Below are 89,914 nucleotides of genomic sequence, written 5' to 3'. Positions count from 1 at the left end.
GGTGGGGTGGGGTTCCCCACTCTCGCCACCACCCGCCCCCCCCCCCCCCCGAGTGGTCACCCCATCCCCACAACCGTCCCCCAGTAAGAAACCGACGGCCTACAACGGACGCACCCCCACAGGCAACTGCTGAGTAGCAACATGCTCAAGCAACGTCCCCCGAAGAGCCTCAGCCGCATGCGGCAGGACCGACCTCTTCCGATGGGCAAGCGCGATGGTCCGCCGCATCCCGGGAGGCGCCAGCGGTGTAGCGCGAAGCAGCGGCCGATTGGCCAGCACCATGCTCGGCACCAGCGCCACTCCCAGCCCCGCCTCCACGAAGGCCAGCACAGCGTCCATCTCACCCCCTTCGACGGCGAACTTCGGCGTGAACCCCGCTTTGCGGCAAGCGTCCAACGTCACCCCGCGAATGTCGTACCCGGCCCGGAACATCACCAGCGGCGTGTGTTCGAGCTCGGACAACCCGATCTGCGCGTGGACGGTCGGCGCCGGCCCGTCCGCCACCGACGCCACCACCAGGCTTTCCCTCAGCACCGGGGTCGCCGTCAGCGCCTCGTCCACTCCCTCTTCGGGTTGCACGATGAGGGCCAGGTCGAGCGTGTGCGCGTGCAGGTTTTCGATCAGGTCCTGGGAGCCGCCCTCGTTGACGTACAGCTGGATGTCGGGGTGGGCCGTTCGGAAGGTGCGCAGCACCTCCGGGACCAGGGACGAGCAGAGGCTGGGGGTCGCGCCGAGCCGGACTTCGCCGCGGCGGAGGCCGACGATGTCGGCGACCGCTTCCTGGGCGGCGTCGGCGTCCGCCACCATCCTCTGGGCCATCGGCAGAAGCGTGTGCCCGGCCGCGGTCAGGGTCACCGCTCCGCGGATGCGTTCGAAGAGGGGCGCTCCGAGGGTCTGTTCGAGCGTGTGAATTTGCTTACTGAGAGTCGGCTGGGAGACGCCCAGATTGTCCGCCGCTTGGGTGAAATGCCGGGTTTGTTCGACTGCGAGAAAGTAGCGAAGCTGCTGCAGCTGCACCTCGATAGCTTATCTCTATGATGACTGCGTGGATCATGCATTAGACGAATCGCGCCGAGGTTCCTACCTTCTGAGAGTGTGGCGGTAGATACGACGACGACCCGGAAGGCGGCGGCCGCGAAGGCCCCGGCTCCGGCTGACAAGGCGCGGCGACGCTCCTCGGTCGCCCTCAAATTCATCATGGCGGGCACCGGCATCCTGTTGGTGCTGTTCCTGTTCGTGCACATGATCGGCAACCTGAAGATCTTCTTCGGTGCGGAGACCTTCGACCACTACGCGCACTGGCTGCGGACCATCGGCACGCCGCTGCTGCCGGAGGCGTGGTACCTCTACATCCAGCGGGGTGTGCTCACCCTCGCGGTCGTCGGGCACATCGTGGCGGCCACCATCCTGGCCAAGCGGGCCCGGCAGGCCCGCCCGGTCAAGTACGCGCACCGGCCGAAGGTGCAGGGCAGTTACGCGGCCCGCACGATGCGCTGGGGTGGTGTGATCATCCTGCTCTTCGTGATCTACCACATCCTGGACCTGACCACGCTGAACCTGAACCCGCACGGCGTGCACGGTGAGGTCTACCGCAACGTCGCCGAGGACTTCGCGCCGTCGCGCTGGTACGTGACCTTGTTCTACACGCTGTCCATCGTGGCCGTCGGCTTCCACCTGCGGCACGGGCTGTGGAGCGCCGTACGGACGCTGGGCCAGCAGACCGCCAAGGGTGAGCGGATCGCCCGGGCGACCGCCCTGGTCATCTCCGTGGTGCTGGTCGTCGGCTACCTGTCGGTGCCGTTCGCCGTGTTGGTCGGATTGGTGGATTGATCATGAGTGACTTCTGGAACGACGGCGACCCGATCGCCGACACCGCCGCGCCGGACGGGCCGATCGAGACCCGCTGGGAGCGCCGGCAGTTCTCCGCCAAGCTGGTCAACCCGGCCAACCGCCGCAAGCTGACCGTCATCGTGGTCGGCACCGGCCTGGCCGGCGGCTCGGCGGCGGCGACCCTGGCCGAGGCCGGTTACCACGTCAAGTCGTACTGCTACCAGGACAGCCCGCGCCGGGCGCACTCGATCGCCGCGCAGGGTGGCATCAACGCCGCCAAGAACTACCGCAACGACGGCGACTCGATCTACCGGCTGTTCTACGACACGGTCAAGGGCGGCGACTTCCGCGCCCGCGAGTCGAACGTGTACCGCCTGGCCACGGTGTCGGTGAACATCATCGACCAGTGTGTGGCCCAGGGCGTCCCGTTCGCCCGCGAGTACGGCGGCCTGCTCGACAACCGCTCGTTCGGCGGCACCCAGGTGTCCCGCACGTTCTACGCCCGGGGCCAAACCGGTCAGCAGCTGCTGCTCGGCGCCTACCAGGCGATGGAGCGGCAGATCGGCCTGGGCAACATCGAGATGAACGCCCGGCACGAGATGCTCGAGCTGATCATCGTCGAGGGCAAGGCGCGGGGCATCGTGGTCCGCGACATGGTCACCGGCGAGATCACCACCGAGATGGCGGACGCCGTCGTGCTCGCCTCGGGCGGTTACGGCAACGTCTTCTTCCTCTCGACCAACGCCAAGGGCTGCAACGTCACGGCGTCGTGGCGGGCGCACCGTAAGGGCGCGCTGTTCGCGAACCCCTGCTACACGCAGATCCACCCGACCTGCATCCCCGAGTCCGGCACGCACCAGAGCAAGCTCACGCTGATGAGCGAGTCGCTGCGCAACGACGGCCGGGTGTGGGTGCCCAAGCGGGCCGAGGACTGCCAGAAGCCGGCCGGCCAGATCGCCGAGGAGGACCGCGACTACTACCTGGAGCGGATCTACCCCTCGTTCGGCAACCTGGTCCCGCGTGACATCGCGTCCCGCGCGGCCAAGAACGTGTGCGACGAGGGCCGCGGCGTCGGCCCCGGCGGGCTCGGTGTCTACCTGGACTTCGCCGACGCGATCAAGCGGCTCGGCAAGAAGGCCGTCGAGGCCAAGTACGGCAACCTCTTCGAGATGTACGCCCGGATCACCGGCGAGGACCCGTACGAGACCCCGATGCGCATCTACCCCGCCGTGCACTACACGATGGGCGGTCTGTGGGTCGACTACGACCTGCAGTCGACGATCCCCGGTCTGTTCGTGGTCGGCGAGGCCAACTTCTCCGACCACGGCGCCAACCGTCTCGGCGCGTCCGCGCTGATGCAGGGCCTGGGTGACGGCTACTTCGTGCTGCCGACGACCCTGGGCAACTACCTGGCGGCCGGCCCGTTCGAGAAGGTCTCCCAGGATCACGAAGAAGTTAAAAAAGCCCGGAAGGCCGTCGAGGACCGGATCGCCAAGTTCCTGTCGATCAACGGCGACCGCACCGTGGACTCGTTCCACCGCGAGCTCGGCCACATCATGTGGGAGTACTGCGGCATGGAGCGCACGGAGGAGGGCCTGACCAAGGCCATCGGCCTCATCCGCAGCCTGCGCGAGGAGTTCTGGACCCGGGTGAAGGTGCCCGGCACCGGCGAGCAGCTCAACCAGAACCTGGAGAAGGCCGGCCGGGTGGCCGACTTCTTCGAGCTGGCCGAGCTGATGTGCATCGACGCACTGCACCGCCGCGAGTCCTGCGGCGGCCACTTCCGGGCCGAGAGCCAGACCCCGGACGGCGAGGCGTTGCGCCACGACGACCAGTTCAGCTACGTCGCGGCCTGGGAGTACGCCGCCGGTGACGCCGGCAAGCCGACCCTGCACAAGGAACAGCTCGAATTCGAGTACGTCCACCCGAGCACGCGGAGCTACAAGTAATGGACATCAAGGTAAGGGTCTGGCGTCAGCCCGACGCCGGCGCCGACGGCCGGATGGTCACGTACGACGTGAAGGGCATCTCGGCCGACGCCAGCTTCCTGGAGATGCTGGACGTCCTCAACGAGACGCTGATCCTTGAAGGCGACGACCCGATCGCGTTCGACCACGACTGCCGCGAGGGCATCTGCGGCATGTGCAGCATGGTGATCGACGGCGTGGCCCACGGCCCCGAGAAGGCGACGACCACCTGCCAGCTGCACATGCGGCACTTCAAGGACGGCGACGTGATCGACGTGGAGCCGTGGCGGGCCGCCGCGTTCCCGGTGATCAAGGACCTGGTCGTCGACCGCAGCGCCTTCGACAAGATCATCCAGGCCGGCGGCTACATCACGGCGCCGACCGGCACGGCCCCCGACGCGCACGCCACGCCGGTGCCCAAGAAGGACGCCGACCTGGCGTTCGAGGCGGCCACCTGCATCGCCTGCGGCGCCTGCGTCGCGGCCTGCCCGAACGGCTCGTCGATGCTGTTCACCGCGGCCAAGGTCGCCCACCTGGGTCTGCTGCCGCAGGGCCAGCCCGAGCGTGACACCCGCGTCGTCGACATGCTGCAGGCGCAGGACGACGCCGGTTTCGGCGGCTGCACCAACATGGGCGAGTGCGCCGAGGTCTGCCCCAAGGGCATCCCGCTGCACCTGATCGGCCGCCTGAACAGCGACTACCGCAAGGCCCTGCGCAACAGCAACTAACGGGCTGATCGCGAAGGCCGGGCACAACGACGTGCCCGGCCTTCGGCATTTTCTCAGCCTGGGCCCGATCGGCGACCGGCGAGCGAGGTTGCTAGGCCCCGCCTACTCCGCGATGAACGAACGTGGTCAGCGTGTCGATGGCGTCCTCGTCCGGAATCTTGCCGAACCAGGCGGCGGCGAAGCCCTGGAGCAGCGGTGCGAGCATCGAGGCGACCACCAGCGGGGGGCCCGGCAGGTCGAGGCCGGACAGGTGTTCGGCCAGGTGGTGCTGGTCGGGCTCCATCATCTCGTCGACGATGCGGGCGAACGACGCGTCGACGATGGCCGCCTGCTGAAGCGCGTTCAGGACCGTTCGGTGCCGCCGGTAGAACTCCCAGTAGGCCACGACGTGGTAGCGGACCGCTTCCCGGTCGGCGAAGTCGCTCTTGTGCTCGGGCATCGAGGCGCTGACGTCGCTCTCGGCCAGCAGGTCGGTCAGCAGCGCCTGGAGCAGCTGCTCCTTGCTCGCGAAGTGCTTGTAGAACGACCCGGTGGCCCGCCCGGCCTCGGCCGTGATGTCAGTGATCTTGGCGTTCAGGTAGCCCACGCGCTCGAAGACGCGGACGGCCGCCGCCTTGAGCTCGGCCTCGGTCTGCGCCGCCATCTGCTGTCGAACACCTGTCACTTGACGGAGGCTATCAGCGGCCCTACGGTGAATTCATGTTCACTGAATCTAAATTCACTGTAATCGTCGGCGCCGGGCCGACCGGCCTCACCCTCGCCCGCGTCCTGCAGCGCCACGGCGTCCCGTTCCGCATCCTCGACAAGTCGCCCAAGCTCTTCGACGGCTCACGGGGCAAGGGCCTGCAGCCGCGCACGCTCGAGGTCCTCGACGACCTCGGGCTCGCCGACCGCTTCCTGGCCACCGGCGGCGCGTACCCGCCGCTGCTGATCCATCTGCCCGGCGGCGACACGATGACCCGCCACATGGACGAGCCGCGCGACCCGACCCCGGCCGTCCCGTGGCCGAACGGGCTCATGCAGCCGCAATGGCGTACCTCCGAATTGCTGGCCGAGGGCGTCCCGGTCGAGCTGGGCGCCGGCGTCACCGCCCTCACGCAGGACGAGGACGGCGTACGCGTCACCCTGGACACCGGCGAGACGATCGCCGCCCGCTACGTCGTGGGAGCGGACGGCGGCCGCAGCACCGTCCGCAAGGCCCTGGGTGTGCCTTTCGAGGGTGACACGTTCGAGACCGAGCAACTTGTCGTGGCCGACGTGCGCGTCCGCGGCCTCGACCGCGACAACTGGCACATCTGGCCCGGCGAGGGCCGGACGGTTCGGCTCGGCCTGTGCCCGCTGCCCGGCACCGACGACTACCAGCTGACCACCTCGATGGTCGGCGAATCGCTCGAGGATCTGGTCGCCTCGGCCGGCCTCGAGCTCGTCCACGTGGGCTGGCGGTCGCTCTACCGGCCCAACATCCGCATGGTCTCCCGCTACCGCGCCGGCGACGTCTTCCTGGCCGGCGACGCCGCGCACGTGCACCCGCCGACCGGTGGCCAGGGCCTCAACACCGGCATTCAGGACGCGTACAACCTGGGCTGGAAGATCGCCGTGGGCTCGGACAAGCTTCTCGACACGTACGAGGAGGAGCGCCTCCCGGTCGCGGCCGGCGTGCTGGGCATCTCCACGCGCCTGCACCGCACCGCCTCGATGCGCCGCGACGACCCGGAGCTGCGCCAGCTCTCGCTCAACTACCGCGACAGCTCCCTGTCGCAGGACCACCGGGCCACCCCGGGCCTGGTCCAGGCCGGCGACCGCGCCCCCGGCCCGATCTTCGACCTGCTGCGCGGCCCGCGGTTCACCCTGCTGGCCTTCGCCTGGACCGGTGACCTGCCGGCCGGCGCCCACCGCATCGACGACCCCGCGATCCTGGACATCTACGACGTCCACGAGCCCACCCTGTTCCTGGTTCGGCCCGACAACTACATCGGCTGCGTCTCTTCCTCGCCGGACGACATCGAGCGCTATCGGTCGCTGCTCGGCGTCTGACCAGCGTCGCCCGCGGCCGGTCTAGCGACGATCCCCGGTCGCCGGGCCGATCTCGTCGGCCACCATCTGGGCCGAGAGGGTGACCATCGGCAGGCCGCCGCCCGGGTGGACGGAGCCGCCGACCAGGTAGAGGCCGTCGACCGGGCCGTGGTTGACCGGGCGCATCAGGCTGCCCGCGGTGCCGTAGATGGCGCCGCCGGGGGCGGCGGTCGCGGTGGCCAGGTCGGCCGGGGTGCGGGTCTCGGTGAACAACAGCCGGTCGCGCACGTCCAGGCCGCGGCGGGCCAGCAGGTCGAGGACGTGCGTGCCGTACGCCTCGGCGAGCCCCGGCTGTCGCCAGTCGACCGCCGCCCATCCGGTGCCGTGCGCGGGCGCGTTGATCAGCACGAACCAGGCTTCGGCGCCGTCCGGGTGCACCGAGGGGTCGGCGGCCCGGGTCACGAAGATCGTGGGGTCGGAGGCGGGCCGGGCCCGGCGGGAGGCCGAGCCGAAGATGGCGTCGAACTCGGCGTCGTAGTGGCTCGGGAAGAACACGTTGTGATGAGCCAGCGACGGCGTCTCACCCCGCACCCCGAGCAGCATCACGAAGCCGGCCAGGCTCCGGTCGGTGAGCCCGGCCAGCCGCCCCGGCGTGGGCAGCAGGTCCCGGTAGACGGTGAGCGCGTCCACGTTGGACACGACGACGTCGGCCGGCAGACGGTCGTCGCTCAGGCGGACGCCGCTGACCCGTCCGTCCGTGGTCTCGATGCTCGTGACCGGGGCGTTGCGGACGATCCGTACGCCCAGGGCGGCGCAGCGGCCGGCCAGGGCGGTGGCGATCGTGCCGAGGCCGCCCGGGAGATACCAGCCGCCGAAGGCCAGCTCCGCGTAGGGGACCGCGGCGTGGGCGGCCGGGGCCCGGCGCGGGTCGGCGCCGGTGTAGGTCGCGTAGCGGTCGAGCATCATGCGCAGCCGCGGGTCGCGCAGGTAGCGGTGGCCCAGGCCGCGCAGGGTGACCCCCGGCGCGATGGCCGCCAGGTCGCGGACCCGCCACGTCAGGCCCAGCAGCGACGCCGGGGTGACCGGCCGGCGCAGCACCGAGCGCCAGGACGCGTTCCAGATCCGGGCCGCGCGCTGCCAGAAGCGGTCCCAGTCGGCGGCCGCCCCGGGGCCGAGCGTCTCCGCGATGCGCGACAGGAAGACCTCGTGGTCGGACGACGAGTCGAGCACCGTGCCGTCGGCGAACACGTGGCGGACCACCGGGTCGAGCTTCACCGGCTCGAGCTCCAGCTCGGTGAACACCTGCGGCAGGGTCAGCAGGCTCGGCCCGGTGTCGAAGCGGAAGCCGTCGCGCTCGTACACGCCGAGCTTGCCGCCGAGCGAGCCCGACCGCTCCAGAACGGTGACGTCGTGACCGGCCGAGGCCAGCCGGACGGCCGCGGTCAGGCCGCCGACACCGGCCCCGATGACGACGATGGTGCTCATATCGATCGGCCTCGCCAGGTCAGGACGCCTCGTCGGCGGCGGTGGAACGAGAGGGCGATCAGCCACCCGAAGACGGCGATCGAGGCGGGCTGGGCCAGGGCGTCGGGCCAGCTGCGGCCGCCGGTCGCGGCGGCCGCGACCACTCTTCCGAGCACACCCAGGACGTACGCGGTGAGGGCGACCACCGCGGCGCGCCAGGAGCCGGCCAGCGCCAGGACTGCGGTGGTGAGCGGCGGGGCCGCGTACAGCAAGAGCAGCAGGACCACGACGGCGCCGGCGGCGAAAGGCGAACCGAAGGATCTCCAGAGTGACTTGGCGTAGCCGTCGACGAGCTCACGCCACGTGTCGTACATGCGGCAGGTGGCGTGTTTCGAGCCGTCGGCCAGGGCGATGCGGCCGCCGGCGCGTTTGATCGACCGGGCCAGTTCGATGTCCTCGAGGATCTCGGCGCCGACCGCGGCATGACCGCCGGCCTTCTGGTAAGCCGCGTTGTCGATCACCAGCCACTGGCCGCCGGCCGCGGCGAGCGAGGTCCGGCGGGAGCGTTCCATGGCCCGCAGCGGCAGGAACGTCAGCCACGACCACTGCAGCAGCGGCTGGACCAGCCGCCCGGCCCCGGTGATCTTCGGGTACGGGGAGAGGAGGTCGATGCGGACATTTCGGAGGAGTGACACCGCCCCGGCCACGGCGTCGGGGGCGAGGACGACGTCGGCGTCCACAAACGACAGGACGTCGGCCCCGGCCGCGGCGTCGGCCAGCTGCTGGCAGGCGTGCGGCTTGCCGAGCCGGCCCGGCGGCGGGGGAGCGCCGGTGAGCAGCACGACCTTGTCGCCGGCGATCGAGCGGACGAGCTCGGCCGTGCCATCGGTCGAGCCGTCGTCCAGCACGTAGATCGTCAGGTCGGCCACGCCACGCTGCGCGATCAGCGACTCGAGACAGGCGGTGACCCGGGCCGCCTCGTTGCGCACGGGCAGTAACAGGGCGACCCGCTCGCCGGTGACGGCGTCGCGTGGCAGGCGGCGCAGGAGGGCGGCGTTCACCGCCGTGTGCGCGGTCAGCGCGGCCCAGGGCAGCAGCGCGAGCCAGATCATCATGAGCGGGGCCGCAGCGGCAGCCGATGCGCAGGTCGCAGCAGCCACGCCACCGGCAGGACGGCGGCGCCCATCACCACGCCGCCCCAGACGGCGGAGCCGGGCAGGGCCAGAAAGACCGCGTGGGCGAGCACGGAGGAAGCGTACGTCCAGAACCAGAGAGCCAGGATCGGCGCGTCCTCGCGGCGGGGCTCGACGTCGCCGGCGGTCTTCCACAGCACCGTCATCAGCACGAACGCGAAGCCCAGCCAGCCGAGATAGTTGCTGATCGGGATGCCGGCCAAACCGGGCAGGGCGGGGGTCGGCGACTGCCAGCGCCAATAGCCCTCGGCCACCATCTGCGGGTCGAGGAAGAGATCCCAGGCGGCCAGCCCGACCGCCGCCGCGGCCACCCGGAAACGGGGCAGGCGCTGCGCGGCCAGCCAGGCCGGCCAGGCCATCCAGGTCCAGGCGAGCGGGATGATCAGGGGGACGCCCAGCAGCTTCGGGCCGAGCTGGCCCGAGTAGTCGTACGTCCCGAAGGGGAAGCTGGTGGCCACGCCGAGCGCCTCGACCGCGAAGCCGCCCAGCGTGGCCGTCCCGACCAGGGCGAGCGCGGCCCGCCGGCCGCGGGTGAGGTACGCGTGCGAGACCGACAGCACGTAACCGATGAGCACGGTGGCCACGGTGAACCCGGCCCGCGTGTCGCCGCTGGTGAGCGGGTAGCAGATCTGGACCAGGACGATCGTGCCGAACAGAAGCCAGGAGAGTCGCATTCAGATGCCGACGATGCCCGGTGCTTCCTCGGCCGGGCGCTCGACCAGCGGCAGCCCACGGCCGAGGATCGCGAACTTGCGCTCGTCACCCGGGAACAGGAAGTCGCGCAGCACGTCGGAGAAACCGAACCGGCGGTAGAGCCGCCAGGCCCGCGACTTGAGCTCGTCCGCCTCGGGGGTGGAGAGCAGCACGGTCTCGCCCTCGGCCATCGCGAGCAGCGCGCGCAGCTGCCGGGCGCCGACGCCGTGGCCCTGCGCGACCGGCCGTACGTGCAGCTCGACCACCTCGAAGCAGTCGGCCAGCCAGCGCCGCCGCTCCCCGTCGTCCAGCCCTGAGCGGACCTGATCGTGCCACCACTGGCCGGGGCCCGAGGTGTAGCCGTAGCCGAAGCCGGCCAGCCGGCCGTCGGTGGTCAAGGTGGCCACGGCCCGGAAGCCGGCCCGGCGCACGTGCGCGCCGATGTAACCGCGGCGGGTCTGCAGCAGCTCCTGGCGGTAGCCCATCGCCTCGCCGTAGACGCTGACCACGTCGTCGAGCCGACGCAGCAGGTCGTCCGGCTGCCACGCAACGAGCCTCATCGTCCGGTCCCGTCCTCTGCTCCGACATCCTCCGGCAGCCAGCCCAGCACCGACCGGTCGCCGCTGATCTCCCGCACGGCGAACCGGGCGAACAGCTCCTCGGCGTACCACCGGGCGGCCGGCGTCCGCGCGATCACCGCGCGATGTTCCGGCTGACGGTACGCGAACCGGGCCAGGTCCGCCGCATCGCTCCACACGCTGACGGTGCCCTGCCAGCCGATCGGGGCCTCGCCCATGCCGAAGTAGGCGAGCAGGCCGGGGGCCGCATCGAGCTCCCGGACGACCGGGGGGATCGCCCGCCAGAACGTCAGCGCCCGCGACGGGCGGAGCCGGGCGCGGGTCAGGGCCAGGATCATGCCGCGGGATTCCTCGCGATCGCCGGTCTTAAACGGTTCGAGCCCCGACCAGGTGCCCCGGCTGTGCAACGGATTCAGCTCGACCCGGGCCCGCTCCTCGGCCAGGCGATCCCACTCGCTGAACGTCACCGGTTCGGCGCTCACGGTCACCGCGGCGTATCGGGTCAAATCGGCCTCGGTGGGGCGGAAGCCCCTGGAGGTGCCGAGGAACTTGGCGAAAGTGACACCGGGCGGGACGCGGCGACGGGCCATGTGGAGAAAGGCGGAACCCACCCGCCGGGCCGGGACCCGCCAGACGTGCAGCGTGACCGGCATCAGGCGGCGGTGAGGTTCGGGTGTGCCTGCATCCCACCATTCTCACCACCCGAACCGCTCCCGGTGCAGGCGGGCCGGGGGAACCCCCACGGCGCGGGCCGCCCGGAAGACGGCCTCGGCCCACGGGTCGGGCCCGCAGACATAGACGTCATGGCCCGCGATGTCCGGCGCCAGCGCCCGCAGCGCCTGCGCGTCGTCGTACTCCGCGTAGCCGGCCGGCAGCCAGCTCGTGGCCGAGGCGCGCGGCCCGACGAGCGGCACCAGCCGCACCCCGCGCTCGGCGGCCAGCCACTCCAGCTCCTCCAGGAACGCCACCTCGTGCGGGTGCCGGGTGCGGTAGACGAGCGTGGCCTTGTCCCGTCCGTACGGCAGGTCCCACAGCAGCGCGAGCAGCGGGGTCACCCCGACCCCGCAGGCCAGCATGGTCACCGGCCCGCCCGCGTAGGTGGCCGCGGTCATCCGCCCGAACGGCCCCTCGATCAGGACCCGCGTGCCCGGCCGCAGGGTGGCGACGCGGGCGCTGCCGTCACCGACCGCCTTCACCGTGATCCGCAGGAAGTCACGGCGCGGCGGCCCGGACAGCGAGAACGGGTTGCCGCGCAGCCCGGCCCGGCCGTCGAGGAAACGCCACACGAAGTACTGCCCGGCCCGCGCCGGCAGCCGCTCCAGCCGCCGCCCGCGCAGATGGACCGAGACCAGGCCCGGCGCCTCGGTCTTGATCCCCTCGACGACAAGCCGGTGCCGCAGCGTCCGCCAGATCGGCAGGCCGACGCGGAACACCACCACCGCCGCAGCCGTGATCAGGTAGAGGCTCCAGAAGTAGGCCTTGGCCGCCGGAGTCCGGAAGTCGCTGCCGAGCAGCAGCACATGCGGCAGGGCCAGGGCCACGCCCGCGTAGGCGTACAGGTGCAGCAGATGCCACGACTCGTAGCGCAGCCGGCGCCGCCGGTACCGCGTCGAGGTGATCACCACCAGCGTCAGGGCGGCCAGGGCCGCCACGGCCAGGACCATGCTTTCCAGGGCCAGGGTGGCCAGCAGGCGGCCTCGTTGGGCGTACGCGGTGACGGCGAGAACCACATGCGCGAGGAGCAGGACGAACGAGCCGAAACCGGCCCACCGGTGCCACCGGGAGAGCGCGTCCTGCCCGTACGCCCGCTCGACCCACGGGATGCGCGCCATGAGCAGCACCTGAAGGAGTAACAGGTCGGCCGACCAGAGCGCCGCGAGCCGGCCCGCCGCCGCGATCCCGCCCGGCGCGGTGTCGAGGTTGGACGTCCACAGTGCCGTCACGACGATCAGGCTGAACGCGGCGAGAAGCTTCGGCACCAGCACTTTCTACGGCCCGCGCCGCCCGCGCGGGAGGGGCTCGTGAAGAAGCTATCGGTTTCCTGCTTTTCGGTTATCCGCCCAGGTCGACGGCCTCCGCGCTGGCCTGCCAGAGCTCGCGGGCCCGGACCGGGTCGGCGGCGTGCCGCGACGGCTGCCGGGGCTGGTGACCCACGTAGTAGGCCCCGTTGACGACCGGGTTGTCGGCCAGCCAGACGAGCTGCTCACCGGCCTTCTCCGGGGACACCAGCAACGGCCCGGCGACCCGGTAGAAGAAGCGGGTCGCCCGGCCCGCCCCGAAGTCGCTGCGCACCACGCCCGGATGGAACGAGACGCTGGTGATGCCCGGCCAGCGCCGTGCGGCCTCGGCGGCGAAGAGGATGTTCGCGGCCTTCGCCTTGCTGTAGGCCTGCCAGGAGCTGTTCCTCCCGGTGAGGTCGGCCGGGCCGGGTTTCCCGCGCATGTGGGCCCGCGACGCGGTGACCACCAGTCGCCCGATCCGCTCGTGCAGCAGGCCGGCCAGCAGGAACGGGGCCAGATGGTTGCTCTGCATCGTGGCCTCGTAGCCGTCCCGGGTGAGCCGGTGCTCGGCCACCATGCCACCGGCGTTGCTGGCCAGGACGTCGATCCGGGGGTACGCCTCCGCCAGTTCGGCGGCCAGGTCGCGTACCTGGTCCAGGTCCTCGAAGTCGGCCCGTCGCACGTCCGGCTCCTTGTACGGATCGGGCGCGTAGATCCGGCCCGCGGCGTGCACCCGCTTGCGGGCCGCGGCCAGCTTGCTCTCGGTGCGCCCGACGAGCACGACCTGATCGCCCTGCCGGGCGAACTGCTCGGCCGCGGCCAGCCCGATGCCGGAGCTCGCTCCGGTGATCACGACGATCCGGTCCATGCTCGGATCCTCCCTGGCGAATCTTCGTCCCGCAATCTCTGACCTGAGTCAGAGGTTTTCGGTACGCTCGGCCGGTGGACGAGATCGAGCGCGTGCGCGACTTCAACCGCTACTACACGCGGCGCATCGGCGTCCTCCACCTCGGCGGGGACCGTCCGTTCGGCGAGGCCCGCCTCCTGTTCGAGATCGGCGCCGGGGCCGACCTGCGCGACCTGCGGGCCCGGCTCGGCCTCGACTCGGGCTACCTGAGCCGCCTGCTGCGCTCGCTGAGCACCCAGGGCCTGGTCACCGTCACCCCGCGCCCCGGCGACGCCCGCGTCCGTACCGCCGCCCTGACCGAGGCCGGCCGCACCGCGCTCGCCGACCTGGAGGAACGCTCCCGCGCCAGCGTCGCCGGCCTGCTCGCGCCACTGACACCGCCCGAACGCGACCGCCTCCTGCGCGCCCAGGCCGAGATCCACCGCCTGTTGCGGCTCGCCGCGATCACCCTCACGCCGGTCGCCGACTCCTCGCCGGCGGCGAGAGCCTGCCTGCGGGCGTACGCGTCGGAGCTGGTCACCCGCTTCCCCGAGGGCTACGACGCGGACGGCGCCCTGCTGCCACCCGGAACCCTGCACGACGGCACGTTCCTGCTGGCCACCGAGGAGGAAACCCCCGTCGGCTGCGGCCTGTGGCAGCGGTTTTCAGACGGTGCGGCCGAGATCCGCCACCTGTGGGTGAGCCCCGCCGCCCGCGGTCTGGGCCTGGCTCGCCGCCTGCTGACCGCCCTGGAGACCGACGCGGCCGGCCACGGCGTCACCACGCTGCGGTTGGGCACGCACTCCAGCCTGGTGGAGGCCATCGCGTTGTATCGGAGCGCGGGCTACCAGGAGATCCCGCCGTACGACGACTCCCCGTACAACCAGCTGGCCTTTCAGAAGCTCCTCTGACCCACCTGCCGGGTTCTTCCCGTGTGACGGATGCCGCAACACATGAGTGCTGCCCGCGCTCGGAGTTGCTTTTTTGTCGTACACGAGTGCTAGTCTTTCCCTAGTTAGAACGGATGTTCGAACGGGTATCCGGGCTAACACCGGGAGCAGAGTTTCGCGGCTCGGCCCCCGGTGCGCGGCACCCGCGAAGTGTCGCGCGCGAGGCACCGGGCATTCGCGGGTCCGGCGCCTTCAGACAGGCAGGGCCGTCGTCCGCTTCCCCCGACCCCCGGGCGGCGGGCGACGGACCCGCCGGTTAAGTCCGGCCGGGTGTGGTGTGGGGAAGCTTCACACCCGGCCGGCTATACAGGCTGCTGCGTCTTCCTCCGCAGCGGATCGGTTCGACCAGCACGTCGGATGCGAAGACGCGAGGAGAAACACATGGCGAGCAACACGGTGCCGGCCCTCACCCAGGTGCCCGGTCTGGCGCACGCGCCCACCGCGGCCGCCCGGTCCGAGGCGCCCACGGTTCCGGCGCACATGCTGCCGCAGCGCACCCCTGCCCAACTGGTGACCATCGCCCGGCAGGGCCTCGACGAGGCGGCACGCACCAGCCCCGACGGCCTGCGCTACGCGGCGGCCCACCTGGCCGCCCTGCGCGCCGCGGCCGCGGTCCTCGCCGCCCGGGCCCGGCCGGCCACCTCGACCCGGCGCAGCCGCGTGACGAGCGTGTGGTCCCTGCTGGTCCTGGTCGCCCCCGAGTTCGGCGAGTGGGCCAACTACTTCGCCCTGGGCGCCGGCAAGCGGGCCGCCGCCGAGGCCGGCATCCCCCGCGTGGTCAGCCCCCGCGAGGCCGACGATCTCCTCCGAGCCGCCGAGCAGTTCGTGGCCGTCGTCGAGTCCGCCCTGGGTCTCACCTACCAGCCACCCCTGGCCGCCTGACCTTCAGCCCCACAGTGATCCGAAGAGCCCGGCCTCCGGCCCGGCTCAGATCCGCATGCCCGCCGCCGGCGGGCAAACGGGGCCCACCGGAGTGATCGGGCTGGTTCGGCCGGGACGTGCGCAACAGAGTGAGGCAACACATGGCGGGACGCATGATCAGCGGTGCGGCCGCCCTTGCCGAGCTGGTTCGGGCCGCCGAGGAGATTGATGCGAGCGGCGCCCACCGGATGCTGCCGGTGGTGCCCGAGCTGAGCACCCTGCTGCCGGGGCGCGGGCTACGGCGCGGGAGCACCGTCGCGGTCTCGGTCGGGCCTCCCGGGCGCTCCGGGCTTTACGAGCGTTCCGGGTCTTCCGGGCGCTCCGGGCTTTACGAGCGTTCCGGTTCGTCCGAGCGTTCCGGTTCGTCCGAGCGCTCCGGTTCGTCCGAGCGGGAGGCGACCGCCGGGGGCGGGACGTCGCTGCTGCTGGCGCTGCTGGCCGAGGCCTCGCGGGCCGGGTCGTGGTGTGCGGTGGTCGGCGTGCCCTCGCTGGGCGCGATCGCCGCCGCCGAAAGCGGCGTGGCCCTGGACCGGCTCGCCCTGGTCCCCGACCCCGGCCCGGAGTGGCCCACCGTCGTGGCCGCCCTGATCGACGGCGTCGATGTGGTCGTCACCGCGGTCCCCGGCGGCGTCTCCGGCTCGATCGCCTCCCGGCTGGTCGCCCGGGCCCGGCAGCGGGGCAGCGTCCTCGTCCCGTTCGGCGACTGGTCCGGCGCCGACGTCACCCTGCGCGTCGTCGCCGCCCGCTGGGAGGGCCTGGGCGCCGGCCACGGCCGCCTCCGCCGCCGCGAAGTAACAGTCCTGGCCCGCGGCCGCGGCGCCGCCGCCCGCCCCAAGGAAGCCACCATGTGGATGCCCGGCGTCACCATCCGCCCGATCACCCTGCCCCCGGCCCCCTCCGCCACCGACCCCACCCGCGCCCCCCACCGGCCCGGCGCAGCAGCCCCCTCCGCCCCAGCTCCTTCCCCCGCGCCCCCACCCGCCTCAGCACGCCACCTGTCCAGCGTCGACCCGCCCGCCTCGGCCCCCACGGGGGGAGCTGACGGTGGGCCGGTCCTGACCGCGGAAGCCGCCGTCGCGGTCCCGAAATCCTCGCGCCGAACCGGCCCTTCCTCCCCTTTCGCTGAGGTCGACCCCTGTGTGGCCGTGGCCGAGCGGGGGACCGTCGAACAGCAATCCTTTGGCGGGTCTTCCGCCGGGGGCAGCCCAAAAGGCGAAGTACCGGCCGCGGACGACGTGGACCTAACCGTCGCACAGCTTGAGGGCGCCCGGGAGCGACTTGTTGCGGGCGACGCGGAGTGGCCTGGCGTGGGCGACAGGAAGCGTTCGGTGGGGGACGAGGCCGGGGCGCGAGGGGCGCGGCTTCGGGCGGCGGTGGTCTGACGTGGCGGTGGCGGGAGTTACCGGGGCGGCGGGGGCCCGGACGATGCTGCTCTGGTGTCCGGATTGGGCGGTGGTCGCGGCCGAGATCGTGGAGGGGGTTCCGGCCTCGGAGGCGGTGGTGGTGCTGCGGGGGAACAGGGTGATCGCCTGTTCCGAAGGGGCACGGCGGGAAGGCGTACGGAAAGGTCTGCGCCGGAGGGAGGCGCAGAGCCGATGCCCGCAGCTGGTTGTCGTCGAAGACGATCCTGGGCGGGACGCCCGGGCTTTCGAGCCCGTGGTGGCGGCGGTCGAGGAAGCCGCGGTCGGGGTGGAGGTGATCCGGCCCGGGGCGCTGGCGTTCGCGGCGCGGGGCCCGTCGCGGTACTTCGGCGGGGAGGAGGCGGCGGCCGAGCGGATCGTCGAGCAGGTCGCGCAGCAGTGTGAGGTGGAGAGCCAGATCGGGGTGGCCGAAGGGGTCTTCGCGGCGGGGCTGGCGGCGCGGCGGGGGCTGCTGATCCCGGCCGGGCGGACGGCGGCGTTCCTGGCCGGGGAGCCGGTGGAGGCGCTGGAACGGCCCGAGCTGGTCGACCTGCTGAAGCGGCTCGGGATCAAGACGCTGGGTGACTTCGCCAGGCTGCCGGCTGGGGACGTGCTGAGCCGGTTCGGGTTCGACGGGGCGCTGGCGCACCGGCTGGCCGGCGGGTTCGACCATCGGCCGCTCGCGGTGCGTAAACCGCCGCCGGACCTGGAGGTCGAGGAGACGTACGACGAGCCGCTCGAACGGGTCGACGTGGCGGCCTTCGCGGGGCGGGCGCTGGCCGAGCGGTTGCACGACAACCTCGCCGCGTACGGCCTGGCCTGCACCCGCCTCGGCATCGAGGCGGTCACCGCGAACGGCCAGGAGCTGCACCGCGTCTGGCGGCACGACGGCACCCTGACCGCGGCCGCCATCGCCGAACGGGTCCGCTGGCAGCTCGACGGCTGGCTGACCGGCGCCCGCCGCGGCGCACCGGCCCGCCCCACCGCGGGTCTCGTACGCCTGCGGTTGATCCCCGACGGCGTCCTCGTCCACTTGGGACTGCAGCCCGGCCTGTGGGGCGACGCCGGCGCCGAGCGGGAACGCGCCCACCGCGCCTTCAGCCGGGTCCAGGGCCTGCTGGGCCCGCACGCCGTGGTCACGCCCGTCCTGGGCGGCGGCCGCTCCACCGACGACCAGATCCGCCTGGTCCCGTGGGGCGACGAACGCGACCCGGCCCGCCCTTCCGCGCCGCACAGCGACCCGGTTCCCGGCGTGACCACGGCCCCGCTCCGCCCGCTTTCCGACACCCCGTCCCTGACCCCCGACCTGCCTGATTATCACCCTCCAACCCCGGCGGTACGCCCGGAGCAGCACCCGGACGGCGCGGTGATCCCGATGTCGTCGCGCCGCCCCAAAAACACCGAACCCATCCCGTCGTGGGAGGACCTGCAGGGGATGGGCCAGGCGCTGGCGTCGGTGTCGAGGCTCTCCGACCACCGGCCCACGTCCGGCCGCGAGCCTGCGCTTGGCGGGGAGTCTGCGCTTGGCTGGGGGTCTGCGCTTGGCTGGGAGTCTGCTCTTGGCTGGGGGTCTGCGCTTGGCGGGGAGTCTGCGAGTAACCCGGAGACCGCGAGCGGCCGGGAGGCCGTGCTCGACCGGGAGCCCGCGAGCGGCCCGGAGTCCATGGGCGGCCTGAAGTCCGTGCCCGGTCTGGAGCCTGTGGCTGGCCCGGAGCTTGCACTCGGCCCCAAGTCCGCAGGCGGCTCGGAGCCGTCCGATGAGATCACCGTGCTCGGATTGCGGCCCTGGGCGAAGCGCGTAGGGCGCAAACCTCCCAAACCACCCGCGCTGCCGCCCTGGCCGGGCCGCCTGCCCAAGCCGGCGCCGGCCATGGTGCTGCCGCAGCCGGTGGGGGCCGTGGTGCTCGACGCCGCCGGGACGCCGGTCGGGGTGAGCGCCCGGCTCGAGCTCACCGGGGAGCCGGCCGCCCTCGTGATCGAGCGGGGCCGCCCCGTGGGGATCACCGGATGGGCCGGGCCGTGGCCGATCGACGAACGGTGGTGGGCGGCCGGGGAGGGCCGGCGGCGGGCCCGCTTCCAGGTCGTTCTCGCCGACGAACGGGCGTTCCTGCTGATCCTCGCCACCGGGCACTGGGCCGTGGAGGCGATCTATGACTGAAGCACATTTCGCCGTCCGGCGGAGCTTTTCCACAGGCCGCCCGTTGTCCACAGGCGACCGACGTGATCTTGCGATTCTGCGGCAGACTGGTGCTGGCGGGGGCCCCCTAGGGAGGGCGGGCTCCGCGGGTTGGCGCGCGGCCGCGATCGGCGAAGCGGGGACCCGCGCGACCGCGATCGGCGGGGCGGGACCGCGGGTGGCCGCGATCGGCGGGGCGGGGGCGCGCGAAGCTGGCGCGGGCGGAGGCCCCGATGGGCTTCAATAACCCGCGCATCTCGTGGTCAGAGCTGGAGGGAACGCTCTCCGGCAAGAAAAGCAGCGACCACGTCGTCGACCCGCTCGCTGTGGATGCGGACGGTGGGGATTCGCCGGCTTGGTCGCGCAAGCGGCAGCCGTACGAAGCGCCCGCGTTCATCAAGTCGGAGAGCCGCACCCCGTATGCGGAGCTTCACTGCCACACCAACTTCAGTTTTCTCGACGGGGCCAGCCACCCGGAGGAGCTGGCCGAGGAGGCGGCGCGGCTCGGGTTGCAGGGGCTGGCCGTCACCGACCACGACGGTTTCTACGGTGTGGTCCGCTTCTCGCAGGCCGCGCGGGAGCTGGGCCTGCCCACGATTTTCGGTGCGGAGCTGTCGCTCGATCTGTCGCAGCCGCAGAACGGCGAGCCCGATCCGGAGGGCCGTCACCTGCTGGCGCTCGCGCACGGCCATGAGGGGTACGCCCGGCTGGCCCGGGTGATCTCGCGCGGGCAGCTGGCGGGCGGTGAAAAGGGCAAACCGGCGTACGGGGAGCTCGAGGACGTGGCGGCCGAGCTGCGTGACCACGTACTGGTCCTGACGGGGTGCCGCAAGGGGAGCGTGCCCCTGGCCCTGGCCACCGAGGGGGTGGAGGCCGCCGCGTACGAGCTGGACCGGCTCGTCGCGCTCTTCGGCGCGCCGAATGTCGCGGTGGAGCTGACCGCGCACGGCGACCCCTACGACGACGACCGCAACGACATCCTGTTCGCGCTGGCCGAGAGCCGCCGCCTGGAGGTCGTCGCGACCAACAACGTCCACTACGCGATCCCGGCCCGGCGGCGGCTCGCCACCGCGCTGGCGGCGGTGCGGGCGCGGCGCAGCCTGGACGAGATGGACGGCTGGCTGCCGGCGGCCGGCACCGCGCATCTGCGCAGTGGGGACGAGATGGCGCGGCGGTTCGCGGCCTATCCGGGCGCGGTGGCGAACGCGGCCATGTTCGGTGAGGATCTCGCCTTCGATCTCAACCTGGTCGCGCCGAAGCTGCCCGACTTCCCGATCCCCGAGCCGGGGCACACGGAGATGAGTTGGCTGCGTGAGCTGACCATGCGGGGCGCCCGGGACCGTTACGGGCCGCCGGAGGCCCACCCCCGGGCGTACGAGCAGATCGAGTACGAGCTCCGCATGATCGAGGAGCTCGGCTTCCCCGGGTACTTCCTGGTCGTCTACGACATCGTCGAGTTCTGCCGGAACAATCGCATCTACGCGCAGGGTCGCGGCTCGGCCGCCAACTCCGCCGTCTGTTACGCGCTGCGCATCACCAATGTGGACGCGGTAGCGCACAACCTGCTCTTCGAGCGTTTCCTCGCCCCGGAGCGGGACGGGCCGCCCGACATCGACGTGGACATCGAGTCGGACCGGCGCGAGGAGGTCATTCAGCACGTGTACGCCAAGCACGGCCGTGAGCACACCGCCCAGGTCGCCAACGTCATCTCGTACCGGCCGCGTTCGGCGGTGCGCGACATGGCCAAGGCGTTCGGCTTCTCACCCGGGCAGCAGGACGCGTGGAGCAAGCAGATCGACCGCTGGGGCAGCGTGGCCACGGTCGACGTGGAGGACATTCCCGAGCAGGTGGTCGCGTACGCCAACCAGGTGCAGAACTTCCCCCGGCACCTGGGCATCCACTCGGGCGGCATGGTGATCTGCGACCGGCCGATCATCGAGGTGTGCCCGGTGGAGTGGGGCCGGATGGCGGGCCGCACGGTGCTGCAGTGGGACAAGGACGACTGCGCGGCGATCGAGCTGGTCAAGTTCGACCTGCTCGGCCTGGGCATGCTGTCGGCCCTGCGCTACGCCCACGAGATGATCGAGTCCGAGTTGGACATCGGCTCGATGGGCCTGACCGACCCCGAGGTGTACGAGATGTTGTGCCGGGCCGATTCGGTCGGTGTCTTCCAGGTGGAGAGCCGGGCCCAGATGGCGACGCTGCCCCGGCTCAAGCCGCGCGAGTTCTACGACCTGGTGGTGGAGGTCGCGCTGATCCGGCCGGGCCCCATCCAGGGTGGCTCCGTGCATCCGTACATCCGCCGGAAGAACGGCCTGGAGGAGATCACCTACCCGCACCCGCTGATGCGCAACGCGCTGGAGAAAACGCTGGGCGTGCCGCTCTTCCAGGAGCAGCTCATGCAGCTGGCGATCGACGTGGCCGGCTTCGACCCGGCCGAGGCCGATCAGTTGCGCCGGGCGATGGGCTCGAAGCGCTCGGTGGAGAAGATGGAGCGGATCAAGGATCGCCTCTATCAGGGCATGGCCGAGCGGGGCATCACCGGTGAGCTCGCCGACGACCTGTTCGTGAAGCTGTCCGCGTTCGCCAGCTACGGCTTCCCGGAGAGCCACGCGATGAGCTTCGCCTATCTCGTGTACGCGAGCGCCTGGCTCAAGCGCTACCACCCGGCGGCCTTCTGCGCGGCGCTGCTCAACGCGCAGCCGATGGGCTTCTACTCGCCGCAGTCGCTGGTCGACGACGCCCGCCGGCACGGGGTCGAGGTCCGCCGCCCCGACATCAACCTCAGCGACGCCGCCGCCACGCTCGAGTCGACCTCGCAGACCCGGTGGGGGTCGCTGCCCGGCGAGCCGCCGCACGCTTGGGGGCTGGGTGGTCCGGCTGTGCGTCAGGGTCTTTCCTCCGTCCGTACGCTCGGCGAGGAGCTGGCCGAACGTATCGAGGCGGAGCGCCGTGAACACGGTCCTTTCGCGAGCATGACGGATCTGTCCCGCCGGACCGGCTGCACCACCGCCCACCTGGAGGCCCTGGCCACGGCGGACGCGTTCGCCGGTTTCGGCCTGACCCGCCGCGAGGCCCTGTGGGCGGCCGGCGCCGCCGCCCAGGACCGCCCCGACCGCCTGCCCGGCACGGTGACCGGCACCGACGCCCCGATGCTGCCCGGCATGAGCGAGGTCGACCAGCTGGTCGCGGACGTCTGGGCCACCGGCCTGTCCCCCGACTCGCACCCGGCCCAGTTCATCCGCGCCGACCTGGACCGGGCCGGCGCGCTGGCCATCGCCCGCCTGACCAGCGTCGAAGCCGGCACCCGAATCCGCGTCGGCGGCATCGTCACCCACCGCCAGCGCCCCGCCACCGCCGGCGGCGTCACCTTCATCAACCTCGAAGACGAGACCGGCATGCTCAACGTCACCTGCTCCCCAGGCCTGTGGCAGCGCTACCGCCGCGTCGCCCGCACCAGCTCAGCCCTGATCGTCCGAGGCCGCCTGGAAAAATCCGAAGGCGTCCTCAACCTGGTCGCCGACCGCCTGGAGTCCATAACCCCACCGGTAACCCCCGCCTCCCGCGACTTCAGATAGCCCAGCGGTCGCCCCACCCCCAAGATCAGCCCGCCCCGCCCATCCCCGGCCTGTCGGCCCGTCCCCACCTGCCCCGCTGGCTCGTGCCGGATTTGATCCGCTGACTCGACATCGCGGCCCGTCCGACCTACATCGGTCCCGCCACGCCCCACCCCGGCCTTCTCACCCGAGTTGGTCCTGTCCTAGTCGGCAGCCCCGCCCCGCATCGCGCTCGGGGATGGCCCGCCCCGCGGCTCTCGGCACCGGTCCGCCCCAGCTCGCCCCCGGCCCTCTTCGCCTTGCCCGCCCCTTCGCCCTGCCCCGCCCCCTTCGCCCTGCCGCGGCCCTCTTCGCCCTGCCCCCGGCCCTCTTCGCCCTGCCCCCGGCCCTCTTCGCCCTGCCCCCGGCCGTCTTCGCCCTGCCGCGGTCCTCCAGTTCGCCCCGGTGCGGCTCGCTTCGCCCGACGCCGCTCCCAGGGCGTCTCGGCCCGCCTCGCCCGGCCCTGCCCGCCCTGCCGCGGCCGACCGGCCTCGTCCGACATCGCGTCGGCCCGTGCGTCGCTGTTCGTCTGGGGGTTGGTGGGTGCGTCTCCTGGGCCGCGTGGTCGTTGGTCCAAGGGCATGAGAGGGTAATCTCCGTATTTGTCCGTTTGGGGGGCTTCTGTGGTTAAGACTCTGCTTACTTCTGTAATTGCTCTGACAGCGCTTGCTGTCACCGCTGGGCCGGCGGCGGCCGTTCTGCCCGGGCCTGCGCGTCTTCCCGGGCCTGCGCGTCTTCCCGGGCCCGCGGTACTGCCGGGGCCGGTGACCGATCGGCCGCCCTACGGGTCGGCGCCGCGGCCAGGGGAGCCCAAGGTGGCGCTCAAGCTGCAGTACACGGCGGAGTCCGGCGCCGCCATGGCCGTCACTCTGGCCTGCGAGCCCTCCGGCGGCGGCCACCCTAAGCCCGAGGCGGCGTGCGAGACCCTCAGCGCGGTCGGCGCCGACCCCAGCAAGATCGAACCCAAGCCGACCGCCTGCGTGATGATCTACGCCCCGGTCACGGCCGAGGTCAGCGGCGTCTGGCGGCGCATGCCGGTGAAGTGGACCCACAAGTTCGGCAACATGTGCGAGCTGCGCCGTGCCACCGGAGTCCTATTCGAGTTCTGACGGCCCGCGGGTCACCCCGCGCCGTCTGGCCACACTCAGCTCTTCAATCGAGGCTGGGCCGCGCCGACCGCTTTCGTTGTTGGCACGGTCGGGGACGGTTGGCTGGATGGGATCGCACATCTGCGTCTTGCGACGCGTGGGCCGGGCTTAGCCGTCCACCCGAGCGCCGGTCTGCGCCGACCCGTTGCGACGGCTGGTCTGCGTCGGCTCGTTGCGACGGCTGGTCTGCGACGGCTGGTCTGCGCCTGCCCGTTACGACGGCTGGCCAGCGCGCTACTCGGGGCGGGGCTACGCCCACCCCGTTGTGACGTCTGGCCGGGCTCGGTGGGCTGAGCCAGCCCTCCTGCGGTGTCCCGCCTTCGCCGCGCCACCCGCGCGCTGTCCGAGTGCGACGGCGGCAGCGAGGAGGTGGCCGATCGGGGTCCTGGGCTTGGTCGTCGGCTGAGGCTTGCCAGCCGCCCTGCGACGTCCGACGCGGGCCGGCCAGTTGGCGGGGTCGGGGCTGGTCGGCCTCCCGGAGGTGGGTGACCCGGCCAGGTGGCTGAGACGGGGTCGCGCTGCTAGCCCTGCGCGGTGGCCCGGCTCCAGGTGGTCGGCTGGGGTGGGCTGCGCCGGTGGGTCTGCGGTGGGTGGCCGAGGTGGGGTTGTCGGCGGGGGTGGCGCCGCGCGCGTTGCCCCGTGAGCTGCTGGGGGCTGGGTGGGCCGTTACGCTGCGCGTGTGGAAATCGCATCGACGCGTACCGCCCGACCGCTTGTGACTGCCCGGACTGCCGCTGTCTGGGCGGTGCTGCGACGGGAGTTGGAGCGGAACGCCGGCCGCGAGCTGACCGTGATCGACGTCGGCGGCGGGACTGGTGGGTTCGCCGTGCCGCTGGCCGAGGCGGGCCACACCGTGACCGTGGTCGACGCCAGCCCGGACGCGCTGGCCGCGCTGACCCGCCGCGCGGCCGACGCCGGTGTGGCCGGGCGGGTGCGGGCCGTCCAGGGTGACGGCGACGCGCTGGCCGGCCTGGTCGAGGCGGGCAGCGCCGACCTCATCCTCTGCCACGCCGTCCTCGAGGTCGTGGACGACCCGGCCACCGTGGTCAGCGCCATCGCCGCCGCGCTGCGCCCGGGCGGAGCGGTGAGCCTGCTGGTCGCGAGCAAGGCCGCGGCCATCCTGGGCCGGGCGATCAACGGCCACCTGAGCTCGGCCGCGGCGGTCGCGGCCGACCCCGACGGCCGGGCCGGCACCCGCGATACTCTGCGCCGCCGCTTCGACGCCGAGGGCGCCGAGTCCCTGCTGCGCTCGGCGGGCCTCGAGCCGGAGCTCACCCATGGCGTCCGGGTCCTGGCCGACCTGCTGCCGGCCGCCGTCGTCGAGGAGGACCCGCAGGGCCTGCTCGCGCTCGAGCTGGAGCTCTCCGCCCAGCCGCCGTTCCGCGACATCGCCTCCCAACTGCACGTCTTCGCCCGCCGCCCGTAGCGCACCCACCGCGCATCGCCCATAGCTTGGAACCGTCGCCCGTCGCTGCGCATCACCGGTAACTCGAAGCCAGTCACCCGTCGCCCGTAGCGGATTTCCATCCGCCGCCGGCAGCCAGCCTCTTCATCCGTCGCCCGCAGCCGTAAACCCCTCCGCCTTCGTAGCTGTAACTCCCCATCCGCCGCCCGTAGCTGGGAAACCCTTCATTTGCCGTCTGAAGTTCCGGCCCCTTCATCCGCCGCCCGGAGCTTCGACCACTCATCCGCCGCGTGTAGCTCGAACCCTTGATCCGCCGCTCGTGGCGCTCAACTCTTCGGGAGTCGTCTGTGGCCTCGCCGTCGTCAGATTCGCTGCCTTCGCGTCAGGTGCTCACCGGGCAGATCCCGCCGGACACTCAGCCCGCCATGACCGGGCCGCTCGTCGTGCCCGACGACGGCCTCCTGGCGCCGGCGTTCGCGGCGGTTCGGCCGGCGTACGGGAGCGGGAGCCTGGCCGACGTGCTGCCCAGCGCCTGCGCGGTTCTCGGGGTGCCGGGCGCGTCGGACTCGCTTGGGCTGCGCCGGCACCTGGACGGCGTCGAGCGGATCGCCGTGCTGCTCGTCGACGGTCTCGGGGCGTACCAGCTGCCGACCGCGGCCGCGTACGCCCCGGTGTTGACTGATCTGGCCGCCGGGGCCGGCGGTCATGCGGGGACCTTGATCACCGGCTTCCCCTCCACGACACCGGTCAGCCTGGTCACCGTGGGCACGGGGGTGCCGCCGGGGGCGCACGGGGTGCTCGGCTTCACCACCCGGCAGCCCGACGGGCGGGTGCTCAACCATGTCCACTGGACCGATGACCCGGACCCCGGGAGCTGGCAGCCGGTGCCGACCGGCTTCGAGACGGCGGCCGCGGCCGGGGTGGCGGTCACCCAGGTCGTCCGGCCCGAGTTCGAGGGCAGCGGCCTGACCGTCGCGGCCTACCGGGGTGCGGCCTTCCGCAGCGCCTCGACGGGCGCCGAGCTGGCTGCCGGGATGCTGGCGGCGCTTTCGGCGGGGGACGGCCCGGCCCTGGTCTACGGGTATCACCCCGATCTCGACAAAACGGGCCATCTTTACGGGGTGGACTCCCATTACTGGCGACTGGCCGCCCACGGGGTCGATGACCTTCTTGATCGCCTGGTCCACGACCTGCCGCCACGGTCCGCTCTGCTGGTCATCGCCGACCACGGTCAGCTGAACGTGCCGGCGGTGGCTCGCCACGACATGGCGGACCAGCCGGAACTGGCCGAGGGAGTGGTGGCAGTGGCGGGTGAGCCGCGCGTTCGGTACCTCCACACGGCCCCCGGCGCCGTCTCCGACGTGATCGCCGCCTGGAAGTCGGTCATGGGCGACAGTGCCTGGGTCATGACCCGTGACGAGATCATCGACGATGGGTGGTTCGGCCCCGTGCCGGCCGGGCACCGCTCCCGCATCGGGGACGTGGTCGTCGTCTGCCTGGACCGGGTCGTGGCGCTGGCCGGCGGCTGGGAGCCGCCGCCGGTCGGGCGGCTGATCGCTTACCACGGGTCGGTCACGGCCACCGAGATGACCGTCCCGCTGCTGATCGCCCGCGCCGGCGCTTGACGACTGGGGGCGGCGGTCGCTCCACGCCTGTCGGAGCCAGCGCCACGCCCTGCGTACCAACATGATCACGATCGATCCTTCCCTCGGCTTTCGGTGTGGCCTCTCTTCTACTCGGCCCCTCCGACACTTTTCGGCCGCGTGATCCACTCGCCGATTTTTGTCAGGGGGTGGGGCTAGCCTCGCGGCGTGGGACGTAGCCAGGCGGTGCCGAGGGGGCGTGACCCGCGCTTCGGGCCCGACGCCGACGACGCGGGGTGCACGATTCTGCACGTCGACATGGACGCCTTCTTCGCCTCCGTCGCCGTGCGGGCCGACCCCTCTTTGCGGGGCAAGCCGGTGGTCGTCGGCGGCGTCGGCCCGCGCGGCGTCGTGAGCTCGGCCAGCTATGAGGCGCGGCGGTTCGGCGTCCGCAGCGCCATGCCCACCGCTCGGGCCCGTGCGCTCTGCCCTCGCGCCATCTACCTGCCGGTCGACGGCCCGGCGATCGCCGAGGCGTCACGCGCCGTGATGGCGATCTTCCGGGACGTGACGCCCCTGGTCGAGCCGCTCTCGTCCGACGAGGCCTTCCTCGACGTGGCCGGAGCTCAGCGACTGCTCGGCCGGCCGGCCGAGATCGCCCGGCTGATCCGCCGGCGGATGCTCGAGGAGCAGCAGCTCACCTGCTCGGTCGGGGTGGCCTCGACGAAATTCGTGGCCAAGCTCGGCTCCACCCGGGCCAAGCCCGACGGCATGCTCGTCGTCCCGAGTGATCTCGTCCTCGACTTCCTGCACCCGTTGCCGGTCGACGCCCTGTGGGGCGTGGGGGAGCGGGCGGCCGAGACGCTGCGCCGGCTCGGACTTTCCACGGTCGGCGAGATCGCCCACGCGCCGATCGGCATGCTCCGCGGCGCGCTCGGCGACGCCTCCGCCACCCACCTGCACGAGCTCTCCTGGGGGCGTGACCCGCGCGGCGTGACCCCGGAGCGCGAGGAGAAGTCGATCGGCGCCGAGATGACGTTCGACACCGACATCGCCGACCCGCTCCTGATCCGGAGCAGCCTGCTCGCCCTCTCCGAGAAGGTCGGCGCCCGCCTGCGGGCGAGCGGCCACGTCGGCCGGACGATCGCGATCAAGGTGCGGCTGGCTGACTTCCGTACGGTCAACCGATCTCGGACGGTGCACACGAGCACCGATGTGGCACGTGAGATTTTCGAGACGGTTTGGAATTTGTTCACGGCCCTCGGTGCACGTGACCACATTCGTCTGGTCGGCGTCAGGGTCGAGGGGCTGACCGCCGCCGCGACCACATCACGGCAGCTCAGCCTGGGGGAACCGGAGCGCGGCTGGCGCGAGGCGGAGGCCGCGACCGACGCGGTGATCGCCCGGTTCGGCCGGGCCAGCGTCGGTCCGGCCAGTCTTTTGGGACAAAGCGATCTTCGCCGAACCGAAAATCACCCGCACTCGACGGTCGTCCCGCTTTCCGACCCGCCAACCCCCTCGTAGACTCGCTAGGTAAGGCAGCCGACGGCTGTCCCGTGCCACTTACCTTTGTGTGATCCGACTTCACCCGAGAAGTCGGCTGAGCAGTCTTCAAACCACTGCGCCCGGGGAGGAATGCCGTGCCGCTCTCGGAGCACGAGCAGCGGCTGTTCGATCAGATCGAGCGGTCGCTTGCCGAGGACCCCAAATTCGCCTCGGCTGTGCGGGCCAGCGACCCGCGTTTCCACGCACGGCGCCGGCTGCTCATCGCCGCGTTCGTGATCATTCTGGGCCTTGCCCTGGTCGTCTACGGGACGGTCAGCAGCAACACGCCGCTCGGCGTGGCCGGCTTCGTCGTCATGCTCAGCTCGGCGGCCTTCGCGATGCAGTCCCGTCGCAAGGGCGCGGCCCCTGACCTTCATGCCGTGGGCGGCACAGCCACCCGCCGTACCCGGCAGACCCGCAAGTCGGGCTTCCTGGACCGGCTGGAGGACCGCTGGCGCCAGCGGCCCGAAGGCCACCGCTGACGACCACAACCGCATAGTGTGCCGACCGGCTCCGCCGGCCGGCATCCAGACCAAGCCGCGCGCCTGGCGCGACGGCGAGGTTCCGAGCCGGTGCCCGCAGCACCGGCCGGCGCGAGATGGCGGCCTAAGGCCGCCATTTGCCGTTTCCCGCGTACGCCCGCGGGCATGCGAAGATTCGGTGTGCTTGAGGCTGTGATTTTCGATCTCGACGACACGCTCGTCGACCAGGAGACGGCCTCCCGGGCCGCGGTGATCAGCTGGGCCGCCGAACTCGGTCTCGGCGAGGCGATGATTCCCGGGCCGCGTGGCGGCGCGACGGCGGTTCCCGGTCGGACCGCGCGTCCGGGCGCCGGTGGTGCGCCGATTTCCGGGTGGGACGCGGGTCCAGGTGCTGATGGGGCGGCAGTTTCCGTACGGGTCGAGGGTCTGGGCGCGAGTGGGGCGGAGGTTCCCGGATCGGACACGGAGCTGGGTGATGGTCGCGAGGTGCGGCTCCCAGCGCTGCGTGGGGCGGAGGTCGCTGAGACGGACGCCGAGCCAGGCCGGGACGGGGCGGTCAACCTGGGGCACGGTGGCGGTGCGGCGGACGCCGAGCCGGGCCGGGACGGGGCGGTCGTCCTGGGGCGGGGTGGCGGCGCGGCGGAGATTGCCGAGCGGTGGGCTCGGGTGTCGGAGCGGCACTACGCGCGGTATCAGCGGCGGGAGATCAGCTTTGCCGAGCAGCGGCGGGAGCGGGTGCGGGAGTTCCTCGGCCGTGCGCTGAGCGAGCGGGAGGCGGACGATCTTTTCGCGGGTTATCTGGAGCAGTACGAGGCCGGGTGGGTCGTGTTCGACGATGCCGTTCCCGCGCTGCGGCGGGCGAGGGCGGCGGGGTTGACGGTCGCCGTGCTGACCAACGGTGAGGAGAGCCAGCAAGTGCGCAAGGTCGATCGGGTCGGCCTGGCCGAGGAGATCGACATGCTGGTCGCCTCGTCGACGCTGCCGGCGGGCAAGCCCGACCCGCGCGCCTTCCGGCACACCGTCGAGCGTCTCAAGGTCGACGTCGGGCGCGCCCTGATGATCGGTGACTCTTTCGAGAAGGATGTGGCCGGTGCTCAGGCCGCCGGTCTGCCGGCCATCCTGCTCGACCGGGAGGACGCCCATGTCGGCATCGAGGTGCCGCGGATCCGCTCGCTGCACGAACTGACCTTCGCCAGCTGAGACCGACCGTGCCGGTGGCGATGCCCAGGCCGGCTCAAAGGGGGTTGGCTCGGGAGGTCGCGGTCGCGGGTCGCGGGCGTCAGGGTGGAGGCGGTTCGTAAGGACCGTGCCGTGCAAGTGGCGGCGGCGAGGGCAGGCGAGAGGCCGGTGCGCGGCCATGACGGCTTAGGGGCCACAAGGGGTTAAAGGCAACGGGGACTGAGGGACCGCGGGGGCTGAGCGGCCGCGAGGGCTGGGTGGCCATGGTGGCTGGGTGGCTACGGGGGCTGGGCGGCCACGGGGGCTGGGCGGCTGCGGGGGCTGGGCGGCTGCGGAGGGCAGAGCGGCCACGGGGGCTGAGGACCGCGGGGGCTGAGGACCACAGAGGGCTGAGGGACCACGGTTCAGGGGTCAAGACTCGGCTCAGAGGCCACGGGCGGCTTTGCGGCCGCAGGGGCTTAGAGGGTCGTGACGGCTGAGCGGCTACGAGGGCTTAGCGGCCGCGGGGGCTTGGAGGTCGTGATGGCTGAGCGGCCATGAGGGCTGAGCAGCCACGGGGCTTAGGGGCTCAGGGGCTCAGGGGTCACGAGCTTGAGGGTCATGACGGCTCGGGCGTTTGGTGGCCGGGGGAGGTGGGGTGGGCGTGGGTGCATCTGGCGTGGCGGTGGGGTGCCACAAAGGACAAAAAGAAGCCGCCGTCCTGGGAGGGGCGGCGGCTTCTCTTTTGTGGACCTGAGGTCAGCGGCTCCGGTGGCTCAGGAGCCGGCGGGGGCTGAAGCGGGACAGGACGTCGCGGGAGCGGCTGCCGGCGCCGACCAGTTTGGCTGAGGACTCGGCGAGGCCGAGGCGCCAGCGCATCAGGACCGACGGGGGGAGGACGGCCGCGGTGAAGCGGGTGCGGCGTGTGGCGGAGCGGGCCAGGCCCTTGCGGACCTGGGTCAGGGCCGTGGTCAGCTCGGCGCCCTGCATGGGCTTACGGGCGTACCGGGCCTTCTCCTCGGCCGTGCCCAGCAGGGTGGCGCCGGACGCCGACTCGTCGATGAGGACGGCGTCGTTGATGAGGCGCTGGGCGGTGACGCGGGGGGTCTCCGTGGGGTCCAAGGGCACCCGGTAGTCGACCATCGTGTCGAGCAGTTCGTCCCACGCGGCGTGGGCGTCCTCTCTGGCCTTGGCGTTTTCCGCCGTGACGACCACGTCGGGGCGGCCCGCCTGGGCCTCCGTCAGGGCTGTCACCCGGGGCACGGTCGCCGCGTAGCGGTGGCGGCGGACCAGGACCCGGCGCAGGGCGGGAACCAGGAGCAGGGCCAGAACCAGGGCGATCAGGCCGGCGATGAGCAGCGACGGGCCCAGGTTGCTGGTCTCGCCGGTGTCGGTTGAGCTGCTGAGGCCGGGCTCGTTCAGGTCGGGGCGGTCGGGGCGGTCGATGCCGCCGGCCGGGCCGGACGCCTCGGCGCCCGGGGCCGCCGCGGTCGCCGAGGACGACGCCGCCGGGGCCGGGAGCTCCGTGTCGGGGGCCCAGTCGGAGCGGGCGGCGCCGCGGACGCCGGCCGACGGGGTCGCGTCGAACGGGATCCAGCCGAAGCCCTGCAGGTAGACCTCGGTCCAGGCGTGCGCGTTCTTGTTCGTGATGACGTACGTGTTGCCCTCGCGGCTGTCACCGCGGGTGAACCCGAACGCCACCCGGGCCGGGATGCCGGCCTCGCGGGCCATCCAGGCCAGCGCGGCCGCGTACTGCTGGCAGTAGCCGACCTTGTTCTGCAGGAACGCCGCGATCTCCGTGCTGTTGTTCGCCGTCTGCGTCGACAGGCTGTAGGTGAAGCCGTTCTTCGACGAGAAGTAGTCGTACAGCGCGCGGATCTTGTCGTACTCGGTGGTCTTGCCGGCGGTGAGCCGGTTGACCAGCCCGGCCACCGTCGCGTCCTCGGGGTGGGCCGTGTTGAGCCGGACGATCGGGTCGTCCGGGGCGAGCGGCTCGGCCTGGCGCAGCTCGGCCGGCGTGTACCGGGCCCGCACGTAGTTGAATTTGTACTCCAGCTTCTTGGTGGAGTTGCGGTTGGAGTACACGACCTGCTGGTTGTTGTCGTAGAACCAGCCGCGCTCGAGGCCGTCGACCGAGGTCGTGTTCTGGTAGACCGGCAGCATGCCCTGGTTGAGCTTGTCGCTGACCTTCACGTCGGCCGTGAACTGCTGGTAGCTGCCGCCCGCGTTGCCGGTGCGGGGGTCGGGCAGGCCGGCCGCCACGGCCGAGCCGCTGGGCGAGCGGCTGCCGAAGCCCAGGTTGGTCAGCTGGTCGGCCACGCCGAAGCGCAGGTAGAACGGGGTGGTCTCGTTGGTCGTGAGCTCGACCAGGTCGACCGTCTCGCTCTGGGTCAGGTTGCCGCTGAGCGAGGCGAACAGGTTGATCCGCCCGCCTCCGCCGCCGGTGCCCGTGCCGTTGCCGGCCCCGCTGCCGTTCTGGGTGAGCTGGGAGAGCAGGCCGCCGGTGATCGTCGGGACGACCAGCGGCAGCAGCACCGCGGCGGCCACGCCGACCGCGCCCAGGCGGCGCCCGGCGGCGGCGAGCGGGGACGGCTCCCACACGTCGACGTCGCGGCCGTCACCGGTGAAGCGGCGGCCGAACCGGCGTACCCGGTCGATGTTGTCGGAGACCAGCAGCCACAGGAAGCCGATGGCGCCGATGATGAACGGCAGCACCGGCACGCTGTCGATGTAGACCGCGACCGGCACCGAGTAGATGGCCAGCATCGGCAGGCCGGCCAGGGCCGGCCGGCGCACCACGACGGTCAGCAGGTCGACCGCGATCGCCACCGACCCGATGCCGAGCACCGTGACGAAGAGCAGGCCGTCGCGGTCGGGCACCGGCACCGCGTACGAGCGGGTGTCCTGGCCGGCCTGGGTGAACAGGTCGGCGAAGTGGCCGAAGGTGGACGGCGTGGGGACCAGGAACTCGTGGCCGCTGGGGAACATCCAGGTGAGCATCAGCAGCAGCACCACGATCATGCTGAGCGTCTGGGCCCACGTGGGGAACCGCAGCGACCGCGCGGCGAACGCCGCGCCGGCGATGAAGCCCACCACGAGCAGGCACATCATCAGCCATTTCCACGTGTCGAAGATCGACGAGATCGGCGCGGCGGCGAGCAGCGTCGCCCCGGCCGCGACGAGCCCCAGTCGGCGGGGGCCGGTCATCGGATGATTCCTCCTACTGTCTCGGCCATCGCGGCCCGCCAGGCGAAGCCGCTGGACCCACGGGCCGCGGCCGGCCACAGCTGCGGCAGCGTCGAGCCGTGCACGACCGGCACGGAGCGCCAGCCGCTCTGCACGAGGGCCAGCGCCGCGGCGGCGTGCTCGCTGTCGGCCTCCTGGCGCTCGCCCGGGCTCAGGTTGACCCAGGTCGAGCTGTCGATGGCGAAGCCGATGCAGGTGGCGCCGTTGCCGCGCAGCCCGGCCAGCAATTCGGCCTCGGGCACGGTGAGCGAGCCGAAGATGCCGATCACCAGCCCGCCGTCGGAGCGGCGGCGGACCTGCTCGACCAGGATCGAGATGTCGCCGTTCTGCGCGGTCTTGACGTCGGCCAGGGTGTCCAGGATCACGCCCTCGCCGGCCACCTCGGCCGCGTCGATGTCGATGCCGGAGCCGGTCACGAGCCGCAGCTTGTAGCCGGCCTGGCGCAGGTGCATGCAGATGCTGGCGGCGGCCGAGACGGCCCACTCGAAGCTCGCCGTCGGGCCCTCGCCGCGGTGGGCGAAGACCCGGGTGTCGAGCACGACCGTGGCCCGGCTCTCCCAGGGCTGCTCCTCGCGGCGCACCATGAGCTCGCCCGTGCGGGCCGTGGAGCGCCAGTGCACCCGGCGCAGGTCGTCGCCGCGCCTGTACTCCCGGGTGGCCGCGTCGTCCTCGCCGTGCACCGCCACCGACCGCGCGCGACTGTCACCCGTGCCCGCGTACTCCCCGGCCAGGCGGACCGTCGGAAGAGTGACCACCTGGGGGATCACGATGAGCTTGTCGATGCTCGGGAACGAGCGGGTCAGCTCGCACAGGCCGAACGGGTCGGTGAGCCGGATGACCAGCGGGCCGATGGGGTATCGGCCGCGCACGTCGGCCCGGACCGTGTACGCCACCGAGCTGGCCTGGTGGGCGCCGAGGCGTTCCAGCACCACCCGCGGCCGGCTGCCCAGCGCGTACGGCAGCCTGTCCTCCAGCAGCAGGGTGCCGGTGGGCAGGCGGGACATGTTCTGCAGGCGCAGGATCACCCGGGCGCTGGAGCCGACCGGGGTGCGGCCGGGGTCCAGCGACCGGGTGCAGGCCAGTTTGTAGCGGCTGCGGCCCACGTACGCGGCGGCGAGCAGCGGCAGCGCCGCGAGCAGCACGGCCACCCGCAGCAGGTCACGCTCGCCGAGGATGATCGCGGAGATGCCCGCCGCGGCGGCCGCCGCCAGGAACGAGCGTCCGCGGGTGGTGAGCCCGCGCAGGGCCTCCCGCATGATCAGCGCCCCCGCGGCTCGTACTGAGCGCCGGTGCCGCCGGTGTTGCGGGTGTCGTACGGCGAGCGGTTGCGGTCGTGCGGCAACGGCAGCCGGTGCACGATCTCGGCCACGATGGCGTCGGTGGTGCGCCGGTTGAGCTGCGCGTCCGCGGTCGGGATGAGCCGGTGCGCGATGACCGGCACGGCCAGCGCCTGCAGGTCGTCGGGGAGCACGTAGTCACGGCCCTCGAGCGCGGCGAACGCCTTGGCCGTGCGCAGCAGCTGCAGCGTCGACCGGGGGGAGGCGCCGAGGCGGATCTCCGGGGCCTCCCGGGTCGCGGTGACCAGGGCGATCGCGTACTGCTGGACGGCGTCGGCCGCGTGCACGTCGCGCACGGTGGCGATCAGCCGGCGGACCAGCGCGGCGTCGGCCACCGCGCGCAGGTCGCTGAGCGGGTCGTGCGCGCCGTGGCCGCCGAGCATGGCCAGCTCGGCCCGCGGGTCGGGGTAGCCCATCGCGATGCGGGCGGTGAACCGGTCGCGCTGCGCCTCGGGGAGGGGGTAGGTGCCCTCCATCTCGATCGGGTTCTGGGTGGCGATCACCATGAACGGCGACTGCAGCTCGTACGTCGTGCCGTCGACCGTGACCTGGCGCTCCTCCATGCACTCGAGGAGGGCCGACTGGGTCTTGGGCGACGCCCGGTTGATCTCGTCGCCGACCACCAGGTTGGCGAAGACGGCGCCCGGCTTGAACTCGAAGTCGCGCGTCTCCTGGTTGTAGACGCTGACCCCGGTCACGTCGCTGGGCAGCAGGTCGGGGGTGAACTGGATGCGGCGTACCGAACAGTCGATGGAGCGGGCCAGGGCCTTGGCGAGCTTGGTCTTGCCCACCCCCGGCACGTCCTCGATCAACAGGTGGCCCTCGGCCAGCAGAACCGCCAGTGCCAGCCGCACCGTCGCGCTCTTGCCCTCGATGACCTGCTCGATGTTGGCCATGATGGCTGTCGTCGCGGCGCGGAAGTCATCGCTGGACAGCGGTCCTCCGGGCTCGTCCCAGGTCGGGGTTGTCACGGGCCTCCTCCATGGTCATATGCGCGCCCCATCGTTCGTCGCCGGGGCGAAAGTGCAGCGAAAGCTGAAGCGATGCAGCCCGCCCACACAGGTTAGCCCGATCACAGCAACTCGCCGAGGACGGTCACTTGATCAATTCGACAACCGTCAACCGGACATGCATATCGGATAGGTAAAGAATCAGACATCGCTCTAGTTATATTTGCCGATCGGCAAGAGCATCAGCCATCGATGGGCCAGTCTCTGGCCCGGTCGAGAGGGGCTGAATTGAGAGCGTTATCCGTGCCATCCGCAACCAAGCGGGTGGGAGCGGCCGCCGCCGGAGTCGCCCTGCTGGCAGCACTGCTGCCGGCACAGGCACAAGCAGCGCCGCTACCCGGCGCCGTCTCCGGGGCTACCGACAGCAAGCAGCAGCGGCGAGCCGATTACGACAGCCGCGACAATCTGGTCGCCGCGGCCGAGGCCGCCAAGACCCCGGCGCTGAGCCGCGCGCTCGTCGCGACGCCGCCCGCTGCCGCGGTGAACACCCTGCGCAACTCCCTGGGTGTCCAGGGCATCGTCGACATCGACCGCGCGACCGGCACCCCGCGCCGGGTCGCCAAGCTCGACGGCTTCCTGACCGGCCCGAGCAAGAAGAAGCCGGCCAAGATCGCCTTCGACTACATCGCCGCCCACCCCGACGTCTTCGGCCTCACCGCGGCCGACCTGGCCACGCTCGTGTTGCGCCAGGACTACGTCGACGTCGAGGGCACCCACCACCTCAGCTGGGTCCAGGTGGCCGACGGCGTGCCGGTCTTCGGCAACGGCCTCAAGGCCCACGTGACCAAGGACGGCCGCCTCGTGCAGGTCGACGGCTCGCCGCTCAAGGCGCTGCCGCCGTCCGCCGGCGCCGCCAAGCTGTCCGCGGCCGGCGCCCGCGCCGCGGCCGTCAAGGACGTCTTCGGCACCTCCACCGCCAAGGCCACCAAGACCGCCTCCGGCGTCACCACGTTCAGCGACAACGGCAACGCCAAGCTGGTCTGGTTCCAGACCGCCAGCGGCGTACGCCTCGCGTGGCAGACGATCGTCGTCGACGAGGGCTACGTGCACGTCGTCGACGCGGCCAGCGGCGAGGTCCTCTACCGCCACAGCACCATCGCCAACGACACCGCCTCGGCGTGGACCAACTACCCGGGCGCGCCCAAGGGCGGCACCCAGCAGAAGGTCGACCTGACGGCCAAGGGCTGGCTGCCGAACAACGCGCGGCAGCTGTCCGGCAACGTCGCCCACGTCTACAGCGACGTCAACGACAACGACCTGCCCGACGCCAGCGAGGAGGTCGGCCCGTCCGGCATCCGGAGCTGGAACTACCCGTTCGTCGACTTCAACGACGAGGTGGGCGGGCTCTGCTCCGACGCGTACCCCTGCTCCTGGGACCCCGAGACGCCGAACTCGTGGCAGGTCAACCGCAAGCAGAACGCGGTGCAGCTGTTCACGTTCCTCGGCACCTTCCACGACCACCTCAAGTCGTCGCCGATCGGCTTCACCCGGGCGGCCGGCAACTTCGAGGCCCAGGACGGCGACGCCGTGCAGGGCCAGGCCATGGACGGCGCGAACACCGCCGACGGCCTGCCCGACGGCGCGCACACCGACAACGCCAACATGAACACCCCGCCCGACGGCATCCCGCCGGTCATGCAGATGTACCTGCTGACCCCGGGCCCGGGATCGGTCGCCGCCAACACCGGCGACGAGGCCGACGTGGTGTTCCACGAGTACACCCACGGCCTGTCGAACCGCCTCGTGGTCGATGCGGCCGGCAACTCGACGCTGAGCCAGGTCCAGGGCGGCTCCATGGGTGAGGCCTGGAGCGACTGGTACGCCTCGGACTACATCTTCAGCAAGGGCCTCGAGAAGGACGTCCCCAACAAGCCGGGCGACGTGCTGATCGGCAAGTACTGGACGGCCGGCAGCACCATCCGCACCGAGGCGCTGGACTGCACCGTCGGCGCCTCCGCCACCGTCTGCCCGGGCACGCCCGGCGCCGGCCCCGGCGGCTACACCTACGGCGACTTCGGCAAGATCTACGCCGGTGGCCCCGAGGTGCACGCGGACGGCGAGATCTGGGCGCAGACCCTGTGGGACCTGCGCACCGCGATCGGCAGCAAGGCCTCGCAGTCGATCGTGACGCGGGCCATGGAGCTCAGCCCGTCCAACCCGTCCTTCCTGGACATGCGCAACTCGATCCTCGCCGCCGACCTGGTCGTCAACAAGGGCAAGAACGCCAAGACGATCTGGAAGGTCTTCGCCAAGCGGGGCATGGGCTACTTCGCCGCCGCCGTCGACGGCGACGACGCGCAGCCGGTCGAGGACTTCTCGACGCCGCCGTCGGCCAGCACCCCGCGGGGCACGCTGACCGGCAAGGTGACCGACTCGGACACCAAGGCCGCGGTCGGCGGACTGACCGTCGCCTTCGGCGGTCACGCCTCCGGCTTCGCCGGTGACTACCGGGCCACCACGGCCGCGGACGGCACCTACAAGATCTCCGGCATCATCCCGGGCACGTACGCCAAGGTGTACGCGCGCGGCGCCGGTTACGACATCGTCGTCAAGACGCTGTCGATCAACTCGGGCACCAAGACCGAGAACTGGTCGGTCCGCAAGGACTGGGCGGCCTCCTCGGGCGGCGCCTCGATCGTCAGCGCGACCGGGCCGGACTACACCCCGTACGGCTGTGGCCCGGCGCAGTTGATCGACCAGTCGCAGATCTCCGGCTGGGGCTCGGACGTCGCGGCCGGCGGCCAGAACGCCGTGATCCGCCTCTCCGGCGCCGTGAACGTCTCCGAGCTGGTCATCAACCCGTCGGCCACCTGTGGCGACGACGTCACGGCCTCGACCGGTGGCTACCGCGTCGAGACCTCGAAGGACGGCACGACCTGGGCGGTCGCCGCGAGCGGCACCTTCCCGGCCGGCACCGTCACGCCCACCACGGTCGCGCTGGCCGCGGGCACCGGCACGGGCATCTCCTTCGTCCGGTACACGATGCTGACCACGCAGGGCCAGGACGCCGGGCTCTGCCCCGCCGGCCAGCCCCCGGCGTACAGCGGCTGTGTGTTCCAGGACTCCACCGAGCTGGCGGTCTACGGACCGGCTGCTTAAGGCATGAGTAATACCGGTCGCCGTCGCGAGACGGCGACCGGTATTATGCAAGGCATGGCTCGGCGTTTCCTGCTTCTTAGCCAGCCGTGCTGCCGCCGCTAGACCCGGCCAGCACGGCGACCCCTCCTGCGTGAGGGGTTTTTTTGTGCCCTTGACAAAGTGCAGACCCGCCGACGACGACGAGAAGACGGATGCCGAGATGAGCGAGTCAGAGACCCCGCGGTTCCGCTACACGGCCGCGATGGCCAACGAGATCGAACCGCGCTGGCAGGCCTACTGGGCCGAGCACGGGACCTTCCACGCGCCCAACCCCACCGGTGACCTGGCCGACCCCGGCCACCCCCGGCACGGCGCGCCCAAGCTGCACGTCCAGGACATGTTCCCGTACCCGTCCGGGTCGGGCCTGCACGTCGGTCACCCGCTCGGCTACATCGGCACCGACAGCTACACCCGGTACAAGCGGCAGGCCGGCTTCAACGTGCTGCACCCGATGGGCTTCGACGCGTTCGGCCTGCCCGCCGAGCAGTACGCGGTGCAGACCGGCACCCACCCGGCGACCACGACCGCGGCCAACATCGAGCGGTACCGCGGGCAGCTGCGCCGGCTGGGCCTGGCCTACGACGAGCGGCGCACGTTCGCCACCACCGACCCGGACTACTACCGCTGGACGCAGTGGATCTTCCTGCAGGTCTTCAACTCGTGGTTCGACCCTGAGCTGCGCAAGGCTCGCCCGATCGAGACCCTGGTCGCCGCGTTCGAGTCGGGCGAGAAGCAGACGCCCGGCACGCCGTGGGCCGAGCTGTCCCCGGTCGAGCGGCGCAAGCTGATCGACGACCACCGCCTGGCCTATGTCAGCGAGGCCCCGGTCAACTGGTGCCCGGGCCTGGGCACGGTGCTGGCCAACGAGGAGGTCACGCCGGAGGGGCGCAGCGAGCGCGGCAACTTCCCGGTCTTCCAGCGCAACCTGAAGCAGTGGATGATGCGGATCACCGCCTACGGTGACCGGCTGGTCGAGGACCTGGACACGCTGGACTGGCCCGAGCCGGTCAAGCTGATGCAGCGCAACTGGATCGGCCGCTCGAACGGCGCGCACGTCGACTTCCCGGTCGGTGACGACATCATCACCGTCTTCACCACGCGCCCCGACACCCTGTTCGGCGCCACCTACATGGTCCTGGCGCCGGAGCACGAGCTGGTCGATCGCATCACGCCGACCGCCTGGCCAAATCCGACAAATCCGAAATGGACGGCCGGCAGCGCGACGCCGGCCGAAGCAGTCGCGGCCTATCGGGCACAAGCGGCCGCCAAAACCGACGAAGAGCGCACCGAGTCCAAGGACAAGACGGGCGTCTTCACGGGCGCGTTCGCGACCAACCCGGTCAACGGCGCCAAGATCCCGGTCTTCATCGCCGACTACGTCCTGGCCGGCTACGGCACCGGCGCGATCATGGCGGTCCCGGGCCAGGACGAGCGCGACTGGCAGTTCGCCGAGGTCTTCGAGCTGCCGATCATCCGTACCGTCGCCGCTCCGGACGGTTTCGAAGGCGCCTTCACCGGCGACGGGCCGGCCGTCAACAGCGACTGGCTGGACGGCAAGGGCGTCACCGAGGCCAAGGCCGCGATGATCGCCTGGCTGGAGCAGCACGGTCACGGCCGTGGGGCCACCACCTACCGCCTGCGCGACTGGCTGTTCAGCCGGCAGCGCTACTGGGGCGAGCCGTTCCCGATCGTCTACGACGAGACCGGCCTGCCGGTCGCGCTGCCCGAGTCGATGCTGCCGGTCGTGCTGCCCGACGTCGACGACTTCTCGCCGCGCACCTTCGACCCGGAGGACGCCGACAGCGAGCCCGAGACCCCGCTGTCCCGCAAGAAGGACTGGGTCAACGTCGAGCTGGACCTGGGCGACGGCCTGAAGACGTACACCCGCGAGACCAACACCATGCCGCAGTGGGCCGGCTCCTGCTGGTACGAGCTGCGCTACCTGGACCCGCGCAACGACAAGGCGCTGGCCGATCCGGACAACGAGGCGTACTGGATGGGCCCGCGCAAGGACGGCGACTGCGGCGGCGTCGACCTGTACGTCGGCGGCGTCGAGCACGCGGTGCTGCACCTGCTGTACGCCCGCTTCTGGCACAAGGTGCTGTACGACCTGGGCCACGTGTCCTCGTTCGAGCCGTTCCGCCGGCTGTTCAACCAGGGCTACATCCAGGCCTACGCCTACCAGGACGAGCGCGGCTTCTACGTGCCGGCCGAGGAGGTCGTCGAGCGCGACGGCAAGTACTACTACGACGACAAGGAAGTCACCCGCAGCTACGGCAAGATGGGCAAGTCGCTGAAGAACGTCGTCACCCCCGACGAGATGTGCGACCAGTACGGCGCCGACACGTTCCGGGTGTACGAGATGGCGATGGGCCCGCTGGATGTCTCCCGCCCGTGGGAGACGAGGGCGGTGGTCGGTTCCCAGCGCTTCCTGCAGCGAGTGTGGCGCCTGGTCGTCGACGAGGAGACCGGCGCCGTCCGCACCACCGACAACCCGCTGGACCCGAAGACCCGCAAGCATCTGCACCGCACCATCGCCGGCGTCCGCGAGGACCTGGACGAGCTGCGCTTCAACACGGCGATCGCCAAGCTGATCGAGCTGACGAACACGCTGACCCCGCTGCCCGAGGCCTCCCGCGAGGCCGTCGAGCCGCTGGTGCTGATGCTGTCCCCGTTCGCGCCGCACCTGGCCGAGGAGCTGTGGGGCAAGCTGGGCCACGAGGGCACGCTGGCCTACGCCGACTTCCCGGTGGCCGACCCGGCCCAACTGAAAGCCGAGTCGATCACCTACCCGGTCCAGGTCAACGGCAAGGTCAAGGCCCGCGTGTCGGTCACCCCGGAAACGCCCGAGGCCGAGATCCGGGCCGAGGCCCTGGCCGCGGTCGCCGACGCCCTGTCCGGCCGCGACCCGAAGAAGGTCATCGTCGTCCCCGGCCGCCTGGTCAGCGTCGTCGTCTGATCAAGGACCAACCGCGGAGGTACGCCTCCACGGACTCACAACAGCACTGAGGCCGCACCCGCTCGTCGGGCGCGGCCTTCGTGCTTCCCGGGGCCGCAGCGCGCCTTTCGCGTGTAGTCGTGGTCACCGCGCGGCCCGCGCGGTGGAGGCGGGGGGTTGGGCCGGGCGCGCGGGGTGAGGGCTGCGATGGGCGGCGGTTGGGCCGGGCGCGCGGGGTGAGGCTGCGCTGGGCGGGGTTGGGCCGGGCGCGCGGGGTGAGGGCTGCGCTGGGCGGGGTTCGGCCGGGTGCGCGGGTGGGTGCTGCGCTGGGCGGGGTTCGGCCGGGCGCGCGGGTGAGGCCTGCGCGGGGTGAGGGCTGCGCTGGGCGGGGTTCGGCCGGGCGCGCGGGTGCGGGCTGCCTGGGTGAGCGCTGCGCTGGGCGGGGGCTGCGCTGGGTGGGGATCGGGCTGGAAGGCCCGGGATGGGCCATGCAATCGCGCGGAAGGCGCGCTGCGGCCCGGGGAAAGCAGAAAGGCCGCGCCCGGCGGAGCGGGAGCGGCCTTAGTGCGGTTGTGAGGGTGCCGAAGCGTACCTCCGGCGGGGTTGACTCTCAGGCGGTGGCCACGGCGGCGGCGGACTTCTTCGCGGAGCGCTTCCACCAGACGACGATGCCGGTGGTGAGCAGGAAGCCGATGGCGGCGGGGGCGAAGGAGAGCACGCTCATCTCGCCCGGCTGGGTGACGGCGGCGCCGATCGTCGCGTAGGAGATGGCGGACGGGATGGCGGCCAGGGTGGTGCCGAGCAGGTAGCGCTTGCGACAGACGCTGGTGGTGCCGTAGGCGTAGCCGACCAGGCCGAACGGGGCCAGCGGGAGGAAGCGGACCAGCAGCACGGCGGAGAGGCCGCGCTTGTTGAGCCAGCCGTCGAGCTTGTGGAGCTTGCTGCCCAGCTTGCCGCCGGCGCGGGCCTCGAGGGCGCCGCGGCCGACCCAGCGGCCCGCGTAGTAGGTGACGGCGGCGGCGATGACCGCGGCGGCCAGGGCGGTCGCCGCGCCCGTGGTGGCACCCAGGAGGGCGCCACAGGCCACGGTGATCGCGGTGCGGGGGACGAGGACCGAGAGGAGCAGGCCGCCGACCACCGCGATGATGGCGGCGGCGATCGGGCCGAGCTTGGCGATGCCGTCGGCGATGTCCTGGATCGGCAGCACGGCCGCGGCGACCGCGATGGCGGCGATGACCAGGCCGAGGATGCCGAACCGGACGAGCCGGCGGCGCCAGCCCAGGGACTGAGGGGCCTGAGGGTCCGCGGAGGCGATGGCGCCCGGCGGGGCGATCAGGATGTCAGTCATGCAGTCGTCCGTCCCAGTGTCTCGTCGGTCAAAACGTGTCGTCAGGCTCCGGCTGCCGCCAGTCGTTCGCCCCGGAGCCGCTCGGCCCAGGTGTCGTCGACCGGGGCAAGACTATCCGCGCCGATGGCCCAGCGCAGTAGCAGATCGGCTATAGCTGGGTTGCGGGCCAGCGCCGGGCCGTGCGAGTAGGTGCCCAGAATCTTCCCTGCCCAGGCTCCCTCGGTTTGGCCGTCATTGCCAATGCCGGCCGTCACCCGGGCCAGCGGGGCGGCGCCCGGCCCCAGGTGGGTACGGCCGCCGTGATTTTCGAAACCACTCAGCGGAGGCAGCCCCAGCCGCGGGTCGATGTCGCCGCGGATCTCGCCCACGGCGCGCGTCTCACCCCGGTCGGAGTGCAGGTCGAGAAGCCCGAGACCCGGGCATTTCGCTCCCTTGGCAAAGAACGAGTGACCGAAGAGCTGGTAACCGGCGCAGATGGCCAGCACCGCCGCGCCCTGGTTGACGGCCCGGTGCACGCCGCCGTCGTTGATCAGCCGCTGGGCCGCCAGGGCCTGCGGGCCGTCCTCGCCGCCGCCGATCAGGTAGATGTCGGCGGTGGTGGGCATCGGCTGGTCGGAGCGGACCGAGTACGTCTCGACCGGGATGCCGCGCATCGCGGCCCGGCGGGCCAGGATCAGCAGATTGCCGCGGTCGCCGTAGGTGGAGAGCAGGTCCGGATAGATCCAGACGATGCGCAAAGCCTCAGTTGACACGGTCCAACTCCGCTCGGATGTCCTGGAACGCCGTGTAGTTGGCGATCACCTCGAGGCGGCCGGGGGGCACGATCCGGACCGCCTCCTCGAAACTCAACACGTGCTGGAAGGGCACACCGTTCACTTCCAGCCGAACTGCCAGGTCGTAGGCCCGCTCACCGGTGATCAGGACCGGCCGGCCGTACAGCGGCGCGAAGTCGACGTCGTACAGCCAGGAGGTGTCGAAGCCGTCGGGGTCACGCGCGTTGATGGAGAGCAGGGTCGGCGCCTGATCGGCCATGTCGAACGCCTCGAGCCAGCTGGCCGGGTTCTTGGCCAGCAGCAGCCGGATGTTGCGGCCGTCCCGCTCGACCTGCGCGTACCGCCCGGCGATGGAGGTGACGGTGGAGAGCCGGGGGAGCGCCTCGATCGGGCGCACGCCGAACTCGGCCGCCACGGCCAGCGCGGTGGCCGCGTTGCCGAGGTTGACCGTGCCCGGCAGCTGCAGCTTGACCAGGTGCCAGTCGCCGCGCGGGTCGACCACGCCCTCGTCCTCGACGCGCCACTGCGGTATCGGCCGGCGCAGCGGGCAGCCGGTGCACCACCAGTCGCCGTTCTCCCGCTCGATCGGGTCGCCGCTCTCCGGGCAGACCCACGAGTCGTCCTGCCAGCGCTGGCCGGCGCTGAACCAGGTCACCTTCTGCGAGCCGTAGGCGGCCCAGACCACCATCGGGTCGTCGGCGTTGGCGACCACGTTCACATCCGGGTGGCCGGCCAGGGTGGTGCGCCACAGCTGCGCCATCATCGCCACCTCCTTGGCCCGGTCGAGCTGGTCGCGGGAGAGGTTGAGCAGGGCCACCACCCGCGGCTTGGTCTCGTCGATGACCCGGGGCAGGTAGTGCTCGTCCACCTCCAGCACCGCGAACGGGGTCTGACCGGCCTTGGCCAGGGCCGACGTGTGCCCGGTGGGCATGTTGGCCCCGAAGGAGTTGGTCGCGACCGGGCCGAGCACGCCGAGCGCGGCCGCCGCCAGCCGCGTCGTGGTGGTCTTGCCGTTGGTTCCCGAGACGAGCGCGATCGCGCGTCCGGTGGCCAAGTGGCTCAGCAGCTCAGGGTCGATCTTGAGGCCGATCCAGCCTCCGATGACCGAGCCGTCGCCGCGTCCCGCGGCCCTGGAGAGCGCCGCCGCCGTCTTCGACACGGAGGTCGCGACCTTGGCCCGCAGGGGCATCTTCCCGTCCGTCACGGCGACGAGGGTACCGGAACCGCCTGTTACGTCGAGTTGTCGCCGGTCCCCCTCCGTCCGGCATCCGACTCGGCCGTTCGGGGGAGCGGGTTTTGCCCGGTGAGGAAGGTTTGAACCGCGGAAGAGTGAATACGGAAAGGCCGTCACCCGGCCGGTGACGAGGAATTATGTGTTCTGTTTCACCCGTAACCTTCAACAAAATGTATTTGCCCCAGCACGATCCGTGCTGGCAAAAGTTACGCGGCGGTCACAAATCGGACAGGGGTCCGTGTGCCAACTACTCTCGGTCACTGAGCCGCTTCCGCCGCCCGGGACGGATCTCGGGTACCAAGGATCAGCCGACAGCAACCCGCTGGAAGCTTGCGCCGCCCGGTTCACGCCGAGCCCTGCCCCGGGCCAGGCAGCGCGACCACGAGCAGTTGTACGACCACAAAGGCATACGGGGGCAGGGACGGGGGACCCAAATAGCGGTCTCCTCCGCGTCACCCGCTCCGGTGGCGATCAACGGAGAGACCTTGGGGTGAAGTCGCCTCCCAGCGACCGGGCAAGCCTTCCCGCCCGAACCCGACAGCTAACCTCGCAGGCGTGCCGGAGGGAATTCTCTACCGTGCACGAACACAGTTCGAGCCGGGGCCGACGCATGTCCGTCGGAGCCGGCAAACTCGCACTGTCTCTCGGTCTCTGCCTCTGCGCCGGCCAGCTGGTCTCCACGCCGGCCGCGCACGCCGCCACCCCCGTGGTGACGCAGGCCGCCGTGACTGCCAAGGCCGCGGCGAAGGTGAAGCCGACCGTCCGCACCAGCGTCAGCACCCGCACGCTGGCCTGGGGCGCCAAGGTCAAGGTGACCGCCCGCTACATCAACCCGACCAACGGCAAGGCGGTCACGTCCGGCACGGTGCGCCTGCAGGCGCTCCGCAACGGCAAGTGGCAGAACTGGGCGTCCGGCAAGGTCAACAAGAACGGCGCCATCGCCCTGTACGCCGCCCCGAAGACCAGCGGCTCGCTCCGCATGGTCTACGCCGGCACCTCGACGTTCGCCCCGCAGGTGGGCGGCCGCCTCGCGGTGAAGGTCGTCGCCAGCGGCGCCAAGGTCCTGGCCGAGGCCTCGGCCCACACCGGCGCGCTGTACAAGTTCGGCGCCTCGGGTCCGAGCCGCTTCGACTGCTCGGGCTTCACCAAGTACGTGTACAAGAAGGCCGCGGGCAAGAACCTGGCCCACAAGGCCAACTCGCAGCAGTCCGCCGGCAAGTCGGTGGCCAAGGGCGCCAAGAAGGCCGGAGACCTGATCATCTTCCGGAACGGCTCCTACGGCTACCACGCGGCCATCTACGCGGGCAACGGCTACATGTACGACTCGCCGCACACCGGCGCGCGCGTCTCCAAGCGCAAGATGATCAGCACCAACTACGTGGTCCGCCGCCTCGTCTGAGGTTCCTCAGACACGCGGTAAGTACGACAGTTGCTCAGCGGGGCGCGACCGGTTCGGTCGCGCCCCTCTGTCGGTCCGGTGACTCCAGGTGACTTGCTCGCGCTTTCCGGAGATACGGAGTTGGCCACAGGCACCCGCCGTAGGGACGGCCTCGGTCTGTCCTCACTCCCTCTGCCCCACTTTCGGCCGGTGCGTACCGTCACGCCAAGGCCCGCTCCGCGGGCCTGAAGGCGCTTTCTCCGTCCCGCCTGTAAATAACAGCCCGCACACCTGAGCCCTCGGCGTGCGGAATCTGCGCCCTGGCGATGAGGTGTCCGCCGGGTCACGTCGCCCGCGCCCGCGCCGCCGGCCGCCCACCGCGTCCGCGCCGCCGTGTTTGTCCGCGCCACCCGCGCGCCTGGGCCGCCCACCCCGCCCGGGCCGCCACCCGCGCGCCTGGGCCGCCCACCCCGCCCGGGCCGCCACCCGCGCGCCTGGGCCGCCCACCCCGCCCGGGCCGCCACCCGCGCGCCTGCGCCACCTACCCCGCCGGGGCCACCCGCGTGCCTGCGCCATCCATCCGGCGGGGGCCACCGCGCCCGCGTCCGCCCTGGCCCGCCCGGCCTGATCCCGCGCCCGCGCCCGCGCAGGCTCGGGCGACCTCGCGGGGATCGCGTCGGCGGGCGCGCGGTGAATGACGATGCGGGGGCGTGAATGAACTGGAGTCGGGGTTGACAGCGGGTTATCTCGACGGTCCTCCACTTTCCTCCCCGGCGGGGGTTGACATTTGTTTTGACTGGGAGGTTTGGGCGTGTTTGTCGTGTTTCTTGACGGGGGTGCGGTGAGGATGTCGGAAACCGGACGGGGTTGATCATGCGGTGGCCCTCCACTCTGCGTGCACGCCTTTGAGCTGGGGTTTCGTGTGCGAACAAGCTTCGTGAGGGCGCTCATTCGGCTTGCGGGTGGAGGGAAGTGGAGTAGAGTGGAGCGCAGTGGCAGGGCCAAAAGGGACCTGAATTCCAAACGGGATTTGGCTCTGGAAGACCTGCCGGCCCGAGTTGACCGGCGGACCGCGAACCGCCAGGGGCAGGGGGTTGGAGCCGATGTTTCTCGGCACTCATACCCCACGCCTCGACGACAAGGGGCGGCTGATCCTTCCAGCGAAGTTCCGCGACGAGCTGGCGGGAGGTGTCGTGATCACCAAGGGGCAGGAGCGCTGTCTTTACGTGTTCCCGATGCCGGAGTTCCAGCGCATCGCGGGTCAGCTTCGCGAGGCCCCGGTCACGAACAAGGCCGCCCGGGCGTACAGCCGGGTGTTCTTCGCCAGCGCGCACGACGAGATTCCCGACAAGCAGGGGCGGGTCACGATCCCGGCTCACTTGCGGGCGTACGCGGCACTCGACCGCGAACTCGTGGTGATCGGGGCGAGCACCCGGGTGGAGATCTGGGACAAGCAGTCGTGGGACGACTACCTCGCCGCGAGCGAAGACGAGTTCGCGGACATCGAGGAGGGGGTGCTGCCCGTCGGACTGTGAGGCGTGGCATTCGGCCGGCCCTGTGGTGGGGCCCGGACGTCGCTGCTGCCGTACTGCGAGATCTCCAGCCGCTCCCGCACCTGGCGCCTCTTCCCCGGCGCCAGGCGCGTGTCCGGGCTTGGGCGCGCCCGATGGCAACGGGCACGAGCGGATGGGGATCTGGCGGTACGGAAAGACGTTCGGGCGGCTGCCACGGCGTGGGCACATCGCTACGGCGTCGTCGATGGGTGGGCACTGGGCCGGAAAAGGGCCTGGTGAGGCGTGAGCCGGGGACAGTCGGGGATGCGATGGGGGTCGACATGGGGGAGCTTCGCGGCACGCACGTGCCGGTGCTGCTCGAGCGATGCCTCGAGCTGCTCGCCCCGGCCCTGCAGCTGCCCGGCGCGGTGCACGTCGACTTCACGCTCGGCCTGGGCGGTCACGCCGAGGCGGTGCTCGAGCGCTATCCGGAGGTCGTCCTCATCGGACTCGACCGGGACACCGAGGCGCTGGCCCACTCGCGGCAGCGGCTCGCCCGGTTCGGCGAGGAGCGGGTCCACCTGGTCCACGCCGTCTACGACGAGCTGCCCCGCGTGCTCGAGAAGCTCGGTATCCGGCTGATCCACAGCGGACTGTTCGACCTGGGCGTCTCCTCGCTGCAGCTCGACGAGGCCGACCGTGGCTTCGCCTACGCACAGGACGCGCCGCTCGACATGCGCATGGACCAGACCACGGGCATCACGGCCGAGCAGGTCGTGAACGAGTACGAGCCCGGCGAGCTGGTCCGGATCCTGCGGACGTACGGCGAGGAGAAGTTCGCCACACGTGTCGTCTCGTCGATCGTGCGGGAGCGGCAGAAGGGCCGGATCACCTCGACGGCGAAGCTGTCCGAGCTGGTCAAAGAGGCCATCCCCGCCGCAGCCCGGCGAACCGGTGGAAATCCTTCGAAAAGAACGTTTCAAGCGTTACGCATCGAGGTAAATGGCGAACTCGCCACGCTCGAGTCCGCGGTCCCGGCCGCTTTGGACGCGTTGGCCCCGAAAGGGCGCCTTGTGGTGATGAGCTACCAATCTTTGGAGGACCGGATCGTCAAGCGTGCCCTCACCGCGAGGACGCGCTCGACGGGGCCGATCGACCTGCCGGTCGAACTGCCCGGCACCGGTCCGACACTGCGGCTGCTGACAAAGGGGTCAGAGCCGCCCAGTGACGACGAGGTCGCGGCGAACCCGCGGGCAGCTTCGGTGAAGCTGCGCGCCGTGGAACGCCTCGACCAGCACGACCAGGCTCCCGGGGCCGCCCGCGAACGGCCCCGACTGTCTACAACGCACGGGGGACGAGGGCGGTTACGCCCGGGGGAACGCGAAGAGGGGGAGGGGAAAGCATGAGCGAGCGCAACCACGCGCCGCGGTCGGGGGGCCGGGCCGCGGATCAGCAGCGCCAGGCGTACGGCCGGCGCGAGCAGGGCACGGGCCGCGATGCGGACGCCACGAGCCGGGCCGGCGACGGCCGGGGCAGTGCCGGCCGGGGGGCCCGGCACTTCACGGACGACATCCGCGGTGGTGCGGACGAGGCCGGCCCGCGCCGGTCCGGGATCGGCCGCGACGCCCGGGGCGCGAGCCCCCGGCGACGGGAGAACGAGGACGTCCGCGGCGGGGCCCGCGACGCCGCTCCCCGCAGCCGCGCCCGCGACACCGAGGGCGTCCGCGCCGGCCGCGACACCGAAGGTGTCCGCGCTCGCCGCGACATCAGCGAGGACGCCCGCGCTCGCCGCGATAGCGGGGAGGTTCGCGCTCGCCGCGACATCAGCGAGGACGCCCGCGCTCGCCGCGACACCGGGGAGCTTCGCGCTCGCCGGGACACGGAAGGCGTGCGCAAGCGCCGCGACACCGAGGGCGTGCGGGCGGACCTCGACCCTGATGGCCCGCGGAAGCGCCGGGACACGGAAGGCGTGCGGCTGGGCCGGGACGCTGAGGGTTCGCGCAAGCGCCGGGACACGGAAGGCGTGCGGCTGGGCCGCGACGCTGACGGGACGCGGAAGCGCCGGGACACCGAGGGCGTGCGGCTGAGCCGGGACGGCGAAGGTGTGCGGGCGGGCCGTGAGGTCGAAGGTGGCCGGCGGGACGCCGAGAGCGAGCGGGTTCGGCGGATCACCGAGGATGTGCGGGCTCGGCGGGACAGCGACCAGGACAAGGTGCGGCCGATCGCGGCCAAGCTGGAGAAGGGGCGTTCCGCTTCCGCTCGCGGGGGCCAGGGGCGGCCGGACGGGGTCGAGGCGCCCGTCGCGGGCACCGCGGCTCTGCAGCTCGAGGTGGAGCCCGACGGCAACGGCCGGGCCGAGGCCGGGGCGGGGCCGCGGCTCTCCGTGGCGCCGCTGCCGATCCGGCGGGGGCCGCGGGCGCCGTTCACGGCCGGGGTGGTCGGGCTGGTGATCGTCGGGGTGCTCGGCATTCTGCTGATCAACACCAAGACGAACGAGAACTCGTTCAAGATCGCTGACCTGGAGAAGCAGAACACGGCGCTCGACAACCAGCGGCAGGACCTGGACAACCAGCTCATCGAGGTGTCGAGCATCGGCAACCTGGACGCCGCGGCCCGGCGGCTCGGCCTGGTCAAGGCGGAGAACCTGGCCGTGCTCCGGCTGCCGGACGGCAAGGTCATCAAGGTGCCGATGCCGGCCGAGGGCAAGCTGTCGATCACGGCCCAGGACCCGAAGTCCGACAAGGGCCCGGCCAACGTCACGCCGATCGACGGCGCCGCCACCGGCCAGCCCGGCAACGGCCAGGGTGCCACCAGCCAGGGCGGCAACGGCCAGGGTGCCACCGGCCAGGGAGGCAACGGTCAGAGTTCGGTCAGCCAGACCGGCAACGGGCAGGCCGCGACGGGTGATGGGCAGGCCGCGACCGGGTCGACCGGTGGCGGGCAGGCGCAGACCGGCGCCGGGCAGTAGGCCGGATGGCGCCGCGGGCTGACGACACTCCACCGCGCCGGGGCGCTCAGCCCCGGCGCGGTACGTCTCGTGACCTCCCCGAGGAGGGCGACGAGCAGGCCGGCCAGGGCCGGGGCTTCGGCGGCATCGGTGACGCGCGGGCCTACACCCCGCGCGGGCGCACGATGGCCGAGCGGGATCAGCGCACGCGGTCGCCGCGCGCCGGGCGCACGTCGGATCCGTTCCGGCCCGCGCTTCAGGTGCTCGACGGCGGCCGCCCGCGGCGTGGCGGCCGCGGCGAGCCGGAGGAGGAGGCGCCGGAGATCCCCGAGCAGCCCGCCGAGCCGGCCGGCCGGGGACGCAAGGGCACCGGGAAGACCCGGGAGGCGCGCGGTGGCAAGCCCACGCCCCGCAGCCGCACCCCGCAGTTCGACGAGGACGACTTCGCCGACGACGAGCTGGACAACCGCCGCACGCGGGCCGGCGTCAAACCTCGCCGCACAGTGGCCAGCCCGGACCGCCGCGCCGGAGCCGGCACGGATCGCCGTAGCGGGGCGGGCACGGACCGCCGTACTGCCGCGGGTGGGGCGAGTGACGACCGCGGTGGGCGGGCCACGCGCGGGGCCCGGCCGGCGGCTTCCCCGCGTACCGGCAAATCAGAGGGACCACGACGGATCGTGAGTGGACCGCGGGTCAACCGCGCTGTCCGCGCGGTCGCGCCCGAGCCGCCCAAGCTGGCCAACAGCACCCGGCGGCTGCGGATCGGCGCCGTGGTCGCGCTCTCGCTGTTCGTGATGATCGGGGTGCGGCTGGTCGTGCTGCAGGTGGCCTCGTCGCCGTCGGACGCCAAGCGGCTGATCGAGCTGCGGGAGGACCGGCTGGCCAAGGTGCGCCTGCCGGCGCCGCGGGGCAGCATCGTGGACCGGGACGGCACGGTCCTCGCGCACAGCGTGGAGGCCCGCTACGTCGCCGCCGACCCGGCCCTGGTCAAGGACCCGGCGAAGACGGCCGCGATCCTCTCCCCGCTGATCACCGTGCAGCCGTCCAAGCTGATCAACCTGATGAAGCCGCACAAGCAGCCCGGTGGCGGGCAGTCGCGCTTCGAATATCTGGCCCAGGGTGTCGACATCTCGGTCGGCGACAAGATCGCCGCCATGGACCTGCCCGGCATCATCGTCAAGGAGGACGAGCGGCGCGACGTGCCGAACGCCGACCTGGCGGCGAACCTGATCGGCTTCACCGGCGACGACAACTCGGGCCTGGAGGGCATGGAGGCGCGCTACGACTCGCTGCTGCGCGGCACCGACGGCGAGCGCGAGTTCGAGATCGGCAAGGGCGACCTGAACAAGCCGATCCCGGGCGGGTACGAGAAGTACACCGAGCCCCAGCCGGGCACCTCGCTGCAGCTGACCATCGACGGCGACCTGCAGTACGAGGTGCAGCGCATCCTGTGCGAGCAGGCCACCAAGTCGAAGGCGAGCATGGCCGGCGCCGTGGTGATGGACGTGAAGACCGGTGAGGTGCTGGCCCAGGCGAGCTGCCCCACCTACAACGCCGCCAAGCCGGGCGCCTACACCCCGACCGAGCGTGAGGACACGCCGAGCAGCATCGTGGCCGACCCGGGCTCGGTGCACAAGGCGTTCATCTTCGGCGCGGCGCTGCAGGAGGGGCTGATCACGCCGGACTCCGTCCTGGCGATCGGCCCCGCCCTCGAGCGTGGCGGTTACCGCTTCCAGGACACCCACGAGCAGAAGAAGGGCACCAAGATGACGATGGCGGGCCTGCTCGCCTACTCGTCCAATGTGGGCACGATCCTGATCGCCGACAAGCTCGGCAAGCAGAAGGTCTACGAGTACCAGCAGAAGTTCGGGCTGGGGAAGTCGACCGAGGAGGGCACGCTCGGCGAGGCGGACGGCCGGCTGCTGACCCCGGACGAGTGGAGCGGCTCGGCGTCGGGGTCGGTGCCGATCGGCATGAGTGTGGACGCCACGCTGGTGCAGATGGCGGCGGGCTACAACGCGATCGCCAACGACGGCGTCTACATCCAGCCGCACCTGATCAAGTCGATGACCTCGGGTAAGGACGGCAAGGTGACGCAGGCGGCCGAGCCGGAGAGTCACAAGGTGCTGGACCCGCAGGTCGCCTCCCAGCTGCGCACCATGATGGAGGCCGTGGTCGACAACGACGGCGCGACCGGCAAGAAGGCGGCCGTCGCGGCGTACCGGGTGTCGGGCAAGACCGGCACCGGCAAGCGGCTGGTCGACGGCAAGTACACCAGCGCCAACTACGGCTCGTTCATCGGCATGGCGCCGGCCGAGAACCCGCGCTTCGTCATCGCCGTCTCGGCCGACGTGCCGGTCGGCACCGGTGGCGACGTGGCGGCCCCGGCGTTCTCCAAGATGATGTCGTTCGCCCTGCTCCACTACAAGGTGCCGCCGTCGACCACGCCGGCGCCGAAACTGAAGATCAAGCCGTGACCGCAATGCCGTTTTCCGCCGAGCGGTGGGGACGGGGTAGGGTCTGACGCCGTGCCCGGCATTCCCCGTCCCGTCTCCGTGGCCCCGTACCGGTTGTCGAGTCTGGTCCCGCTGGTCGCGGCCACGCTGACCGGTGACGACGCCGAGGTCACGGGCATCACCCACGACAGCCGCGAGGTCCGCCCCGGCGATCTCTACGCGGCCCTTCCCGGCGCCAACCGGCACGGCGCGGAGTTCTCCGCCGCCGTCGCCGGGGCCGGCGCGGCGGCGATCCTGACCGATCCCGCCGGCCGCGAGCCGGCGACCGCCACCGGCCTGCCCGTCCTGGTCGTGGACGACCCGCGGGCCGTGCTCGGCGCGGCCGCCTCGGCCATCTACGGCGACCCCTCGGCCCGCCTCACCGTGATCGGGATCACCGGCACCGCCGGCAAGACCTCGACGGCCTACCTGGTCGAGTCCGGTCTGCGGGCCGCCGGCCTGGTCACCGGCATGATCGGCACGGTCGAGACGCGGCTGGGGGACCTGGTTGTGCAAAGCGTGCGCACCACCCCCGAGGCGACCGACGTGCACGCGATCCTCGCCGCCGGCCTGGAGCGCGACGTGTCGGCCGTGGTGATGGAGGTGTCCAGCCACGCCCTGGCCGTCGGCCGGGTCAACGGCGTGCGCTACACCGTCGGCGGCTACACCAACTTCGGCCTGGACCACCTCGACTTCCACCGCGACGCCGACGACTACTTCGCGGCCAAGGCCAAGCTGTTCGACGGCCGCTGCCGCTTCGAGGTCCTCAACTTCGACGACGCGGCCCTGAGGCCGTTGTTCAAGCCGGTCACGATCAGCTACTCGGCCGACGGCCACACCGAGGCGTCGTGGTGGGCCAGCGACATCCGGCCGTCGGCGTTCGGTCAGCGCTTCGTCGCGCACGGGCCGGACGGCGTACGGGTCGAGGCCGGCGTGGCCCTGCCCGGCCGGCACAACGTGGCCAACGCGCTGCTGGCCCTGGCCGCCCTCGTGGCGGCCGGAGTGGACCCGGCCGTGGCCGCGCGCGGCATCGCGGCCTGCCCGGGTGTGCCGGGCAGGCTGGAGCAGGTGGCCGCGCCGGGCGAGATCCTGGGCGTGGTCGACTACGCGCACAAGCCGGACGCGATCGTGGCCGCCCTGGCCGCCCTGCGCGAGCTCGCGACCGGGCGCGGCGGCCGGGTGATCTGCCTGATCGGCGCCGGCGGCGACCGCGACCGGGGCAAGCGCCCGCTGATGGGCGCGGCGGCGGCCCGCGGCAGCGATCTGGTGATCGTCACTGACGACAACCCCAGGACCGAGGACCCGGCAGCCGTACGCGCTGCCGTGCGGGCCGGCGCCGAAGCAGCCGGCGCTCCTGCGAAGATCATCGAAGTGGCCGGGCGGCGGGATGCGATCGACGAGGCGGTGCGGCTGGCCGCGCCGGGCGACGTGATCGCGCTGCTGGGCAAGGGACACGAGCGGGGCCAGGAGGTGAACGGCGAGATGTTGCCGTTCGACGACCGGATCGAGTTGGCCGCGGCACTGACCGCGGCCGCGGGGAGCGGCTCGTGATCCGGATGACGTTGGCGGAGATCGCCGAGGTCACCGGGGGTCGCGTGGTCAACGCGGCGCCGGGCCTCGAGGTCACCGGTCCGGTGGAGTACGACTCTCGCAAGGTCGGCCCGGGCGGGCTGTTCGTGGCCTTCGAGGGCGAGAAGGTCGACGGGCACAAGTTCGCCGCGGCCACGATCGAGGCCGGGGCGGCCGCCGTGCTCAGCACGCGCGACACCGGCCAGCCGGGCGTGGTCGTGACCGAGCCCCTGGCCGCGCTGGCGGCGCTGGCCAAGGCCGTCGTCAGCCGGCTCGGCAAGCTGACCGTGGTCGGCCTCACCGGCTCCTCGGGCAAGACCACGACCAAGGACTACATCGGGCAGCTGCTGTCGCGGCTCGGGCCGACGGTCGCGCCGGCCGGATCGCTCAACAACGAGCTCGGTTTTCCGTACACGGTGTTGCAGGCGACCACCGAGACGCGCTTCCTCGTGCTCGAGATGGGCGCCCGGGGGATCGGGCACATCCGGTACCTGACCGAGATCGCCCGGCCGCAGATCGGCGTGGTGCTCAACATCGGGGCGGCCCACCTGGGCGAGTTCGGCTCGGTCGAGGGCACCGCCCAGGCCAAGGGCGAGCTGGTCGAGGCTCTGCCGGCCGACGGGGTGGCGATCCTGAACGCCGACGATGCGCTGGTGGCCGGGATGGCGCCGCGTACCGCTGCCCCTGTGTGGCTGGTCGGTGAGGCCTCGGGCGCGCGGGTGCGTGCGACGGAGGTCGTGGTCGACGGGGCCGGACGCGCTTCGTACACTCTCGGTTTTGACGGTCATTTCGGAAATGTCCAATTAGCTGTGGCGGGCCGCCATCAGGTGGCGAACACCCTCGCCGCAGCGGCGGTCGCGCTCTCGCTGGGGATGCCGGTCCCGGAGGTGGCGGAGGCGCTCGGTGAGGTCGGGATCGTCTCCGGTCGCCGGATGGACGTCTTCACCCGGCCCGACGGTGTCGTGGTGATCGACGACTCGTACAACGCCAATCCGTCCTCCACCACGGCCGCGCTGCAGGCGCTGGCCGCGATGGGCGAGGGGAAGCGCACCATCGCCGTGCTCGGCTACATGGCCGAGCTCGGCCCGCACGAGCGATCCGGCCACGAGGAGGTCGGCCGGGTCGCGGCCGGGCTCGGCGTGGACCGGCTCATCGCGGTGGCCCCTGAGGCCGGGCCGATCGTGGACGGCGCGCACGCGGTCGAGGGCTGGACCGGCGCCGCCACGCTCGCCGCCGACCAGGCCGCGGCCATCGAGATCCTGCGGGCAGACCTGCGCGAGGGCGACGTCGTCCTCGTCAAGGGCTCCCGGTACCGCACATGGGACGTGGTGGACTCGCTGCGCCCCGAGGAGGAGTCCCGGTGAGGGCAGTCATCGTCGCGGCCGCGGTCGCCTTCATCATCTCGCTGTTCGGCACGCCGATCGCGATCCGCGTCTTCACCGCGCTCAAGGCCGGCCAGCCGATCCGCGGCGGCCTCGGGCTGGCCAGCAACGCGGGCAAGAAGGGCACGCCCACGATGGGCGGCGTGGCCTTCATCATCGCCACGGTCATCGCCTACGCGGCCGGGCACGTCGCCCTGACCACCCTCCCGGAGCGGCAGATCGCCCAGGAGAGCCCGACCATGACCGCGCTGGTCCTGCTCGGCCTGTTCGTCTTCTGCGGCGTGGTCGGCTTCCTGGACGACTTCCTGAAGGTGCGCCGGCGCAACTCCGACGGCCTGAGCGCCAAGGGCAAGCTGCTCGGCCAGCTGATCGTCGGCACCGCGTTCGCGGTCGTGGCGCTCTACGTGCCCAGCACCAACGGCGAGACCGTGGCCAGCGAGCACATCTCCTTCATCCGCGACATCAGCTGGCTCGACGTCGGCAAGGTCGGCTCGGTGCTGGTCTTCGTCTTCGTGATCATGGCGATGTCCAACGGCGTGAACCTGACCGACGGCCTCGACGGCCTGGCCACCGGCGCCTCGATCCTGGTGCTGGGGGCGTACGCCCTGATCGGCTTCTGGCAGTACCGGCACTGGTGCGGCGACTCGGACTACGCTCGCGTCAACGACTACTGCTACCAGGTGCGCGACCCGCTGGAGGTCGCGATGATCGCGGCCGCGGCGGCCGCCGCCTGCGTGGGCTTCCTGTGGTGGAACACGTCCCCGGCCCGGATCTTCATGGGTGACGCCGGCGCGCTCGGTCTGGGCGGCCTGATCGGCGGCCTGGCCGTGGCGACCCGGACGACGCTGCTGTCGGTCATCATCGGCGGCCTGTTCGTGATCATCACGATGTCGCTGATCATCCAGATCGTCTCGTTCAAGACCACCGGAAAACGAGTGTTCCGGATGTCCCCGCTGCACCACCACTTCGAGCTGGCGGGCTGGAGCGAGGTCAACATCGTGGTGCGGTTCTGGATCATCTCCGGCATCTGCGTCGCGATCGGCCTGGGGCTGTTCTACTCGGACTTCCTGGCGGTCATGGGATAGATCTCTCGCGCGACACGCCAGGCACGTGACACAGCCTCGCGTGTCGCCGCGACGATGATGAGGCAATGGCGGACGACCGTACTTCCCAGGCGCCTCGCCCGTCCTTGAGCCGGCAGCTGCTGCCCGCCGTGCACGGGTTGCTGGCGCGTCCCCTCTCCTCGTACTACCTGCTGCTGGCCAGCTCCGGTCTGCTGCTGCTGATCGGCCTGACCATGGTCTTCTCGGCCACCAGCGTCAAGGCGTACGCCGAGAACGGCAACGCGTTCAGCGCCATCAGCAGCCAGGCCGTCTTCGCGCTGCTCGGCCTGGTCGCGTTCTGGGTGTGCCAGCGGCTGCCCGCCGGCACCCTGCGCGACCTCGGCAAGTACATCCTGGCCGCCGCGATCGCGCTGCTCGCCCTCCTCGACCTGCTGATGGCCCTGGAGTCGGTGCACCTGCTGAGCGCGCCCAGGATCGGCCCGATCCACGCCGACCTGCTCTGGCTCTACATCGGCCCGATCGGATTGCAGCCGGCCGAGTTCGCCAAGCTGGGCATGGTGCTCTGGGGCGCCGACGTGATCGCCCGCAAGGGCCCGGCGCTGGGTCACTGGCGTGAGCTGTCGCGCCCGCTGTTCCCGGTCGTCGGCCTGCTGTTCGTGCTGGTCGGCTACAACGACCTGGGCACCATGCTGGTGCTGCTGGCGCTGATCGTCGGCCTGCTCTGGGCGGCCGGCGTCCGGCTGCGGATCTTCGGCGCGCTCGGCGTGCTCGGCCTGGCCGGCATCAGCCTGCTGATCGCGGCCGCCTCCGGCGGCGCCGGCTCCGGTGAGAAGGGTGCCGAGAACTACCGGCTGGCCCGGCTCACCAACTTCCTCCAGCCGCTCGACCAGTGCGACCTCGACGGCCCCTGCTACCAGCTCATCCAGGCCCGCTCGGCGATCTTCGAGGGCGGCTGGTTCGGCGTCGGGCTGGGCAAGGGCGCGCTGAAGTGGAACTGGCTGCCCGAGGCCGACAACGACTTCATCTTCGCCGTGGTCGCCGAGGAGCTCGGCGTGGTCGGCTGCGCGATCATCCTGGCCCTGTTCTCCGTGCTGGCCTACACCGGCTTCCGGATCGCCCGGCGCTCGGCCGACCCGTTCCGCCGCCTCGCCGCCACCGCCATCACCACCTGGCTGGTGGCCCAGGCCGTGATCAACATCGGCGGCGTGACCGGCATGCTGCCCATCACCGGCCTCCCGCTGCCGTTCATCTCCGCAGGTGGCAGCGCCCTCGTGGTGACCATGGCGGCGGTCGGCATGCTGGCCTCGTTCGCCCGGGCCGAGCCCGACGCGTCACGTGCGCTGAACGCCCGTCCGCCCGCGCGATGGGTACGGCTACTCTGGGCCCCGCTGCCGCCGGTCCCCCCGCAACGGCGGCCGGCGGCCAAGGCCCCGAACAAGGCCACTGAAGGCGCGGGTGCGGGAAGGAGAAGGTAATGGCTTCGCTGCGGTCGGTCGTGCTCGCCGGGGGAGGCACCGGTGGTCACATCTACCCGCTGCTCGCCTTCGCCGACGCCCTCAGACGGCACTTCCCGGACGTCCGGATCACGACGCTGGGCAGTCCCAAGGGCATGGAGAACGACCTCATCCCACCGGCCGGCTACGACCTGCGGGTCATCCCGGCGTTCCAGCTGCCGCGGTCGATCAACATGAACCTGCTGCGCACCCCGGACCGGATGTACAAGTCCTCGCACGCGGCCGCCAAGATCCTCGAAGAGGTGCAGGCCGAGGTCGTGGTGGGCTTCGGCGGCTACGTGTCGGTGCCGGCCTACCTGGCCGCCTGGCGCAAGGACATCCCGATCGTGATCCACGAGGTCAACGTGCCGCCGGGCGTGGCCAACCGGATGGGCATGAAGTTCACCAAGAACGTCGCGGTCGGCTTCCCGCAGCAGCCGCAGCAGGCCGAGTCGCTGCGCGACGCGCGGGTGGTCGGCGTCCCGCTGCGGACCGCGCTGACCCACCTGGACCGGGCCGCCCTGCGCCCCCAAGCCCTCTATCAGTTCGGTCTCCGGCCCGACCTGCCGGTGCTGTTCGTCTCGGGCGGCTCGTCCGGCGCCCGCACGATCAACCTGGCCGTGGCCGCGGCGGCCAAGCGGCTGGCCCACGCCGGCGTCCAGGTGCTGCACGTGCAGGGCGGCCGCAACGACCCGTTCGACGTGCCGACCGACCTGCCGGTGCCGTACCGGGTGCTGCCCTACCTGTCGGACATGCAGCTCGGCTACGCGGCGGCCGACCTCATGCTCTGCCGCGGTGGCGCGATCACGGTGGCCGAGACCACCGCGCTCGGCGTGCCCGCGGTGTACGTGCCGTACCCGCACAGCAACCAGGAACAGAAGCGCAACGCGCTGCCCGTGGTCGAGGCCGGTGGCGGCGTGCTGGTCGACAACTCGGAGCTCACTCCCGAGTGGATCGAGCAGAACATCATCCCGCTGGCGCGGGACAGGCAGCGCCTCGGCGCGATGAGCACGGCCGCTTCCCGGTACGGTCGCCGCGACGGCGACGAAGCGCTGCTCGAATTCGTTCTCGAAGCGGTGCAGAAGACCCGATGACCACCCCGAGGAAAGGGAACACGACTGTGAACACGGCGGAGCTGAGGCCGGCCGGCGAGGTGACCGCCGAGGACCTCGGCAGCGTGCACCTCATCGGGATCGGCGGCGTCGGCATGGCGGGCCTGGCCCGGTTGCTGCTCACCCGGGGCGTGCCCGTCTCGGGCAGCGAGCTGCGCGAGTGGCCGGCGCTGGCCGGCCTGCGCGCGCTGGGCGGCACGGTGCACATGTCCCACGTCGAGTCGAACCTCGACGGCGTGGACACGGTCGTCTACTCCACCGCCATCCCGGCCGACCACCTGGAGCTGGCCGAGGCGCGCCGCCGCGGGCTGCGCGTGCTGCACCGCTCCGAGGCGCTGGCGGCCGCGATGACCAACCGGCAGACCATCGCCGTGGCCGGCACGCACGGCAAGACCACGACCACCTCGATCATGACCGTGATCCTGCAGCACGCCGGGCAGGACCCGTCGTTCGTGATCGGCGGCGAGATCTCCGAGGCCGGTTCGAACGGCCACCACGGGACCGGGCCGCACTTCGTGGCCGAGGCCGACGAGAGCGACAAGTCGTTCCTCATCTACCGCCCGCACGTCGCGATCATCACCAACATCGAGGGCGACCACCTCAACAACTGGGGCGACCTCGACGGGCTCAAGGCCGGCTTCCTGCAGTTCGCCGAGCTCGCCGCGCCCGACGGCTTCGTCGTGACCTGCGCCGACGACGAGGGCACGCAGGAGCTCATCGCGGCCCTGCGGGCCAAGGGCAAGACCGTCTACACGTACGGCGAGTCGGAGTCGGCCGATCTACGGATCAGCGACGTCGTCTCCACCGTCAGCGGCGTGCGCTACCAGGCCGAGCTGGACGGCAAGCCGCTGGGCGAGATCCGGCTGGCCCTGCCCGGCAAGCACATGGGCCTCAACAGCGCGGCCGCCGTGCTGACGGCGCTGCGCCTGGGTCTGCCGCTCGACAAGACCGTCGAGGCGCTGGCCTCCTTCCCGGGCGTGCGCCGGCGCTTCGAGCGCAAGGGCATCGCGGCCGGCGTCCGGGTCTACGACGAGTACGCGTACCACCCGACCTCGGTCAAGGCCGCGCTGCGGACCCTGCGTGAGGTGGCCGGCGACGGCCGCCTGCTGGTGGTCTTCCAGCCGTACCGGGTCTACCGCACCCGCGACCTCGAGGCCGAGCTGGCCGAGGGGCTCAGCCTGGCCGACCAGGCGATCGTCATGGAGGTCTTCGGCCCGGGCGAGGTGCGCGGGCCCGGCGAGGGCGGCGTGTCGCTGACCGCGGCCGTCGACCTGCCGGCCGAGGCCAAGGTCTTCGTCCCGGACTGGGAGGACGTGCCGGCCGAGGTGGTCCGGCGCAGCCGCCCGGGTGACGTGGTGGTGACCATGGGCGCGCCGCCGATCTCGCTGATGGGCGACGAGCTGCTGGCCGCGCTGGCCGAGGCCGACCTGCAGCCGGCCCCGGCCCAGCCCCACGGCAACGCGCTGGAAGAGCGGTAGACCGCCGGTGAGCGGGGGCGGGCGTAACTGGCGGCTCGTGCGGGCGGACACCGACGCGGTGCCCGCCTCGGCGCGCCGTTTCATGGCCCGCGCCCGCAAGCGCAAGCTGCGCGCCGTCCTGCCGTGGGCGATCGCGGCCGGGGTGCTCGCCCTGGCCGGCATCGTCTCGTGGGTCGTCTACGGCACCTCCGTGCTCGGCGTCCGTGACGTGAAGGTGGTCGGCGCCGAGTTCCTGACCCCGCTGCAGATCGAGCAGGCGGCCGACGTGCCGCAGAGCGAGCCGTTGGCCCGGGTCGACCTCGACACGGTCCGGGCCAAGGTCCGTACCCTGGCCGCGGTCGACCGGGTCGTGGTCCGGCGCAGCTGGCCCTCCACCCTGGTCGTGGAGGTCGTCGAGCGCACGCCGCTGGCCGCCGTGCCCGCCTCCGGCCAGTTCTCGCTGATCGACCGGGCCGGCGTGCCCTACCGCACCGTGCAGGAGCCGCCGGCCGGGCTGCCGCTGGTCCGCACGACCTCGCCCGGCCCGAACGACGTGAACACGCAGTCGGCCCTGACCGTGCTCTCCGCGCTGAGCGAGGAGCTGCGCGAGCAGCTGGTCGCCGTGTCGGTGGCGGCCCCGGCCCAGATCAAGCTGGAGCTGAAGAAGAGCCGCACGGTGGTCTGGGGCGACGACACCCAGAGCGACACCAAGAGCCAGGTGGCCACGGCCCTGCTCAAGCGGGCGGGCAAGGAGATCGACGTCAGCGCGCCATCAGTCGTGACGATCCGCTAATATTAGCGGTAAGCGGACAAACGACACATTCCGGTCGAGGTTACGGGTCAGTCGGATGTTCGCCACGTAAGCGGACGCCGACACGCCGCGCCGGGTCTTTGGTTGACATCGGAAAGCCGCATACGTTGCCACCAGAGGCTCAGTGGTTGACATAACCCTAAGCCTCTAGTAGAGGGTGAGGGTTTCCTCGCCCTCCCTTGTACGGCAGCGGATGTCTTCGCGCGGTCTGGCCGGACCGCGCAGGGGCCCACGGCATCCACTAACCCTGGAAGGGAAGGCTGAGCCCATGACACCTCCCCACAACTACCTGGCGGTCATCAAGGTCGTCGGGATCGGTGGCGGCGGCGTGAACGCCGTGAACCGCATGATCGAGGTCGGGCTCAAGGGCGTCGAGTTCATCGCGATCAACACCGATGCGCAGGCGCTGCTGATGAGCGACGCCGACGTCAAGCTCGACGTCGGCCGCGAGCTCACGCGCGGCCTCGGCGCCGGCGCGCAGCCCGAGGTCGGCAAGAACGCCGCCGAGGACCACCGCGACGAGATCGAAGAGGTGCTCAAGGGCGCCGACATGGTCTTCGTCACCTGCGGCGAGGGCGGCGGCACCGGCACCGGTGGCGCGCCCGTGGTGGCCAACATCGCCCGCAAGCTCGGCGCGCTCACCATCGGCGTGGTCACCCGGCCGTTCTCGTTCGAGGGCAAGCGCCGTCAGGTGCAGGCCGAGGCCGGCATCGACGAGCTGCGCAACCAGTGCGACACGCTCATCGTGATCCCGAACGACCGGCTGCTCGCCCTCGGCGACCGCGGCATCAGCATGATGGACGCGTTCCGCCAGGCCGACCAGGTGCTGCTCTCCGGCGTGCAGGGCATCACCGACCTGATCACCACGCCCGGTCTGATCAACCTGGACTTCGCCGACGTCAAGAGCGTCATGAGCAACGCCGGCAGCGCCCTCATGGGCATCGGCAGCGCCCGCGGCGACAACCGCGCGGTCGAGGCGGCCGAGCGGGCGATCTCCAGCCCGCTGCTGGAGCAGAGCATGGACGGCGCCCGCGGCGTGCTGCTCTCCATCGCCGGCGGTTCCGACCTGGGCCTGTTCGAGATCAACGACGCCGCCCAGCTGGTCACCGACGCGGCCCACCCGGACGCGAACATCATCTTCGGCGCGGTCATCGACGACGCGCTCGGCGACGAGGTCCGGGTCACGGTCATCGCGGCCGGTTTCGACGGGGGCACGCCCTCGTACAAGCCGTCCGAGCCGGCCCGCAAGGTGATCCAGCAGCCGGCCGCCCCGGCGGTCACCAACCCGCCGCCCGCGCCCGCGGTCACCACACCGCCGCCGGCCACCACGACGCCGACGCCGCGCCGGGTGCTGTTCGACGACGTCGACGTGCCGGACTTCCTGAAGAACGGCTCCTGACGGCGGTGACCGACCGAAGGGCCGAGCTCTCCGCGGCCCTCACCGAGGTGCGCGGGCGGATCGCCCGGGCCTGCACGGCCGCCGGGCGACCGGTGGACGACGTGCATCTGGTCGCGGTGACCAAGACGTACCCGGCGAGCGACGTCGTGTTGCTCGCCGGGCTCGGCGTCACCGACGTCGGGGAGAACCGCGACCAGGAGGCGGCTCCGAAGGCTGCTTCCGTTCTCGAGGCCGGTGCCGTGCTCCGCTGGCACTTCATCGGGCAGCTGCAGCGCAACAAGGCGCGGTCGGTGGCGTCCTACGCGGACGTGGTGGAGTCGGTCGACTCCGTACGGCTGGCTTCCTCGCTGGCCAAGGCGGCTTCCGCTCTCCGTGATGATCCACTTGAGGCGCTGGTCCAGGTGAGCATCGACGGTGACCCGGCGCGTGGGGGCGCGGCGGGCGACGACATCTGGCGGGTTTCCGACTCCATCGCGGCGTCGCCGTCGTTGCGGCTCGGTGGGGTGATGGCCGTGGCGCCCGTGGGCTGGGATCCCGATCGCGCGTTCGAGCAGCTCAAGTCGATCTCGGACCGTCTGATCGCGTCACACCCGGATTCAAAGATGATCTCCGCGGGTATGAGCGGCGATCTTGAGGCGGCCGTCCGGCACGGTGCGACACACGTCCGGATCGGCAGTTCTTTGCTCGGAATGCGAAACCCGCTGCGGTAGCCTTGCGGCGGGCAGCAAACTACATAGGTGTTGTTTAACGCGGCGCCACTCGCGAAGGTGGCCGGCGCGTCCGACGACGCAGCGTCGCCGCAGCGTGCGGTCCCCTTCGGACCAGAGGCTGGGGTGCGAGGGGGGACAGCGGTTCGCAGGGGGTGCGATCCGCGCAGCGGACGAAGGTGGGGGCACATGGCTGGTCGGGTCGGCGCCGAGCGAGCTCACGCTCGGATGCGGGATGGGGTGAGGGCATGAGCGCCATTCGTAAGGCGGGCGTCTGGCTGGGCCTCGTCGAGGAGGACGAAGACCGCGACTACGGGTACCGCGAGGACTCCTACCACCAGCGGGACCGCCGCTACTCCGGCAGCCGGTACGAGAACGACATCGACGAGGACGACGAGGAGTTCGAGGAGGAGCGCGCGGTGCCCCGGGCCCGGACCGAGCGCGCCGGCCGGCTGTCGTCGAGCCGCCTCTCCCACACCGACGTCGACGACGAGCCGGTCGAGCGCTCCGAGCGCGCCAGCGTCCGCTCCATCACCCGATCGGGTGCGAGTGACGGCAATTCCGCGCTGAGCTACTCCACTCGGGAGAACCTCGCCCTCGCGCCGCAGACGGTGCACCCGCCGCAGCCGGCGCCGCGCCCGGCCGAGGAGGAGCAGCGCTACCAGATCACGACGCTGCACCCGACTACGTACCGTGAGGCCCGCACCATCGGAGAGCACTTCCGGGACGGTGTCCCGGTGATTATCAATCTCACCGAGATGGATGAGGGTGACGCCCGCCGACTGGTCGACTTCGCGGCCGGTCTGGCCTTCGGTCTTCGCGGTACGATCGAGCGCGTGACCAACCGGGTGTTCCTGCTTTCGCCGGCGAACGTCCAGGTCACCGCGGAGGACAAGGCCAAGATCGCTGAAGGCGGCTTCTTCAGCCAGGGCTAATCAGCCTCGGCGCCCGGCTTAACCCGAATGGGGGAGGACTCGAGCACCGTGCTCTCGGTCGTGTTCCAAATATTGTATTTGCTGGTATATATCTTCTTTCTCGTCCTGCTTGCCAGGTTCGTGCTGGGTGCGGTACTTCAGTACGGGCGCCGGTGGCAACCCAGTCGGGGTGCGTCGGCGGCACTGGAAACGGTGTGGAGCGTCACTGATCCGCCCCTCAAGGCGTTGAGGCGTGTGATCCCACCGCTGCGCATTGGTAACGTGAGCTTGGACCTGGCTTCCATCGTGCTGCTGGTTATCCTGTTCGTGCTCATGAGGTTCGTGTTGCAGAGACTGATACTGAACTTCAGCTAGACAGCAGCCCCACCGCGGCCGCAACTGACCCGAGGAGTTTCGATGCCGCTGACCCCGGCCGACGTGCACAACGTCGCCTTCAAGAAGCCCCCGATCGGCAAGCGGGGGTACGACGAGGAGGAGGTCGACGCCTTCCTGGACGAGGTCGAGCGCGAGCTCGCCCGTCTGATCGAGGAGAACAACGAGCTGCGCGCCCAGGTGGAGCGCGGCGGTCGGGGTGGCGCGCCAGCCGGTCCGAGCGCCGACCCGCGCCTCGCCGCGGAGCTCAACGACGTCAAGGCCCAGCTCGACCGGGTGCAGCGTGACAAGGCCCAGGCCGAGCAGGCCGCCCGGCAGATGCAGGCCGAGCTCGAGCAGGTCCGCGCCGCGGGCCCGGTCGGCGGTGGCGCCCCCAGCGGCGGCGCCGACGGCGAGCAGCAGGCCCTGCGGGTGCTCATGATGGCCCAGCGCACCGCCGACGACCACGTCGCCGACGCCCGCCGCGAGGCCGACAAGCTTCTCTCCGACGCCCGTTCCAAGGCGGAAGAGGTCACCCGTGAGGCCCGCGCCAAGGCCGACGCCCTCGAGCGCGACGCTCGCCAGCGTCACCAGGAGGCCATGGGCGGTCTCGACGCGAAGCGCACGGCGCTGCAGAAGCACATCGAGGAGCTGAAGCAGTTCGAGCGCGAGTACCGCACGCGCCTGAAGGCCTACCTCGAGAGCCAGCTGCGCGACCTCGACGGCCGGGGCCAGGGCCTCGAGGCCGAGATGTCGCGGGCCGACTCCGGTCGCGCCGTCGGTGGCAGCGGCGGCCTGGCCGCGGCCGGCCTCGCCGGGTCCTACGGCGGCAGCCGGGCCAACTCCATCGAGTCCGGGCGCTGAGGCACCCGCTCTCCGATTCCCGCCGGTTCGCTACGACGAGGATGAGCCATGATCGTTGCTAGTCTTCTGCTCATCCTCGTCGCGGTGGCGCTGCTCGTCCTGGGCCTCACCGGCGGGTCGAGCAGCCTGCTCATCAGCTCCATCGTGGCCAGCCTGCTGGCCGCGGTCTTCCTCGTGGTCGGCGCCCGCCAGGCGGCCTCCGCCCGGCGCGCGGCCGCGCGTTCCACCCCGGCCTCTCCGGACGACGACTACCGCGCCGCCGATTACCCCTCCGGTGACTATCCCGACGAGGCCTTCGTGGCGGAACCCGAGTTCGCCGCGGCGGCCGCCGAGAGCCCGGCCCGGCGCCGTCGCGCCTCCGACGATCTTCCTCCGCCCGGCGCCGCTTTCGCAGGCGAATCGGCCTCCCGGGACACAGTCCAGTTCGACGCGGTCGACGACCGGGCCGCAGCCCCGGCGGGCGATTTGTCCGCCGATGAGGCTCATGCGGCGGGTTACCGAGACGCCGAGGCCGCGATGGCGGCCGACTTGTCCCGCGACGCCGACCTCGCCCGCGACAACCTCGCCCGCGACAACCTCGCCCGCGACAACCTCGCCCGCGACAACCTCGCCCGCGACGCCGAGCCGGCGCCCGATGTTGACCCCGCCCGCGACGACCCTGCCTACGACGACCTGGCCCGCGACGCCTACGACGCCTCGCGTGACGACCTGGCCCGCGACGCCTCGCGCGGCGGCCCGGCTCGCGACGCCTCGCGTGACGATCTCGGCCGCGACGGGGACCCCGACTACGACCGGGCTTCCACGGCGATCAACGGGGCCCGCAGCGAGAACCCCGGCCAGGACGCCTGGCGGCGCGAGTCGGCCGCCGCCCCGGCCGCCGAGGACGAGTTCGCCGAGCCGGACGTCGACGACCCGGACGACGAGCCGCTACCCCAGTCGGTGCGCCCCGCCGACGCCGTCCGGGTGGCCCGCCTCGACGCCGAGGTGCTGGTCGTGGACGGGCGCCCCCGCTACCACCTGCCCGACTGCCCGCACCTGGTCGGCCGCCTGACCGAGCCGATCCCGGTCGCCGAGGCGGTCGAACTGGGCTTCAGCCCGTGCGGCCTGTGCCGCCCGGTCGACCGCCTGGTGGCCAGCGCCACCCGCCGCTGACGCTCGCCGGCTCGCGCGCCGCGCCCGCCGCCCCGCGCGCCGCTCGCGCTTTCCGTGCCCGCCCCTCGCGCTTCCCGCGTCCGCTTACCCGCGCCGCCGATCGCGCCCCGCCACCCGCGGCCCGCCGCTGTGCCGCGCCGACACGCGCCGCCATCCGCGGCCTCGCCATGCGTGGCTCGCCATGCGCGGCCCGCCGACCGTGCCGCGCCGGGCCGCGCCGCCATCCGCGGCCCCGCCCACCCGCGGCCCGCCGGCCGTGCCCCGCCACCCCTGCCCCGCCAGCCCAGGCCCCGCCAGCCTGCGCCGTCGACCGCCTCCCGCTACCCGTGTCTCGCTGGTCCGCGCCGCCGACCGCGCCCCCGCCACCCGCGCCCGTCGACCTGCGCCTCTGGACGCGCTGACCCTTGCTCTCGAACGCGCCGATCGGCGCTTCTCTGGAGCCGTGCTCGGCGCTTGCGGGGTGTGGTTCGGGTGGGCGGGGGCGCGTGGTGGGCGGGCTCGTGCTGGGGGTGGGCGATCGGGACAATGGGGCATGGTCAAGGGTGGCGTGCCTGCGGAAGAGTCGAGTGCGGTTTCGGTGGCGGTGCGCGTCAAGCCGGGGGCGGGGCGGACCAAGGTCGGTGGGTGTTATGACGGGCCGCACGGGGCGGCTCTGGTGGTTGCCGTGGGGGCGGCGGCTGTCGATGGGAAGGCGACTGAGGCGGCGCGGCGGGCGCTGGCGGGGGCGCTGGGGGTGCGGGCGGCGGCGGTTGCGCTGAAAGTGGGGGCTACCAGCCGGGACAAGGTCTTCACGGTTGCGGTGGGCGGGGTTGAGGTTGCCGCGCGGGTGGCTGCCCTGCGCGACGGTCCGCCGGCATGAGCGGGAATCTTGATACTTCGCTGCTCATCGGGGCTGCTGTGTTGCTTGTGGCGGTGGGCGCGGTTCGGCTGTCGACGCGCCTTGGGCTGCCGAGTCTGCTGGTCTATCTCGCTCTGGGGATGGTGATCGGGGAGGCCGGGTTCGGGATCCGGTTCGACGATGCCGAGCTGACGCGGACGCTCGGGTTCTGTGCGCTCATCGTGATCATTGCCGAGGGTGGGCTCACGGCGCGGTGGAGCACGTTGCGGCCGGTGCTGGGGCTGAGCGCGTCGCTGGCCACGGTCGGGGTGGCCGTGAGCATCGCGGTGGTCGGGCTGGCCGTCCACGTGATTTTGGATCTGCCCTGGCAGTTGGCGCTGCTCTACGGGGCGGTGCTGTCGTCGACGGACGCGGCGGCGGTGTTCGCGACGCTGCGGCGGCTGCGGTTGCCGCCGCGGCTGGTGGCGACGCTCGAGGCCGAGTCGGGGATGAACGACGCGCCCGTCGTGCTGCTGGTCGTGCTGCTCAGCGCGACCGAGGTGGGGGCGCACCCGTGGTGGTACGAGCTGATGATCGTGACCTACGAGCTGGCGGCCGGAGCGGCGATCGGGTTCGCGGTCGGTGCCGGTGGGCGCTGGCTGCTGCGGCACGCGGCGTTGCCGTCGGCCGGGCTCTACCCGATCGCGGCGGTCGGGCTGACGGTCCTGGCGTACGCGGCGGGGGCGGTGGCGCATTCGTCGGGGTTCCTCGCCGTGTACGTGGCCGGGGTCGTGCTCGGGAACGGGCGGATCCCGCACCGGCGGGCGATCCTCGGGTTCGCCGACGGGCTGGCCTGGGTGGCCCAGATCGGGCTGTTCGTGCTGCTCGGCCTGCTGTCCTCGCCGTCGCATCTGGGCAGTGCGCTGGTGCCGGCGCTGGTGGTCGGGGTGGCGCTGGTGCTGTTGGCGCGGCCGCTGTCGGTGGTGGTGTCGGCGGTGCTGGCCCGGCCGGTGCGGGGGCCGCGGCGGCCGGGGAACCGGGTGGGCTGGCGGGGGACGGCCTTCCTGTCCTGGGCGGGGCTGCGCGGGGCGGTGCCGATCGTGCTGGCCACCATTCCGCTGTCGGCCGGGACGCCGGGGGCCGAGCGGCTGTTCGACGCGGTCTTCGTGCTGGTGATCATCTTTACGCTGCTGCAGGCGACGACCCTGGGACCGGCGGCCCGGCTGCTGAAGGTGACGGCGCCGGCGGAAGCGGCGGAGGTGCATGTGGAGGCCGCGCCGCTGGAGCGGTTGAACGCTGATCTGCTGCACATGGACGTGCATCCGGGGTCGCGGCTGGCCGGGGTGCACATCGACGAGCTGCGGCTGCCCAAGGGGGCGTCGGTGAGCCTGGTGGTCCGGGAGGGCGACGGCTTCGTGCCCGGGCCGGACACGCGGTTGCGGACGGGGGACGCGCTGCTGATCGTGGCCACCGCGGCCGCCCGGGACGTCGCCGAGCGCCGCCTGCGGGCGGTAAGCCGCCGGGGACGGCTGGCCCGCTGGTTCGGGGAAGACGGGCACGAGGAAGGCGCTGAGAAGGGAGGGTAGGCGCGGGGAAAGGCACTGACACGGGGAGGGCGAGCGTGGGGGAGGCGCTGACGGGGAGGGCGAGCGCGGCGAGGCCCTGGCCGGGGAGGGGCAGGCGCTAGGGATGGCCTTGAGGTCGAGTGGCAGGACAGCCCGGCGGCGGGCCGGGGAGGGTGACCACCGACTGGCCGGCCCGGGAGGCCGGGTGCGGCGATCTTGCGGTTGTGCGCGCCGCGACGCGTACTGCCGCGGTTTTCAAGGTTTTTGGCATGGTTGCAAGCGCAAGATCCGATGCGTGCTGTTGTCGGGCACGGATACGTTCCGTATCCTTGCGGTCCTCCGAGAGTGCGCGGCTGGGAGGTTCGGGGCGCGCCGTCGGGGCCGGTGGGGGAAGATCGACCCGGGCTTCAGGGTGAAAGCGGCCCTGGCCGACAAAAGGGACAAGAGGACGCCGATCCTCAGGGACGCTGATCGCCGCGCGGGGCGCGGCCGAGGGAGCGACGATGGCCAAGGCAACCGAGACCAAGGCAGCCGCTGCCAAGCGGACGCGGAGCGCCGCCGAGACCGAGAAGATCCGGGTCGCGCTGGTCGAGCGGCGCGACGAGCTGCAGGCCGAATATCAGCAGTCGATCAGCGAGATCACCGAGCTGGCCCGCGACCGCATGGAGGACTCGGCCGGCGACGACCAGGCCGACGCCGGCACCAAGACCTTCGAGCGTGAGCAGGAGATCACTCTGGCCAACAATCTGCTGGAGCGGATCAATCAGGTGGAACGCGCCATCGACCGGCTCGGCGAGGGGAACTACGGTTGGTGCGAGCGGTGCGGCAACCCGATCCCGGTCGAGCGACTGGCGGCGTTCCCCTCCGCGACTCTCTGTGTGTCCTGCAAGCAGCTGGAGGAAAGACGCTGAACGCCGACGAGGCGACGGGCGCGACCACGGTGGACGAGCCGGAGCCGGGGCCTCAACCCGGGTTCAGCCGTACGGCCGTGCTGGTGCTCGCCGCCACCGCCGTGGTGGCCGTGGCCCTGGACCAGTGGGTCAAGTGGCTCTCCACCGAAAACCTGACCGAGGGCGAGCCCGTCCGCATCCTCGGCGGCCTGATCTACCTGTCGCTGCTGCGCAACAGCGGCGCCGCGTTCAGCTTCGGCGAGGGCTACACGTGGGTCTTCCCGGTGATCACCATCGTGGTGATCGGCTGGATCGGCTGGATGGCGACGAAGCTGCGCTCGGTGCCGTGGGCGATCGCGCTCGGGCTCGTGCTCGGCGGCGCCCTGGGCAACCTCGGTGACCGGCTGTTCCGCGCGCCGGGGCCGTTCCACGGTCACGTGGTCGACATGCTGAGCCCCTTCGGGCCGTACGCGGAGTACTTCGCCGTGTTCAACATCGCCGACGCGTGCCTGAGCGTCGGTGTCGTGCTGGCCGTGCTCCTCGAGCTCACCGGCCGTCAGCGGGACGGGCGACGGCTCGTACGGAAGAAGGCCGAGAACAAGTGAGCTCGCAACGATCCCTGCCCGTCCCCGACGGGCTCGACGGGATGCGTCTCGACCAGGCCGTCTCCCGCCTGTTCGGGCTGTCCCGCACGGCCGCGGCGACCCTCGTCGAGGCCGGCGACGCGCTGGTCGACGGCTACCCGCGGCCGAAATCGGACAAGGTCAGCGCCGGCGCCTGGCTCGAGGTGACCCTGCCGTCGCCGGTGGCCGAGCAGGCGCCGGTGGCGGCCCAGCCGGTGCACGGGCTGAAGGTCATCTACAGCGACGACGACATCGTGGTCGTGGACAAGCCGGTCGGCGTGGCCGCCCACCCCAGCCCGGGCTGGACCGGCCCGACCGTGGTCAGCGGCCTGGCCGCGATGGGGCAGAACGTGGCCACCAGCGGGGCCGCCGAGCGCCAGGGCATCGTCCACCGGCTCGACGTCGGCACGACCGGGCTGATGGTGGTGGCCAAGAGCGAGATGGCGTACAGCGTCCTCAAGCGCGCCTTCAAGGAGCGCGAGGTGGAGAAGCGCTACCACGCGGTCGTGCAGGGCCACCTGGACCCGCTGCGGGGCACCATCGACGCGCCGATCGACCGGCACCCGACGGCCGACTACAAGTTCGCCGTCATGTCCGGCGGCAAGCCCAGCGTGACCCACTACGACACGCTTGAGGCGTTCCGCTCGGCCAGCCTGGTCGACGTGCGGCTGGAGACGGGGCGCACCCATCAGATCCGGGTGCACTTCTCGGCGCTGCGGCACCCGTGCGTCGGCGACACGCAGTACGGCGCCGACCCGACCCTGGCCGCCCGGCTCAAGCTCAACCGGCAGTGGCTGCACGCCCGTGAGCTGGCCTTCCTGCACCCGCGCACCCAGGACGAGGTGCGTTTCGTCAGCGACTATCCCGACGACCTGAAGTACGCCCTCGACGTCCTTCAGGACGCGGTCTGAGCTCATGGGGCCCGCCCAGCGGGTGCGCTTGTTCGGGGCGTCCGAGATCCGGTTCGCGGTGGCCTGTGCGGCCGTGACGGCCGCGGGGGTGCTGCTGGGGGCGCTCTGGGTGAGCCGGCGCGAGGCCGCGCCGGCTCAGGACCCCCACGACGTCGTACGGGTCGGGGTCGTGCAGGGGCAGACGGTGCCGGGCTACCTCGACTCGTCCCGTACGGAGCTGGGCGCGCTGGCCGAGCCGTCCGCGCCGGCCGTCGGCGACGTGTGGGCGCTGGTGAGCCTGGCCGAGTACGTCACGCCGGGGCGTCTGCCCGATCTGCTCCAAGGGGCGGCGGTGGCCCAGGTGTACGCCCGGGTGCCGACACCCGGTCAGCACACGCAGGTCGTCCGGATCCCGGTCTACCGGCTGCCGGCCGACGTGCTCACCGGCATGCTCGACGCGGCCATCGTCCGGGACAACGAGAAGGCGGCGTACGACCAGCTGGCCTCGAAGCTGCCGGCTGCCGAGGGCCGGGCCCGGGAGGCGTACGCGGCGGCGGCGCGGACCGCGGCGCTGGAAGCGGCCGCCTACCGGTCCGGATGCGCGTGTGTCTTCGCGGCCGTGGTCCGCGGCGCCCCGGCCGCGTTGCAGGGGGTGGCGGCCCGGGCCGGCGTCCGGGCGGTCGACCCGGCGCCCGAGGTCCGCAGCCTCGACCGCACCGAGTTCCGGCCGCCGCTGCCCGAATCGCCCGCTGTGCCCGGTGTGCCAACAGAGACAGCGGGCATTGCCTCGCAGCCGCCCGCGCCGATAGTGTCGTCGCCCGGGGTCGATGTGACATCTGCCTCATCGCAAGTCTCCGGGCACCTGAACGACCCTTCCGTCTCGGCATCGGAGGATCTTCCTGCCGTACCCTCTGCGTCAGACGCGACAGCTGCTCACGATGCGACCAGCGCCTCGGTGGCAGCACCCTGAGCCCCGCCCGGCCGTTAGGTCTCTAGTCGGTGGCACGGGCAGTGGCCCTATCGCGTTCGGCTCCGTAGCCTGTCAAAGGCGAACGGCCCGGGCGTGGGCATCACCGAGATTGGGCAGGGAGGACTGAGCCGTGGAGGGGACCGAGACCGGCTGGGGCCGGCCTGCGGAACCAGCCCCGCGATGGCGGGCGCTGCTCGACCGCGCCCGGCACGGGTCCCGCGGCGCCGACGAGCAGGCCGAGACCGATCGTGAGGATCAACCGCAGCAACCCCAGCAGTACGGATCCCCGCTGCCGACCCGGCGCCCGACCAATCCGCTCGACTCCCGTGGCTCGTCGTACGGGTCGCGTTACGACCAGCATCCGGCCGAGCCGCAGCCGCCCGGCCCGGCGTCAGGCTCGGCCGAGCAACAGCGGCCGATGCCGCAGCGGCCGATCAATCCGCTTGATCCGCGGTGGCAGGCCCGGTCGCAGCCGGCGCCCTCGCCTTCGCATGCTTCGCCGACGCCGCTCTTGCCTTCGTCCCCGCAGCCGCCCTCGCAGGCGCAGCCGCCCTTGCAGGCGCAGCCGCCCCCGCAGTCGCCGGAGCCCACCAGCTTCTTCGGGCCGTCGTCTCGATCGGCGCCGCCGCCGCAGGCCGTGCCGCGTGACTACCCGCAGGTGCGGGCTTCGGCGGCGGCCCCGGTCATGCCGCCACCGGTCCAGCCGGCGTCTTTTCAGCCTCCTGTCCAGCCGGCTTCTTTCGCGCCGCCGGCCCCGGCTCCGGCCCAGCCGGCGTCTTTTCAGCCGCCCGCGCCCGCCCCGGCCCAGCCGGCGTCTTTCCAGCCGCCCGCGCCCGCCCCGGCCCAGCCGGCGTCTTTCCAGCCGCCCGCGCCCGCCCCGGCACCGCGGGTGGCGCCGTCGCCGACCTCACCGGCCGCCGCGCGCATCGAGTGGCGGCAGACCCGGGCCGACGACGAGATGGCCCGCGCCGTGTCGGTCATGCGGCGCAAGCTCGGCAAGCCGCGCGTGCTCGCCTTCGCCAACCCCAAGGGCGGCGTCCACAAGACCACCGCGACCGTGCTCGCGGCCGCGACCATCGGCAGCGTCCGCGGCCGCGGCGTGCTCGCCTGGGACGACAACGAGCTGCGGGGCACGCTCGGGCTGCGGGCCGGCAGCGCCCGGCACGCCCGGACGATCAAACACCTGCTGGCCGACCTGCTGCAGATCGAGAACCTGCACGGCGACGCCCTGCTGCAGGAGCTCGACGGCTACCTGCGGCACGCCTCCGACGGGTCGTACGACGTGCTGGCCGGCGAGGAGAACCCGCGCTTCGCGGCCCGCCTCGACCAGGGCACCGTGCGCCGGGTGATGGATCTGCTGCGCCGCACCCACGACGTGATCTGCGTGGACACCGGCAACAACGTGGAAAGCGTCAACTGGCAGACCGTGATGCGCCAGGCCGACCAGCTCGTGATCACCACCGTGCCCCGGGAGGACGCGGCCTTCACCGCGGACTGGATGCTCGACGTGCTCGACGAGAGCGGCATGGGCGACCTGGTCTCCAACGCGGTGACGTTGATCTCCTGCCCGTCGCCGGGTCCGCTGCCGCTGCTGAACGATTTCGTCAAGCACTTCGCCACCCGGACGCGGGCGGTGGCCGTGGTTCCGTACGACCCGGCCCTGGAAGTCGGCTCCTCGATCGAGTATGCGGACCTTCAGCAGGAGACGCGCTCGGCGTGGCTGAAGGCCGCCTCTGTGATGATCGAGCCATTCGCCGAGTGACACGCGTTTCCCCCTCGTCCTTCCCGTAGCCGCCCGCTAGAGTCGCTGGGTCGCCACAACTTAAAGGGGGTCCGGGGTGTCTGACTCGTTCGTGCATCTCCACGTGCACACCGAGTATTCGATGCTCGACGGGGCTGCCCGCATCAAGGAAGTCCTGGCCGAGGCCGCCCGCCTCGGCATGCCGGGCGCGGCCATCACCGACCACGGCAACATGCACGGGGCGTACGACTTCTACACGCAGGCCAAGGCCGTCGGCGTGACCCCCGTGATCGGCGTCGAGGCGTACGTCGCGCCCGAGTCCCGCCTGATGAAGAACAGGGTCAAGTGGGGCCGCCCCGAGCGGAAGGGCGACGACGTCTCGGGTAACGGCGCCTACACCCACATGACCATGTGGGCCCGCAACGCCGTCGGTCTCAAGAACCTGTTCCGGCTCAACTCGCGGGGCTCGATGGAGGGCCAGCTCGGCAAGTACCCGCGGATGGACTTCGACATCATCGCCGAGCACGCCGAGGGCATCATGGGCACCACCGGCTGCCCGTCCGGGGCCGTGCAGACCCGGCTGCGGCTCGGCCAGTTCGACGAGGCCCTGAAATCGGCCGCGATGTACCAGGAGGCGCTCGGGAAGGAGAACTACTTCCTCGAGATCATGGATCACGGCCTCTCCATCGAGAGCCGGGTCCGCGACGGCCTGCTGGAGATCGGCCAGAAGCTCGGCATCCCGCCGCTGGTCACCAACGACTCCCACTACACGCACGAGGCCCAGGCCGAGGCGCACGACGTGCTGCTGTGCGTGCAGACCGGCAGCAACATCGCCGACCCGAACCGCTTCCGCTTCGACGGCGCCGGCTACTTCGTCAAGTCGGCCGACCAGATGCGCGCCGTCGACTCGTCCGAGGCGTGGCAGGAGGGCTGCCGCAACACGCTGCTGGTGGCCGAGCGGGTCGACACCGAGGGCATGTTCACCTTCAAGAACCTGATGCCCCGGTTCCCGATCCCGGACGGGTACACCGAACAGGAGTACTTCCGGCACGTCGCGTACGAGGGCCTGCGGTCCCGTTTCCCCGGCGGCATCCCCGAGACGCACGTCAAGCAGGCGGAGTACGAGCTCGGCGTCATCATCGAGATGGGCTTCCCGGCCTACTTCCTCGTGGTCGCCGACTTCATCCAGTGGTCCAAGCGCAACGGCATCGCGGTCGGCCCCGGCCGTGGCTCCGCGGCGGGCTCGCTGATCGCGTACGCCATGGGCATCACCGACCTCGACCCGCTGCCGCACGGCCTGATCTTCGAGCGGTTCCTCAACCCCGAGCGCATCTCGATGCCCGATGTCGACATCGACTTCGACGAGCGCCGGCGCGGCGAGGTCATCAAGTACGTGACCGAGCGCTGGGGCGAGGACAAGGTCGCGCAGATCGCCACCTTCGGCACGATCAAGGCCAAGGCCGCGATCAAGGACGCGGCCCGGGTGCTCGGCTACCCGTTCGCCGTCGGCGACCGGATCACCAAGGCGCTGCCGCCGGACGTCATGGGCAAGGGCATCCCGCTCTCCGGCATCTTCGACAAGGACCACAAGCGGTACGGCGAGGCCGGCGAGGTCCGCACGCTGTACGAGTCGGAGCCCGACGTCAAGAAGGTGATCGACACCGCGCGCGGCATCGAGGGCCTGATCCGCCAGACCGGTGTGCACGCGGCCGGCGTCATCATGAGCGCCGAGCCGATCATCGACCACATCCCGCTCATGCGGCGACCGGCCGACGGCGTGATCATCACGCAGTTCGACTACCCCACCTGCGAGACGCTCGGCCTGCTCAAGATGGACTTCCTGGGCCTGCGCAACCTGACGATCATCGACGACGCCAACAAGAACATCGAGCTCAACCACGGCGCCAAGCTCGACCTGCTGGCTCTGCCGCTCGACGACCCCAAGGCGTACGAGTTGCTGGCCCGCGGCGACACCCTGGGCGTGTTCCAGCTCGACGGCGGCCCCATGCGCTCGCTGCTGCGCCTGATGAAGCCCGACAACTTCGAGGACATCTCGGCCGTCCTGGCCCTCTACCGGCCGGGCCCGATGGGCGTCGACTCGCACACCAACTACGCGCTGCGCAAGAACAATCTCCAGGAGATCACCCCGATCCACCCGGAGCTGGAGGAGCCGCTGCGCGAGATCCTCGAGCCCACGTACGGCCTGATCGTCTATCAGGAGCAGGTGCAGCGCGCCGCGCAGATCCTCGCCGGCTACTCGCTCGGCCAGGCCGACCTGCTCCGCCGGGCCATGGGTAAGAAGAAGAAGGAGATCCTCGACAAGGAGTTCGTGCCGTTCCAGGCCGGCTGTCTCGAGCGGGGTTACTCCAAGGAGGCCATCCAGGCGGTGTGGGACGTGCTGGTCCCGTTCGCCGGGTACGCGTTCAACAAGGCCCACTCGGCGGCGTACGGCCTGGTCTCCTACTGGACGGCGTACCTGAAGGCGCACTACCCGGCCGAGTACATGGCCGGGCTGCTGACCAGCGTCGGCGACGACAAGGACAAGATGGCGATGTACCTGGCCGAGTGCCGGCGCATGGGCATCCAGGTCCTGCCGCCCGACGTCAACGAGTCGGCCGGCCCGTTCACCCCGGTCGGCAAGGACATCCGCTTCGGCCTGGCCGCCGTCCGCAACGTGGGCAACAACGTGGTCGACGCGATCCGCCGCTGCCGCGACGACAAGGGCAAGTACCAGGACTTCTACGACTTCCTGTCCAAGGTCGACGCGGTCGCCTGCAACAAGAAGACCATTGAATCTCTGATCAAGGCCGGCGCGTACGACTCGATGGGGCACAGCCGCAAGGGCCTGCTCGCGGTCCACGCCGAGGCGATCGACGCCTACGCCGACGTGAAGCGCAACGAGGCGGCCGGGCAGTTCGACCTGTTCGGCGCGTTCGCCGACACCGAGGGCGGCAGCTCGGCCACGGTGGCCATGCCGCCGATCGTCGACGACGAGTGGGACAAGCGCGACAAGCTGGCCTTCGAGCGCGAGATGCTCGGCCTCTACGTCTCCGACCACCCCCTCGCCGGTCTCGAGCAGCTCCTGCAGAACGCGGCCGACACCACGATCGCCGCCCTCAACGAGGAGGGCTCGGTCCCGGACGGCCAGGTGGTGACGCTCGCGGGCATCCTCACCGGTGTCCAGCGCCGGATCACCAAGCAGGGCCGCGCGTGGGCCTCGGCCACCCTGGAGGACCTGGCCGGTGGCGTCGAGGCGCTGTTCTTCCCGAACACCTACGAGGTGATCGGCCAGTTCATCGCCGAGGACGCGATCGTGGTGGTCAAGGGCCGGGTCGACCGGCGCGACGACACCCCGCGGATCATGGCGATGGACATGTCGCTGCCCGACATCAGCCACAACCCGGACAGCAAACCGGTCACCCTGACCATGCCGATCACCCGGTGCACGCCGCCGCTGGTGGCCGAGCTCAAGGAGATCCTGACCAGCCACCCGGGCGACTCCGAGGTGCACGTCCACCTGCAGAACGGCAGCCGCACCACGCTGCTGCGCCTCGGCGCGGTCCGGGTCGCCCCGACGCCGGCGCTGCGGGCCGACCTGAAGATGATCCTCGGCCCGTCCGCGGTCGCTTAGGGCGAGCGGGACGCGGCGGGGGAGAACCTGGCAGGATCGTAGGGTGAACGCGAGTCAGGAACCGGCCCACCCGCATCAGCCCGGCCCGCCCCCGGCGGACCCGACGGCCGAGCCCGCGGCGGGCGCTTCCGGGCCAGGCGGGCCGATCGTGGGCGGGCAGGCCGAGTATGGGGCGCCGCCGGACTGGTCAGGTCCGGGTCGGGAGGTGCCGCCGGGGCCCGGATCGGGTCAGGGGCCCGACGGTGGGGCGCCGTGGTCCGGTGGGCCGGCGGGTGGGTTCGAACTCGCGCATCCGTCCGGGCCGGCGGACGACCGGCACTGGGGCGGGCCGCAGATCGCGCGGCGGCCGTGGCGGCGTACGGCCGTGGTGGCTCTCTCCTGCTTTGCGGTGATCTTTGTGCTCGGGGGGCCGCTCGGGCTCTTGTGGGCGTGGCTCGCGCCGTCGGTGCCGGTGATCAACGCCGGGCAGAGCGGCATCGTGGTCAACGACCCGTCGCCTGAGGAGTACATCGCCGCCGACGGCTGGTTCACGCTGCTCGGGCTCGGCTTCGGGCTGCTGGTGGCGATCGTCGCCTGGCTGCTGCTGCGCCGCGACCGCGGCCCGTTCCTGCTGGCCGGCATCGTGGCCGGCGCGCTCGGGGCGGGCTACCTGGTGGCCCCGTGGATCGGCGAGATGATCGGCCGCGGCGACTACCAGCACTGGAGCGAGACGGCCCGGACAGGCGCCACCTACCTGGCCCCACCCGAGGTCCACGCCGTCGGCCCGATGCTGGTCCCGGCCTTCGCGGCGGCGATCGCCCTCACCCTCATGGCCGGTTGGTCCAACGACCCCGACCTGGACGCCCCGGGCGCCCGCCCGGGCTACGGCCCCAACGCCACCGGCCCGGCGGCCTACGGCCCCGGCGCCACGGACCCGGCGGCTTACCCGGCCGAGCCACCCCGCGGCTAGTTCGGGCTGGCGGGGCGGGCCAGGTCGGAGAGCGGGACCGGGACGGCGCGGACGCGGGCCAGCAGGCCGGACTCGCGGTTGAGCAGCTTCAGCTCGGTGCGCAGGCGGGTCGCCGTGTCGGGGGCGGCCAGCAGGAGCTGGCGTTCCTCGGTGGTCAGCTGGGCTGTGGCGGCGATCAGGTGGGAGAGGACCGTCGGGTCGGCGGGGACCGCGTCCAGGCCCTCGGAGTCGGGGCGGAGCAGCTCCAGGTAGGCCCGGAAGGCGGCCAGCGCGCGCGGGGCCAGCAGCTCGGCCGTCTCGTCGGGGGACTCGTCGGGGAGCCACTCGACCTCGGCCGTCAGGTATGGCTCGTCGCCCTGGATCACGTCCTTGACCACGAAGCGGCGGCGGCCGACGGTCATGATGTCGTAGCGGCCGTCGGGGAGCTCGGTCACCTGGCGCAGCTCGGCCGTGCAGCCGACCTGGTAGAGGTCGTCGGCGCCGATCGGCGGGGGCGGCGCGGCAGGGCCGTCGGCCGGCTCGGGGGCGGGCGCCTCGGCGCCGCGGCGCAGCGTGACCACGCCGAACTCGTGCGGCTCGTCGGCCGGACTGGCCACCAGCTCGCTGACCAGCGCGCGGTAACGCTCCTCGAAGATGTGCAGGGGGAGCACCAGGCCCGGGAACAGCACCGTGCCCAGCGGGAACACCGGCAGCCGCTTGCTCACCACCTCAGCCTAACGGTCACCCCTCCATGGTCAACCCGTCGCCATGCCCCGTGCCACCCGGCCGGTGGCGGCGGTCTCATCTCCTGGGCCCGGCTGCGGCGATGACGGGTGACGCGGATGGGCAGCCTAAACTTGGCGGCGTGCTGAATCGGACCGACCTGCGTGGCTCCTCCCGGGACCCGCGCGGCCTGCTGCCCCGTGCCCAGCTCGACGTCTCCCAGGCCGTCGAGCGGATCCGCCCTCTCGTCGAGGCGGTCCATGAGCATGGCTTCAGCGCGATCCAGGAGGCCACCGAGCGGTTCGACGGGGTCAAGCTGGAGCGGCTGCGGGTGGCCCAGGCCGACATCGCGGCGGCCGAGGCGACCCTCGAGCCGGAGGTACGGGCGGCGCTGCTCGAGGTGATCAAGCGGGCCCGCAAGGTGCACGCCGATCAGCGGCGCACCGACGTCACGACCAAGGTGGTCGACGGCGGCACGGTGACCGAGCGCTGGATCCCCGTCCAGCGCGTGGGTCTTTATGTCCCGGGCGGCCTGGCCGTCTATCCCTCCACCGTGGTCATGAACGTGGTGCCGGCCCAGGAGGCCGGGGTCGACTCGCTCGTGGTGGCCAGCCCGCCGCAGAAGGAGAACGGCGGCCTGCCCGACGCCCGGGTGCTCGCGGCGTGCGCGCTGCTCGGCGTCGACGAGGTGTACGCGGTGGGTGGCGCCCAAGCCATCGCCATGCTCGGCTACGGCTCAGACGGGGTGGATGAGGGCGACCGCTGCGAGCCGGTCGACGTCATCACCGGGCCCGGCAACATCTGGGTGACCGCGGCCAAGCGGCTGCTACAGGGCACGGTCGGCATCGACGCCGAGGCCGGCCCGACCGAGATCGCCATCCTGGCCGACGAGACGGCCGACCCGCGGCACGTCGCGGCCGACCTGATCAGCCAGGCCGAGCACGACCCCCTCGCCGCGAGCGTGCTCGTCACCGACTCCGAGGCGCTGGTCGACGCGGTCGAGGCCGAGCTGGCCAGGATGGCCCCGGCCACCAAGCACGCCGACCGGGTGCGCACGGCGCTGACCGGGGAGCAGTCCGGGGTCGTGCTGGTGGATGACCTCGAGCAGGGTCTGCGGGTCGTCGACGCGTACGCGGCGGAGCACCTGGAGATCCAGACGCGTGACGCGCGGCAGTGGGCCCTGCGCGTCCGCAACGCCGGCGCGATCTTCGTGGGGGCCTGGTCGCCGGTGTCGCTGGGTGACTATGCGGCCGGGTCGAACCACGTGCTGCCGACCGCCGGCTGCGCGCGGCACTCGTCCGGGCTGTCCGTGCAGTCGTTCCTCAAGGGCGTCCACGTCATCGAGTACGACGAGGCCGCCCTGCGCGACGTCGCGGGGCACGTGGTCGCGCTGGCCAACGCGGAAGACCTGCCGGCGCACGGCGAAGCGGTGGAGGCGAGGTTCACATGACCGGGCTTCCCCTCCGGGACGACCTCAAGGGCCAGAAGCCGTACGGGGCGCCACAGCTCGACGTCGCGGTGCGGCTCAACACCAACGAGAACTCGTACCCCCTGCCCGACGCCGTTGTCGACGCGATCGCCAAGGCCGTCCAGGCCGAGCTGCGCGACCTCAACCGCTACCCCGACCGCGACGCCGTGGCGCTGCGCACCGACCTCGCGGCCTACCTGGGTCACGGGCTGACCGCGGCCAACACGTGGGCCGCCAACGGCTCCAACGAGGTGCAGCAGCAGCTCCTGCAGGCGTTCGCCGGGCCGGGCCGCACCGCGCTCGGCTTCGGCCCTTCGTACTCCATGCACCCGCTGCTGACCCTCGGCGTCGGCAGCAGATGGATCGGCGCGCTGCGCGACCCCGACTTCGGCCTCACGCCGGACGCGGCGATCGCCCAGCTCGATGAGCACGACCCGGACATGGTGTTCCTGTGCTCGCCGAACAACCCGACGGGCACCGCGCTCGACCCCGACGTGATCACCGCGGTGCTGGAGAAGGCGCGCGGCATGGTGATCGTCGACGAGGCGTACGCGGAGTTCGCCCGCCCGGGCACGCCGAGCGCCCTGGCCCTGCTGCCGGACCACCCGCGCCTGGTCGTCACCCGCACCATGAGCAAGGCGTTCGGGTTCGCCGGCGGCCGCCTCGGCTACCTGGCCGCGGGCGAGGCCGTGGTCGACGCCGTCCAGCTCGTGCGCCTGCCGTACCACCTGTCGGCGCTCACCCAGGCCGCCGCCCGCGCGGCCCTCGCCGAGAAAGCCGCGCTGCTCGGCACCGTCGAGGCGATCAAGGAGCAGCGTGACCGCATCGTCACGACGCTGCGTGAGCGCGGCCTGAAGGTGGCCGACAGCGACGCCAACTTCGTGCTCTTCGAGGTCGGCGGCGACCAGAAAGTCGCCTGGCAACGGCTGCTCGACCGCGGTGTGCTGGTCCGCGACGTCGGCCTGGCCGGGTGGCTGCGCGTCACCGCCGGCACCCCCGCTGAAACCGACGCATTCCTGGAGGCCCTGCAGTGAGCCGGACCGCGCGTATCGAGCGCGTCACCAACGAGACCAAGGTGCTGGTCGAGATCGACCTCGACGGCACCGGCCAGGGCGACCTGAGCACCGGCGTCGGCTTCTACGACCACATGCTCAACCAGTTGGCCCGGCACGGCGGGTTCGACCTGACGGTGCGCACCGAGGGCGACCTCGAGATCGACTCGCACCACACCATGGAGGACACGGCGATCGCGCTGGGCGAGGCCTTCGCGCGGGCGCTCGGCGACAAGAAGGGCATCCGGCGGTACGGATCGGCCACCATCCCGATGGACGAGGTGCTGGTCCGGGCGGCCGTGGACCTCTCCGGCCGGCCCTATGTGGTGCACGACGAGCCGCTGCTCACCCCGTACATCGGCCCGGTCTACGCGACCAGCATGACCCGGCACATCTTCGAGGCGTTCGGCCACGCGGCCAAGGTGACCCTGCACGTGGACGTGCTGCGGGCCTGCCGCCCGGGCGGCCACCCGGACGCCCACCACGTGGTCGAGGCGCAGTTCAAGGCGTTCTCCCGGGCGCTGCGGGAGGCCGTCGAGATCGACCCGCGCAACGCCGGGCAGCTCCCGTCGACCAAGGGCGTGCTCTGATGGCCGTCGTGCTCTTCATCGTGGCCGGCTTCCTGGTCGGCGGCGTCATCCAGCTGATCAAGTCGGGGGCCACCAAGTTCAGCGTCGGGCTGGTCGGCGTCCTCGCCGCGCTGGCCGTCGCGGGTGGCATCGCCTGGCTGCTTCCGGGGGACAACTGATGAGTGGACCCACCGTGGTGGTGCTCGACTACGGGTCGGGCAATCTGCGCTCGGCCGAGCGGGCGGTGGCCCGCACCGGCGCCGACGTGACGGTGACCAGCGACCTCGCGGCCGCGGCGGAGGCCGACGGTCTCGTCGTCCCGGGCGTCGGGGCGTACGCGGCGTGCATGGCCGGCATCGACGAGATCGACGCCGGCCCGATGATCGCGGACCGGGTGGCCGCCGGCCGGCCGGTGCTCGGCATCTGCGTGGGCATGCAGATCCTGTTCGACTCGGGTGTCGAGCACGGCGTCGAGACGAAGGGCCTCGGTCTGCTGCCGGGCGTGGTCAACAAGCTCACGGCGCGGCGCATCCCGCACATGGGCTGGAACACGGTCGACGTCGCGGACGACTCCGTGCTGCTCGACGGCCTGCCCCCCGAGGTGCGGTTCTACTTCGTGCACTCGTACGGCGCCTCGCACCTTGACGTCTTGCGCCGAGCCGGCGCCAAGGTGACCACCGCGAGCCACGACGAGCCGTTCGCCGCGGTCGTCGAGCACGGTGCGCTGAGCGCGGCGCAGTTCCACCCGGAGAAGTCGGCCGACGCCGGCTACGGTCTGCTGCGCAACTGGGTCGCCGGGCTGTAGATGTCGAAGGAGAGAGCGCGACGCCGCGCCGAGCGGCTCGCCGTGCTCGAAAAGGAGAAGGCGGCCCGCGCGCGGCGTGTTGAACGGCGCGCGCGCCGCCGGGCTCTCGTGCAACGGCTCGCGCCGCAGCGCCGCAGTTCGGGCACGTTGCATCGGCGCAGCCGGGGTGAGCGGCTCGGGATCGTGCTGCTGCCGCTCGCCGCCATCGCCGCGATCTGGCTGTGGGTGCCCGAAACGTCGCTGCGGATCGTCCTCACTTTGCTGATCGTCCTGGCCGCACCGGCTCTGGTGGTCGTCGTCCTCGGCCGCAAGGCCGGATGACATCTCCGTCCCCGGCTCACGTCCGTCCCCGGCCGCCTGGCCGGCTAACAGGGAGAAACCCATGACACTCGCTCTGCTGCCCGCCGTCGACGTCGCGGACGGTCAGGCCGTACGCCTCGTCCAGGGCGCCGCCGGCTCGGAAACCGCCTACGGCGACCCGCTCGAGGCCGCGCTGGCCTGGCAGAACGACGGCGCCGAGTGGGTGCACCTGGTCGACCTGGACGCGGCCTTCGGGCGCGGCTCCAACGCGGCGCTGCTGGCCGACGTGATCGCCCGGCTCGACGTGAAGGTGGAGCTCTCCGGCGGCATCCGCGACGACGAGTCGCTGAACCGGGCCCTGGCCACCGGGTGCGAACGGGTCAACATCGGCACCGCGGCGCTTGAGGACCCGGAGTGGTGCGACCGGATCGTGGCCGAGTACGGCGACCGGGTGGCGATCGGGCTCGACGTGCGCGGCCGGACCCTCTCGGCGCGGGGCTGGACCCGCGACGGGGGCGACCTGTTCGACGTGCTGGGGCGGCTCGACAAGGCGGGCGCGGCGCGCTACGTGGTCACCGACATCACCAAGGACGGCACCATGCGGGGGCCCAACCTGGAGCTGCTGCGCGAGGTCTGCTCGGCCACCGACCGGCCCGTCATCGCCAGCGGCGGGGTGTCCACGCTCGACGATCTGCGCGCGCTCAAGACCCTGGAACCGAACGGGGTGGAGGGTGTGATCGCGGGGAAGGCGCTCTACGCGGGTGCTTTCACGGTCGCCGAGGCCCTCGCCGCGCTGCGCGAGGCCTGAACCCACGACGTGTGCAGGGCCTCCACCGCCGCCTTGATCGCCGGGCGGGCGGCGGAGGCCTCGCGCCAGGCGATCACCACGCGGCGGCGCGGCTCGGGCGTGAGATGCACGACGCGTACCTCCGCCGGAAGCGCGACCGAACGCGCCAGCCGGGGGATGACCGCGACGCCCAGCCCCGCCGAGATCAGCGTCAGCTGGGTCTCGAACTCGCCGACGTGGAAGTCGGGCTGCACGCCCGGCAGCACCCGCAGCAGCCACTCGTGGCAGATGTCGCCGGCCTTGGCCGCGATCCACCGCTCGTCGCGGGCCTCGGCCAGCGTGGCCGTCGCGCCGAAGCGGTGCCCGGCCGGCACGATCAGGTCGGCCACGTCCCATCCGAGCTCGACGTGCGTGATGCCGCCCGGGTAGCGCAGCGCCACCTCCGGCCAGTCGTCCAGCACGGCCAGGTCGACATGCCCGCGGTGCAGCATGTCGAGCCCCTCGTGCGGGTTGACCTCGACCAAGCCCGTGGTCAGCTGCGGGTGGTCGGCGGCGAGACGGTGCAGGGCGTACGGCAACAGCGCCCGGCACGCCGTGGCGAAGGCGGCGACCGTGAGCCGTCCGACGACCGTGTCCCGGTGCGCGGCCAGCGCCGCCTCGGCCTCGTCGACGGTCGCCAGCACCTTCTCCGCGTGCCGGGCGAGCACCTGGCCGGCCTCGGTGAGCCGCAGCCGGCGGCCGTCCTTCTCCACCAGGGTGGCCCCGGTCTCGCGCTCCAGCTTGGCGAGCTGCTGAGACACTGCGGACGGGGTGCAGTGCAGCGCCTCGCCGGCCGCCAGCACCGTCTTGTAGCTGGCCACGGCGTGCAGGGCGCGGAGACGACCCAGATCAATCATGTAGCGAGGCTACATTGTTGGTTGAGTACATTTCGCTGGTGCTTAACGGTTGTTGTTGTGAAGGCTCGACGCATGAGACCACGCGACATCGGCCTCGCGGTCGCCGTCACCGCCATCTGGGGCTTCAACTTCGTCGTCATCGAGACCGGGCTCGACCACTTCCCGCCACTGTTGTTCAACGCGCTGCGCTTCACCCTCGCCGCGTTCCCCGCGCTCCTGTTCGCCGGCCGCCCCCAGGTGCCGTGGCGCTGGATCGTCGCCGTCGGCCTCATCCTCGGCGTCACCAAGTTCTCCCTGCTGTTCGCGGGCATGGCGGCCGGGATGCCGGCCGGGCTCAGCTCGCTGGTGCTGCAGAGCCAGGCCGTCTTCACGCTCGGCTTCGCGGTGCTGGTGCTTCGTGAGCGGCCCCGGCCCGTACAGCTGGCCGGTCTGCTCCTGTGCGTAGCCGGCGTCGCCCTGGTGGCCACGCGCATGGGCGCCAACCTCGGCGCCTTCCTCCTGATCGTCGCCGCCGGCGCCGCGTGGGGCCTAGCCAACATCGCGACCCGCAAGGCGTCCCCACCGGACACCCTGCGCTTCATGATCTGGGCCAGCGCCGTCGCCACCGGCCCGCTCTGGCTGCTGACCCTGCTGGTCGACGGCCCTCCGGCCGACCTGACCGCGTTCACCTCCGAGGCCCTGTGGGCCCTCGCCTATGTCGCCCTGATCTCCACCCTCGCGGCCTTCGCCGGCTGGGGTTACCTGCTCAAGACGTACGGAGCCAGCACCGTCGCCCCGTTCTCGATGCTGGTCCCGTTCTTCGGCCTGGCCTCAGCCGCCCTCTTCCTGCAGGAGCAGATCCACCCGGTGGACATCGCCGGCGCCCTCCTCGTCATCGGCGGCATCCTGGTCGGCCTGATCCGCCGGGGCCGCCGCACCACCCCGCCACCCGCGGAGGCCGGGCCGCCCGCTCAGCGCTCGTCGCCCGGCGAGCTCCGGGCGGCGTCGGTGGGGCCGTCCGGGTGTCGGGGGTGACCAGCGCACTAGGGTTGAGGCATGACTGTTGCGGTGCGCGTGATCCCCTGCCTCGACGTGGACGCGGGCCGGGTGGTCAAGGGGGTCAACTTCGTCGACCTGCGTGATGCCGGCGACCCGGTCGAGCTGGCCGCCGCCTACGACGCGGCCGGCGCCGACGAGCTGACCTTCCTGGACGTGACCGCCTCCTCGGCCGGCCGCGGGACCATGCTCGACGTGGTCCGCCGCACCGCCGAGTCGGTCTTCATCCCGCTCACCGTCGGCGGCGGCGTCCGCTCGGTCGACGATGTGGACGTCCTGCTGCGCGCCGGCGCCGACAAGGTGGGCGTCAACACGGCCGCCATCGCCCGCCCCGAGCTGATCAGCGAGATCGCCCAGCGCTTCGGCAACCAGGTCCTGGTCCTGTCGCTGGACGTCCGGCGTTCCGCCGGCCAGCCCAGCGGCTGGGAGGTCACCACCCACGGCGGCCGCCGCAGCGCCGGCCTGGACGCCATCGAGTGGGCCTGCACCGTGGCCACCCTGGGCGCCGGCGAGATCCTCCTCAACTCGATGGACGCCGACGGCACCAAGGCCGGCTTCGACCTCGACCTGATCACCGCCGTCCGCGCCGTCGTCGACATCCCGGTGATCGCCAGCGGCGGAGCGGGCGAGGTCGCCCACTTCGCCCCCGCCGTCGCCGCCGGCGCCGACGCCGTCCTGGCCGCCAGCGTCTTCCACTTCGGCGACCTCACCATCGGCGAAGTGAAGGAAAGCCTCCGCGCCGCCGGCAACCCGGTCCGCTGACGCCGAGAACCCGCATCCCTGATTGACGCGGTCTCGCTAGGAGTGGCGGTGCCAGGCGGGGAAGTGAAGGAAATTTTCGCGTTGCCGACAACCTGGTCCGCTGATATCGCGAAAGCGGCTGCCCTGACCAACGCGGTCCCGCTGGGTGAAGGTAGGGCGCGCTTCTGGCTGCGCGGGCTGGTCGGGTGCGGCGAGGCCGGCGCCTGGGGCGGGCGCGGGCGCTTCGGGTGGGACGGGTCAGCGGCCGTCGGCGAGGCGGATGCTGTATTCGCGGAGGGCGGCGGTGTAGGTCTGTTCGTCGAGGACCCAGTCGGAGTCGCCTGGTTCGGCGGCTCGGTTCAGCTGGGCCTGCAACGTCATGACGGCTGAGGAGAGGCCGCTGAACGGGCGGGTGCGCCACAGCTGCTCGCCGGCGGGGGCGACCTCGACCAGGTCGTCCTCCACGACCAGGAGGCCGGCGCCGGCCAGGCGGCGTACCGACTCCTCGAGTTCGGCGCGGCTGGGGACGCTGTGGTGCAGGAAGTCGGCGGCGGCCAGCAGGTCGGCCAGGCTGGCGCCGGTGACGGGCAGGGCCGCGTGCATCGCCCGGTCGCGCTCCAGGCGCTCGGCGATGACCGCGGACACGAAGATCCAAGCGTCGTTCCACTGCCAGTTGACCGCCCCCATGCGGCAATGATGCCGTGAGGGCCCCGCCGCCGGAAGCAAATGTGTCGCGATGATCACAAAGCTGTGATGCAACGGATGGTCTGCTAAACCGAATGAGCGGGGCGTTCCACGCCGTCCAATCCGGACAGATCACCCCAAGCTACCTGTCCGGGAGTGAGTGTGTGTGAACCCGGATGAGTGACGCGACTCAATGGGCCAGGGCCGGTCGCGCGCCGCCCTCGGCGACGGTGCACATCGGCAGGAACAGCTGCACGAGAGGACCGATGGCCAGAGCGTAGGCGATGGTTCCGATGCCCACGGTGCCACCCAGGAAGAAACCGACGATCAGGACCAACACCTCGATGGACGTACGCACGAGGCGGATCGACAACCGCGGGAAGCGGCCCACGATGCCGGTCATCAGGCCGTCGCGCGGGCCCGGCCCCAGCCGGCTGCCGATGTAGAGGCCGGTGGCCAGCCCGTTGAGCAGGATGCCGCCGACCAGGTAGCCGATGCGGGCGGGGATGGTCCCGCCGGCCGGCAGCACGGCCAGGGCGCCGTCGACCGCGAAGCCGACCACCACCAGGTTGGCGATCGTGCCGAAGCCGGGGCGCTGCCGCAGCGGGATCCACAGCAGCAGGACAGGAACGCCGACCAGGATGACGACCCAGCCGAAGCTGATCCCGCTCGCCTCGGACACGCCCTGGTGGAAGACGTCCCACGGGTTGAGCCCGAGGGCCGACTCGACCATGAAGGCCATGCTGACGCCGTACAGGACGAGGCCGGCGAAGAGCTGGACGGTGCGGCGGGTGAGACGACGATCTCGGTTGTCACGTGGTTGCACGAATGCCAGTCTGAAGGCCAATCGGGCGACACTGAAGTGCCAATTCCCTGGAGGTGGACATGACGACGACCATCAGAGGTAGCCAATTGGGCCGCCTGCTCGGTCAGTGGCACTCCCTTCCGGGCCGCCATCGCAGTCCGGATTACGCCGCTCTCGCGGCGGCCGTGCGGGGCCTGCTCGCCGATGGGCGCCTGCCCTTGGGCGTACGGATGCCGGCCGAACGCGAACTGTCGGAGGCGCTGTCCGTGAGCCGGACGACGGTCTCCGCCGCGTACCGCACCCTCCGTGAGAGTGGCCACCTGACCAGCCGGAGAGGCGCGGGAAGCTGGACCACCCTGCCTAATGGCCACCGAGTGGCCCCGTCCGGGCTGTGGGCGGCGGGCGACGACCGCGACATGATCGATCTGGGTGTGGCCGCCTCCGCGGCGCCGGCCGAGCTGGTCACGGCGGCCCACGACGCCGCCTCCGACCTGCCGCGCTACCTGGGCAGCGCCGGTTACCACCCGACCGGGCTGGGTGAGCTGCGCGAGGCGGTGGCCGCCGGTTACACCGAGCGGGGCGTGCCCACCTCGGCCGAGCAGATCCTGATCACCGGCGGCACCCAGCAGGCCCTCGACCTGGTGC

The 89,914-nt window shown here is 71.8% G+C and carries 72 protein-coding genes, 2 pseudogenes and 1 riboswitch (1 of these 75 running past the window's edge); of the genes and pseudogenes, 54 read left to right on the top strand and 20 right to left on the bottom strand.

Features of this window, described 5'->3' with window-relative positions:
- Positions 1-99: 99 nt before the first annotated feature.
- A complete protein-coding gene (locus tag AB0J66_RS34285; protein ID WP_364669731.1) occupies positions 100-1,023 on the bottom strand; it encodes a LysR family transcriptional regulator in 924 nt (307 codons plus the stop codon).
- A 72-nt stretch (positions 1,024-1,095) separates the two neighbouring features.
- Here AB0J66_RS34285 and AB0J66_RS34280 point away from each other — a divergent pair, with 72 nt between their 5' ends.
- From AB0J66_RS34280 to AB0J66_RS34270, 3 genes are read left to right on the top strand one after another with little or no spacing between them, the layout of a single operon-like run.
- Complete coding sequence (locus AB0J66_RS34280; RefSeq protein WP_364669695.1) at positions 1,096-1,830, top strand: succinate dehydrogenase cytochrome b subunit; 735 nt, start codon at positions 1,096-1,098, stop codon at positions 1,828-1,830.
- Between the two features lie 2 nt (positions 1,831-1,832).
- Positions 1,833-3,779 (top strand): fumarate reductase/succinate dehydrogenase flavoprotein subunit, encoded by a 1,947-nt coding sequence (locus AB0J66_RS34275; protein WP_364669692.1) that lies wholly within the window; start codon positions 1,833-1,835, stop codon positions 3,777-3,779.
- A complete protein-coding gene (locus tag AB0J66_RS34270) occupies positions 3,779-4,525 on the top strand; it encodes a succinate dehydrogenase/fumarate reductase iron-sulfur subunit (RefSeq protein WP_364669689.1) in 747 nt (248 codons plus the stop codon). Before AB0J66_RS34275 ends, AB0J66_RS34270 begins: the two co-directional genes overlap by 1 nt.
- Before the next feature lie 91 nt (positions 4,526-4,616).
- Here AB0J66_RS34270 and AB0J66_RS34265 read toward each other — a convergent pair whose 3' ends face one another.
- Positions 4,617-5,189: a TetR/AcrR family transcriptional regulator gene (locus tag AB0J66_RS34265; protein ID WP_364669687.1), complete on the bottom strand. Its 573-nt coding sequence runs from the start codon at positions 5,187-5,189 to the stop codon at positions 4,617-4,619.
- 35 nt (positions 5,190-5,224) lie between these two features.
- Between AB0J66_RS34265 and AB0J66_RS34260 the strand changes: the two genes are divergently transcribed.
- Positions 5,225-6,559, top strand: coding sequence for an FAD-dependent monooxygenase (locus AB0J66_RS34260; RefSeq protein ID WP_364669685.1), 1,335 nt, complete (start codon positions 5,225-5,227; stop codon positions 6,557-6,559).
- 21 nt (positions 6,560-6,580) lie between these two features.
- Here the strand turns inward: AB0J66_RS34260 and crtI are convergent, their stop codons facing one another.
- The 7 genes from crtI to AB0J66_RS34225 all read right to left on the bottom strand — a co-directional run bounded on the left by crtI (position 6,581) and on the right by AB0J66_RS34225 (position 13,334).
- On the bottom strand, positions 6,581-8,023 hold the full coding sequence (gene crtI, locus AB0J66_RS34255; protein ID WP_364669682.1) for a phytoene desaturase family protein: 1,443 nt from the start codon (positions 8,021-8,023) through the stop codon (positions 6,581-6,583).
- A complete protein-coding gene (locus tag AB0J66_RS34250; protein ID WP_364669679.1) occupies positions 8,020-9,117 on the bottom strand; it encodes a glycosyltransferase in 1,098 nt (365 codons plus the stop codon). The genes crtI and AB0J66_RS34250 overlap by 4 nt, the downstream gene beginning before the upstream one ends.
- Positions 9,114-9,869, bottom strand: coding sequence for a carotenoid biosynthesis protein (locus AB0J66_RS34245; protein WP_364669677.1), 756 nt, complete (start codon positions 9,867-9,869; stop codon positions 9,114-9,116). The genes AB0J66_RS34250 and AB0J66_RS34245 overlap by 4 nt, the downstream gene beginning before the upstream one ends.
- Complete coding sequence (locus AB0J66_RS34240) at positions 9,870-10,448, bottom strand: GNAT family N-acetyltransferase (protein ID WP_364669674.1); 579 nt, start codon at positions 10,446-10,448, stop codon at positions 9,870-9,872.
- Complete coding sequence (locus tag AB0J66_RS34235; protein WP_364669671.1) at positions 10,445-11,119, bottom strand: monooxygenase; 675 nt, start codon at positions 11,117-11,119, stop codon at positions 10,445-10,447. The genes AB0J66_RS34240 and AB0J66_RS34235 overlap by 4 nt, the downstream gene beginning before the upstream one ends.
- Positions 11,120-11,161: 42 nt before the next feature.
- On the bottom strand, positions 11,162-12,445 hold the full coding sequence (locus AB0J66_RS34230) for a ferric reductase-like transmembrane domain-containing protein (RefSeq protein WP_364669668.1): 1,284 nt from the start codon (positions 12,443-12,445) through the stop codon (positions 11,162-11,164).
- A gap of 73 nt (positions 12,446-12,518) precedes the next feature.
- The gene (locus tag AB0J66_RS34225) at positions 12,519-13,334 is read right to left on the bottom strand and encodes an SDR family NAD(P)-dependent oxidoreductase (RefSeq protein ID WP_364669666.1); all 816 of its coding nucleotides are present in this window, start codon (positions 13,332-13,334) and stop codon (positions 12,519-12,521) included.
- A gap of 74 nt (positions 13,335-13,408) precedes the next feature.
- Between AB0J66_RS34225 and AB0J66_RS34220 the strand changes: the two genes are divergently transcribed.
- The 12 genes and pseudogenes from AB0J66_RS34220 to AB0J66_RS34165 all read left to right on the top strand — a co-directional run bounded on the left by AB0J66_RS34220 (position 13,409) and on the right by AB0J66_RS34165 (position 29,758).
- Complete coding sequence (locus tag AB0J66_RS34220; RefSeq protein WP_364669664.1) at positions 13,409-14,263, top strand: helix-turn-helix domain-containing GNAT family N-acetyltransferase; 855 nt, start codon at positions 13,409-13,411, stop codon at positions 14,261-14,263.
- A gap of 420 nt (positions 14,264-14,683) precedes the next feature.
- On the top strand, positions 14,684-15,184 hold the full coding sequence (locus tag AB0J66_RS34215; RefSeq protein ID WP_364669661.1) for an SAV_6107 family HEPN domain-containing protein: 501 nt from the start codon (positions 14,684-14,686) through the stop codon (positions 15,182-15,184).
- 140 nt (positions 15,185-15,324) lie between these two features.
- Positions 15,325-15,513, top strand: a pseudogene (locus AB0J66_RS34210) (hypothetical protein); the annotation flags it as partial.
- 123 nt (positions 15,514-15,636) lie between these two features.
- Positions 15,637-16,083: pseudogene (locus AB0J66_RS34205) on the top strand (hypothetical protein); the annotation flags it as partial.
- 523 nt (positions 16,084-16,606) lie between these two features.
- Positions 16,607-18,781, top strand: a complete 2,175-nt coding sequence (locus AB0J66_RS34200; RefSeq protein ID WP_364669658.1) for a DNA polymerase Y family protein — start codon at positions 16,607-16,609, stop codon at positions 18,779-18,781.
- A gap of 251 nt (positions 18,782-19,032) precedes the next feature.
- Entirely contained in the window at positions 19,033-22,377 is a 3,345-nt protein-coding gene (locus AB0J66_RS34195; RefSeq protein ID WP_364669656.1) for an error-prone DNA polymerase, read from the top strand.
- A gap of 833 nt (positions 22,378-23,210) precedes the next feature.
- Positions 23,211-23,504: an SSI family serine proteinase inhibitor gene (locus AB0J66_RS34190; RefSeq protein ID WP_364669653.1), complete on the top strand. Its 294-nt coding sequence runs from the start codon at positions 23,211-23,213 to the stop codon at positions 23,502-23,504.
- 718 nt (positions 23,505-24,222) lie between these two features.
- Positions 24,223-24,969: a methyltransferase domain-containing protein gene (locus tag AB0J66_RS34185; protein ID WP_364669650.1), complete on the top strand. Its 747-nt coding sequence runs from the start codon at positions 24,223-24,225 to the stop codon at positions 24,967-24,969.
- A gap of 404 nt (positions 24,970-25,373) precedes the next feature.
- Complete coding sequence (locus tag AB0J66_RS34180; RefSeq protein WP_364669648.1) at positions 25,374-26,573, top strand: alkaline phosphatase family protein; 1,200 nt, start codon at positions 25,374-25,376, stop codon at positions 26,571-26,573.
- A 186-nt stretch (positions 26,574-26,759) separates the two neighbouring features.
- The gene (gene dinB / locus AB0J66_RS34175) at positions 26,760-28,055 is read left to right on the top strand and encodes a DNA polymerase IV (RefSeq protein ID WP_364669645.1); all 1,296 of its coding nucleotides are present in this window, start codon (positions 26,760-26,762) and stop codon (positions 28,053-28,055) included.
- Positions 28,056-28,171: 116 nt separating this feature from the next.
- Positions 28,172-28,558, top strand: coding sequence for a DUF3040 domain-containing protein (locus AB0J66_RS34170; RefSeq protein ID WP_364669642.1), 387 nt, complete (start codon positions 28,172-28,174; stop codon positions 28,556-28,558).
- A 192-nt stretch (positions 28,559-28,750) separates the two neighbouring features.
- Complete coding sequence (locus tag AB0J66_RS34165; RefSeq protein ID WP_364669640.1) at positions 28,751-29,758, top strand: HAD family hydrolase; 1,008 nt, start codon at positions 28,751-28,753, stop codon at positions 29,756-29,758.
- 717 nt (positions 29,759-30,475) lie between these two features.
- Here the strand turns inward: AB0J66_RS34165 and AB0J66_RS34160 are convergent.
- From AB0J66_RS34160 to AB0J66_RS34150, 3 genes are read right to left on the bottom strand one after another with little or no spacing between them, the layout of a single operon-like run.
- Positions 30,476-32,923, bottom strand: coding sequence for a DUF3488 and transglutaminase-like domain-containing protein (locus tag AB0J66_RS34160; protein ID WP_364669637.1), 2,448 nt, complete (start codon positions 32,921-32,923; stop codon positions 30,476-30,478).
- Complete coding sequence (locus tag AB0J66_RS34155) at positions 32,920-34,218, bottom strand: DUF58 domain-containing protein (protein ID WP_364669634.1); 1,299 nt, start codon at positions 34,216-34,218, stop codon at positions 32,920-32,922. Before AB0J66_RS34155 ends, AB0J66_RS34160 begins: the two co-directional genes overlap by 4 nt.
- A 2-nt stretch (positions 34,219-34,220) precedes the next feature.
- Positions 34,221-35,270, bottom strand: a complete 1,050-nt coding sequence (locus AB0J66_RS34150; protein ID WP_364669632.1) for a MoxR family ATPase — start codon at positions 35,268-35,270, stop codon at positions 34,221-34,223.
- Positions 35,271-35,552: 282 nt separating this feature from the next.
- Here AB0J66_RS34150 and AB0J66_RS34145 point away from each other — a divergent pair, with 282 nt between their 5' ends.
- Together AB0J66_RS34145 and leuS are read left to right on the top strand one after the other, a co-directional pair.
- A complete protein-coding gene (locus tag AB0J66_RS34145; RefSeq protein ID WP_364669629.1) occupies positions 35,553-38,408 on the top strand; it encodes a M36 family metallopeptidase in 2,856 nt (951 codons plus the stop codon).
- A 199-nt stretch (positions 38,409-38,607) separates the two neighbouring features.
- The gene (leuS, locus tag AB0J66_RS34140; protein ID WP_364669626.1) at positions 38,608-41,406 is read left to right on the top strand and encodes a leucine--tRNA ligase; all 2,799 of its coding nucleotides are present in this window, start codon (positions 38,608-38,610) and stop codon (positions 41,404-41,406) included.
- 589 nt (positions 41,407-41,995) lie between these two features.
- On the opposite strand, the gene AB0J66_RS34135 is transcribed toward leuS, so the two are convergent.
- Genes AB0J66_RS34135 through AB0J66_RS34125 form a run of 3 tightly spaced genes read right to left on the bottom strand, consistent with a single transcriptional unit; the run spans position 41,996 to position 44,695 of the window.
- Positions 41,996-42,733, bottom strand: coding sequence for a VTT domain-containing protein (locus AB0J66_RS34135; protein ID WP_364669623.1), 738 nt, complete (start codon positions 42,731-42,733; stop codon positions 41,996-41,998).
- 41 nt (positions 42,734-42,774) lie between these two features.
- The gene (locus tag AB0J66_RS34130; protein ID WP_364669621.1) at positions 42,775-43,485 is read right to left on the bottom strand and encodes a glutamine amidotransferase; all 711 of its coding nucleotides are present in this window, start codon (positions 43,483-43,485) and stop codon (positions 42,775-42,777) included.
- Positions 43,475-44,695, bottom strand: a complete 1,221-nt coding sequence (locus tag AB0J66_RS34125) for a MurT ligase domain-containing protein (protein WP_364669729.1) — start codon at positions 44,693-44,695, stop codon at positions 43,475-43,477. The genes AB0J66_RS34130 and AB0J66_RS34125 overlap by 11 nt, the downstream gene beginning before the upstream one ends.
- A gap of 429 nt (positions 44,696-45,124) precedes the next feature.
- A riboswitch (cyclic di-AMP (ydaO/yuaA leader) is annotated at positions 45,125-45,311 on the top strand.
- A gap of 39 nt (positions 45,312-45,350) precedes the next feature.
- Here AB0J66_RS34125 and AB0J66_RS34120 point away from each other — a divergent pair.
- The 17 genes from AB0J66_RS34120 to AB0J66_RS34040 all read left to right on the top strand — a co-directional run bounded on the left by AB0J66_RS34120 (position 45,351) and on the right by AB0J66_RS34040 (position 66,197).
- Positions 45,351-46,139, top strand: a complete 789-nt coding sequence (locus AB0J66_RS34120; RefSeq protein ID WP_364669618.1) for an NlpC/P60 family protein — start codon at positions 45,351-45,353, stop codon at positions 46,137-46,139.
- A gap of 1,082 nt (positions 46,140-47,221) precedes the next feature.
- Entirely contained in the window at positions 47,222-47,653 is a 432-nt protein-coding gene (gene mraZ, locus AB0J66_RS34115; RefSeq protein ID WP_364669616.1) for a division/cell wall cluster transcriptional repressor MraZ, read from the top strand.
- A 287-nt stretch (positions 47,654-47,940) separates the two neighbouring features.
- Positions 47,941-49,017 (top strand): 16S rRNA (cytosine(1402)-N(4))-methyltransferase RsmH, encoded by a 1,077-nt coding sequence (rsmH, locus tag AB0J66_RS34110; RefSeq protein ID WP_364669614.1) that lies wholly within the window; start codon positions 47,941-47,943, stop codon positions 49,015-49,017.
- Complete coding sequence (locus AB0J66_RS34105) at positions 49,014-50,579, top strand: hypothetical protein (RefSeq protein WP_364669612.1); 1,566 nt, start codon at positions 49,014-49,016, stop codon at positions 50,577-50,579. The genes rsmH and AB0J66_RS34105 overlap by 4 nt, the downstream gene beginning before the upstream one ends.
- A 5-nt stretch (positions 50,580-50,584) precedes the next feature.
- A complete protein-coding gene (locus AB0J66_RS34100) occupies positions 50,585-53,035 on the top strand; it encodes a penicillin-binding transpeptidase domain-containing protein (RefSeq protein ID WP_364669609.1) in 2,451 nt (816 codons plus the stop codon).
- A 51-nt stretch (positions 53,036-53,086) separates the two neighbouring features.
- The gene (locus AB0J66_RS34095; RefSeq protein WP_364669606.1) at positions 53,087-54,604 is read left to right on the top strand and encodes a UDP-N-acetylmuramoyl-L-alanyl-D-glutamate--2,6-diaminopimelate ligase; all 1,518 of its coding nucleotides are present in this window, start codon (positions 53,087-53,089) and stop codon (positions 54,602-54,604) included.
- Complete coding sequence (gene murF, locus AB0J66_RS34090; RefSeq protein WP_364669603.1) at positions 54,601-55,986, top strand: UDP-N-acetylmuramoyl-tripeptide--D-alanyl-D-alanine ligase; 1,386 nt, start codon at positions 54,601-54,603, stop codon at positions 55,984-55,986. The genes AB0J66_RS34095 and murF overlap by 4 nt, the downstream gene beginning before the upstream one ends.
- Entirely contained in the window at positions 55,983-57,089 is a 1,107-nt protein-coding gene (mraY, locus tag AB0J66_RS34085; RefSeq protein ID WP_364669601.1) for a phospho-N-acetylmuramoyl-pentapeptide-transferase, read from the top strand. Before murF ends, mraY begins: the two co-directional genes overlap by 4 nt.
- Before the next feature lie 65 nt (positions 57,090-57,154).
- The gene (locus tag AB0J66_RS34080; protein WP_364669598.1) at positions 57,155-58,543 is read left to right on the top strand and encodes a putative peptidoglycan glycosyltransferase FtsW; all 1,389 of its coding nucleotides are present in this window, start codon (positions 57,155-57,157) and stop codon (positions 58,541-58,543) included.
- Positions 58,543-59,655, top strand: a complete 1,113-nt coding sequence (gene murG, locus AB0J66_RS34075; RefSeq protein ID WP_364669595.1) for an undecaprenyldiphospho-muramoylpentapeptide beta-N-acetylglucosaminyltransferase — start codon at positions 58,543-58,545, stop codon at positions 59,653-59,655. The genes AB0J66_RS34080 and murG overlap by 1 nt, the downstream gene beginning before the upstream one ends.
- 26 nt (positions 59,656-59,681) lie before the next feature.
- On the top strand, positions 59,682-61,151 hold the full coding sequence (gene murC, locus AB0J66_RS34070) for a UDP-N-acetylmuramate--L-alanine ligase (protein ID WP_364669593.1): 1,470 nt from the start codon (positions 59,682-59,684) through the stop codon (positions 61,149-61,151).
- Positions 61,152-61,233: 82 nt separating this feature from the next.
- A complete protein-coding gene (locus tag AB0J66_RS34065) occupies positions 61,234-61,923 on the top strand; it encodes an FtsQ-type POTRA domain-containing protein (RefSeq protein WP_364669727.1) in 690 nt (229 codons plus the stop codon).
- A gap of 286 nt (positions 61,924-62,209) precedes the next feature.
- Positions 62,210-63,340: a cell division protein FtsZ gene (gene ftsZ / locus AB0J66_RS34060; RefSeq protein WP_364669590.1), complete on the top strand. Its 1,131-nt coding sequence runs from the start codon at positions 62,210-62,212 to the stop codon at positions 63,338-63,340.
- The gene (locus AB0J66_RS34055; RefSeq protein ID WP_364669724.1) at positions 63,337-64,050 is read left to right on the top strand and encodes a YggS family pyridoxal phosphate-dependent enzyme; all 714 of its coding nucleotides are present in this window, start codon (positions 63,337-63,339) and stop codon (positions 64,048-64,050) included. The genes ftsZ and AB0J66_RS34055 overlap by 4 nt, the downstream gene beginning before the upstream one ends.
- Before the next feature lie 245 nt (positions 64,051-64,295).
- A complete protein-coding gene (locus AB0J66_RS34050; protein ID WP_364669587.1) occupies positions 64,296-64,982 on the top strand; it encodes a cell division protein SepF in 687 nt (228 codons plus the stop codon).
- Positions 64,983-65,030: 48 nt separating this feature from the next.
- Complete coding sequence (locus tag AB0J66_RS34045; protein ID WP_097322621.1) at positions 65,031-65,336, top strand: YggT family protein; 306 nt, start codon at positions 65,031-65,033, stop codon at positions 65,334-65,336.
- A gap of 42 nt (positions 65,337-65,378) precedes the next feature.
- Positions 65,379-66,197 (top strand): DivIVA domain-containing protein, encoded by an 819-nt coding sequence (locus AB0J66_RS34040; RefSeq protein WP_364669585.1) that lies wholly within the window; start codon positions 65,379-65,381, stop codon positions 66,195-66,197.
- A gap of 494 nt (positions 66,198-66,691) precedes the next feature.
- On the opposite strand, the gene AB0J66_RS34035 is transcribed toward AB0J66_RS34040, so the two are convergent.
- Complete coding sequence (locus tag AB0J66_RS34035) at positions 66,692-66,787, bottom strand: hypothetical protein (protein WP_364669721.1); 96 nt, start codon at positions 66,785-66,787, stop codon at positions 66,692-66,694.
- A 1,094-nt stretch (positions 66,788-67,881) separates the two neighbouring features.
- Between AB0J66_RS34035 and AB0J66_RS34030 the strand changes: the two genes are divergently transcribed.
- From AB0J66_RS34030 to AB0J66_RS33990, 9 genes are all read left to right on the top strand, one after another.
- A complete protein-coding gene (locus AB0J66_RS34030; RefSeq protein WP_364669582.1) occupies positions 67,882-68,208 on the top strand; it encodes a DUF167 family protein in 327 nt (108 codons plus the stop codon).
- Positions 68,205-69,752, top strand: coding sequence for a potassium/proton antiporter (locus AB0J66_RS34025; protein ID WP_364669579.1), 1,548 nt, complete (start codon positions 68,205-68,207; stop codon positions 69,750-69,752). The genes AB0J66_RS34030 and AB0J66_RS34025 overlap by 4 nt, the downstream gene beginning before the upstream one ends.
- Before the next feature lie 482 nt (positions 69,753-70,234).
- Positions 70,235-70,642 (top strand): TraR/DksA C4-type zinc finger protein, encoded by a 408-nt coding sequence (locus AB0J66_RS34020; protein ID WP_364669577.1) that lies wholly within the window; start codon positions 70,235-70,237, stop codon positions 70,640-70,642.
- A gap of 29 nt (positions 70,643-70,671) precedes the next feature.
- Positions 70,672-71,226: a signal peptidase II gene (gene lspA / locus AB0J66_RS34015; protein WP_364669574.1), complete on the top strand. Its 555-nt coding sequence runs from the start codon at positions 70,672-70,674 to the stop codon at positions 71,224-71,226.
- 41 nt (positions 71,227-71,267) lie between these two features.
- Positions 71,268-72,155, top strand: coding sequence for an RluA family pseudouridine synthase (locus AB0J66_RS34010; RefSeq protein ID WP_364669719.1), 888 nt, complete (start codon positions 71,268-71,270; stop codon positions 72,153-72,155).
- A 4-nt stretch (positions 72,156-72,159) separates the two neighbouring features.
- Complete coding sequence (locus AB0J66_RS34005; RefSeq protein ID WP_364669572.1) at positions 72,160-73,104, top strand: hypothetical protein; 945 nt, start codon at positions 72,160-72,162, stop codon at positions 73,102-73,104.
- A gap of 130 nt (positions 73,105-73,234) precedes the next feature.
- Positions 73,235-74,866, top strand: coding sequence for an AAA family ATPase (locus tag AB0J66_RS34000; protein ID WP_364669570.1), 1,632 nt, complete (start codon positions 73,235-73,237; stop codon positions 74,864-74,866).
- 76 nt (positions 74,867-74,942) lie between these two features.
- A complete protein-coding gene (gene dnaE / locus AB0J66_RS33995; RefSeq protein ID WP_364669568.1) occupies positions 74,943-78,476 on the top strand; it encodes a DNA polymerase III subunit alpha in 3,534 nt (1,177 codons plus the stop codon).
- A 388-nt stretch (positions 78,477-78,864) separates the two neighbouring features.
- Positions 78,865-79,425 (top strand): hypothetical protein, encoded by a 561-nt coding sequence (locus tag AB0J66_RS33990; RefSeq protein WP_364669566.1) that lies wholly within the window; start codon positions 78,865-78,867, stop codon positions 79,423-79,425.
- On the opposite strand, the gene AB0J66_RS33985 is transcribed toward AB0J66_RS33990, so the two are convergent.
- Positions 79,422-80,129, bottom strand: coding sequence for an LON peptidase substrate-binding domain-containing protein (locus AB0J66_RS33985; protein WP_364669563.1), 708 nt, complete (start codon positions 80,127-80,129; stop codon positions 79,422-79,424). The genes AB0J66_RS33990 and AB0J66_RS33985 overlap by 4 nt on opposite strands.
- Positions 80,130-80,269: 140 nt before the next feature.
- Between AB0J66_RS33985 and hisD the strand changes: the two genes are divergently transcribed.
- From hisD to priA, 7 genes are all read left to right on the top strand, one after another.
- Complete coding sequence (hisD, locus tag AB0J66_RS33980) at positions 80,270-81,577, top strand: histidinol dehydrogenase (protein WP_364669561.1); 1,308 nt, start codon at positions 80,270-80,272, stop codon at positions 81,575-81,577.
- The gene (locus AB0J66_RS33975) at positions 81,574-82,629 is read left to right on the top strand and encodes a histidinol-phosphate transaminase (RefSeq protein WP_364669559.1); all 1,056 of its coding nucleotides are present in this window, start codon (positions 81,574-81,576) and stop codon (positions 82,627-82,629) included. Before hisD ends, AB0J66_RS33975 begins: the two co-directional genes overlap by 4 nt.
- A complete protein-coding gene (hisB, locus tag AB0J66_RS33970; RefSeq protein ID WP_364669557.1) occupies positions 82,626-83,237 on the top strand; it encodes an imidazoleglycerol-phosphate dehydratase HisB in 612 nt (203 codons plus the stop codon). Before AB0J66_RS33975 ends, hisB begins: the two co-directional genes overlap by 4 nt.
- Positions 83,237-83,395, top strand: coding sequence for a hypothetical protein (locus AB0J66_RS33965; protein ID WP_364669555.1), 159 nt, complete (start codon positions 83,237-83,239; stop codon positions 83,393-83,395). The genes hisB and AB0J66_RS33965 overlap by 1 nt, the downstream gene beginning before the upstream one ends.
- Positions 83,395-84,021, top strand: coding sequence for an imidazole glycerol phosphate synthase subunit HisH (gene hisH, locus AB0J66_RS33960; RefSeq protein WP_364669553.1), 627 nt, complete (start codon positions 83,395-83,397; stop codon positions 84,019-84,021). Before AB0J66_RS33965 ends, hisH begins: the two co-directional genes overlap by 1 nt.
- 42 nt (positions 84,022-84,063) lie before the next feature.
- Entirely contained in the window at positions 84,064-84,342 is a 279-nt protein-coding gene (locus tag AB0J66_RS33955) for a hypothetical protein (RefSeq protein ID WP_364669551.1), read from the top strand.
- A 61-nt stretch (positions 84,343-84,403) separates the two neighbouring features.
- Positions 84,404-85,129: a bifunctional 1-(5-phosphoribosyl)-5-((5-phosphoribosylamino)methylideneamino)imidazole-4-carboxamide isomerase/phosphoribosylanthranilate isomerase PriA gene (gene priA / locus AB0J66_RS33950; RefSeq protein ID WP_364669550.1), complete on the top strand. Its 726-nt coding sequence runs from the start codon at positions 84,404-84,406 to the stop codon at positions 85,127-85,129.
- On the opposite strand, the gene AB0J66_RS33945 is transcribed toward priA, so the two are convergent.
- Positions 85,075-86,004, bottom strand: a complete 930-nt coding sequence (locus AB0J66_RS33945; RefSeq protein WP_364669548.1) for a LysR substrate-binding domain-containing protein — start codon at positions 86,002-86,004, stop codon at positions 85,075-85,077. The two genes, priA and AB0J66_RS33945, sit on opposite strands and share 55 nt — an antisense overlap.
- 72 nt (positions 86,005-86,076) lie before the next feature.
- Here AB0J66_RS33945 and AB0J66_RS33940 point away from each other — a divergent pair, with 72 nt between their 5' ends.
- Together AB0J66_RS33940 and hisF are read left to right on the top strand one after the other, a co-directional pair.
- The gene (locus tag AB0J66_RS33940; protein WP_364669546.1) at positions 86,077-87,018 is read left to right on the top strand and encodes an EamA family transporter; all 942 of its coding nucleotides are present in this window, start codon (positions 86,077-86,079) and stop codon (positions 87,016-87,018) included.
- A 21-nt stretch (positions 87,019-87,039) separates the two neighbouring features.
- On the top strand, positions 87,040-87,801 hold the full coding sequence (gene hisF, locus AB0J66_RS33935; RefSeq protein ID WP_364669543.1) for an imidazole glycerol phosphate synthase subunit HisF: 762 nt from the start codon (positions 87,040-87,042) through the stop codon (positions 87,799-87,801).
- Between the two features lie 237 nt (positions 87,802-88,038).
- Here hisF and AB0J66_RS33930 read toward each other — a convergent pair whose 3' ends face one another.
- Entirely contained in the window at positions 88,039-88,467 is a 429-nt protein-coding gene (locus AB0J66_RS33930) for a hypothetical protein (protein WP_364669540.1), read from the bottom strand.
- 187 nt (positions 88,468-88,654) lie between these two features.
- Positions 88,655-89,206, bottom strand: coding sequence for a hypothetical protein (locus AB0J66_RS33925; protein WP_364669716.1), 552 nt, complete (start codon positions 89,204-89,206; stop codon positions 88,655-88,657).
- Positions 89,207-89,349: 143 nt separating this feature from the next.
- Here AB0J66_RS33925 and AB0J66_RS33920 point away from each other — a divergent pair, with 143 nt between their 5' ends.
- A protein-coding gene (locus AB0J66_RS33920) for a PLP-dependent aminotransferase family protein (protein WP_364669539.1) crosses the window boundary here: on the top strand, positions 89,350-89,914 show its beginning. 890 nt of this gene lie beyond the right edge of the window; 565 of the gene's 1,455 nt are visible here — the first part of the coding sequence; it begins with the start codon at positions 89,350-89,352; the stop codon falls past the right edge of the window.

Origin of the sequence: Actinoplanes sp. NPDC049598 (assembly GCF_040675435.1) — a bacterium.
Lineage (GTDB): Bacteria > Actinomycetota > Actinomycetes > Mycobacteriales > Micromonosporaceae > Actinoplanes.
This window is presented reverse-complemented; position numbering and strand designations above follow the sequence as displayed.

Excerpts from the sequence above, each read along its gene's own strand:
- AB0J66_RS34065 (WP_364669727.1), top strand. The coding sequence starts at position 61,234 with ATGGCCCGCGCCCGCAAGCGCAAGCTGCGCGCCGTCCTGCCGTGGGCG.
- AB0J66_RS34100 (WP_364669609.1), top strand. The coding sequence starts at position 50,585 with ATGGCGCCGCGGGCTGACGACACTCCACCGCGCCGGGGCGCTCAGCCC.
- AB0J66_RS34235 (WP_364669671.1), bottom strand. The coding sequence starts at position 11,119 with ATGCCGGTCACGCTGCACGTCTGGCGGGTCCCGGCCCGGCGGGTGGGT.
- AB0J66_RS34105 (WP_364669612.1), top strand. The coding sequence starts at position 49,014 with ATGAGCGAGCGCAACCACGCGCCGCGGTCGGGGGGCCGGGCCGCGGAT.
- AB0J66_RS33965 (WP_364669555.1), top strand. The coding sequence starts at position 83,237 with ATGGCCGTCGTGCTCTTCATCGTGGCCGGCTTCCTGGTCGGCGGCGTC.
- AB0J66_RS34270 (WP_364669689.1), top strand. The coding sequence starts at position 3,779 with ATGGACATCAAGGTAAGGGTCTGGCGTCAGCCCGACGCCGGCGCCGAC.
- AB0J66_RS33975 (WP_364669559.1), top strand. The coding sequence starts at position 81,574 with ATGACCGGGCTTCCCCTCCGGGACGACCTCAAGGGCCAGAAGCCGTAC.
- ftsZ (WP_364669590.1), top strand. The coding sequence starts at position 62,210 with ATGACACCTCCCCACAACTACCTGGCGGTCATCAAGGTCGTCGGGATC.
- leuS (WP_364669626.1), top strand. The coding sequence starts at position 38,608 with ATGAGCGAGTCAGAGACCCCGCGGTTCCGCTACACGGCCGCGATGGCC.
- mraZ (WP_364669616.1), top strand. The coding sequence starts at position 47,222 with ATGTTTCTCGGCACTCATACCCCACGCCTCGACGACAAGGGGCGGCTG.
- AB0J66_RS34125 (WP_364669729.1), bottom strand. The coding sequence starts at position 44,695 with ATGCCCCTGCGGGCCAAGGTCGCGACCTCCGTGTCGAAGACGGCGGCG.
- hisF (WP_364669543.1), top strand. The coding sequence starts at position 87,040 with ATGACTGTTGCGGTGCGCGTGATCCCCTGCCTCGACGTGGACGCGGGC.
- AB0J66_RS34215 (WP_364669661.1), top strand. The coding sequence starts at position 14,684 with ATGGCGAGCAACACGGTGCCGGCCCTCACCCAGGTGCCCGGTCTGGCG.
- rsmH (WP_364669614.1), top strand. The coding sequence starts at position 47,941 with ATGGGGGTCGACATGGGGGAGCTTCGCGGCACGCACGTGCCGGTGCTG.
- priA (WP_364669550.1), top strand. The coding sequence starts at position 84,404 with ATGACACTCGCTCTGCTGCCCGCCGTCGACGTCGCGGACGGTCAGGCC.
- AB0J66_RS34010 (WP_364669719.1), top strand. The coding sequence starts at position 71,268 with ATGCGTCTCGACCAGGCCGTCTCCCGCCTGTTCGGGCTGTCCCGCACG.
- AB0J66_RS34020 (WP_364669577.1), top strand. The coding sequence starts at position 70,235 with ATGGCCAAGGCAACCGAGACCAAGGCAGCCGCTGCCAAGCGGACGCGG.
- AB0J66_RS34120 (WP_364669618.1), top strand. The coding sequence starts at position 45,351 with ATGTCCGTCGGAGCCGGCAAACTCGCACTGTCTCTCGGTCTCTGCCTC.
- murG (WP_364669595.1), top strand. The coding sequence starts at position 58,543 with ATGGCTTCGCTGCGGTCGGTCGTGCTCGCCGGGGGAGGCACCGGTGGT.
- AB0J66_RS34005 (WP_364669572.1), top strand. The coding sequence starts at position 72,160 with ATGGGGCCCGCCCAGCGGGTGCGCTTGTTCGGGGCGTCCGAGATCCGG.
- crtI (WP_364669682.1), bottom strand. The coding sequence starts at position 8,023 with ATGAGCACCATCGTCGTCATCGGGGCCGGTGTCGGCGGCCTGACCGCG.
- AB0J66_RS33940 (WP_364669546.1), top strand. The coding sequence starts at position 86,077 with ATGAGACCACGCGACATCGGCCTCGCGGTCGCCGTCACCGCCATCTGG.
- AB0J66_RS34260 (WP_364669685.1), top strand. The coding sequence starts at position 5,225 with ATGTTCACTGAATCTAAATTCACTGTAATCGTCGGCGCCGGGCCGACC.
- AB0J66_RS34245 (WP_364669677.1), bottom strand. The coding sequence starts at position 9,869 with ATGCGACTCTCCTGGCTTCTGTTCGGCACGATCGTCCTGGTCCAGATC.
- AB0J66_RS33930 (WP_364669540.1), bottom strand. The coding sequence starts at position 88,467 with ATGGGGGCGGTCAACTGGCAGTGGAACGACGCTTGGATCTTCGTGTCC.
- AB0J66_RS34030 (WP_364669582.1), top strand. The coding sequence starts at position 67,882 with ATGGTCAAGGGTGGCGTGCCTGCGGAAGAGTCGAGTGCGGTTTCGGTG.
- AB0J66_RS34225 (WP_364669666.1), bottom strand. The coding sequence starts at position 13,334 with ATGGACCGGATCGTCGTGATCACCGGAGCGAGCTCCGGCATCGGGCTG.
- AB0J66_RS34135 (WP_364669623.1), bottom strand. The coding sequence starts at position 42,733 with ATGACTGACATCCTGATCGCCCCGCCGGGCGCCATCGCCTCCGCGGAC.
- AB0J66_RS34080 (WP_364669598.1), top strand. The coding sequence starts at position 57,155 with ATGGCGGACGACCGTACTTCCCAGGCGCCTCGCCCGTCCTTGAGCCGG.
- AB0J66_RS34160 (WP_364669637.1), bottom strand. The coding sequence starts at position 32,923 with ATGACCGGCCCCCGCCGACTGGGGCTCGTCGCGGCCGGGGCGACGCTG.
- AB0J66_RS34040 (WP_364669585.1), top strand. The coding sequence starts at position 65,379 with ATGCCGCTGACCCCGGCCGACGTGCACAACGTCGCCTTCAAGAAGCCC.
- hisH (WP_364669553.1), top strand. The coding sequence starts at position 83,395 with ATGAGTGGACCCACCGTGGTGGTGCTCGACTACGGGTCGGGCAATCTG.
- AB0J66_RS34250 (WP_364669679.1), bottom strand. The coding sequence starts at position 9,117 with ATGATGATCTGGCTCGCGCTGCTGCCCTGGGCCGCGCTGACCGCGCAC.
- AB0J66_RS34025 (WP_364669579.1), top strand. The coding sequence starts at position 68,205 with ATGAGCGGGAATCTTGATACTTCGCTGCTCATCGGGGCTGCTGTGTTG.
- AB0J66_RS34050 (WP_364669587.1), top strand. The coding sequence starts at position 64,296 with ATGAGCGCCATTCGTAAGGCGGGCGTCTGGCTGGGCCTCGTCGAGGAG.
- AB0J66_RS34275 (WP_364669692.1), top strand. The coding sequence starts at position 1,833 with ATGAGTGACTTCTGGAACGACGGCGACCCGATCGCCGACACCGCCGCG.
- AB0J66_RS34240 (WP_364669674.1), bottom strand. The coding sequence starts at position 10,448 with ATGAGGCTCGTTGCGTGGCAGCCGGACGACCTGCTGCGTCGGCTCGAC.
- AB0J66_RS34155 (WP_364669634.1), bottom strand. The coding sequence starts at position 34,218 with ATGCGGGAGGCCCTGCGCGGGCTCACCACCCGCGGACGCTCGTTCCTG.
- AB0J66_RS33945 (WP_364669548.1), bottom strand. The coding sequence starts at position 86,004 with ATGATTGATCTGGGTCGTCTCCGCGCCCTGCACGCCGTGGCCAGCTAC.
- AB0J66_RS34180 (WP_364669648.1), top strand. The coding sequence starts at position 25,374 with ATGACCGGGCCGCTCGTCGTGCCCGACGACGGCCTCCTGGCGCCGGCG.
- AB0J66_RS34195 (WP_364669656.1), top strand. The coding sequence starts at position 19,033 with ATGGGCTTCAATAACCCGCGCATCTCGTGGTCAGAGCTGGAGGGAACG.
- AB0J66_RS33925 (WP_364669716.1), bottom strand. The coding sequence starts at position 89,206 with ATGGCCTTCATGGTCGAGTCGGCCCTCGGGCTCAACCCGTGGGACGTC.